General features: G+C 54.6%; 114 protein-coding genes, 2 tRNA genes and 1 pseudogene (2 of these 117 only partly in view). 47 read left to right on the top strand and 70 right to left on the bottom strand.

The genetic code is table 11. The features are described 5' to 3' along the window. From queA to QY332_14770, 12 genes and pseudogenes are all read left to right on the top strand, one after another. Positions 1–530, top strand: the 3' portion of a protein-coding gene (queA, locus tag QY332_14825) for a tRNA preQ1(34) S-adenosylmethionine ribosyltransferase-isomerase QueA (GenBank protein WKZ34889.1). The gene continues 511 nt to the left of window position 1, outside the view; only the last 530 of its 1,041 coding nucleotides appear in the window; the start codon falls outside the window, past its left edge; its stop codon occupies positions 528–530. A 38-nt stretch (positions 531–568) separates the two neighbouring features. Next, positions 569–1,240, top strand: a complete 672-nt coding sequence (locus QY332_14820; GenBank protein WKZ34888.1) for a uracil-DNA glycosylase — start codon at positions 569–571, stop codon at positions 1,238–1,240. Position 1,241: 1 nt separating this feature from the next. Next, complete coding sequence (locus tag QY332_14815) at positions 1,242–1,985, top strand: alpha/beta hydrolase (protein WKZ34887.1); 744 nt, start codon at positions 1,242–1,244, stop codon at positions 1,983–1,985. A 3-nt stretch (positions 1,986–1,988) separates the two neighbouring features. After that, a complete protein-coding gene (locus tag QY332_14810) occupies positions 1,989–2,957 on the top strand; it encodes an alpha/beta hydrolase (GenBank protein WKZ34886.1) in 969 nt (322 codons plus the stop codon). Between the two features lie 20 nt (positions 2,958–2,977). After that, positions 2,978–3,436: pseudogene (locus QY332_14805) on the top strand (peroxiredoxin family protein). Position 3,437: 1 nt separating this feature from the next. Further along, the gene (locus QY332_14800) at positions 3,438–4,469 is read left to right on the top strand and encodes a hypothetical protein (protein WKZ34885.1); all 1,032 of its coding nucleotides are present in this window, start codon (positions 3,438–3,440) and stop codon (positions 4,467–4,469) included. A gap of 89 nt (positions 4,470–4,558) precedes the next feature. Then, a complete protein-coding gene (locus QY332_14795; protein WKZ34884.1) occupies positions 4,559–5,854 on the top strand; it encodes a thymidine phosphorylase in 1,296 nt (431 codons plus the stop codon). A gap of 61 nt (positions 5,855–5,915) precedes the next feature. Beyond that, positions 5,916–9,071 carry a tetratricopeptide repeat protein gene (locus tag QY332_14790; protein ID WKZ34883.1) on the top strand — a complete coding sequence of 1,052 codons (3,156 nt, stop codon included), beginning with the start codon at positions 5,916–5,918 and terminating at the stop codon, positions 9,069–9,071. A gap of 82 nt (positions 9,072–9,153) precedes the next feature. Continuing rightward, complete coding sequence (gene ndk, locus QY332_14785) at positions 9,154–9,606, top strand: nucleoside-diphosphate kinase (protein WKZ34882.1); 453 nt, start codon at positions 9,154–9,156, stop codon at positions 9,604–9,606. Positions 9,607–9,778: 172 nt separating this feature from the next. Then, a protein-coding gene (locus tag QY332_14780; protein ID WKZ34881.1) for an IS5 family transposase occupies positions 9,779–10,596 on the top strand; the annotation gives its coding sequence in 2 pieces (ribosomal slippage) (positions 9,779–10,160 and positions 10,160–10,596; 819 coding nt in all). A 62-nt stretch (positions 10,597–10,658) separates the two neighbouring features. Then, positions 10,659–11,624, top strand: coding sequence for a hypothetical protein (locus tag QY332_14775; protein WKZ34880.1), 966 nt, complete (start codon positions 10,659–10,661; stop codon positions 11,622–11,624). Positions 11,625–11,679: 55 nt separating this feature from the next. Continuing rightward, positions 11,680–12,141: a hypothetical protein gene (locus tag QY332_14770; protein ID WKZ34879.1), complete on the top strand. Its 462-nt coding sequence runs from the start codon at positions 11,680–11,682 to the stop codon at positions 12,139–12,141. A 171-nt stretch (positions 12,142–12,312) separates the two neighbouring features. Here the strand turns inward: QY332_14770 and rsfS are convergent, their stop codons facing one another. The 3 genes from rsfS to QY332_14755 are packed head-to-tail and all read right to left on the bottom strand — an operon-like array spanning position 12,313 to position 13,628. Next, positions 12,313–12,630, bottom strand: a complete 318-nt coding sequence (rsfS, locus tag QY332_14765; GenBank protein WKZ38472.1) for a ribosome silencing factor — start codon at positions 12,628–12,630, stop codon at positions 12,313–12,315. A 36-nt stretch (positions 12,631–12,666) separates the two neighbouring features. Next, positions 12,667–13,248 carry an RNA 2',3'-cyclic phosphodiesterase gene (gene thpR / locus QY332_14760; GenBank protein WKZ34878.1) on the bottom strand — a complete coding sequence of 194 codons (582 nt, stop codon included), beginning with the start codon at positions 13,246–13,248 and terminating at the stop codon, positions 12,667–12,669. Next, a complete protein-coding gene (locus QY332_14755; protein ID WKZ34877.1) occupies positions 13,245–13,628 on the bottom strand; it encodes a response regulator in 384 nt (127 codons plus the stop codon). Before QY332_14755 ends, thpR begins: the two co-directional genes overlap by 4 nt. A 130-nt stretch (positions 13,629–13,758) precedes the next feature. On the opposite strand from QY332_14755, the gene QY332_14750 reads away from it, so the two are divergent. Further along, complete coding sequence (locus QY332_14750; GenBank protein ID WKZ34876.1) at positions 13,759–14,265, top strand: DUF1684 domain-containing protein; 507 nt, start codon at positions 13,759–13,761, stop codon at positions 14,263–14,265. 36 nt (positions 14,266–14,301) lie between these two features. Here the strand turns inward: QY332_14750 and QY332_14745 are convergent, their stop codons facing one another. The 31 genes from QY332_14745 to QY332_14595 all read right to left on the bottom strand — a co-directional run bounded on the left by QY332_14745 (position 14,302) and on the right by QY332_14595 (position 41,369). Continuing rightward, positions 14,302–14,592, bottom strand: coding sequence for a hypothetical protein (locus QY332_14745; GenBank protein ID WKZ34875.1), 291 nt, complete (start codon positions 14,590–14,592; stop codon positions 14,302–14,304). Between the two features lie 34 nt (positions 14,593–14,626). Then, on the bottom strand, positions 14,627–15,265 hold the full coding sequence (locus tag QY332_14740) for an RNA polymerase sigma factor (protein ID WKZ34874.1): 639 nt from the start codon (positions 15,263–15,265) through the stop codon (positions 14,627–14,629). A gap of 90 nt (positions 15,266–15,355) precedes the next feature. Further along, positions 15,356–17,320, bottom strand: a complete 1,965-nt coding sequence (locus QY332_14735) for an APC family permease (protein WKZ34873.1) — start codon at positions 17,318–17,320, stop codon at positions 15,356–15,358. A gap of 33 nt (positions 17,321–17,353) precedes the next feature. After that, positions 17,354–17,992 carry a hypothetical protein gene (locus tag QY332_14730; GenBank protein ID WKZ34872.1) on the bottom strand — a complete coding sequence of 213 codons (639 nt, stop codon included), beginning with the start codon at positions 17,990–17,992 and terminating at the stop codon, positions 17,354–17,356. Positions 17,993–18,114: 122 nt separating this feature from the next. Continuing rightward, a complete protein-coding gene (locus QY332_14725) occupies positions 18,115–18,810 on the bottom strand; it encodes a response regulator (protein ID WKZ34871.1) in 696 nt (231 codons plus the stop codon). Next, the gene (locus QY332_14720) at positions 18,807–20,276 is read right to left on the bottom strand and encodes a DUF4118 domain-containing protein (GenBank protein ID WKZ34870.1); all 1,470 of its coding nucleotides are present in this window, start codon (positions 20,274–20,276) and stop codon (positions 18,807–18,809) included. Before QY332_14720 ends, QY332_14725 begins: the two co-directional genes overlap by 4 nt. 365 nt (positions 20,277–20,641) lie before the next feature. Continuing rightward, positions 20,642–22,195 (bottom strand): recombinase family protein, encoded by a 1,554-nt coding sequence (locus QY332_14715; protein ID WKZ34869.1) that lies wholly within the window; start codon positions 22,193–22,195, stop codon positions 20,642–20,644. After that, positions 22,192–22,383: a hypothetical protein gene (locus tag QY332_14710; GenBank protein ID WKZ34868.1), complete on the bottom strand. Its 192-nt coding sequence runs from the start codon at positions 22,381–22,383 to the stop codon at positions 22,192–22,194. The genes QY332_14715 and QY332_14710 overlap by 4 nt, the downstream gene beginning before the upstream one ends. Before the next feature lie 189 nt (positions 22,384–22,572). Then, positions 22,573–23,370, bottom strand: coding sequence for an AAA family ATPase (locus tag QY332_14705; GenBank protein ID WKZ34867.1), 798 nt, complete (start codon positions 23,368–23,370; stop codon positions 22,573–22,575). Beyond that, positions 23,367–24,254, bottom strand: coding sequence for a hypothetical protein (locus tag QY332_14700; protein ID WKZ34866.1), 888 nt, complete (start codon positions 24,252–24,254; stop codon positions 23,367–23,369). The genes QY332_14705 and QY332_14700 overlap by 4 nt, the downstream gene beginning before the upstream one ends. Positions 24,255–24,368: 114 nt before the next feature. Then, positions 24,369–25,697: a hypothetical protein gene (locus QY332_14695; protein ID WKZ34865.1), complete on the bottom strand. Its 1,329-nt coding sequence runs from the start codon at positions 25,695–25,697 to the stop codon at positions 24,369–24,371. Next, entirely contained in the window at positions 25,694–25,873 is a 180-nt protein-coding gene (locus tag QY332_14690; GenBank protein ID WKZ34864.1) for a hypothetical protein, read from the bottom strand. The genes QY332_14695 and QY332_14690 overlap by 4 nt, the downstream gene beginning before the upstream one ends. Next, a complete protein-coding gene (locus QY332_14685; protein WKZ34863.1) occupies positions 25,873–26,079 on the bottom strand; it encodes a hypothetical protein in 207 nt (68 codons plus the stop codon). The genes QY332_14690 and QY332_14685 overlap by 1 nt, the downstream gene beginning before the upstream one ends. 378 nt (positions 26,080–26,457) lie before the next feature. Further along, positions 26,458–26,628, bottom strand: coding sequence for a hypothetical protein (locus QY332_14680; protein WKZ34862.1), 171 nt, complete (start codon positions 26,626–26,628; stop codon positions 26,458–26,460). Positions 26,629–26,663: 35 nt separating this feature from the next. Then, the gene (locus QY332_14675; protein ID WKZ34861.1) at positions 26,664–27,407 is read right to left on the bottom strand and encodes a hypothetical protein; all 744 of its coding nucleotides are present in this window, start codon (positions 27,405–27,407) and stop codon (positions 26,664–26,666) included. 6 nt (positions 27,408–27,413) lie between these two features. Continuing rightward, the gene (locus tag QY332_14670; GenBank protein ID WKZ34860.1) at positions 27,414–27,749 is read right to left on the bottom strand and encodes an SH3 domain-containing protein; all 336 of its coding nucleotides are present in this window, start codon (positions 27,747–27,749) and stop codon (positions 27,414–27,416) included. Next, entirely contained in the window at positions 27,746–27,937 is a 192-nt protein-coding gene (locus QY332_14665; GenBank protein WKZ34859.1) for a hypothetical protein, read from the bottom strand. The genes QY332_14670 and QY332_14665 overlap by 4 nt, the downstream gene beginning before the upstream one ends. A 5-nt stretch (positions 27,938–27,942) precedes the next feature. Beyond that, positions 27,943–28,164 carry a hypothetical protein gene (locus QY332_14660; GenBank protein ID WKZ34858.1) on the bottom strand — a complete coding sequence of 74 codons (222 nt, stop codon included), beginning with the start codon at positions 28,162–28,164 and terminating at the stop codon, positions 27,943–27,945. Then, positions 28,136–28,492, bottom strand: coding sequence for a hypothetical protein (locus QY332_14655; GenBank protein WKZ34857.1), 357 nt, complete (start codon positions 28,490–28,492; stop codon positions 28,136–28,138). Before QY332_14655 ends, QY332_14660 begins: the two co-directional genes overlap by 29 nt. Further along, positions 28,489–28,638 (bottom strand): hypothetical protein, encoded by a 150-nt coding sequence (locus QY332_14650; protein WKZ34856.1) that lies wholly within the window; start codon positions 28,636–28,638, stop codon positions 28,489–28,491. Before QY332_14650 ends, QY332_14655 begins: the two co-directional genes overlap by 4 nt. Positions 28,639–28,944: 306 nt before the next feature. Continuing rightward, positions 28,945–29,181 (bottom strand): helix-turn-helix domain-containing protein, encoded by a 237-nt coding sequence (locus tag QY332_14645; GenBank protein WKZ34855.1) that lies wholly within the window; start codon positions 29,179–29,181, stop codon positions 28,945–28,947. 58 nt (positions 29,182–29,239) lie between these two features. After that, positions 29,240–29,313, bottom strand: a tRNA-Val gene (locus tag QY332_14640). Positions 29,314–29,359: 46 nt separating this feature from the next. Continuing rightward, positions 29,360–30,574: a peptidoglycan DD-metalloendopeptidase family protein gene (locus tag QY332_14635; GenBank protein ID WKZ34854.1), complete on the bottom strand. Its 1,215-nt coding sequence runs from the start codon at positions 30,572–30,574 to the stop codon at positions 29,360–29,362. Between the two features lie 64 nt (positions 30,575–30,638). Beyond that, complete coding sequence (locus tag QY332_14630; GenBank protein WKZ34853.1) at positions 30,639–31,898, bottom strand: MFS transporter; 1,260 nt, start codon at positions 31,896–31,898, stop codon at positions 30,639–30,641. A gap of 1 nt (position 31,899) precedes the next feature. Beyond that, entirely contained in the window at positions 31,900–32,571 is a 672-nt protein-coding gene (locus tag QY332_14625; GenBank protein WKZ34852.1) for an SOS response-associated peptidase, read from the bottom strand. A 119-nt stretch (positions 32,572–32,690) separates the two neighbouring features. Then, complete coding sequence (locus QY332_14620; GenBank protein ID WKZ34851.1) at positions 32,691–34,649, bottom strand: PAS domain S-box protein; 1,959 nt, start codon at positions 34,647–34,649, stop codon at positions 32,691–32,693. 4 nt (positions 34,650–34,653) lie between these two features. Then, positions 34,654–36,549, bottom strand: a complete 1,896-nt coding sequence (selB, locus tag QY332_14615; GenBank protein WKZ34850.1) for a selenocysteine-specific translation elongation factor — start codon at positions 36,547–36,549, stop codon at positions 34,654–34,656. A gap of 18 nt (positions 36,550–36,567) precedes the next feature. Continuing rightward, positions 36,568–37,755 (bottom strand): hypothetical protein, encoded by a 1,188-nt coding sequence (locus QY332_14610; GenBank protein WKZ34849.1) that lies wholly within the window; start codon positions 37,753–37,755, stop codon positions 36,568–36,570. A gap of 62 nt (positions 37,756–37,817) precedes the next feature. Further along, entirely contained in the window at positions 37,818–39,215 is a 1,398-nt protein-coding gene (locus QY332_14605; protein ID WKZ34848.1) for a proton-conducting transporter membrane subunit, read from the bottom strand. Then, complete coding sequence (locus QY332_14600; protein WKZ34847.1) at positions 39,212–39,817, bottom strand: hypothetical protein; 606 nt, start codon at positions 39,815–39,817, stop codon at positions 39,212–39,214. The genes QY332_14605 and QY332_14600 overlap by 4 nt, the downstream gene beginning before the upstream one ends. A gap of 1 nt (position 39,818) precedes the next feature. Continuing rightward, complete coding sequence (locus QY332_14595; GenBank protein WKZ34846.1) at positions 39,819–41,369, bottom strand: hypothetical protein; 1,551 nt, start codon at positions 41,367–41,369, stop codon at positions 39,819–39,821. Positions 41,370–41,621: 252 nt separating this feature from the next. On the opposite strand from QY332_14595, the gene QY332_14590 reads away from it, so the two are divergent. The 17 genes from QY332_14590 to QY332_14510 all read left to right on the top strand — a co-directional run bounded on the left by QY332_14590 (position 41,622) and on the right by QY332_14510 (position 60,250). Next, positions 41,622–42,752, top strand: a complete 1,131-nt coding sequence (locus QY332_14590) for a DUF3048 domain-containing protein (protein ID WKZ34845.1) — start codon at positions 41,622–41,624, stop codon at positions 42,750–42,752. Positions 42,753–42,804: 52 nt separating this feature from the next. After that, positions 42,805–43,326, top strand: coding sequence for a zinc ribbon domain-containing protein (locus tag QY332_14585; GenBank protein WKZ34844.1), 522 nt, complete (start codon positions 42,805–42,807; stop codon positions 43,324–43,326). A 9-nt stretch (positions 43,327–43,335) separates the two neighbouring features. Beyond that, a complete protein-coding gene (gene menC, locus QY332_14580) occupies positions 43,336–44,442 on the top strand; it encodes an o-succinylbenzoate synthase (protein ID WKZ34843.1) in 1,107 nt (368 codons plus the stop codon). A gap of 145 nt (positions 44,443–44,587) precedes the next feature. Continuing rightward, a complete protein-coding gene (locus QY332_14575; protein ID WKZ34842.1) occupies positions 44,588–46,174 on the top strand; it encodes a CapA family protein in 1,587 nt (528 codons plus the stop codon). After that, positions 46,171–47,853, top strand: coding sequence for a CapA family protein (locus tag QY332_14570; protein ID WKZ34841.1), 1,683 nt, complete (start codon positions 46,171–46,173; stop codon positions 47,851–47,853). The genes QY332_14575 and QY332_14570 overlap by 4 nt, the downstream gene beginning before the upstream one ends. Before the next feature lie 96 nt (positions 47,854–47,949). After that, positions 47,950–48,489 carry a hypothetical protein gene (locus QY332_14565; GenBank protein WKZ34840.1) on the top strand — a complete coding sequence of 180 codons (540 nt, stop codon included), beginning with the start codon at positions 47,950–47,952 and terminating at the stop codon, positions 48,487–48,489. A gap of 123 nt (positions 48,490–48,612) precedes the next feature. Beyond that, the gene (locus QY332_14560) at positions 48,613–48,996 is read left to right on the top strand and encodes a RidA family protein (protein ID WKZ34839.1); all 384 of its coding nucleotides are present in this window, start codon (positions 48,613–48,615) and stop codon (positions 48,994–48,996) included. Beyond that, positions 48,996–49,676: a response regulator transcription factor gene (locus QY332_14555; GenBank protein WKZ34838.1), complete on the top strand. Its 681-nt coding sequence runs from the start codon at positions 48,996–48,998 to the stop codon at positions 49,674–49,676. The genes QY332_14560 and QY332_14555 overlap by 1 nt, the downstream gene beginning before the upstream one ends. Beyond that, positions 49,676–51,223, top strand: a complete 1,548-nt coding sequence (locus QY332_14550; protein ID WKZ34837.1) for a HAMP domain-containing sensor histidine kinase — start codon at positions 49,676–49,678, stop codon at positions 51,221–51,223. The genes QY332_14555 and QY332_14550 overlap by 1 nt, the downstream gene beginning before the upstream one ends. Continuing rightward, entirely contained in the window at positions 51,106–52,116 is a 1,011-nt protein-coding gene (locus QY332_14545) for a glycosyltransferase family 2 protein (GenBank protein WKZ34836.1), read from the top strand. Before QY332_14550 ends, QY332_14545 begins: the two co-directional genes overlap by 118 nt. Beyond that, on the top strand, positions 52,109–53,551 hold the full coding sequence (locus QY332_14540; GenBank protein WKZ34835.1) for a sugar transferase: 1,443 nt from the start codon (positions 52,109–52,111) through the stop codon (positions 53,549–53,551). The genes QY332_14545 and QY332_14540 overlap by 8 nt, the downstream gene beginning before the upstream one ends. 1 nt (position 53,552) lies before the next feature. Further along, positions 53,553–54,476, top strand: a complete 924-nt coding sequence (locus QY332_14535) for an NAD-dependent epimerase/dehydratase family protein (GenBank protein ID WKZ34834.1) — start codon at positions 53,553–53,555, stop codon at positions 54,474–54,476. A gap of 40 nt (positions 54,477–54,516) precedes the next feature. Beyond that, complete coding sequence (locus tag QY332_14530; protein WKZ34833.1) at positions 54,517–56,367, top strand: nucleoside-diphosphate sugar epimerase/dehydratase; 1,851 nt, start codon at positions 54,517–54,519, stop codon at positions 56,365–56,367. Beyond that, complete coding sequence (locus QY332_14525; protein ID WKZ34832.1) at positions 56,364–57,350, top strand: peptidoglycan bridge formation glycyltransferase FemA/FemB family protein; 987 nt, start codon at positions 56,364–56,366, stop codon at positions 57,348–57,350. The genes QY332_14530 and QY332_14525 overlap by 4 nt, the downstream gene beginning before the upstream one ends. Positions 57,351–57,402: 52 nt before the next feature. Continuing rightward, the gene (locus QY332_14520; GenBank protein ID WKZ34831.1) at positions 57,403–58,578 is read left to right on the top strand and encodes a peptidoglycan bridge formation glycyltransferase FemA/FemB family protein; all 1,176 of its coding nucleotides are present in this window, start codon (positions 57,403–57,405) and stop codon (positions 58,576–58,578) included. An 86-nt stretch (positions 58,579–58,664) separates the two neighbouring features. Continuing rightward, entirely contained in the window at positions 58,665–59,255 is a 591-nt protein-coding gene (locus tag QY332_14515; protein WKZ34830.1) for a hypothetical protein, read from the top strand. A gap of 8 nt (positions 59,256–59,263) precedes the next feature. Continuing rightward, a complete protein-coding gene (locus tag QY332_14510; protein WKZ34829.1) occupies positions 59,264–60,250 on the top strand; it encodes a D-cysteine desulfhydrase family protein in 987 nt (328 codons plus the stop codon). 80 nt (positions 60,251–60,330) lie between these two features. Here the strand turns inward: QY332_14510 and QY332_14505 are convergent, their stop codons facing one another. The 6 genes from QY332_14505 to QY332_14480 form a co-directional block, all read right to left on the bottom strand. After that, complete coding sequence (locus QY332_14505) at positions 60,331–60,597, bottom strand: hypothetical protein (protein WKZ34828.1); 267 nt, start codon at positions 60,595–60,597, stop codon at positions 60,331–60,333. Further along, complete coding sequence (locus QY332_14500; GenBank protein WKZ34827.1) at positions 60,597–61,394, bottom strand: MOSC domain-containing protein; 798 nt, start codon at positions 61,392–61,394, stop codon at positions 60,597–60,599. Before QY332_14500 ends, QY332_14505 begins: the two co-directional genes overlap by 1 nt. After that, entirely contained in the window at positions 61,391–62,197 is an 807-nt protein-coding gene (locus QY332_14495) for a serine hydrolase (protein WKZ34826.1), read from the bottom strand. Before QY332_14495 ends, QY332_14500 begins: the two co-directional genes overlap by 4 nt. A 41-nt stretch (positions 62,198–62,238) precedes the next feature. Next, positions 62,239–62,526: a DUF1330 domain-containing protein gene (locus QY332_14490; protein ID WKZ34825.1), complete on the bottom strand. Its 288-nt coding sequence runs from the start codon at positions 62,524–62,526 to the stop codon at positions 62,239–62,241. Between the two features lie 98 nt (positions 62,527–62,624). Beyond that, positions 62,625–62,840, bottom strand: a complete 216-nt coding sequence (locus tag QY332_14485; protein ID WKZ34824.1) for a dodecin family protein — start codon at positions 62,838–62,840, stop codon at positions 62,625–62,627. Between the two features lie 35 nt (positions 62,841–62,875). Next, complete coding sequence (locus QY332_14480) at positions 62,876–64,954, bottom strand: acetate--CoA ligase family protein (GenBank protein WKZ34823.1); 2,079 nt, start codon at positions 64,952–64,954, stop codon at positions 62,876–62,878. 112 nt (positions 64,955–65,066) lie between these two features. On the opposite strand from QY332_14480, the gene QY332_14475 reads away from it, so the two are divergent. The 4 genes from QY332_14475 to QY332_14460 all read left to right on the top strand — a co-directional run bounded on the left by QY332_14475 (position 65,067) and on the right by QY332_14460 (position 71,608). Continuing rightward, the gene (locus QY332_14475; GenBank protein ID WKZ34822.1) at positions 65,067–66,125 is read left to right on the top strand and encodes a hypothetical protein; all 1,059 of its coding nucleotides are present in this window, start codon (positions 65,067–65,069) and stop codon (positions 66,123–66,125) included. Between the two features lie 123 nt (positions 66,126–66,248). Then, positions 66,249–68,018, top strand: a complete 1,770-nt coding sequence (locus QY332_14470) for an SUMF1/EgtB/PvdO family nonheme iron enzyme (GenBank protein ID WKZ34821.1) — start codon at positions 66,249–66,251, stop codon at positions 68,016–68,018. A 152-nt stretch (positions 68,019–68,170) separates the two neighbouring features. Then, positions 68,171–69,751 carry an SUMF1/EgtB/PvdO family nonheme iron enzyme gene (locus QY332_14465; GenBank protein WKZ34820.1) on the top strand — a complete coding sequence of 527 codons (1,581 nt, stop codon included), beginning with the start codon at positions 68,171–68,173 and terminating at the stop codon, positions 69,749–69,751. 249 nt (positions 69,752–70,000) lie between these two features. Then, positions 70,001–71,608, top strand: a complete 1,608-nt coding sequence (locus QY332_14460; protein WKZ34819.1) for an SUMF1/EgtB/PvdO family nonheme iron enzyme — start codon at positions 70,001–70,003, stop codon at positions 71,606–71,608. Positions 71,609–71,656: 48 nt separating this feature from the next. Here QY332_14460 and QY332_14455 read toward each other — a convergent pair whose 3' ends face one another. From QY332_14455 to QY332_14435, 5 genes are all read right to left on the bottom strand, one after another. Continuing rightward, positions 71,657–72,763, bottom strand: a complete 1,107-nt coding sequence (locus tag QY332_14455; GenBank protein ID WKZ34818.1) for an acyltransferase — start codon at positions 72,761–72,763, stop codon at positions 71,657–71,659. Then, complete coding sequence (locus QY332_14450; GenBank protein ID WKZ34817.1) at positions 72,760–74,289, bottom strand: hypothetical protein; 1,530 nt, start codon at positions 74,287–74,289, stop codon at positions 72,760–72,762. The genes QY332_14455 and QY332_14450 overlap by 4 nt, the downstream gene beginning before the upstream one ends. A gap of 4 nt (positions 74,290–74,293) precedes the next feature. Further along, positions 74,294–75,661, bottom strand: coding sequence for an amidase (locus QY332_14445; GenBank protein WKZ34816.1), 1,368 nt, complete (start codon positions 75,659–75,661; stop codon positions 74,294–74,296). Between the two features lie 115 nt (positions 75,662–75,776). After that, complete coding sequence (locus QY332_14440; GenBank protein WKZ34815.1) at positions 75,777–77,822, bottom strand: formate--tetrahydrofolate ligase; 2,046 nt, start codon at positions 77,820–77,822, stop codon at positions 75,777–75,779. Between the two features lie 95 nt (positions 77,823–77,917). Beyond that, on the bottom strand, positions 77,918–78,748 hold the full coding sequence (locus tag QY332_14435) for an isopentenyl phosphate kinase (protein WKZ34814.1): 831 nt from the start codon (positions 78,746–78,748) through the stop codon (positions 77,918–77,920). Positions 78,749–78,883: 135 nt separating this feature from the next. On the opposite strand from QY332_14435, the gene QY332_14430 reads away from it, so the two are divergent. After that, positions 78,884–79,696, top strand: a complete 813-nt coding sequence (locus QY332_14430) for a hypothetical protein (GenBank protein ID WKZ34813.1) — start codon at positions 78,884–78,886, stop codon at positions 79,694–79,696. 63 nt (positions 79,697–79,759) lie between these two features. Further along, complete coding sequence (locus QY332_14425; protein WKZ34812.1) at positions 79,760–80,242, top strand: PaaI family thioesterase; 483 nt, start codon at positions 79,760–79,762, stop codon at positions 80,240–80,242. 22 nt (positions 80,243–80,264) lie between these two features. Here QY332_14425 and QY332_14420 read toward each other — a convergent pair whose 3' ends face one another. Genes QY332_14420 through QY332_14405 form a run of 4 tightly spaced genes read right to left on the bottom strand, consistent with a single transcriptional unit; the run spans position 80,265 to position 84,606 of the window. Next, positions 80,265–80,654 carry an SRPBCC family protein gene (locus QY332_14420; GenBank protein ID WKZ34811.1) on the bottom strand — a complete coding sequence of 130 codons (390 nt, stop codon included), beginning with the start codon at positions 80,652–80,654 and terminating at the stop codon, positions 80,265–80,267. A gap of 21 nt (positions 80,655–80,675) precedes the next feature. After that, positions 80,676–81,602 carry a pseudouridine-5'-phosphate glycosidase gene (locus tag QY332_14415; GenBank protein WKZ34810.1) on the bottom strand — a complete coding sequence of 309 codons (927 nt, stop codon included), beginning with the start codon at positions 81,600–81,602 and terminating at the stop codon, positions 80,676–80,678. 8 nt (positions 81,603–81,610) lie between these two features. Then, complete coding sequence (locus QY332_14410; protein WKZ34809.1) at positions 81,611–83,200, bottom strand: hypothetical protein; 1,590 nt, start codon at positions 83,198–83,200, stop codon at positions 81,611–81,613. Then, a complete protein-coding gene (locus QY332_14405) occupies positions 83,197–84,606 on the bottom strand; it encodes an SPFH domain-containing protein (protein WKZ34808.1) in 1,410 nt (469 codons plus the stop codon). Before QY332_14405 ends, QY332_14410 begins: the two co-directional genes overlap by 4 nt. A gap of 60 nt (positions 84,607–84,666) precedes the next feature. On the opposite strand from QY332_14405, the gene QY332_14400 reads away from it, so the two are divergent. From QY332_14400 to QY332_14390, 3 genes are all read left to right on the top strand, one after another. After that, positions 84,667–85,332, top strand: coding sequence for a PHP domain-containing protein (locus tag QY332_14400; protein WKZ34807.1), 666 nt, complete (start codon positions 84,667–84,669; stop codon positions 85,330–85,332). Between the two features lie 84 nt (positions 85,333–85,416). Next, positions 85,417–85,956 carry a hypothetical protein gene (locus tag QY332_14395; GenBank protein ID WKZ34806.1) on the top strand — a complete coding sequence of 180 codons (540 nt, stop codon included), beginning with the start codon at positions 85,417–85,419 and terminating at the stop codon, positions 85,954–85,956. Positions 85,957–86,053: 97 nt separating this feature from the next. Next, the gene (locus tag QY332_14390; GenBank protein WKZ34805.1) at positions 86,054–86,722 is read left to right on the top strand and encodes a 50S ribosomal protein L25; all 669 of its coding nucleotides are present in this window, start codon (positions 86,054–86,056) and stop codon (positions 86,720–86,722) included. Between the two features lie 51 nt (positions 86,723–86,773). Here the strand turns inward: QY332_14390 and QY332_14385 are convergent, their stop codons facing one another. The 7 genes from QY332_14385 to QY332_14355 form a co-directional block, all read right to left on the bottom strand. Next, the gene (locus tag QY332_14385) at positions 86,774–87,373 is read right to left on the bottom strand and encodes a CoA pyrophosphatase (protein ID WKZ34804.1); all 600 of its coding nucleotides are present in this window, start codon (positions 87,371–87,373) and stop codon (positions 86,774–86,776) included. Positions 87,374–87,382: 9 nt separating this feature from the next. Beyond that, positions 87,383–87,931: a zinc ribbon domain-containing protein gene (locus QY332_14380; GenBank protein WKZ34803.1), complete on the bottom strand. Its 549-nt coding sequence runs from the start codon at positions 87,929–87,931 to the stop codon at positions 87,383–87,385. Positions 87,932–87,943: 12 nt separating this feature from the next. Next, on the bottom strand, positions 87,944–88,777 hold the full coding sequence (locus tag QY332_14375; protein WKZ34802.1) for a tRNA (adenine-N1)-methyltransferase: 834 nt from the start codon (positions 88,775–88,777) through the stop codon (positions 87,944–87,946). A 188-nt stretch (positions 88,778–88,965) separates the two neighbouring features. Beyond that, entirely contained in the window at positions 88,966–90,168 is a 1,203-nt protein-coding gene (locus QY332_14370; protein WKZ34801.1) for a PrsW family glutamic-type intramembrane protease, read from the bottom strand. Beyond that, positions 90,168–91,403, bottom strand: a complete 1,236-nt coding sequence (locus QY332_14365; protein WKZ34800.1) for a peptidylprolyl isomerase — start codon at positions 91,401–91,403, stop codon at positions 90,168–90,170. The genes QY332_14370 and QY332_14365 overlap by 1 nt, the downstream gene beginning before the upstream one ends. Beyond that, positions 91,404–92,702: a hypothetical protein gene (locus QY332_14360; protein WKZ34799.1), complete on the bottom strand. Its 1,299-nt coding sequence runs from the start codon at positions 92,700–92,702 to the stop codon at positions 91,404–91,406. It lies immediately after the preceding gene. A 76-nt stretch (positions 92,703–92,778) separates the two neighbouring features. Then, positions 92,779–94,224, bottom strand: coding sequence for an NAD(P)-dependent oxidoreductase (locus QY332_14355; GenBank protein WKZ34798.1), 1,446 nt, complete (start codon positions 94,222–94,224; stop codon positions 92,779–92,781). A gap of 281 nt (positions 94,225–94,505) precedes the next feature. On the opposite strand from QY332_14355, the gene QY332_14350 reads away from it, so the two are divergent. The 7 genes from QY332_14350 (at position 94,506) to QY332_14320 (ending at position 101,436) form a co-directional block, all read left to right on the top strand. Then, positions 94,506–95,765, top strand: a complete 1,260-nt coding sequence (locus QY332_14350) for an efflux RND transporter periplasmic adaptor subunit (protein ID WKZ34797.1) — start codon at positions 94,506–94,508, stop codon at positions 95,763–95,765. Between the two features lies 1 nt (position 95,766). Then, complete coding sequence (locus QY332_14345; protein WKZ34796.1) at positions 95,767–96,468, top strand: ABC transporter ATP-binding protein; 702 nt, start codon at positions 95,767–95,769, stop codon at positions 96,466–96,468. Then, positions 96,465–97,730 carry an ABC transporter permease gene (locus QY332_14340; protein ID WKZ34795.1) on the top strand — a complete coding sequence of 422 codons (1,266 nt, stop codon included), beginning with the start codon at positions 96,465–96,467 and terminating at the stop codon, positions 97,728–97,730. The genes QY332_14345 and QY332_14340 overlap by 4 nt, the downstream gene beginning before the upstream one ends. Positions 97,731–97,732: 2 nt before the next feature. Continuing rightward, the gene (locus QY332_14335; protein WKZ34794.1) at positions 97,733–98,425 is read left to right on the top strand and encodes an SH3 domain-containing protein; all 693 of its coding nucleotides are present in this window, start codon (positions 97,733–97,735) and stop codon (positions 98,423–98,425) included. Positions 98,426–98,598: 173 nt separating this feature from the next. Continuing rightward, positions 98,599–100,095 carry a carboxypeptidase M32 gene (locus QY332_14330; GenBank protein ID WKZ34793.1) on the top strand — a complete coding sequence of 499 codons (1,497 nt, stop codon included), beginning with the start codon at positions 98,599–98,601 and terminating at the stop codon, positions 100,093–100,095. A gap of 61 nt (positions 100,096–100,156) precedes the next feature. Beyond that, positions 100,157–101,086 carry a hypothetical protein gene (locus QY332_14325; protein ID WKZ34792.1) on the top strand — a complete coding sequence of 310 codons (930 nt, stop codon included), beginning with the start codon at positions 100,157–100,159 and terminating at the stop codon, positions 101,084–101,086. Between the two features lie 276 nt (positions 101,087–101,362). After that, positions 101,363–101,436: transfer RNA gene (locus QY332_14320), tRNA-Pro, on the top strand. Between the two features lie 220 nt (positions 101,437–101,656). Here QY332_14320 and QY332_14315 read toward each other — a convergent pair. From QY332_14315 to QY332_14265, 11 genes are all read right to left on the bottom strand, one after another. Then, complete coding sequence (locus tag QY332_14315; protein ID WKZ34791.1) at positions 101,657–103,816, bottom strand: aldehyde ferredoxin oxidoreductase C-terminal domain-containing protein; 2,160 nt, start codon at positions 103,814–103,816, stop codon at positions 101,657–101,659. A gap of 589 nt (positions 103,817–104,405) precedes the next feature. Beyond that, positions 104,406–106,526 carry a WD40 repeat domain-containing protein gene (locus QY332_14310; GenBank protein ID WKZ34790.1) on the bottom strand — a complete coding sequence of 707 codons (2,121 nt, stop codon included), beginning with the start codon at positions 106,524–106,526 and terminating at the stop codon, positions 104,406–104,408. A 72-nt stretch (positions 106,527–106,598) separates the two neighbouring features. Next, complete coding sequence (locus QY332_14305) at positions 106,599–107,087, bottom strand: transposase (protein WKZ34789.1); 489 nt, start codon at positions 107,085–107,087, stop codon at positions 106,599–106,601. 25 nt (positions 107,088–107,112) lie between these two features. After that, a complete protein-coding gene (locus QY332_14300; GenBank protein ID WKZ34788.1) occupies positions 107,113–107,592 on the bottom strand; it encodes a winged helix-turn-helix domain-containing protein in 480 nt (159 codons plus the stop codon). 179 nt (positions 107,593–107,771) lie between these two features. Then, positions 107,772–108,080 carry a hypothetical protein gene (locus QY332_14295; GenBank protein ID WKZ34787.1) on the bottom strand — a complete coding sequence of 103 codons (309 nt, stop codon included), beginning with the start codon at positions 108,078–108,080 and terminating at the stop codon, positions 107,772–107,774. 96 nt (positions 108,081–108,176) lie between these two features. Beyond that, positions 108,177–108,530, bottom strand: coding sequence for a hypothetical protein (locus QY332_14290; GenBank protein WKZ34786.1), 354 nt, complete (start codon positions 108,528–108,530; stop codon positions 108,177–108,179). After that, a complete protein-coding gene (locus QY332_14285; GenBank protein WKZ34785.1) occupies positions 108,527–108,832 on the bottom strand; it encodes a hypothetical protein in 306 nt (101 codons plus the stop codon). Before QY332_14285 ends, QY332_14290 begins: the two co-directional genes overlap by 4 nt. A gap of 56 nt (positions 108,833–108,888) precedes the next feature. Next, on the bottom strand, positions 108,889–109,737 hold the full coding sequence (locus tag QY332_14280) for a 3-hydroxybutyryl-CoA dehydrogenase (GenBank protein ID WKZ34784.1): 849 nt from the start codon (positions 109,735–109,737) through the stop codon (positions 108,889–108,891). 103 nt (positions 109,738–109,840) lie between these two features. Then, complete coding sequence (locus QY332_14275) at positions 109,841–110,329, bottom strand: DinB family protein (GenBank protein WKZ34783.1); 489 nt, start codon at positions 110,327–110,329, stop codon at positions 109,841–109,843. A gap of 169 nt (positions 110,330–110,498) precedes the next feature. Continuing rightward, complete coding sequence (locus QY332_14270; protein ID WKZ34782.1) at positions 110,499–111,698, bottom strand: acetyl-CoA C-acetyltransferase; 1,200 nt, start codon at positions 111,696–111,698, stop codon at positions 110,499–110,501. A gap of 74 nt (positions 111,699–111,772) precedes the next feature. After that, on the bottom strand, positions 111,773–112,234 hold the full coding sequence (locus QY332_14265) for a hypothetical protein (GenBank protein WKZ34781.1): 462 nt from the start codon (positions 112,232–112,234) through the stop codon (positions 111,773–111,775). 90 nt (positions 112,235–112,324) lie between these two features. Between QY332_14265 and QY332_14260 the strand changes: the two genes are divergently transcribed. Beyond that, positions 112,325–112,717: a group II truncated hemoglobin gene (locus QY332_14260; GenBank protein ID WKZ34780.1), complete on the top strand. Its 393-nt coding sequence runs from the start codon at positions 112,325–112,327 to the stop codon at positions 112,715–112,717. A gap of 3 nt (positions 112,718–112,720) precedes the next feature. On the opposite strand, the gene QY332_14255 is transcribed toward QY332_14260, so the two are convergent. From QY332_14255 to QY332_14245, 3 genes are all read right to left on the bottom strand, one after another. Continuing rightward, positions 112,721–113,386 (bottom strand): DNA alkylation repair protein, encoded by a 666-nt coding sequence (locus QY332_14255; protein ID WKZ34779.1) that lies wholly within the window; start codon positions 113,384–113,386, stop codon positions 112,721–112,723. Between the two features lie 14 nt (positions 113,387–113,400). Beyond that, on the bottom strand, positions 113,401–114,981 hold the full coding sequence (locus QY332_14250; GenBank protein WKZ34778.1) for an SdrD B-like domain-containing protein: 1,581 nt from the start codon (positions 114,979–114,981) through the stop codon (positions 113,401–113,403). Between the two features lie 81 nt (positions 114,982–115,062). Continuing rightward, on the bottom strand, positions 115,063–115,343 hold the end of the coding sequence (locus QY332_14245) for an SdrD B-like domain-containing protein (GenBank protein WKZ34777.1). 1,264 nt of this gene lie beyond the right edge of the window; 281 of the gene's 1,545 nt are visible here — the last part of the coding sequence; its start codon lies beyond the right edge, outside the window; it ends in the stop codon at positions 115,063–115,065.

Raw genomic sequence — 115,343 nt, 5'->3', positions numbered from 1 at the left:
AATCAGGCTCCGCCGCGGCGCCCACGGCGGGACTGCATTTCACGTCTCAATTATTGGATGAGATCCAGACGCTTGGCGTGAAGATCGCCTATGTCACCTTGCATGTTGGCTTGGATACGTTCGCTCCCGTCACCGAGGATAACCCCGCAGAACATAGAATCCACACCGAATGGTGCGAACTTCCGCAGGAAACCGCTGACTTTATTAATCAAACCAGACTATCGGGCGGGCGTGTGATCGCCGTTGGCACGACCTGTGTCCGAACACTTGAATCCGCTGCTCAGGAACCAACAGATAACCGCCAATCGCTAATCGCCGCTTTTTCTGGTCCAACTTCTCTCTTCATTCTGCCCGGCTATCAATTCAAGATCGTGGACGCGATGGTCACGAACTTTCATCTGCCCAAGTCCACGCTGCTGATGCTGGTCAGCGCGTTTGCGGGACGCGAGCGGATTCTGTCCGTGTATGAGAAGGCGATTCACAAAGGCTATCGCTTTTATTCGTTTGGGGATGCGATGTTAATAATTTAATGTCGTTCCCTATTCAGGGACGATGTGCGAGGAACGAAGTGACGAAGCAATCCCAGCTCGAACCATTAAACAGCGAAATCATTCAATGCCGCAAATGTCCGCGCCTTGTTGCGTGGCGTGAGGAAGTGGCGCAGGTGAAGCGCAAGGCGTACAGGGATCACGACTATTGGGGCAAGCCTGTGCCGGGCTTTGGCGATCCGCGGGCGCGCGTACTGGTGGTGGGACTTGCGCCCGGCGCCCACGGCTCGAATAGGACCGGCCGTCAATTCACGGGCGATGCCTCGGGGGATTTTTTATTCCCAGCCTTGTACCGTGCCGGGTTCGCGAACCAATCGTCGGCGGAGTCGCGAAGCGACGGTCTCATCCTGGAAGATATGTACATCACCGCCTCGGGTCGCTGCGCTCCGCCCGATAACAAACCATCCATCGAAGAGTTGAATAATTGCCAGCCGTTTTTGGAGCGCGAGATGCAGCTCATCCAGCCGAAGGTGATCGTGTGTCTGGGTAAGATTGCCTTTGACCGCGTTCTCAAAATAGTTGCGGTGCGCGGTTTGACGTTCTCTCACGGCGCGGCATATCAATTGGAAACGGGTATTTGGCTGCTGTGCTCGTATCATCCAAGCCAGCAGAATACATCCACGAAAAAGTTGACGGTGAACATGTTCGATGCGATCTGGGAAAAGGCAAAAGACCTTGCAGACAGGAAATAACTTGAAAACGATATGGAGATATGCAGCGGCGGCATCCGTGCTTGCCCTGCTCACCCTTGGAACGATATTCGTGTTTTGGGCGTCGGATGCGGCTCCCGCTTCGGAGATTGCCTTGCGAGCGCTGGAGTCTGATTCGCAGGTCTACGTCAGCCCGGAGAACGGTTGGGTGATCTTCTTCCCCGCCGAAAATCCGCGCCCTGAAGCGGGCTTCGTTTTTTATCCCGGCGGGCGCGTGGATTATCGCGCTTATGCGCCTGTGTTGAAATTGATCGCGGGACAGGGATATTTTGTGGCGCTCGTGCCTGCGCCTTTGAATCTGGCCTTCTTTGATATTAATGCACCCGCGCGCGTGCAGGCGGAGTATCCTGAGATCCAAAACTGGTTCGTCGGTGGACATTCGCTCGGCGGCGTGGCGGCTTCGTCGTATGCCGCGACTCATCCAGACATCAATGGGGTTGTCTTTTTTGCCTCGTATCCCGCAGACGATTCCCTGATCGTGATGGGAATGCCTGCCCTCTCGATCTACGGCACGGACGATGGGCTTGCGACTGTGGACAAGGTCGCTGACTCGCGGGCATTGCTTCCAGCGGATGCGCGCTTCGTCGCCATCGAGGGCGGCAATCATTCGCAGTTCGGTTCCTACGGACTTCAAGCGGGTGACAACGAAGCGGCAATTCCTCCCGATGAGCAGTGGACTCGTGCCGCTGCTGCGACAGCTGAATTCTTCATGGAAGTATTGCGTTGACCCATGGAACGTTGGAAAAGATTCGTTTTTGTCTTCCTGATATTTGCCTGCGTGACAATGGTGCTCGGACCGTTTGCGGTTCCCGTCCCGCCATTGGATGATTTGGTTTCCGAGCAAGCTTTCATGGAGGCCGACAGTAAATTTATAGAGATCAACGGCGTGGACATCCACTATAAAGATGCGGGGCGGGGTGAGCGGACGTTCATCCTGTTGCATCCCTTTGGCGGAAGCACGTTCTCGTGGCGCGAGGTGATGGATGATTTTGCGCAAATGGGGCGTGTCATTGCCTATGACCGCCCCGCCTTTGGGCTGACGGAGCGTCCCATGCCTGACGATTGGGGGGAAAATCCCTACGGCATGAAAGCAAACATTGAACTCCTGCGCGGTTTGATGGTCGAGTTCGAGGTGGAAAAAGCGGTTCTGGTCGGCAACTCAGCCGGCGGCGGTCTGGCTGTGGCGTTCGCCTTGGAATATCCAGAGCGGATCGAAGCCCTCCTCCTGGTTGATCCCGGCGTCGGCGGCGGACGCGGCCCGCAATTCCCCGCCTGGGCGTTGCCCGTGATGTGGACTCCGCAAATGCGGCATATCGGCCCGCTGATGATGCGCGATTATCAGGAAAGGCTTCCCCGTACCATCGAGCGTGAGTGGTATGATCAAACCGAATTGACCGATGAGATCCGGCAGGAGTATTTGAAACTTCTCCGAATCCAAAATTGGGACCGCGCCTTGTATGAGTTAACCTTCGCGCCCGCCTATCCCGAACTGCGTCCGTTGCTGCCGAACCTGGCCGTACCGGTCTTCATCATCGCCGGGCGGGAGGACCGGCTGATCCGTTCGTGGTATTTTGAATCCATTGCGGACGAAATCCCCGGCGCGCAGTTGACCTTGATCCCCCACTGCGGGCATGTGCCGCAGGAGGAGTGTCCCGTTGAATTTATGCAGGCGGCAGGTAAATTTTTGGAAAACCGATGAAACCAGATTTGATCACACCCGGCGAACCCGCCCCCGATTTCGAACTTGAGGATATTCGCGGTGACCGTATCCGCCTTTCCAGTTTTCGCGGAAATAAAACGATTGCCCTTGCCTTTTTACGCGGCTTTCGATGACCGCACTGCCGCGCGCAGTTGGCGCGCATGCGCGATGCCTATGTGGAATTCACTTTACGCGGCGCGGAGATCCTCGCGGTGGGTCCCAATGACATGGATTCGTTCAAAAAATATTGGGCGCAGGAAAACATTCCCTACGTCGGCCTGCCTGATCCCGACCATAGCGTTGCAAAACAATATCGCCAGGAAGTCAATATCTTCAAACTTGGCCGCATGCCTCTCAACTGCATCGTCGATACGGGCGGACGCATCCGTTATGTGCATTACGGTGCGTCCATGTCCGACATCCCCGATAACGAAACTTTTCTCAGCGTAATAGACCAACTGAACGCATCATCCAAGTAGCATGACCCTTGGAAAAATCGCCTTTCTCGGCTCCGGAGAGACCTCCCTGGCAGGGGGGCGTATCTTCGAGGCCCTTGCGCGCCTCATTCCCGCCCCGCTGCGGATTGCCATACTGGAAACGCCGGCAGGCTTTGAGTTAAACGCCTCCCTCGTTGCGGGGCGGGTGGGCGAGTTCCTCAAGACCCGACTGCAAAATTACAAGCCAGCCATCGACCTCATTCCGGCCCGCAGACAGGGGACGGAATTCAGCCCCGATGATCCAGAAATCTTAAAACCACTGTTGCAGGCCAACCTGATCTTTATGGGGCCGGGCAGCCCCAGTTATCTGGTTCGCCAACTGCAAGACACGCTCGCTTGGGATATTGTCCGTGCCCGCCACAGGCTTGGTGCAACACTGGTATTCTCCTCTGCTGCAACCATTTCGATTGGAAAATGGATTCTGCCAGTGTATGAAATCTACAAGGTGGGTGAGGATGTCCATGTTAAGAATGGATTGGACCTCTTTTCCGATTTCGGAATGCACCTCTCGTTCATTCCGCACTGGAATAATGCCGAAGGCGGTGTGGATCTGGACACCAGCCGCTGTTTCATGGGCATGGAACGATTTGAGCAGTGGCGCAAGCTCACTCCGCCGGAAAATATCGTCGTAGGGCTGGATGAACACTCCGGCATCATCATGGATTGTGAAAAAGGCGTTTGTGATGTACATGGCGTCAGCTCGGTCTCTGTTTTGAAAAGCGGCTCCTCGGAAATTCATCCCTCTGGTGCAAGTTTTTCATTAAGTGAGCTTGGCACCTGCACCCCGCCCGAGCCGATTGAAAAAGGAATCCGGCCGCACGTGTGGGAAATGGTTCTCGATGCAGGCAGGCCGAATGATGAATTTCCGCCGGATGAGGTCTTGTCCCTGCTCGAGCAGCGCAAACAAGTCCGTGCGGATAGGAATTTTGCCGAATCAGACCGTTTGCGCGATGCGATCTCCGCGCTCGGCTGGCAGGTGAAGGATACAAAAGAAGGGCAGGAGTTGACAAAATAACAGGTCGCGCCAGAGGTGTGACCTGTTATTTTTTGTCTGACAAAATGCGATAAAATATCTGCGCAGGATTTCACAAGGAGCAGACCTATATGCGCGCGGTGGACATCATCATCAAAAAACGCGACAAAGAACAGTTGACAGCCGAGGAAATAGAATTCTTTGTACGCGGTTTTACGAACGGGGATATTCCAGATTACCAGGCCTCCGCGTTTGCGATGGCGGTCATGCTTAACGGCATGACGCCCTTTGAAACAGCCGACCTTACCCTTGCGATGGCCCGCTCCGGGCAGGTGCTGGATCTGTCTGAAGTGGTGGATATTGCCGTGGATAAGCACTCCTCCGGCGGCGTGGGCGACAAGACCAGCGTCTCAGTCATGCCGATGGTGGCGGCCTGCGGTCTGCCTGTTGGCAAAATGTCCGGGCGCGGCCTTGGCTTCAGCGGCGGCACGCTCGATAAATTGGAATCCATCCCCGGCTATCGTGTGGATCTGACCACGGATGAATTTAAAAAACAGTTAAAGGAAAAGGGCATTGTCCTCACGGGTCAATCCCTGGACCTCGCGCCTGCGGACGGAAAAATGTATGCCCTGCGCGATGTCACCGGAACGGTGCCCTCGACCCCATTGATCGCCTCGTCCATCATGTGCAAGAAGATCGCGGCGGGCGCGCAAGCCATTGTCCTGGATGTAAAAACGGGTTTGGGTGCGTTTATGGAGACCCTGAATGAAGCCCGCGAACTTGCCGAATTAATGGTGGATATCGGCCGTTTGGCGGGACGTAAAACCGTTGCGCTGCTCTCTGATATGAACCAGCCGCTTGGCAATGCAGTCGGAAACGCGCTCGAAGTTATCGAAGCCATCGACATGTTGCGCGGAGGCGGCCCCGCCGATTTCCGCGAGCATTGCCTGCATGTGGCCGCACACGTGCTTCTGCTGGGGAAACGTGCGCAGGATTTGGAGGAAGCGCGTGCCCTGGCTGAAAAATCCATTACGGATGGCAGTGCGCTGGAGAAATTCCGTGTGCTGGTGGCGGCGCAGGGCGGCGATGTTTCGTATGTGGATGACCTCTCGAAATTCGAACGTGCAAAATATGTGGAAGTGGTGAATGCCCCTCGCGGCGGATTCATCTCCCAAGTCCATGCGAGAAGCGTGGGCGAAGCCGCGGTCCTGTTGGGGGCCGGCCGGGCAAGAAAAGGCGACTCTGTGGATCATGCCGTCGGGTTCGTCATCCACAAAAAAGTGGGGGACAGGGTTGAGGAAGGCCAGCCGTTGTTTGAGATCCACGCAAATGAGGAGGCAAAACTGGCGGAGGCGCGCCTGGCGGTGCATTCCGCACATCAGTTTAGTAATGAAATTGTGCTGCCATTACCGCTGTTTTACGAGTAAAATAGCGTGTAGTCTTGCGAATTTCTTAAGAATCGGGCATACTTAACACAGGAAAACGGTAATGGCAAAAGTCTCATTGAGAATTTACAACCGCGAAATCGAACGCCTCATCGAACAGGGACATACGGATGAGGCAATTGCCCATTGCTGCCATATCCTGCAAACCTTCCCGAAACATCTTGAAACCTATCGCCTGCTTGGAAAATCGTATCTTGAGTCCAAGCGGTATAACGAAGCAGTGGATATTTTTGGACGTGTGCTTATGGCGGTTCCCAATGATTTTGTGGCGCACGTCGGCTTGAGCATTATCCGCGATGAAGAAAACAAACTGGATGACGCCATCTGGCACATGGAACGCGCATTTGAAGCCCAGCCGTCCAATGCCGCCATTCAAGGCGAACTGCAAAGGTTGTATGGCAGGCGCGACGGGATGGAGCCGCCCAAGATCCGCATGACCCGCGGCGCGCTGGCGCACATGTATGTGCAGGGCGAGTTGTATCCGCAGGCTGTTGCAGAGATCCGCCAGGTCCTTTCCCAGGATCCACAGCGCTCGGACATGCAGGTTTTACTGGCGTATTCCCATTTCAAGAGCGGGCAAAAATCGGATGCCTCTGATATCTGCAATCAATTGCTGGGTCGCTATCCGTACTGCTTCGATGCCAACCGCATCATGGCGGATTTGCTTTCAACCACTTCGGACAAGTCGGAAAGCATGCAGGTCTATCGAATGCGTGTCGGTGAGTTGGATCCGTATGCCAATTTTACAAAAGGCTCGATCTTCCAAATCAATGAAGTCTCCGATGCTTCCATAAATTTGGACAGGCTTGAATATAGCGGCAGTGAAGTGTCGATGGCGCAGGAATGGGGTTCCTCGCTCGGCATTGAACTTGGCGCGTCAGCACCTGCGCTTGGCGCCGCATCCCTGGACGAACAGCCTGACTGGCTCAAGGCCGGCGGTTCCAAGGATGAAACGCCGCAAGCCGCGCCCGAACCCGGTTCCGCATCCGAGGCAGGCGGCGAAATCCCGGATTTTCTCCGCGCCGCAGGCTGGGGCGAATCCAATACCCCTGAACAAGCCACCTCTATTTTTGATGAAGAACCTGCCGGGAAGCTTGTTCCTGCAGACCTGCCAAACTGGCTCAAAGGGCAATCCCCTGTTTCCGCTACTCCTGACCGTCCTGAGGAACCTGCCGTGGACATGCTTCAATCTACTGAAACTCCGGATTGGTTGGAGGGACTCGGCGGTGCTGTATTCTCTGAATCCCCGCCGGAGGAAGGATCAACACCAACAGGTGATGCCCCCGATTGGCTAAGCGGGCTTGGCGGTGCTGTATTCTCTGAATCTCCGCAGGAAGGCTCTGCCCCCGCAAGCGATGCCCCCGATTGGTTAAGCGGGCTTGGCGCTGCTGCGTTCTCTGAAACTCCACAAGAAAGCTCTCCCCCCGCAGGCGATGCTCCTGCGTGGCTACGTGGGCTTGGCGGCTCAAAGTCATCTGATGGACAAGCCCAACCCGCCGAGGTGCCCGATTGGTTAAGCGACGCCGAACCGAAAAGCGAACCTTCTCCAATTGTGGAAAGTTTCGGTGCGCCTGCGCAGGAACAGGAAGATGTAGTGACATGGCTTGAATCCCTTGCTGAAAAGCACGGGGTTGATCCCGAAGAGCTTCTCACTGACCCAACCAACCGCAACGAGAGCGCGCCAGAAGAGCTGGTGCAAACGCAGAATGGTGGTGGACAAGCCCCTGCTCAACCGAATCTTCAGAATCTCGGTTCCTCTGCACAGGAGCAGGATGATGCGGTGGCGTGGCTTGAATCTCTTGCCGCGAAGCACGGAGCCAAGCCCGAAGAACTTGTGACCGATCCGAATAAGCGCAGTGATACGCCGCCGGAATGGGTGCAGCAGGCGCAAGCCATTGGCGAGACCCAGCCTGCCCCTGTGGAAGAATCCGCCAAACCGGATTCGGATTGGGTTGAAAACACTCAAAATATCGGCGAGCAATCCTTTTCCGAATTTGAGACCCCAGCCACTCCGCCAGCTGCATCCGATGATACGGGCATGTGGTTGCGTGATCTTGGTGAAAAGGAACAACAGGAGCAACCTGTGGAGGAGAAATATCCACAGCGCGGTACTGTTCCTGAGTGGTTAAGCGATGCCCAACAACCTGCACCCTCTGCCGGGCAGACGGAAGCTTCCGGGCAGAAACCTGCCGCACGATCTTCAGACCTGCCCAGTTGGCTAAGCGGCATTGAAGGGGAAGCCACACCGCCAGAGGCTTCATTTGAGAGTCAAACTCTGGGCGGCCAGGATCTCTCTGACTGGCTCAGTGGCCTGGATGACGAGCCCGGCCTTGAATTTGATCCTGAAATTATCAGGGCATCCGCCCGGCCGCCTTTTCCCGATTCATCCCATCGTGCTGATGAAAAAACAGTGGAAGACAAACCCGCCCAGTCTGAAATGCCTGATTGGTCCAGCAAGCCGGGTTCCGGAAAACAAGGTGGGCTGGATGAGGAAGCATGGAAAAAATCTAGTGAAGAGAAATTTATTTCTCCCGCCCCCACCCCGACCGAAGAACCTGTATCCCATCCACAAGGGCCCCCTGTTACTCTGGCAGTAGACCTCCCCGATTGGCTGCAGGGAGTGGACGAAGAATCCAGCCAGACATACCAGGCAAAAGACGATGACACACCGCCATGGCTGCACCGTGAACAATGGGAATCGGAAGCGGAGGAGACACCGCAACAGCCCATGCCCACTTCGCCTTCCGATTGGCATCCCCTGGAGGAAAAGCCGGAGCCGGTTCCGCCCGCCTCTGTGGAAAAACCACCGTCCGTTCCTTCGCAAGTGCGTGCCCAGCCAATGATTCAAAATCCCCCACAGCCCAAGCCGGGTGAGTCGCTTGTCGTTCCACCCATCAAGAAAAAGAAACCCGGCATTTCCCGTTCATCTCGGACGGAAGGGCAGGGATATGTCAATGCGCTGAATCAAGCCAAAGGCGAGTTGGATCGAGGCGACATCCCCGCCGCATTGGATCATTATGGAAAGCTCATCAAAAAGGGCAGGCATCTGGAAGAGACCATCAGTGATCTGGCGGAGTCCATTTACCGCTACCCTGTGGAAGTCGGCATCTGGCAGACGCTGGGGGATGCCTATATGCGATCGAATCGTTTGAAGGAAGCGCTTGAGGCATATAACAAAGCGGAAGAATTAATTCGGTAGAAAATCAATCGCCACCGCCGCCGTTTTCGGCGGCGGTGGCGATTGATTGCAGGAACCATACACTTTTTTTTGGAGGAATTCTGTGGAACGAACGCTCGTACTTGTAAAACCCGATGGTGTGCAGCGCGGCTTGATCGGTGAAGTGATTGCGCGCTTCGAACGCCGCGGGCTTCGCCTGGTTGGCGCGAAATTCATTCAAGTCAGCCAGAAACTGGCTGAGACGCACTACGCTGAACACACAGGCAAACCCTTTTATGATGGCTTGATCTCCTACATCACGTCTGCGCCTGTCATGGCGATGGTGTGGGAAGGCCCTGGCGCAGTCGCCGCCATCCGCCAGACCGTCGGCTCGACCAAACCAGTTGAATCCGCGCCCGGCACGATCCGTCATGACTTTGCCCTCGAAGTGGGACGCAACCTCATCCACGCTTCGGACAAGGTCGAAACCGGGGAACGCGAAGTGGCTTTGTGGTTCAAAAAAGAGGAAATGGTGGATTGGTCACGTGCCGTGGATGCGTGGGTGTTCGAGAAGTAGAAATCTCTGTTTTGTATTGCATGCTTGGAAAAAATGGCCGCGGGCGCATGCCTGTGGCTATTTACTTGGGTGGGGAGTTGAAAAGCATGTTGGAATATGCCTTTTGTCAGTAGGGTGGCGGGTCGGAAGGTTATATACTAGACCTCTTGCATAAGTGTGCCATAATAGGCACATGAACTATAAGACAATCGCACATCTCAAAGGTAGTGACTTCAAACGGCTAACTGGCGTCCAGCGCGAAACCTTCGAGCAGATGCTCACAGTCATTGAGAAAGGGCTGCGAGACTTCGGGAGACCGCCAAAACTGAGCCGAGCCGATCAGTTGTTGATGACCTTGATGTACTGGCGAGAATATCGCACAGAATTTCATATTGCGCAATCCTATGGTGTCAGTGAAGCAACCGTTTGCCGCACCATTCGCAAGGTAGAGGAGGCCTTAGTCCGTTCAAAAAAGTTTCGTTTGCCTGGCAAAAAGGCACTCCAAGCCAGTGACACGGTGTTCGAGGTAGTGCTGGTTGATGTCAGCGAACAGCCAGTGGAACGTCCAAAAAAAGCCAAAAACGGCATTACAGTGGCAAAAAGAAGCGTCACACCCAAAAAGCGCAGGTGATGGCTGATCGAAAAAGTACCCAAATCATAACCACCGCCTTTAGTCATGGAAGCAAACACGACTTCCAACTGTTCAAAGACGATGCCTGTGAGTTCTCTGAACATCTGCGTATTCTGGCAGATGCGGGCTATCAAGGATTGATGGAGTTTCATCAGAACAGTCAAACACCCTTCAAGAAATCCAAATACCATGCTCTGACGAAACGAGAGAAACAGAGCAATCGAAGCTTGGCACGGAAACGGATTGTGATTGAGCATATATTCCGTAAGTTGAAAGTGTTTCGCATTTTGAGCGAGAGGTATCGCAATCGTAGAAAGAGATTTGCTTTGCGCTTCAACCTGATTGCTGCTATTTACAACCTTGAACTCAACTCAATTTGACTTTTGCAAGAGGTCTACTGAAATATATGTGGGGGATTTTCCACCAGAGAAAAGGAGAATAAATGAACACATTACGCTGGCTTATGACGCCGTTGGTTTTGGTGTTTGCAGCGCTGGCCTGTTCCATTCCCGTCGTTTCCGGCGAGGACACGGTCTTGCAGGCGACACAGGTTGCGATGGCAGTCCAGCAGACCAGTATGGTGATCCAACAAATGACGCTGACTGCGCCCACCCAGCCGCCGCCCGCTGTGGAAAATACCATACCCGCGCCCGCTCCTACGCTGGAGGCAATGCCTTCCATCCCCGTAGTTGACATGAGCGAGCGCATCCGTTCCTCCAATATACTCATCTATGAGGATATCATGGGTGACCCGGACCTCGTGCCGATCGTCAACAGCACGATCAACATGATGAATTTTTCAGGGGGCAAGGTCGTGAACGTGGGGGACCGTTTGGGTACTTTCAAAGAGCATGCCAATTCCGCCACGCGCTGGGACTTGATCATTGTTGCGGCGGAGACGCGCACTTCGTTCAGCGGCGAGATGTTCGAGGTCATGTACGACCATATCAACAACGGCGGGGCAGTCATCATCGAAGTTTGGTATCTTGACAAGGTTGTAAGAGGCAAGATCGCGCCCATCCTGCACAAGTGCGGTGTTGATTTCTTCCGCGACCTGCCTCGCAATGTTGAATATGATCCCTTCGATTATTCGATTTACTGGCTGGACAAATATCATCCCCTGCTGTCCACGCCGAACACCGCGCAGGCTCCCTCCTATCCGAGTCCGTATTGGTTCCCGGATGCCGGTGATCTGTTGAAATTGGGCACCGGCGGCGATGCCGTGCTGGTCGGAGGATTGTATCCCGACCGCAAATCGGATTATGGCGTGCTGGCGGCTTGCATGGACGGGCGCATGGTCATTCAGACATTCTCATCACACGATTACAAATGGGATACGGTTCAAACCCTTTGGGAGAACTACATCACCTATACATTGACCAACCATTACGAATACATGGATCAATGACCTGAAGTCGTTCGGTTAATTGGCTTGGAGGTTGGAATGTTTATTCGGAGTGGTATTGAAAGCCCGTATGGAATTCCAGAACTATCCATCGGTTGCTGGATGGCTGGTATGCAAGAGGGATATATCCGGGATCGCCAAATATAAACACGGTTCCGTGCAGCCAGCTGAAATGCGGCGCACCGATGAGGGCCCGAACTACTGCGTTGAGGAGGCCGCCCTGCGCCGTGACAAGATACATCCCGATGCCGCACCGCACGATCTTTTCAACCGCCCTGGCTCCCCGGCCATGGATCTCCCAATCGCTTTCGCCGGTGCCGTAAAACGGCTCATATGGCTTTCGAAACCGGGGGTTGGAAAACGTTCATCTGCAAGTTTGTATGGCAAGCCCGCCAGAGGTCCATTGTTGAATTCCATCCAATCGGGGTCGGTTTCCATGGGGATGTCCAGTGCCGCGCCAATGATCCTGGCGGTTTCGTGCGCGCGGACCAGTGTGCTGGCGATGATCACGTGCCACTGAAACCCGCGTGCGAGAAAATCCCACGCGTGTTCTTGCGCCTGGGATCTGCCTGTTTCTGTGAGTGGAGAATCGTGCCGCCCCTGGTGGACTTTTTCGTCGTCTGCGCGGGAGCGCCATGTCGCAGCAGGGTGATCAGAATTTCGTGACCCACAGCAGACCTTTTGTCGCTTTTTACTGCAACCTAAGTAATACCTTTCCATCCTCCCAAAGTTCCTCGAGTTGATAGAAATCACGCTGGTCGGGAGAGAAGAGGTGGACGACCACATCGCCATAATCGATGATCACCCAACCGTCACGGGAGAAACCCTGCTGTTTGCCTTTTTTCTTATGTTTGGCGCGGATGTCTTCAATGGTGGCCTTGGCGAGCGCATCGATCATGCGGTCGCTGGTGCCGTTGCAGATGATGAAATAATCGGTAAATGAGACGATATCTTTCAGGTCCAGCAGGACGATGTCTTCTCCCTTTTTATCCTCGAGAGAGTTTACGATTTCGCGGGCAAGTTCAAGTGCGTTCAGATGTCACCTCTATTGTTTTAATGCTGCGGAAAAAAGTTTTGTGTAAACCGAACCGCTGGAATGCAGCTCGCTTTTATACAAGTGGACGGAGTCTATGCGGGCGGAGCCGATGGCGCTGATTTGGATGCTGTCCAGTGCGGTGCGGACTCTTTGCAAAGCGGCTGGGTCGATGTTCTGGCGGACGCGCCCAAGGGTGAGATGCGGGGAGAAGGGGCGTCCGTCTCTTTCATAGCCTAGGCGGGATGCGCCTGCTTCGATGGCTTTTTGCAGGGAGGCCAGGTCTGCCGGGGCGTGGATGCCTGCCCAGAGAACGCGCGGCAGTTTTGAGTTTGGGTAAGAGCCGAGTCCGCTGATTTGCAGGTCGAACGGCGGGTGTGAATCGGCGGCACGGGTGATCAGCTGTTTAAGGAAATCCACATGCGCGGCGGCTATGTTGCCCATGAATTTTAAGGTCAGATGCATGTTTTGTGCGGGGATCCAGCGGACAAGGTCATCCCCCAGGGTTTCACGCAGGAGAATGGTATTCTTTTCGATTGCGTCTTGAAGTGAGTCAGGCGGGTCAACGGCGATGAAGGCGCGCAAATGATTCATGCGGGAGCTTTAAGTAGTTTTTCCACGGCTTGTTTAAGGTCGAGAAAGCCAACGGGTTTGGTAAGGTAAAGGGATGCACCCGCCTCAAGACCCATTTTGATGTCGCCCGGCATGCTTTTGGCGGAAACTACGATGACGGGAATGACAGCCAGATCCGGTTCACGGCGCATGTAGCGCAGTACTTCGAGACCGGTGATGTCGGGCATCATGATATCAAGGATGATAATGTCCGGTTTTTCCTGCGTGATGATCGGAATGGCCGGGGCGCTGGAAAACATCTTTATGACACGATATCCGTTGACCCGCATCATTTCCGCGAACATTTCGGCGGCATCCGGGTCATCTTCGATGATCATCACTGTCTTCATTGCATCAGTCACGTTGTCTTCCTTGGAGCTAAAAATAGCATAAAGCGGTTGAATTTGCAAGGGGTTGTTCATTTGGCGCCGGTTTCGTAAGAATATATATTGAATGACAGTCTATTGTGCATATCTTATGATTGGAGGATGAATGACGGAGTTGGATGTTTTACGCGCGGAGAAGGATGATTTTTTTGCAAATCATCCGCAAAGCCCGCTCGCCCGTGAACAAAAACAGGGGTTTAAAGGTTTGCAGTATTTCCCTGAAAACGATGCATTGCGGCTTGAAGTGCATGTGGATGAATTTGCGGATAAGGAACGGTTTGACATGCAGACCTCCACCGGCAGTGTGCAGACCTACGAGAAGTTTGGCAGGTTCAAGTTTGTTGTAGATGGGGATGAAGTTGTGTTGACAATTTATCAGAGCCAGCATGGTTTCTTTTTGCCGTTCGTGGATTCCCTGGCCGGCGCGGAGACGTACCCTGCCGGACGGTACCTGGAGCCCGAGCCCCTGCCGGGCGGGCGCTTCCTGGTTGACTTCAACCTGGCCTATAATCCCTATTGTGCCTACAACGAGATGTGGTCCTGCCCGATCACCCCGGCCGAGAATCGCCTACAGGTGGCGATCCACGCCGGGGAGAAGTTATTCCATGCATGATTGATAAAAATAACGGGCTGGCTGCCCGTCATTTTTCTACCCTTCTTTTGTGTTTTCCAAAACGGTGAGAAGCGCTTCGTATTCCTCGCAGCAGTCCGGGCACATGTCCAGGTGTTCGCGAATGAGCGGCGTGATCCTGGCGGCGTCCTTTGTGCGGACTTCCGCCTCGACGAATTCGTCGAGGCGGGCATAGGTCTCGCTGCAGGAAAGATCCTCGGCATGTGCGTTTTCGAGGATTCTCAAGAACTTAAGGACGACTTCGTCGTCCAGGGCTGGCTGGGGATTAAATACGTTTTGGATGCGCTGAAATAAAGTTTTTATGATCATTCTACAATGTGAGACGATTAACGAAACATTAATCTTACTTTTGCTCGAAGGCCGTTAAAAGGTCCTGCGGAGTGAGGTCTTCTAGGGCGAGGCGTCGTTTCAGGCGCAGGCGGGCATCGTGCAGGAGCTTGTAGAGCGCGTTGCGGTTGGTCTTCATCCGTCTGGCGGCTTCCTCCATCGGGACATCCTGCAGGCCGAGCAGGACAAGTGCCTGACGTTGTTTGGGCGTGAGTTCCTCGTCGAGTATGCGACGGACGCGCACAAGCATGTCCGTTCGTTCTGCGGAGGTTTCCGGGGAAGCCTGCGGGTCAGCGAGCAGGCCGGAGGGAGGCGGAGTGTCTTCGTTCTCGGTCAGCTCGTCGAGGGATGCATCCCGCCAGCGTTTGCGGCGCAGCTCGGTCAGCGCGATCCGAATGGCGATCTTGTGCACCCAGGTGGTGAAGAGACTGCGTCCCTCGAAGGTGTCGAGCTGGCCCAGCACGCGCAGAAGGGTTTCCTGTGTCACTTCCTCCACGAGCGGTTGGAAGAGGGGATCATCCGAGGACAGCCAGCGTGAGAGGGCATAGGGCAGGCCTTTTTGGATGATCTCGCGCAGATCGCCCAGTGCTTCGTCGTGGGATGTGCCTGTGCTTTTCAGGTCTGCAAGCCAGGTTTCATTCGTCCGTGTTGTCATATGGGCTGATTATAAGTTAAAACCGCCCGGCCGAGGGTTAATCAGCCAACCTTGATACTTTTTGATAGTTTGTAAAGCACAAACTGTCCCTTATTGTTTTCCATTAACCTCATGTACATGGTATGGAACGTTGATGATCACGATACCATGTTGGCGCTTGAGTTGGCCGCGGAGAATATCTGCGGTGTTCGTGTGCAATGCGGCAGTCATTCGGCTTTCTGAAACGAATTCAGGCACAACGATGGTGATGGTTTCACCCGTCTGACGCTGTCGGGCGATTTCGGCGATATATCCAAGGATCGGTTCAATGAACAGGCGGTAGGGGGAATTCAACATCACCAGGCGCACACCTTCACCCCAGGTTTCCCACTTTTGACGTATTTTTTCAGCATCTTCAGGTTCAATCGTGACGTGCACCGCTGTTATGTCATCCGACAACATGCGCGCATAGCGCAGCGCGGCCAGAGTGCCCTGATGAACGCCGCTGATCGGCATGATGACGCGATGGCGAATGGTATGCGGCGGGACCGTACCAAAGTTATCAAGCGAAAGTTTTTTGGCGAGGTTGTTGTAATGACGATGTATGAGCCAGAACAATGCAACAAGGGCTGGAATGAGGATCAAAACGAGATACGCACCATCCTGAAACTTTGTCACTGCAAAGATCGTCATCACGATCGCCGTACAAACAGCGCCAAACCCATTGACGGACATCTTGACATGCCAGTTCTTCTCATACCGAAGCACGGAACCGCGTTCCCTCCTTTCCTCACCGGGTTTTAGCCGGCCAATTTTTCTCCAGCGCAAAGCCATACCGCCCTGCGACAATGTAAATGAGAGAAATACGCCGATTGCATATAAAGGAATCAATCTTGTAACACTGGCGTTGAACAATATGATCAACCCCGATGATATCAAAGCGAGAGTGATAATACCGCGTGAATACACCAGGCGACTGCCACGATAGGCCAGTTGGCGCGGTATAAAGCCGTCTTTTGCCACCAATGCCCCTAACCGCGGGAAGTCTGCGAAAGCTGTATTTGCCGCCATAATCAAGATGACTGTGGTTGCTGAAATAAGCATGAGATACAAGGTGCCGCGTCCTGCATACACTGTGCGGGCGATTTGTGAGATGACCGTTTCGGTTTCTGATGGGACTGCATGGATATGACGGGCAATAAATGAAATGCCAAGAAAGAACGTGCTTAGAATCACAGCCATCCAGACCAGTGTTATGCCGGCGTTCTTGCTGCGAGGCTCCTTAAATGCAGTAATGCCGTTTGAAATTGCTTCAATTCCTGTCAGCGCTGCTGTGCCGCTTGAGAAGGCGTGGAGCAAAAGAAAGGGCGTAATGATCGTCAATACTCCATGGAACTCCAGCTCCGGCGGGTCAATAACCATCCCCAACGAGCCTGAAAAGAAACGCCAGAGCCCGGTCACAATAGTAATAAGCATGACGACAATAAAGAAGTAGGTTGGGATCGAAAATACCACCCCGGACTCCTTCACCCCCCGCAAATTAATCAGCATGATAAAGAGTATGAATACCACAGCCAGAATAACACGGTATGGATGTAATACGGGAAATGCAGAGACAAGCTGCGCCACACCCGCCGCAATGGAGACAGAAACGGTTAAGATGTAATCTGTCAGGAGAGCCGCCCCGGCAATTAATGCCGGAAATTTGCCGAGATTGTCACGCGAAACGATGTAAGCGCCACCACCATCAGGGTATGCATGAATGGTCTGCTCATACGAGATGGCAACAATTGCCAGCAAAACCACAATGGCGATTGAGATGGGAAAGACATATCCAAAAGCCATTGTCCCAGCTGCCGCGAGTATGACAAGGATTTCCTGTGTGGCATAGGCGGTGGAGGAAAGTGCGTCGGATGCAAATACAGCCAACCCCACCCTTTTCCCAATGGTTTGATGCGGAGCGTCCGCGGTGGATAAGGGGCGGCCTATAAACCAGGAACGCAGGGTCCGTGGCGGCATGTAATCTGTGTCTCGCTCAATAATCGAGGCTTGTGGGTTTTCTTCGAGTTTAATCATAGTTTCCAACTTGAGTGATTATTTTTCAGTACGCTATTCGAACAAGCTGTTCCATGCCCAGATCGACCCGGCTTCGGCAAAGAGAGAGATGTAAAGCAATGCTGTATAAGCCCAATCCCCGGGAAATTGAATGAGCTTTATTTGCAGCCAGGAGAACCCCAGGATGATTCCGATGGAACCCGCCCATGCCATTGCATTAGCCATCCAACTGCGCGGGCGTTCTTTCCGCTGATGGATGCCCGCGAGCACATAGACCGTGGCATTCAAATTCGATTCCAAAATTTGGTTTAACGGCCTGCGCGCAAAACCTGAACGTTGTTCGGTAAAACAGACGATCACATCCCCTTCGCGCCATTCGGACTTGACCACGCTCAACCAGTTGTTTCCAATTTCTGTTTTTGATCCGACGAAAATATTTTTATCCCCCACCATCGCGGATAGGGTCACGAGCTGCCTGCGCAAGCCTGGCTCATGCGCCGCATCTTTGCTTAGACCGAGAAACTGGACGCGGCTTTCGAGTGCATTCGCCAATTCCCAGATCTTTCGTGCCGCGAGGGCAGTATCCACCTCCGAATCTGGCACTAGGATAATTAAACGGCGGGCGGACCCGGGGCGCGGAGAAGAAGCGGAAGATACTGTCAAAGCAGGGGGATTTACATCAAGAATGTTCATATCACCTCATCAATACATAAATCCTATCCACCCCGCATAAAACGGTGACAAAAATTTCGGGCAATTGCATAAAGAAAAAATAAAAACGCCCTTTTGCAAGGGCGTTGTAAGGCGGCGGAAAATCATTCATCCGCGATAAACCGATAGCCAATCCCAGGCTCGGTAAGGATGTATTGCGGGCGTTCCGGGTCGGCTTCCAGTTTCTTGCGGAGCTGGCGCATGTAGACTCGCAGATATTCGATATGGTTGGCATCGGCCGGATCCCAAACATGCGTAAGGATGCTTTGGTGTGTGAGCACGCGCCCATGATTGGCGGCGAGATAGGCAAGTAATTTATATTCGGTGGCGGTCAATTTGACTTCCTCATCACCGCGTTTGACGATATGCCATGCAAGGTCAATGGTGATTGCACCGGCATGGATGACCCTACCCCGCGTCCCATGGCTGTTCATGGAGTGGCGTAACGCCACGCGCACACGCGCCAGCAATTCCTCGATGCCGAACGGCTTGGTCAGGTAATCATCCGCACCTTTATCCAGAGCGGCTACTTTATCGCGTTCGCTGTCGCGCACGGATAAAATGATGATCGGGCATTGCGTCCACTCGCGCAGGCGCGTACAGACTTCCACGCCGTCCATATCGGGCAAACCCAGATCGAGAATCACAATATCAGGCTCATTCGCCGCAGCCAGTGTGAGACCGTCTTCACCGCGGCTGGCTGTAGTGACCTTGAATCCCTTTTCGGTCAGGATGGTGCGAATTGCCCGCTGAATTTGCGGTTCATCATCAATGACAAGAATATGCGGGGCGTTGGTCATTCGTTCTCCGTGTCCATTGGCATTGTTGGGGGCGAAACGCCGTCCAAAATTAATGGGAGTGTGAAATTAAAAGCCAGACCGTCAGGGACATTCTCCGCCCAGAGCCGCCCGCCATGCGCTTCGATAATTCCCTTGCAAATCGAAAGTCCAAGCCCCGTGCCTGTTACTTGAGCCGCGGCAGTAATGCGAAAAAATTTATCGAAGATTCGCTCAAGATGCTCCTGCGGCACTTGCGGTCCCTGATTGCTGACCACCACATGGATCGAGTCGCCCTCCACAAACGCACGTACGCGGATCACAGTTTTCTCTGGCGCATACTTCAGGCCGTTGCTGACCAGATTGGTGAAGACCTGCTCCATCTGTACATAATCCACAGGTACAAGCGGCAGGCTTTCAGGAACATCCACTTCAACGCGATGTTCCTCTGCCAGATGCTTCATGCGCGCCAGGACACTGCCGACGATCTCGGACAAAATATTCCACTCGCGTTTTGGCTTAAGCACGCCTGACTCAATGCGCGACATATCAAGCAGATTGCCAACCAGCATATTCAAATGGTCGGCTTCATCATCGATCGCGGCAATTAATTCAGAGCGTGCGGCGGAGTCCCAACTGACATCATTGCCTCTCAAACTTGAAGCCGCAGCTTTGATGGTGGAAAGCGGTGTCCGTAATTCGTGCGAGACAGACGACAAAATCGCGGACTTCAACCTGTCACTTTCTTCAAGGACTCGGGCACGAGACTCCGCCTGCGCGAGCCGCGCCCGCTCCAATGCCAGCGCTCCCTGACTGGCAAAGGTCTGCAATAAACGTTTCTCGCTGGACGTTAGGACTGGCGAGGCTCTCCAAAGCCGAATCTCTCCGAGAACACCGCGTGCCACTTGAATTGGCAGCACCCATTCAGGCGGATGTGTGGGTGTAAACGATTCAGGCAGTCGAAAGGCAAAGGAATGTGTGCCTGTGATGTTGAGTTCCACTGCTTCCCCTCGCGAGACATCCTGCACCTGTTTTGCAAGGATCTCTGCGATGGCATGGTCATCATGGAATCCTGCCAGCGCCGTGCCGAGCTCGTAGAGTTGTGTAGCTTCTCGTTCGCGCGCCGTCGCCGCGGCAAGACCGGCTTGCATCTGCCCCACCAACTGGTTGATCACAATGGCAACGATCAAGAAAATGACGAGAATGACCACGTCTATGGGGCGATGTACTGTAAAGGTGTAATACGGTTTGATGAACAAGTAATTTAACGTCAGGAATGTGAGTAACGCGCTGATGATGCCGGGCCCAAGCCCCCAATAGGCACTGATCAACCCGATCGGAATGAGATACAAAAGTGCAACCAGGGTTGTATCGAGTGCATCACGCAATACAAAGAAAACCGCTGTGATGAAAATGACAAACCCAACAGCGGAAAGGTATTGCAGAAAGTGGGAGAGAAAAGGTGAATTCCGCATGACCGCGGAGTTCATTATACCTTTTTGGAAAATGAAGGCAAACGGGCTCTTCCAATCAGGTGAATTTTCTCCCATCGAAATAAAAGCATAGGCAATAAATGAACCGCCAAGAGGCAGTTCATTTATTTGACGAGTAGTTGTTCGATTTGCGTTCGATAACCAGTTTGTTGCGTCTATTGCAGGCTTATATAGATTGGGCCGGAAAGGAACATTTCATAGATTTATTATTCTTTACAGGTGTAGCTTGGTCACCCACTTTTCACTCCTCCTGTTGTTGCAGATAGATACACGGAGAATAGAGAGAATTGCCTTGATTATGAAAAAATAAGAAATAATTCCCCACTTGGCACCATTGTTGGCAGGATTGACCCCCTGTTTATTCAAAAGTTGGTTTTGTGGGCGCACAGGGCGGAGTCACTGTTGGCGGGAATGACCAAAGGGTAGGTGTAGTGAATGACAGCCTTATTGTATCCAAGTTCAATGCTTCGCACAAACTGATAAAGCAGTTTTCTTGCGGCGACGATCTCGCCCTGGTCGTTGGCATTTTGGATCTGATCGCGCCAGGTGTCAAAGACCATGGTCAGGGCTTCGGGAGTGATATCCGGTGTCCCTTGTTCTTGCTCCGCTTTCAAAGTGCGGATGCGTGCGCTGTATTCCGCCTGTTGTCGTTTGAGTTCCACCAGGCGGCTTTTGATCTCTTCAATGTCGCCGGTGTCCTCCGCCAGCTTGACCAGGCGCTTGATCGAGCGCTCCGCATCGATGAGGGCGTTATTTGCTTCTCCGATCTCCCGGTCCAATTTGTCCGTGTTCGCCATTTGACGCTTCACATCGTCCAGGACCGCATAAGCAAATTCAGGGGACAGGATGCGATTCAGTACGGTTTCCAAAATCTTCGCCTCGGCTTTGGGTGCATTGACGCGCCGCGAAGTCGGGCAATCTGAAAAACCTTTTTTCCTGTCACGCTTTCCGCAGACATACGACCGGTAGCCTTTGGACGTGTGGACAACCAGCGCCGCGCCGCAGTAAAGACAATGAGCCAGGCCAGCCAGCAGGGACGGGAATTTCATCCGCCGGAAGTGGTGGCGTTTTTTATTTATCGTTTCCACGTCTCTGACTGCCTGCCAAAGTTCCCAGGTGATCAAAGGTTCGTGATGATCAGGGACGCGCAGATCGCCAGCCTTGCCAATGCCAAGATAACTTTCGTTTCGGAAGTGTGTCACCCAGGCATTGATCGAGGTGTAGATTTTTCCATGCGTTGCTTTTGTGATCTCCGTATAGCTTACACCATCGGCGCGAAGTTCCCAGGCGAGGCGTACCAGCGGAGCCAGGACCGGATCCGGTTCCCACTTGATTCCAATGCGCGTGCTGCCATTGCGCCGCGAGCCGTGATAATCCCTCACGATCCGATAGCCCTTTGGAGGCGTGCCGCCGTTGTTGTATCCCGCCTTGACCCGGTCCGCAATGCCGCGCTTGATCTGCTTTCCAAGCTGGATGGAATAATCCGCATTGGTGAAGGCTTTGACAGATAACATGATCTGACCCGCGATCCCATCCGGGATCTGCTCGGTCAGCGAATGGATGATCAATCCACTTTTTATCAAGCCGTACAGGTAGAAATTAAAATCCACGATGTCGCGCGAGAATCGGGAATACGCCCAAAGGATCAGACCGCGCGGTCTGATGTCATCGGGGCAGGTCATCACGGAATTGCACATCTCCAAAAATTGATCGCGGTTCTTTGTTTTCCTTCCGCTTGCAGTTTCGGAGTAGATGCGCACGAGCGCCAGCCCATGCGTGCGGCAATAATCCAGGATGACTCTTTCCTGTTGGCCGATGCTTTCCTGTTGGTTGGGTCCGCCGCTGTCACGAAGATAAGCGATGACCTCGCTGCCAGGTGGAAGGGTTGCGGGTGGCGGATGGATATAGTCACTCATGCACATTTTCCTTTCGGGCGGATTTTATTATCTGCGATCTCAAGCACACCTTGATCGATCATGCGCCTGATCATTTGAGCCAGGTCAACCGCCAACATCGAGCGCGCGGATCGCTGAGCTGCGCCCAGATCCGGGAAGTCTGCGCCGGGAGTTTCCTCGATGGTGATGGGTGGTGATGTCCTTGCCATTGGTCGACCTGCCTTTTGGGTTGCATGTCACGGCTTGTGACACTGTCTCTAAGCGCCATTGGTGGGTTGGTGGCTATGGTTCGGTGTAACAGCTTGTTACAGCCCCAAATTTCGCCGTGTTGCGCCAAGACGGGGTTTGGGTCGTCTTATGCAAAAATCGGGCGAAATTGCCGCTTTTTGCTTTTTGCTCTAATACTTGTATCCATCAGGCATAACATGCCTGCCATCCTTGCCATTCAGAAAAACAACTTTTCCAATTCGTCTATCATGCAATCGGCTTTTCATGTAACCGTCCAAAGCTTCGTCACTCTTGTTGCTAGCAATCACAGTCAAGGCCTCCCCTCGTACCGCCTTTGCGTAACGCTCATCGATCAATTGATGCAATCTCTCTTTCACCCACGAAGTATCATGGCTCTTGTCTATTTCATCGAGAAACAAAACTTCCCGCTCCATCCACCATTTCATGCGGCGTAAAAGTTCGGTTGTTTTGTGTTCCTGTTCGTCATAGGCCAGGCGGATGTCATCCAGTACGGAAGATACATTGGCATATGCAGCTTTCTTGCCATCACGATATGCGGTTGCTATTAGGATTTTCCCGATCAGAGTTTTTGCCTGCCCATAAGCACCCCAAAGGTAAACCAGTCCAAATCCGCGCCCATAGTATGGGCGCACAATATCGACGGCCTTAGTCCCATCCGAAATACCTGGCTTCACATGCGCCCAAGTCAAATCTAACTCGATTGCTTTCAATCCGATGGTGGCAGGGTCAAATCGGTTTCCAATTTCTTGTATTCCTTTTTTCTTATCTTCCACACACGGACACAGAAACCAGTGATTATTGTATTGTTTCGATTGATGCCAGCCATAGCCTTGACACTTCGGGCAATCAGGCTTCGCATCTTCGGGGCGGGATGGTTTTTCAGGGCTGCCAGGTATCCGATTTCGCATTTTTGTAACTATGTCTTTTGATGTGACTATTGTGTTCATTGTTCCTCCATCAAACTAGCGGCGATTTTCAAATCTCGGCTTAGTTCATCTTCCGAACGAAGCTGTTTATTTTTCAAACGTTCAATATCTATATGGGCGGCTTTCAGAATTTCATCGGGGATGATTTGCCAGGTGTCGGATGACAAATATTCCGGTGGGACCTGCTCATTCTCCAGACGGTGTTTCGCTATGACAGGTTTGTTCTTTGCATTTGGGTCGGTATACGCTGAGGCAAGGGCAGCAAGGATTTTTCGCTTTGCATCGGCGGGTTTGAATTTCTCCGCGACCATTTGCAAAACATCGTCTGTTTTCTGCTTCCCTAATCCGGCCGCAGTCCATATTTCACGCAGTTTCAATTTTTCGATCCAATCCTTTGATGACGAGCTGCTGCGACCACCACCCGCCGATTTCTTTTTCCCGGTGGTGGTTTCTTTACCAACCCTTTCTTTAACCCTTTCTTTAATGCGGGGGGGACGTGGGTCAATTATTGATGGTTGGGATGCCCTGTAACCATCAATAATTGATGGTTTGCCCCGTGTGAAAGCATCAATAATTGATGGGTCAATAATTGATGGGTCAATAATTGATGGGTCAATAATTGATGGGTCGTTGATCTTCCACATTGCATTTTTTTGATCTTCTGCATTTAGCCTTGAAATAGCTTTTATGCTTATCAGCGTGGTAGCGCCAGCCTTTACCCCATTCTCGGATAGTCCAGTCAATTTGCTTAGGGTTGCAATCCCTAATTTCACAGTATCCTTTTTCCAGCCATAAGAGAAGCGGAGCATCGTTGCATAAACCCTCCCGGCTGATCCGGGCAAAGATGCAATGATCGCAAGTGAGACATTGGGGGTTTTGGTGTATTCCTTTTCAATGGTTTTCATATTTTCTCCAGTGTGCTATAATGCAAATAAGTGTGCGCAAAGAATTTGGATTGCCGTCCATCCTTTGCCGATATGAGATGCCTCCGTTCCTGTGCGGGGGCTTCTCGCTTTTTATCATCGGATAATCCGGTAGATGCCGATCACTACGAAGAGCGTAGAAAAGGCGAGCCGGATCCCGATTGTGAAACCAACCATCTGCACGGCCGGAATAAAGTTGAAATTCCCATGCAAGAGTACTAGCGCGATTCGAAAGACGATCTTCACGCTGGTCAAAATGGGATTAAGAAGTGTGACCGATGACTCATGCTCAGGCAGGTTGTTCGTGACAAAATAATCAAATATGCCTTTCAGTCCGGCCAAGAGATAATTCCAAAATGACGGACCGCTGCCGCTGCCATATTGCCCAGGCAGTAGATGTGTGCCAATTCCACCCCCATCTGGATCTAGTCCAATGTTTCCATAGTGTTCAAGATACCCATTGACCTTGATCGTTTTGGTTCCACATCTCCAGACCCCGGATGTAAAAAAGGCGCTTTTCGTCATGATGCAGCCCTCGGCATTGAAGTTCTTTGTGCCCAAAAAATTCTCTTCTTCTTTCGATACAAACCCCCAATGCAGATGCCATTTCTCGCCCGATTGGACTGCGTGCCCGCATGTGTTCACGAAACTACCATGCTTCAATGTCCCGATCACTTGTCCTGCCTGGTAAGCCTGCCCCATTTCGAGAGAAGCGTTTGGAAGAAGATGAGCATACAAAAACTCTCCGCCGGGCCCATCTGTGACGATTGCCACTGTGTCACTCTCGCAAATATATGTCACAGTACCAAAAGCACTCGCGTAAACACTGTCATTTGCTGCGCCGCTTCCCATGTCGCTACCGCTGATAAGATCGACCGCGCCCCAGCCAGAATTCCAGCTTAGATCAAATCCTGCAATGTGAAACCCTGACGCGCCATATTTGACCGCTTTAGCGGGTTGAAATGGGAAACGCACATACGCACCGCCTCCAGGAATCGGAACGGGAATTTTAAACGACCTTGCTAATTTATTTATTCTTGACTGCTCTCCAATTCCAGCGCCGAATGGATAAGTGACCGTTCCGTCCTGGGCGACTAATAAAGTGTTCAACCAAACGACCTGCGGATTTCCTTCCTCGTCTCCGATGATGCTCCAATAGTCATCCGGGTTTTCTATGTTCAGCCCGACCATTGAAACGTAGGTGCCGGTTCCTGTGGGTTGGGTGTAGGTCACTGCATGATAGACGGCGCTCGATGGAGGCGAGACCAATAACCATTCATCCAGAGCCTGCCGCAGCTCGCTTGATATAGGAGAATTGATCCAGATGATTTGCGCCTGTGGGTTCTCCTGCGCTTCCGCTCCCTGCACGACAATTGCCAGCAGGAATAAAACCGCAACGATCACAAGAAGAAATTTTTTGTTCATTTTTTCCTACCTTTCATTTCATCGTTGAAAAGACGGAAACCCAGGCCGATATCAAACGGAAAGTTTTTTCTTAGTGAAATGGTCCCGTCTTTACGCCAATAGCGAATCACAAGGATCGTGTCGATGACAATGAATGAAATGACTACGCTGTTGATGATGATCGATAAGATGTTCATTAGCGTATTCCTTGCGTGACTTCATCCGCCTGGGGCGCGGGGTTGGTGACTGTGATCGCGCCCAAGCTTATAAGATGTGCGCGGAGGATTCTCCGTGCATAGGCGGACTTTTGAAGTCCGTCATTTTCAGCAACTGTGAGCAGAGCGCGATTTTCTTCTTTGCTCAGCTTGATACCTAAAAACATGGGGCGGACAGTAGTATCCATATTGTTTATCTCCTTTCGATTTTCAACATTCAATCATCACTTACACAATTAAACAGTGGAGAAAAGAATAAAACAGTGACCAAAATTAAACAGTGACGAAAATTAAACAGTCCACAATATAATTAAACAGATGCGGAAAAACAGTTATGAAAATAATGGCTTGTATTTCTTGTGGCTTGTGGCGTGGCGCGAGAATTTAGGGCAGGAGACCACCCAGTCATGAGCTTTGCGTTTTGTGTTATGTGATGACAATTTGACCCTACTGACACCCTATCAAGGCTTGTGTCTTGTGTCCTATCCTGGGTTTTTGGTGCCTGGGACACCCCATCACCCAAAATTCAGACAGGACCAGGACGCGCCCGGCCCTGCCTGAACGGCTTACACGGTCTCTGTATCGGCTTCGGCGGGTTGGGTTGACGGTATGAGCGTCAATTGGATTTCACGGGTGGATCCATTCGCGGAGCGGTTCGCCTTGCGCTCTTGATAGGCCAGTTCGCGGTGACTGCGCTTGCAGTAGCGTTGACTATATATTTCCGTGTCGAATGGCATTCCGCAAAAGGCACAGGTCCACTGATAGACTCGCCTTACTTGTGTCCGTTCCCGCTGAAGCCCGCTAAAGGGACGGGCTGCATCTCTGCCGCCTCGCTTTCACTGGCAACGACCGCGCGCGTCTCTACTGCGGGTTGGGTTGCCATTGGTCGGGAGGTGACAGGCCGGGCGGAGGCATGAGCCGCCGCGCCCAAGCCCAGGGATTGCATGTCGGCAAAACGCGCCTCGAATTCATCCGCCCACTGCTGCGCTATCTGCGGGGCAAGACGCGCCGCGATCTCCTCCCCTCGCTGCTCGATCTCTTTCAGGGCTTTGGCTTCGAGTTGGTCACGCACAAACGACTCGCGCATCCGCTTGATGTTGTCGGGTTCGAGCAGGTGGAAGATGACAGTCGCCAGGATGTTGACCGCGATCAAGGCGCTGAGCGCCAGCACTACCAGGCGGATTTCATCGGCGGTCAGGTTCTCGATCATGCCAGCCTGCCCGGACTGATAGAGCGTGTCCATCGTGAACAAGCCGAATTCACCAAGCATATCCAGCACGGTCATAATTCCCGCCGTCACCTTTTGACCGATGCCCTCGGCTTTGAACATGAAGAGCATCAGCCAGGCGATCATCCCGCCGCTTGTCGCGGCAAGCCCAAGATATCCGATGACCTGTTGATCGGCGGTGAGCGTGGCAGTGATGAAGTCCAGCGACCGCGCCGCCGCGTAGATCACCAGCGACCCGCTGATCACATAAAACAAGACGGTTGCAATACCTTTCCAAAATAGTTTCATAGTCCTTTACCTTTCACAGTAGTTTGAGTTTATCCATCCGTGCAGCTGCCCGGCGCGGACCGGGATCCAAACGCCCTGGGCGGGTTGGGGGAGGATGGTCAATAGATCGCCATGCTTCAATATGGCGATGACGGCGGATGACGTGCCCGGCGCTTCACGCAGGTTCAAGGCGTTGGACGCGCTCACTGTGCAGGTATCCGCTTCGGCTTCGATGACCTGGGCGGGTCTCACAGGTTTGGACGGTCCGGCGGTCGAGGCGGGGATTTGCGCCGTCACGCCGTTTGTGAGCGTACACGCCAGGGCGGGGAGTACCAACAAAAAAACGAGCATGGTCTTTTTCATGGCTTTACCCGGATGAGTTGGATTCTGCGCTCGATCTCGAAAGCCAGGACGAGCCGGGCCCCGCGGATCACAGAGCGCCAGGGCGCGGGTTCGCGCGTCTGTTTCCAGACGTAGAAAACTGCAACATCCAGCACATCGCGCCGCGCTTCATCGTCCAGTTGATCGACGATGCTTATGAGTTGGTTCATGTCCATCAGCTTGGTTTCCTTCCTGAGAGATAGGCAACGATCACGCCCGTTTCGATTTTCACGACGGCGAAGTCACTGCGCCCGGCCGGTACAAATTTGTAGAGCCTCCAGAACACAGCCGCGCCGCGCCTGCCTATATTTGCGAAGTGCTTGCGGCCATGGCGCGCCAGTGTGACGAGTCCGCCGCGCCTGCATGCCTCACGTTTCTTGTCCTGTGTCGTCTTCATCGTTTTGCGTCCCTTCCTCGGTTGCTGCGGCGGACTCGTCCTCGAATAGCTTTTGGGCAATACTCGCGGCAAGTGCGTCCATATTCATGCGGGCGTGGCTGATCATTTTGTCGGTGGGATTGGTTTCCTTTCGCGCAGTGATTTTTATAGACGGGCTTTGCCGCGCTCGATGCGTTGTCCGTTCGATCTTGATCGGCGTTCTGCCTGTTACCTTTCCGTGTTTGTCAAGTTCGTACAGATAGGCATTGGGATCCATTTGAAAAACGTCATCTGCGAAAAGGTAGTGGACCTGTTCCTTTTGGTCGTCATTGAGTTCTTCGAATTTCATGCGTTCCTCCATTCGAGCCAGAGGATTACACCACCCAGGGCCAGCAGAAAGAAAAGGATCGTCAAAACGATCTGAGCGGTCAGCAGCGCCCAGCCCAGGCCCAGGACCGCGATCAGCGAATGGGCTGCAAATACTTTGTTTGCCATCCAAAACATTTTTTGTACCTCTTTCCTGTGTGATAGAATTTCGGCTGCCGGACCGGTTGTATGACGCAACCGGTCAAGGCGCCTTGCGAAGCCCCTCCCTGAAAAGGGAGGGGGCATTGATTCCGCGCCGGGTTTCGCCATGCTCATCACACGGGTACTCGTGGACGGTTATTGAATTGTCAAGGTTCTGATAATATGACGTTATCAGTAAAATCTAAAAAATTAGCCCGTTGCAGGGCTATACTGATATTACGACAATATCAGTATATAGGTAAAAAAAGCGTCTGTCAAGTAGCAAACGCTTTTTTATTTTATCCTTCGCCTGGGATCGTTTTTGCTCATGCCCCTTGTTTTTTCAAGATATTCTTTTATGGATTTTTTCGGGATAAGCAATGATCGCCCAAATCGTCTACTTTCAATTTTCTTTTTATAGACTAATTGACGGACTGAAGCCACGGTGAATCCCAGGACATTGGCGGCTTGTTCAGTTGAATAGAACTCATTGATATCGGGCATTGGTTTGTTTGATGATAGAAAATTCATGGCGGATTACTCCATTTCGATTTCAATAGAATAATGGTCAATCCGCCGAAAGAAAAGGTGGGCGCACAGGGACTCGAACCCCGGACCTCTACTGTGTGATAGTAGCGCTCTAACCAACTGAGCCATGCGCCCGATACGCGAACGGGATTATAGTATAGCCATCCCGCTTTTGCAAGGATTAAGGCGGCGGTAAATAGTCCCATGGATTCACCTTTGAGCCTGCCATCAACTCAAAATGCAGGTGCGCGCCGGAGGAACGCCCGGTGGAGCCGACCGCGCCAATGACCTCGCCCTGACCGACACTTTGTCCGCACCCGACGTTGAATGCGCTCAGATGGGCATACAAGGATTGGAACCCATTGCCGTGGTCTATCATGATCATGTTGCCGTAGCCGTAATCGTTCCAGCCTGCGTACACGACCACGCCCGCGTCCGCGGCATACACGGCTTCGCCGGTATTGCCGGCCAGGTCAATGCCGAAATGGTTGGCTTTAGGGGAATAATCGAACCCGGAAAGATAATGTTTGTTGGTGGGATACACATAGGCGCCGTATCCAATTGCGCCGCCGCTGACCGGGTCGCACGCACCGGCGCCAAGCACACGCGCAGAAGCGGGATTTTCACGTGTCACACCAAGCGGCGCACTCCAACTGACGAACTCCCTTTTCCCGCCGGGGATGATCAGCCAGGTGCCCGTTTCGATATTTGCGTTGTTGTAGTCACCAACCGTTTCCGCGTCAATATTGTTGCCGGGGAATTCGATAATATCCGCCGCAGTCACACCGTAAAACTCAGCCCAGCTTCCAAAGGTAAGCCCGCCGAGCCATTCCCAATAGACACCATTCACAGGCAGGATGTTCAATTCCTGGCCGGGTTTCAGGGAGTGCGGGTCGTCCAGCAGTATGGAATAGTTTCCCCACAAAATCGTTTGCGGTTCCAGCCCGAATTTATCCGCAATGCCAAAGACAGTATCGCCTTCCTGCACGATATATAAGGTAACCTCCTGGCGTGGACGGGATGGGATATTCGTATGAATTTGCGCCGAGCGCGAAATGCCGTCTGTGATGGGGATATCCATTGCGGGGACGGAGCCGATCTCCACATCTTCGTTCACGGCGGGATCTGAAGCCTGTGCCGTGTTTGTGGACAGCGGACTTTGGGTCTGATCGAAAAACGCCTGTGCAAGCACGATGACCAGCGCGATCGCGATCATGGTGAATACATTCGTCCCGATCTTCAAAAGGGGTTCACCCAGCCCCATGCCCACGAGATTGTTCATCCAGCGTGTTAGAATACCGTGTTCTTTTAACGGCGCGCTGCCGTCTTTTTCCTGCTCCCTTTTCTTGCCATTTCCGGCAGGTTCTGGAGCATCTTCTTTAAAATTGGTTTGCATGCCGGTCATCATAACATGGGCAAAAAATCAGCGTCAAGCAGGGGCAAGAAACACTTATACTGCGTTAAGCCGCAGACTGTCCTGTGCGCAGGAAAAACAGGCGCACAAAGACCACGCCCGCCAGACAGACCGTTCCCCCCGCCAAAATTGCGGTTTGTACGTCCCAGGTCTGGGCGATCCAGCCGACCACAATGCTCCCGAAAGGCGCCACCCCCTGCAAACCCCAGAAATACATGCTAAACACCCGCCCACGCAATTCGTTTGGCACACGCATCTGGATCATGATATTCATACTGATCAATTGTGTTACCGTGCCCCATCCGATGAATGCCAATAATATCAGGGCAATCTGCAGGTTGGCGATCATCCCAAGCGCGATCACCGGGAAAAGAAAGGAGGCCTGTCCCCACAACAGCATTTTGTTTTTATTCGAGGAACTGAGATACGCCATCAGGAGTGCAGCGATCAATGCGCCGACCCCCTGTACGGTATACATGCTGCTGGTGCGCGAAGCGACGATTGCCTCCGTGTCCACTGCGGTTCTCAGGACGTCGCGTGCGATGGCCGGGATTTGTTGAAGCAGCGGGAAACCGAAAAATCCAAGCAATGCAGACATGAGAATTGCGGACAATACAACTGCGTTCCCGCGGATAAAGGTAATCCCTTCCTTGAATTCGATTCGCATGTCCTGCTGTTTATTCGTTTCATTCCCGACCTTGAACCTGGTACGTGCAAAGAGCAGGCCGCCGACGACGAAGATGAAACTGACCCCGTTCGTAAGGAAGACGCTCCCCTCACTTCCCGTGGATGTGATCAGCCACGCGGCTGCCAATGGACCGAGGACTCGTCCCAAATTAAATACAGTCGTTTGCAGGGCAATTGCGCTGGGCAGCGCCTCCCGCCCGGATAACTCGATCAGCATGGCTTGGCGTGCAGTCACCTCCACGGCGACGGCGGACCCATAAAAGAATGCCAGGGTGATGATATGCCAGATTTGAATCTGATCTGTAAACGCCAGATAGGCCAGCCCAAATGCCTGGATCGACATGATGGCCTGGAACAGGATGACGGTCTTTCGTTTGTCCCAACGTTCCACGAGCACGCCGGCCGGCAGTGCAAACAACAGGGTGGGCAGGGTGCTTGAGAAGCCGATGATCCCCAGATCCAGCGGACGCCCTGAAATGCGATATGCCAGGTAGGGCAGGGCCGTGGCTTGCATCCACGTGCCGATGACGGACAGGAATTGTCCGATGAGAAAGATAACATAGTCACGCGATGCGAGCGCGGGAAATCGAATCGTCAGCCAGTTTTTGAGTGATGTCATTTCATCGGGCGGGCAGAATGCATTCCGGGCGGTCGTTGCCGGGTTTGTTGACCAGGGTCGAGACGGGATGGGCGGACATGTGATCAGCCGGGAATGGCTTGATGAGCGGGAGCAGGTTTTCGGGAGTCTGGGGCGCAGGATCCAGCCATTGATCATAATTCTTTTGATCCAGTATGACGGGCATGCGGTTGTGCAGTGCCGTCATTAACTCATTTGGCCCGGTGGTGATGATGGTGCAGGTGCGCAGCATGCCGCCCTCCGGCGAATGCCATTCGTCCCACAAGCCGGCAAACGCAAAGGGATGGCGGTCCTGCATGTGAATGAAATACGGAGTTTTTGTTTTTCCCCCGCGGCCTGTCTTCCATTCATAGAAGCCGTCTGCGGGGATGAGACAGCGTTTGTATTTGAAACTTCCGCGGAAGGATGGTTTCTCCGCAATCGTTTCGCCGCGTGCGTTGATGAGTTTATTGGCAATGGCCGCATCCTTGGACCAGGAGGGGATTAGCCCCCATGCAAAGAAATCGGCGGTGTTCTTCGCATCGTTCGGGATGGCAAGTACGGGCTGGGACGGGGCGATGTTGAAACGCGGCGCGAATGGAGATGGGAATTGAAATGCAGCAAATGTCCCCTGTAACTCGGCAGGATTTACTGTCAGGGTAAAACGTCCGCACATGGGCAACTCCTTTGAATTCGTTCTGCAGGCTGGTTATGAAAATTTGAAATAAAATGTGGCGCCTTTGCCCGGCTGCGACTCCACCCAGATGGTTCCACCATGCACTTCGATGACGCGTTTTACAATGGACAGGCCCACCCCCGAACCCTGTGTGTTTGAATCCAGTTTGTTGAACAAGCCAAATATGCGTTTGTGAAACTGTGGGTCAATGCCGATGCCGTTGTCCTGCACAAAAAAACGGGGACATTCTGTTCATCGCTGACCGTCCCGATGCGGATGTACGGGTGCGGCTGGCCGCCCATGAACTTCACCGCGTTGTCCACCAGGTTTTGTATCACCTCCACCATGCGGATGCGGTCACCGTATATTGTATGACCTTCATTCACGAATTCGATTCTCACACCCCTGGCTTTGACCTGACCCTCCGTCAACGCGAGCGCTTCTTTTACTATGCTGCTGAAACTCGTTTCAAGGGGCTCATTCATCAACCTGCCAATGCGGGATAACTCCAAGAGATCCTTGAGCAGGTTTTGCATTTTCTCCACGGCCTGCTGAATGCGCTCAAGATCAAGCTTGAATTTGTCGAAGTTCCCCGTCCGCGCATCTTTTTCAAGATAACTGAGAAACCCCGTGATGGTCACCAGGGGAGATTTGAGATCATGCGAGACGGTATAGGTAAATCTCTCGAGCTCCGCATTCTTTGTTTCCAGCTCGGTGATTAACCTTTCACGTTCCATCTCGGCCCTTTTTCGTTCGGTGATCTCGCGGGCAAGCCCGGTGGTGCCGATGATTTCCCCCTGCGCATTGCGCATCGGTGTTTTGATGGTTTCCACCCAATACTCCCGACCGGTACTGTCGCGTTGATTCTCTTCAATCCTCCTGCGCCTGCCGCTTTGGATCACCTCGAGATCGTCTCTGCGGTAGTTGTCTGCAAATTCCCTTTCCCAAATATCGTAATCTGTTTTGCCGATAATCTCCTCGGCTTTCAGTCCGCTTGTTATTGCGAACTGCTCGTTGACGGCGATATAGCGGCTGTCCAAATCCTTAAGCCATGCCATGTCCGGGATGTTGTTGAGAATGGCAGTTTGCTGGAGAAGGGTTTCCTTGAGCCGCTCCTCGGCTTCCTTTTGCACGGTCACATCCTGCACAGCACCCACAATACCGATGAGTCGATTTTCCTCCTCGCTCCAAACCGGGTGGGCAAAAATACGCTCCCAACGGATTTCGCCGCTTTTTGTAAAAGTTCGGATCTCCGAGTTGATCACATCCTGGTTGTCCATCAGTTTGCGCATGTCTTCGGCGTCCTTTGCCAGATCATCAGGGTGGACATGCCCAAGCCATCCGCCGGTTGCAATATATTCATCCTGGGTATAGCCGGTCATTTTTTCAAATGCACCCGCCACCCAGACAAGACTTCCATTTCCATGTTCGTCCACCCTGCTTTCAAAGGTGTAATCCGAACTTACCCTGGAGATCAACTTATATCTTCCCTCGCTGAAGTGTGCCCGCCCAAGTGCCCTGCGCACTGTGCGTGAAGACAGGTATTGCAACAGTGCCCCCATTGGAAAAACGACCAGGCTGACAATCCACGTAAAAAACAAGGGACGGTCCAGGTTTGAATTAATGCCCCCGTAATTCTCCGTAAATACCATGACCAACCCGGCCAGAAGCGAAGCAATGGTCACACCCAATGCCATGCGTCCGCCGAGTAAAATCCCGGCAATTACAATCACGAGTGGGTATCCCAGCAGGTACGCTTCGCCCTGTATTCCGGTACCTGTAAAAGCTGAGATTGTGAGGAAAAGCCAGAAGGCACTTATCTGCGCGATGCTGGCAGCGCGCACGTATCCGCGGTGCAGCAAGACCAGCAGGAAGATATTGATGATTTCACTGGTCCCGCCCTGCACCAGGGCCCGCGGTGCGTTCTGCGGCGTAAAGATTATTGCAAAAGATACGTATGGAATGGGCGCAACGATCAATCCCCACAAGATTACATGAAGCAAGTATGCCCGGTACCCGTCCTCCTCTTCCCCGAAGTCTGGCGGGGCAAACAGTTTTTTGATAAGTGCCCTCATCATGCGCTCACTTTCTTAAGGTTCTCGCATCCCCTTCGCGCATGGTCATGCCGATGGCGTCCAAATGCTCCAGCAAAGCCTGGACATACTTCCTCGTTGTACCCAGCATATCGCGCACTTCGGCAAGCGTGATCCGCCCTTTTTGTTGTGTACTCGTTTTAATTTTTTGCACCATCTCGTCATAATCTTTTGTACGGAAGATTACATCCTGCGAGACCGTCACCAGCTCTCCCATGTCTATTAATGCGTTTACGACTTCCTCGCCGGCCTCGGCCTGACATTCCTTGACGCTCGGTGTGGCGTAGGGACTTTTCTCGAATTTTCGCATCAAGTCCCGGACCATGGCCTGCTGCTGTCCATTGAATTTGATCTCGTGCCCGGGCTTTGACACCGCTCCGCGCAGATCGAGAATTGTCTGACGGGCGGCAAGCAGGGAGATGACGGCGTTGAAGATTTTCGCAGTGAGTTTTAATTTACTTTTCAATTCCTCGCGTGGAATTCCCCTGCGCAGGGGGTATTGCGCGTGATTCGCCTCCACGAACTGGAAAATCCTTTCCTGCAATTCATTCAAATGGGGGATGGCAATGGCAAGCGAGTCGCTTTTGGTATTCTGTTCGCCGTTCTCCAAAACGATGAGTTTCCCGCTTTCGAGCAATTCTTTCAAGGCTGTTTCCGCCACTGCTGCGTCTAAACGGGATTTTGAGACGATCTCCTTCAACGGCGCGATATGAAACGACTGTGCGGCCTCAAACAAAACTTCCGCAGGGGAACCTTGCGCAAGCGATGCCAACGACTTTAGGACGGTTACGTCGAAACGTTTGTGCCTGCCCCTGGGTTGATGGTCAATGACCGTGCCTCCGCCAAGTGTTTCACTGGGTGATGGCCGCCGCAGGATGTAATGGTCGCCTCGTACGGCCACAAGCGGATCGCGCAATTCGAGTTGGATCCAGCCCTCTTCGCCCGCATGGAGTTCTTCCGTTCCGAGCAGGCGCAGGGTGGCGATTGTCTCGCTTGCACCGGCAAAGAATTTCACCTCATCGCCGTGATTGATCGATGCGGTTACATCTTTCAGCAGACGAAAGCGGGCGTCCATCCTGCGCGTAGGCTGGTATTGATTCGGGTGCGCCACCACTTCGCCGCGTTGGATCGATTCCGTATCCACGCCTGAAATATTAACCGCCGTGCGCGAACCCGGCACGGCTCGTTCCTCTTTTCTTTTATGGGTTTGAAGCCCGCGGATCCTTCCCTTCAACCCTTGTGGCAGAATCTCCACTTCTTCACCAATGGCGAGGTGCCCGTCGCTGAGTGTGCCTGTCACGACGGTGCCGAAACCGCTCATGCTGAAGACGCGGTCAATCGGCAGGCGTGGTCGGTGGAGATCCTGCCGTGCGGGCTTTTGCTGCAAGACTTTTTCGAGGGAGGAAATTAATTCTTTGAGTCCCGTTTTGTTTTTTGCGGAGACTCTGACGATGGGCACATCATTGAACACAGTCTCGCTGACAGCCGAACGAATGTCCGTTTCCAGCAGATCAAGCCACTCCGGGTCGGAGGCGAGGTCTGTTTTTGTCACGACGATCAACCCGGCGTGAATCTGCAATAAATCCAGGATGGCCAGATGCTCTTTTGTCTGCGGCATGATGCCTTCATCCGCCGCGATGACGAGCAGCGCGGCGTCGATGCTGCCGATGCCGGCGAGCATGTTCTCAATGAAGTCGCGGTGACCGGGCACATCCACAATGCCTACCTCCTCGCCGTTGGGAAGCGTCAGCCAGCCAAAGCCGAGCTCAATGGTCATCTCGCGGGCTTGCTCCTCCTTGAGGCGATCCGGATGTGTGCCGGTGAGCGCCTCTATCAATGTGGACTTGCCGTGGTCCACGTGACCTGCTGTGCCGATGACTCTCATGAATAAAAACTTCTTTTCTTATTTCTTCGCTTTTTTTCCGTGCCCCATAATGCGTTGATAGGATGTCATCCATTCATGCACTACGTTCATCAGTTCCTGCAATTGCTTTTCGGTGGTGTCGGTGGTCTGGTGCAATTGATCCTGCAGTACCTGGGTTGCCTCGTTAAGGGCGGCAGACTGCTCTTCGGTCTTTTGCACACCTTTACGGATATCCCGGAAGGATTCCTCGGAGGACAGGCTGTATCCCGTCCAGCGTTTTTGGTCATCCGCCTTGAACGTGACCCATTCCTGACGCAGGCGGTCTTCGGCGAGTCTTTGCATTTCGGTCACTTCATTGATGCGCCGCTCAAGTTTTGTATTGAGTTCGATATAAGTATCCTGCGCTTTCCGTGCGCCGCGCAGAGCTTCATCAAGTTTTTGGACCTGCAAGTCGAGGCTTTCCGCCTCCCTTAGAAAGACGTCATATTTTTCCCTCCATTCCTTCCATGCATGGTCACGGTCAATTTGTGCGACAGCCTGCTGTTCGAGGAAGGCCGCCTGTGTTTGCTTGCGTTCCATTTCAGACGCGAGCAGTTCGGAGAGACGATTTTCGATATTGCGGATGCCATCGGCGTTGACGGCTGACTTTTCCCGGTTTTCGTCCAGCCGTTTGCGCAGGGAGGTGAGTTCGGCCTGCATATCCGTAACCCGCTTGATATCGTTTTTGCGCGTCTCCTCCGAAAGTTTCAGCGAACGCAGGACATCCTCGTTTGACTGTGTCGTTTCTTCAACGCGCGCCTTGAGTTCGCCCATGTTGGTCAACATGCGCTGCATTTCGTCAGACCGCTCTTTGAGCTGCCTTTTTATTTCCGGCACGTCGGCGGTGGTCTTGAATTGCGTAAAGGATTTGTTGATGTCGTTTATCTCGGTTTGCAATCGTTTGGCAAGGTCACGTTCGCTGCGGGCGTGGGATTTCTCGTTTTCCTCGATAAGCTTGGCGATGTCACTGCGCTGTTTTGTCAGCATGGATTCAAACTGTTCCATGCGTTTGGCGGCAGGCGTAATGTCTGCGACCTGTTTGCTGAGCGATTTCATCTGCGTGGAGACCGCATTGACCGAAGTTTCAAAAGAGGTTAAACGTTCGCTCAAGGAGGCGAGCGTTTCCCTGCTGTCGCGCTGTTGTTTGTCCAGCCATTCGAGCTGCTTGACGATTTGTTCGAATTCCATATTGCTCTCCGAAATGATGTGGGGAATGAATGATTAAATTATAGCACGCCGGCAGGATGTCTTTATTGACCCAGATGCTCGAACAGCGCGGACAGGTTTTGGATGAAAGGTTGCAACGCTTGTGGAAACATTCCCAGGATGAAAAGCCCGATCACGCCCAGCCCGAGCATGGTCATTTGCACCCAAGATTCGTTCCATTCCCATTTTTTATCCTCGTCCACCATGACGAAGACAGCCAGCGTGCGGATCGCAGCCACCAGCAGGCCAAGCATGCCGAGGAACACCCAAAAGGAGGTTATCAAGGATTGTCCCGCAAGTTCCTGCCAGACAGCCAGCCGCGGGGGAAAACCTGCAAGCAGGGGGAAGCCTGTCATCGAAAGGTGTGCAAGAAATAGTGCGCCTACCGCCACGGGATAACTGCGTGCCAGCCCTCGTACATCGCCGAATCGCAGGGAATATGCGCGACGTTTAATGATGGACAATGCCAGCGCCCAGACGGTTAACTCCAAACCGCGCGGGATCAGAGTGATAAAGAGGATGTTGACAATCTCGGATGATCTGATCCCAATGATGAGAATGATCAGACCGATTTCTGTGATGGCGGCATAGCCCAGTATCCGCCCGATGTGCCGCTGTACGGATGCGAATACCCCCCCGCTTATCACCATGAACAGACCTGCAAATTGAATGGCGCTGGAGAGCTGTGAGGAGGTGCGCAGCCAGGCATAACGGTCCAGAAACCCGAGTGCAAAGATGATGGTGAAGGTGGGCAATGCCCATAGCAGGAATCCTGTTGCGTAGGGCGAAGCATCTTCCATCAACATCGGTATCCAGTTATAGAGCGGAAAGATCGCAAGCAGGAACGCAAAACCCAGGCCAAGCATTGTGCCCGCCTGTGTTGTGGTGCCGATATCACCGGGGCTGGCTTCGACGCCCGCAAGCATCCAGCCTGAGAAGAGAATGACAGGCATGGCAATTGTCTGATAGATGAGGAAGCGCACAGCGCCGCGCCCGGGTTTTTGGTGGGGCGAGACTACCAGGGGGATGACCAGCATTGCCGCCATTTCAAGCAGGAGCGCGGCATACAGGAACGGTTCCACCGCAATGGACGCAGTTAACAATGCAACGATCATTAATCCCAATGAGACGAAGCGGTTGGTGGTCCCGGATGCCTCTGCGCCGAAAAACCACAACGCCGCCAGCCCGTAGATGATGGCAAGCAGGGGTCCGTCTGCGGTGTTGAGGGCAAAACTGCGCCCAAAGAATTGTATGGATGGCGAGATTTTTAATGAAAGCGAACCGAGCAGCATTGCGGTGTCAATGGGGATAATCAATGCGATTAATGCAAGGATCGCCGCTGTGCCGCCGCCGATCAGTGCGGGTAAGCGTTCACGCAAAAGGAGCAGGCCCAGTACCCCGACGATGAACGGAGTGGCTATCCATAGGAGGGGGGCGCTCATCCTTCCTCCTCGGTTTCAAACGGGGTTGCCCCGGCGATCAACATGTATGAACCGACCATGCCCAGCCCCAAATTTATGATTGCAAGAAATCCAGTTACCAGGATCGAGGTTTCCACAGCAGCATATAGAATTTCAAATCCCGCCAGCATGGTGACCAGACCGAGCGTGACTCGAAACAAATCCGAGGTTACACCGAGGTGCGCGATGCCCGCGCCAATCAGAAGCAGGCTTCCTGCGATAACGGGCAAGCCCAACCCCGGAATGGACGCTTCGATGCGCAGGGTTGAACCTGCGGTCACGAGCGCAACGATGCACATGAGAATAACCCTAAACCATTTTCCGCGGGGCCAGAAGGTGTCCTCCTCGTCTGATGCAGATAATCCCAGACGGGTCATGCCAAGCGCGGCGACCACCATCCAGCCGGTGATAAGTTTGACGGAACCCATGACAAAGGGCAGGTGGCGTGTCACCAGCCAGAATACGGCAATGTATTGTAGGGCCAGAGCGCCGAGGCTTGCCCGCCAGTCACGGCTGATGAGGATGGTAGTGGACGTTGCCAGTATCAACCCGACGGCGATCCATGATGTGATATCAACAGTCATGCTAGGGAGTCCCCTGTGTGAGGAGTGAAACGAACAGTACGAGGAAGAGTATTGTCCACATGATGCCGCCTTCGCCCTCAAGTGTTACCGTGATGGTCTGGCTGATCCGCCTGAGCAGGCGGTATGCCGACCATAACCCATGATAGACGCTGTTCAAGCGTGATGCTGTGGATGTGACCCAATGGGCGCGGACAGGGTTGAGGATGCGGAAACGCGGTGTCGCCCAAACGATCCCGAAGGTCAGCAGGGAAGCGGCAACGGCCGGCTGCCATGCGCCGATTTGAAAAGCGCCATCCCAGCCAAACAATCCAAGGAATAATTGAAAAAGGATAAGCAGGATAATTCCGGCAGGGTATACAGCGCGCGCCCAGCCCGGTTGCGAGTCGAGTGAATCGCGTCCTGCGGGACGAAGGGAGTGGCGGATGAAACCCGCGATGATCAAGGCTTGTGCGATGACAACAAATGGAAGGAAGAATCCCAAACTGCCGAGCCATGCGCTTGCTGTCAGGGAGAATGGCAGGGAAGAAAGACTCCACGCACCGATGAGCATGACGCGGTTCAACCAAACATGCTGGACGGATACAAGGAAGAGCGCACCGCCCACAAAGATCAACGCGGATCCCCACGCGGCGGCTCCCATGGGATTGCTGCTGAGAGCCGCAATGACCGAAAGGGATGCGATGCTGATGATCCAATAGGGGCGCCCGTTCAATTCGTCCGGCGCGCGCAGCCACATCCATCCGCCGTATATCGCGGCGATGATCGCCAGCGTGAGCAGGACGGGCGTGAAAATGGAGTCCAGGCTGCCGGACGGGATGCGCCCCAACAATATCAAACTTGATGCAGCGGATACCAGGCGAAACGTTGTACCAAAACCGCGCCGCAGGGTGGATTCAGATGAATAAGGCAGGTGCAGGGGAAGCACGCCGAGGCGTAACCCGGCGGCCGCGATGAGGAATAATCCCGAGTTCGCCGCCATGGATTCAAAATCAAACGTATTTCCTTCGGCAATGCTGATGATGCTTGCCCATAACAACAAGCCAAGCCCCAATGCGCGGCTTGAAAAGGAAGTGACAACCTTTTCATTATTTGTGGGCCCGTTGACCGAGCCCAACTGGGTCAATAACTCGGTTAAATCCAACGCCGCCCACACCAGCAGCAATGTCAATGGATTATCCGCCGTAACGGCCAGGATGCCCAGCGCCCCCAACGCAAGAGTTCCAACCCGGGAGAAGGAATTGGTGAAAACTGGACGTGTCACGGAGGTCAATAACATGGACAGGGTCAGTGTGACAATGCCAAGCGCAAAGGGCCAGGAGATGCCGTCCGCACTAAACAGGATCGGTGAAGTGAATAATGTGACCGGCTGCCAGGCGGGCAGTACAAGGTCGAACGGCATGCGCGTCAACCAGATGAAAACGCTGACCAGTGCCAGCATTGCGCCGCCAACAGCAATCAGCCATGTGTACCGTGCGTCTGGTAAAAGCACGCGCAACACGATCAATGTCAGCGCCGTGACAATAAGGAGAAGGCAGGAAATCAGGATTAACATGGGATGCAACAATTGTATCAGTTTTATTGCCAGGGTACTTTGACCTCTGGCATTTGGTACAATCATCGTATGACGTTTCACAGTTGCAAATCCATTGGATTTAAAGTTCCATTTTGGATTTTGACACTTTCCATCCTCGCATCCTGTGCATCACCCGCCCCGCCTACAGAATCGATGCTCCCGCTTCCATCGCCCCCGCAAGAGGTTTCCGTTTCATCAACTATTCTGCCCACGCTGACGCCGTTTCAGCCCATGTCTGACTCATCCCCCGACCCTTATCTGGCACCGGCCACCCCGCAGCCTGTGTTGACATACACCCCATATCCGACAAAATATGTCCCTGCCAGTGATTTGTCCACGCCGGTTGAACGTGCCCCATCCGCAGATTTAAATGGATTGAACATCCACAACCCGTTGACAGGCTTGCCCGTCCGTGATCCATCCCTGCTGGACCGCAGACCGCTCGCCATAAAGATTGCAAACTCGCCGGATTACGTCCGTCCACAATCCGGGCTATCTCTCGCGGATGTGGCCTACGAATATTACATCGAATGGGGCGATACGCGTTTTACCGTGGTCTTTTACAGCAATGACGCGGAGCGGGTGGGCCCGGTGCGTTCCGGGCGTTTTCTGGATGAACATATTGCCCGCATGTATCATTCGTTTCTTTTTTTCAAAGGCGCCGATCCGCGAGAGATGAATCATTTCAGGAGCATTGACATAAGCGATCTTCTGATTGTTGCCGGGATTGGTTCCTGCCCGCCATTTTTTGTCGGCCCATACAGGCGCGATGCCTACAACAATGTGTTTTTCAACACGACAAAATGGTCAGCCTGTGCTGAAAGGAAAAACCTGGATAACTCGCCGCAAACCCTGCGCCACGGTTTTTTTTCTGATGATGCACAGGAAAGCGCATTGGTTGTATCGCGCATTTACTCCTTTTACTCTGTATACAATTACAACTATTGGGAGTATGACCCTGCTGCGCAATATTACGTCCGCTACCAGGAGTCGAACGATAGGGTGGGTGGAAAGCCCGAGGCGTATGCCCTGCTTACCGATGACTTGACAAAGCTTCCGGTGACCGCCGCAAATGTGGTGCTGCTGTTTGTTCCCCATGTTTTTACAAATACGTATAATGCAGAAGATGAAGTCTTCCGCATTGACCTGATCGATTATGGTAATGCGTACGTCTTCCGGGATGGTGTGGCAATCCCCGCTCATTGGAAGCGCACCGATATCGATCAGCCCATTCTGCTTACCACCTTGACCGGGCATCCGATCTACCTGCGCCCGGGACAGACCTTTTATCAAGTGATGGGCACAACCTCGACCTACACCCAGAATGGGGTGGAATGGCGTTTTGTGTTTCAAACCCCTTAAGACATGTGTTAATGGATTAAAATGACTGCATCCCGTTTGACGTGGAGTTCTCATGACCTTTGACCCCGTTTTTCTAGGCAGTTTAACCCTCGTGCTGACCGCATTTGGCGGCGCATTCATTGCCGCGTTGTGGATCAGCCTGGTGGTGTGGACATACCGCGACATCCGCGCGCGTGCCCGTGACCCACTGGTGCAAACACTGGCGGCATTGCTTGTGGCGGTCCTGAATGTACCCGGCGTGCTGGTGTATCTCATTCTGCGCCCGCCACGGACATTGGAGGAGGAGTATCAGCGCACACTGGAGGAGGAGGCCCTGCTCCAGGCGTTGGAAGACCTTCCGCTTTGTCCTGGTTGTGAGCGGCGCGTGAAGGATGACTGGCAGGTCTGCCCGAACTGTCATACCCGGTTGAAAAAGACCTGTCATAATTGCTCGAAGTTCATGGAACTGCCCTGGAATATTTGCCCGTATTGCGGCACGCCTGCGGCGGGCATGAGGCTGGAATCCTCCGGCATCGATGATGCTCTGCGCGGCATGAAACTGAACGAAGAACAGGACGATGTCAAGACGGAATAAACCCATTCCATGAAAATAGAATTCATCACCCTGCATCATATTTCGATGCCGCTGGCTGCGCCGTTCGAAACCTCTTTCGGGCGGGAGACGGATCGTCAATGTGTGATTGTTCAAATCCATTCCGATGGGCTGGTCGGTTATGGTGAATGCGTTGCCACACGCGACCCCGGCTATAACTACGAGACAACCGGCACAGCCCTGCACATCCTCAAGGATTTTATTGCACCGTTGATCCTTGGAAAAGATGTCAAAGATGCGTTGGATTTTCAGGAACGTGTCTCCGCTATCCGTGGACATCACCTTGCCAAGGCGGGAATTGAAATGGCGATCTGGGATTTGCTCGGCAAGCGGGAAGGCAAGTCATTGGCGGAATTGTTGGGCGGCGTTCACGAAAAGGTCGAAGTGGGCGTCTCGATTGGGATTCAGGAATCCGCCCAACATCTGGTGCGAAGCGCGGCGGATTTTGTCAAGCAGGGATATGCGCGGGTAAAGATCAAGATCAAGCCGGGCAGGGATGTCGGAGAGGCGTCCGCCGTTCGCAGGGAATTTCCAGATCTGCGCTTGCAGGTGGATGCGAATTCGGCATACTCGATGGACGATGCGGAATCCCTCAAGCCGCTGGATGCATTGAACTTGCTGCTCATCGAACAGCCGTTGTTTGAAGATGATATTTGGGATCATCATAAATTTCAGGAGCAATTTGAAACGCCGATCTGCCTGGATGAAAGCATCCTTACTCCGCGTCATGCACGTTATGCGATCGAGATGAAGGCGTGTAAAATCATCAACATTAAAGCGGGCAGATTGGGCGGGTTAAGCCAGGGCTTGATGGTACACGACCTGTGCAAAAAGAATGACATGCCCGTGTGGTGCGGCGGCATGCTGGAAACGGGCATCGGGCGTGCCTCCAACCTGGCATTGGCATCCCTGCCAAATTTTGTTTTGCCCGGCGACGTCTCCGCTTCAGAGCGTTACTACACGCGCGACATTACGCATGAGCGTTTTATTTTGAATTCGGATTCGACGATTGATGTTCCAAAAGGCGCGGGCCTGGGCGTGACGATCGATGCCGATGCGTTGAAAACATTTTCATTGGCCGAGGTATCGCTGAATTAACCGCATAAATCATCCGTGAATCATAATGAAGAAAAACAGCATACTTCACCGCCGGTGCTCGATACATTGTTATTTTCTTGCCGGGATTTTATTCCTGTCCGCGTGCCGGCCTTCGTTATGGGGGACCCATCCAACGCCGACATATGTGCTGCCGATCTTGCTGGAAACATCCACGGTCACTGCGGCGGCGCCCGCCATCCCGCCAACCCCCGTCACATCCACACCCCATGCAGATGTTCCATTTGTATGGGCGGGTGAGGCTGTCCCGCCGCTCCTGCGTGAACTAATTTCGCTAAAAGGATTCCAATTCACAACGACAAGGTCCGAATCGATAAATTATTTTATAGACGTACACCCGGGCGATGATGATTTGCCAAATAGCTCCACCTGGACATTTGCCCTGGTTGCGCCCTTTCCAACGGTGATGGATGACATACATGCAAGGGATCTGCTCTCCGCCTGGAACGCCTCATCTTCCGGACCGTTTCACGGCATCCCGTTGCTGATGGATGAATCCACGCGAATGACCTTCTCCGCACTCTGGGGCGAGCCGGCGCAGGGCACGCTGCGCGTTGTTCCTGCGGATCAACTCCTTGACACAGCCTGGAGCGAAATGCCCGCCTGGGCGATCATCCCATTTGAAACGATCGAACCAAAATGGAAGGTGTTGACAATCGACGGGCAATCCCCAATCCAAAAGGGATTTGACCCGTCCACTTATCCGCTGATCGCGCATTATGAGATGACCTGTTCGGATGATTGTCCGCCGTCCCTTGCCTTTCAAAACCGTGACGCGGACAAACTAGCGACTGTCATTTTGACGGGCGTCACCGCACTCGTGCGCGCCACCGCGGCAACCATGGAAAAGCAGGGGATTTTATACCCCGGCGAAATAGTCCGTGACATGCTGCTCGAAGCAGATGTTACCCATGTCAACAATGAGGTCCCTTTTTACCGGTACTGTCCGCCGCCGGACCCGGTCCAGCAGGATTTGAAATTTTGCAGTGCCGCGGGTTATATTGACCTCCTGCTCGATATCGGCGCCGATGTGATCGAGCTCTCAGGCGACCACTTCGCTGATTACGGACCCGATGCAATGTATGAGACCCTTGCCATATACAAGGAAAACGACCTGTCCTATTACGGAGGTGGAATTAATTTGGAGGACGGGCGCAACCCCCTGCTTCTGGAAGTGAATGGAAATCGATTAATGTTCATCGGTTGTAATATAAAAACCGAATATGCCACGGCAACCGATGCCGACCCTGGCGCGGTGCCGTGTGATTTCGATTTTATGACCGGGCAGGTCGCGTATTATCGTTCGCAGGGATATTTGCCGATTTCCACATTTCAGTACCATGAATATGAAAGAGCCAATGCAACTCCCCAGCAAATACTGGATTTTCGCGCCATGGCGGAGGCCGGCGCAGTGGTTGTCAGCGGCAGTCAGGCGCATGTGCCGCAGGTGATGGAGCTTTATGACGATGCCTTTATCCACTACGGCCTGGGGAATCTGTTCTTCGACCAGTTCGAGAAAGAGACCAGCATCAAACAGAGCGGATTTATTGATCGTCATGTGTTTTACGACGGAGGTTACCTCGGTGTGGAGCTGGTGACGACATTCCTGCAGGATTATGCACGTCCGCGATTTATGAATGATGCTGAGAGAAACCAATTCTTAAGGGATTACTTTGCCGAAAGCGGCTGGGATTTTCCACAGGCAGGCCCATGACCACTATGATGAGGAAAACTTTCATTGCGCTAATTTTTGTTTCCGTTCTTGCGGCTTGCCTCCCGGAGCTGGATGTGACGGTTGAGCCGGCAGCTTCGCCGTCGCCGCGTCCAGTGCCCACGCAAACACCTGCTCCCGATGCATTGTGGATCAGTCCTGCCGTGCCCGATGACCTGCGTGCCGTTGCACAGACCTGGGATATTCCGCTTGCAGATGAGGTGGAATCGGCAACACAGATATTGGATGTGGCTCAGTCTGCTCCGGGTTCCATGTGGATCTATGCCCTTGTTGCGCCATTTCCCACCATTACAGATGACGTGTCATTCGAGGATTTAATCTCTGTCTGGAGGGGCGCTTCAAATGGACCTCTGTCCGGGCGTAAGTTGCTCGTGGCTACATCCACACTGGAAGCGCTCACAGCCCTTTGGGGCGAACCCGCTCCGGGCGCGCTGAGAAGCGTCCCGTCTGACAAGCTGTTGGAAATCGCATGGAGCGATATGTCAAACTGGGCGATCATCCCGTTCGAGGAGATCCAGCCGAAGTGGAAGGTCTTGAGCGTGGATGGGCAGTCGCCCGTTCGGAAGGATTTCATTGCGGAAGCCTATCCACTGAAAGTGGTATTTGGTTTAACGGGTGTGTCGTTTGATCTGCCTGCTTCGAACCGTGATGAATCCAAACTGGCTACGGTCGTATTGACCGGCGTAACGGCATTGGTGCGCGCCACGGCGTTTACGATGGAAAACAAGGGCGTGACCCGCCCCGGCGAGTTGATCTACGACTGGCTGGTGAATGCGGATGTGACGCACATCAGCAACGAAGTGCCGTTCGACCCGACCTGCCCGTTCCCGGAAGCGGGGCATAAGAATTTCATCCTGTGCAGCGACCCGAAATATATCGAGTTGCTGACCTTCGTCGGCACGGACGTCATGGAACTGTCAGGTGACCACTTTGCTGACCGCGGCACGCAAGCCATGCTCGATACGCTGGAAATGTACCGGCAGAACGACATCCTGTACTATGGCGGCGGTGCAAATAGGGAAGAGGCGCGCAAACCTGTGTTGCTGGAAGTGAATGGAAATAAAATTGCCTTTATGGGATGCAACGGGAAGCGCTCGTATGATTTTGTAAAGGCAACGGATATCAAACCCGGTGCGGCGGATTGCGAGTTCGATTTTTTTACGAAGCAGATTCAGGATATCACGGCACAAGGATATTTGGTGCTTTTCACCTTCCAGCATGAGGAGTGCTATCACTCGGGCCCATGTTATGCCCATGAGCGCGATTTTCGCAGGGTGGCGGATGCCGGCGCGGTGGTGGTGAGCGGCAGTCAGGCGCACTTCCCACACCTGATGGAATTTTTTGGGGATTCCTTCATCCATTACGGCTTGGGGAACCTGTTCTTCGACCAGATGACCTATGAGTTGCAAGATGGAAAAGTGACCGATGGAACCCGCCGCGAGTTCATAGACCGCCACGTTTTCTATGATGGGCGCTACCTCGGTGTGGAGTTGTTGACAGCCATGCTGGAGGATTACTCGCGTCCGCGCCCGATGAATGAGCGCGAGCGGACCGCCTTCCTCGCGGAATATTTCTTCCACAGCGGCTGGGTTCCTCTCCCGCTGGCACCAATTCCCATGCCGACGGTGACGCTGACACCGATCGTTCTGCCCAGCCCGTGATACTCTCTCAGGGAATTTACAATTTTTTTACATCCCCGGCGCACTTTCGTAATGCCGTCAATTTACAATCTCGTCGTAACCTGAAGGAGGTTCACGATGAAAAATACACTCTCAAAAATTTTGATGGCTGTCCTTGTGGTCGCGATGGTCGTGGCGGCTGTGCCTGTCACCAGCGCGTATGCGGCGGATGAGCCGCCGCCCGTCCGTGGCGAGGTGACGGATGAAAAACTCGAACAGGCATGGGAGCTTCAATTGAACGCCTATGAACGCATGGGGAAGGCGTTTGACGGGATCGAGGAGCGCATTGCCAAATTACAGGAAAGGATCGACAAGGCTGCCGAGAACGGCAGGGATGTTGCCGCCCTGCAAGCTGCGCTCGACGCCTATGAGGAAGCCATGCTTGCCGCCCGTCCCGCCTATGAAGATGTTGGCGAGATTGTCGATGCCCATCCCGGATTTGATGACGATGGGAGTGTGACCGATTTCGATGCCGCGAAATCCACGGTGACCGAGATGCGCGATCAGATGAAGGATGTCCGCTCGCAGATGGGCGGAACGTTTATGGCGTTGCGGGAGGCGTTTCGAGCCTTCCGTGAGGAAAATCGGCCTGAGCGTGCACCAAGGCAGGATGGATAGAACCTGCCCGATACGAGAATGAAGCGCGCGGATGCAGGAGACCTGCATCCGCGCGTCGCCTTGCAGGGGCGGAGGGAGGTAAAATAATGGGGTTGATCCCACTCCAAAATGAAACGAGGAAACATGAACAAGATCATTGTCCAAACTGATAAGGCTCCCAGGGCGATAGGTCCCTACTCGCAAGCCATTCGCATTGATTCGCTGGTGTACACAGCCGGGCAGATCGGTCTCGATCCTGCGACCATGGAGTTGGTGTCCGGCGGGGTGCAGGAACAGACCCGTCAGGTGCTTGCCAACCTTTCCCAGGTACTTGCCGCGGCGGGCTCCAGCCTGGGTAACGTCGTAAAAACCACTGTTTTTCTCAAGAACATGAACGATTTCGCCAGCATGAATGCGGTCTATGCGGAATATTTTGGCGACACCCCGCCTGCCCGCAGCACGGTCGCTGTGACAGGATTGCCCAAGAATGCGCTGGTTGAGATCGAAGTTGTAGCCCTGCTTTCGTAATGTCCTCCGAATTGATCCTGCTTGTGGATGACGAGCCGTCCATTCGACAGCTTTCGCGCATGTACTTGGAGCGCGAAAGTTTCCGCGTGCTGGAGGTCGCCGACGGCGAATCCGCGCTCAATGCTTGCGCGAGGCAAAAACCTGCGCTGATTGTGCTGGATGTCATGCTTCCAAAGTTGGATGGTTTTGAAGTCTGCCGCAAGTTGCGGACGGGCGGCGATGCTGTTCCAATCATCATGTTGACGGCGCGCGATGATGACATCGACAAAATTGTGGGTCTTGAGCTCGGCGCCGATGATTATCTGACCAAGCCGTTCAATCCGCGCGAGTTGGTGGCGCGGGTCAAAGCCATTTTGCGACGAAGCGAATCGAAAAAAGATTCGGATGGCAAGCCCATCCATCGCGGTGATTTGACCATCGATCCCGCCTCGCGGGAGGTCCGCCTCGCTTCTCGGACCTTGAACCTGCGCGCCCAGGAATTCGACCTTTTGCTTACCATGGCAACGCAGCCTGGACGCGTCTTCACCCGCGAGCAATTGCTCCAACAAGCCTGGGGTTTCGATTACCATGGTCAAACCCGCACTGTGGATGTACATATTGCCCACCTGCGCAGGAAACTGGAAGGCGGCAGTGTGCGGATCGAAACAGTGACGGGTGTGGGTTACAAACTGGTGTTGTGATGTTTTCCTCCCTGCGCGCCCGCCTTTGGCTGAGTTATGCCCTGATCATCGTCACTGCCCTTGGGGTAGTGGCGATGATATTGTTTGTTTCCCTGCTGCGTAATCCCATTTCATACCGCCAGACGCTCGAGCGGTTGAAGGCTGTACAGGTCATGGTGGTCGAGCGCGAAAACGCACCGCAATCCCAATCCATTTCCGCCTCTGTGGAGCGGGCTTCGCGAACTTTCAACGTGCGAATTCTATTGTTTTCACAGGAACAACAACTTATTCTGGACACCTTCGCGGATCGTGAGGTTGCCCTCCTTTTTCCTGAGCGAAAAATATTCAATCGTACAACACCTCTCGTGCGCGATAAAAATGGCACAGCTTGGCTGTATTCGCTTGAGAATCTCCCGGACGGAACCTTCTTGATGGTGGCGTTGCCGCGTCCGCGTTTTTCGATCTTGAATGTATTTAATGATGAATTCCTGCCGCTTATTTTGCAGGGTGGAATGATCTCGCTTCTCGTATCACTTTTCGTCGCGTTCTTTGTTGCGCGGTGGATCGCAGACCCATTACAGAGGGTGATGGCCGCGGTTCGCTCTCTTCCGTCAGCGGAGATCAGGCCTGTGGAAACCCGCGGCCCGCATGAGGTCCAGGAGTTGACGCACGCATTCAATAGCATGATTGTGCGTATGCAGGCGAGTCGGAAATCACAGCGCGAGTTCGTGGCGAATGTCTCGCATGAATTGAAAACGCCCCTGACTTCCATCCAGGGATTCGCGCAGGCGATCCTGGATGGCACCGCGGATACAACTGAGTTGCGTCAGCAGGCCGCGCAGGTGATTTATACAGAGTCAGGGCGGATGCATCGCATGGTGCTGGATCTGCTGGACCTTGCGCGGCTGGACGCAGGCACGGCGGATATTACGATGGGTCCCGTACACATGCCGGCTTTGTTGAATGCGGTTGCGGAAAAATTCTCGCCCCAATTACAAAGGGCGGGAGTGAACATGGAAGTATACGCTCCACAGAATGTACCGCCGCTCATTGCGGATGGCGACCGCATGGCGCAAGTTTTCACCAATCTGGTGGATAATGCGCTCCAGTTCACTCCGCGCGGCGGGTTGATCTCGCTAAGAGCCGCAGTTACAGGGGCTGACATGCTCGTCTCGGTAACGGACACTGGCGGGGGAATTCCAGAGGAGGCGCAGGCGCATATTTTTGGGCGGTTTTATCAGGCAGACTCTGCCCGGCGGGGCGGCAAGAAGCATGGGGCCGGGCTCGGACTGGCGATTGCGGCCGAAATTGTTAAAGCGCATGGTGGTAAAATTACTGTCCGCAGCCGCTTGGGGGATGGAACGACCTTTGAGGTGGTATTGCCTCTTGTTCCCCAGGCTGCGAAGACAAACCGCCGTTTGGGCGGCGAAACCTTGCCTAAAGTACAAGCATGCCCAAAACACCTTTCGTTTCCATCATCGTCCCTTGTTATAACGAGGAAGCCACCATCCATGATTTGCTGGATTCCATCCTGGCGCAGACGTATCCGCGCGGACAGATGGAGGTGATCATTTCGGACGGCATGTCCACGGATCGCACGCGGGATGTGATCGCCAACTTTCAACGGGAGCATCCAGATCTGTCCGTACGTGTGGTGGAGAATTCACTGCGAACGATTCCATCGGGACTGAATCAGGCCATTCGGGAGTCCAGCGGCGAGATCATTGTCCGTTTGGACGCGCATTCCATTCCCATCCCCGAATATGTGGAGCGTTGCGTCTCGGCGCACCAGATGGGCAAGGGAGATAACGTGGGCGGTGTGTGGGAAATCCGCCCGCACACGGCGACGTGGATCGCGGAGTCCATTTCGTTTGCGGCGGCACATCCGTTGGGGGTGGGGGATGCGTTGTACCGGCTCAATGCAAAGGAAGGGGCGGTGGATACTGTGCCTTTCGGATCGTTCCGTCGCACATTGATTGAAAAGATCGGAGCCTTTGACGAAACCCTGCTTGCGAATGAAGACTATGAGTTCAATACGCGTGTCCGCGAATCGGGCGGTACGGTCTGGCTGGATCCATCCATCCGCTGCATTTATTTTTCGAGGGAAACACTGGGGAAGCTTGCGTTTCAATACTGGCGTTACGGTTTTTGGAAAATTCAAATGCTCAAGCGGTATCCTCATACAGTACGCTGGCGGCAGGCTTTGCCGCCCGTGTTTGTGTTAAGCCTGATTGTTCTGAGTGTGTTATCCTTATGGATTGTATTCGCGCGGTACTTTCTTGCGGCGCAATTACTCGTTTATTTTATTACGCTGGGGCTGGCTGGTTTCGAGCTGGCGATTAAGAAGCGGAAAGGTTTTCTTGTTTTTGGGATGCCGCCCGCGATCTCAACCATGCATGTTTCATGGGGCGCGGGGTTTTTGTGGGGCGGCTTGTCCGGTATGTTCAAGAAATATGACTGAAATTTACAGACCTTCGTTACGATTGAGACCAAGCGAGCAGCGCGCTGTTTTGATGGCGGGGGATTTGATCGCATCTGTCACGGCAATGGGCGCCGCGATCTATTTTTGGTATCAATATTCGCTGTACTTGCAAGTTGAAAGCGGGATACCCCTGGCCCGCGCACAACGGCTGGTCACCATCGACGTCCCCTTTTGGTTTTATCTTCTGCCTCTTGTCTGGCTTCTGTTGATGGTGGAATCGTACGACCCACATTCCGCTGCGAGCTGGCGCAAGACGCTGCGCGGGATCGCCGTCGCTCCCGTTGTAGGCTTGCTGGCGTATTCGCTGCTCTTCACCATCAATCTCGAACCGACATCTCTTCCACGCATTGCAGTTGGCGCCTTTCTTGTCATCGCCTCCCTCCTGACCCTGGGCTGGCGCGCCATCTATATTCGAATTTACACGTCCTCCGGGTTAATGCGCCGTGTGCTGATCGTGGGTGCGGGCAAGGCCGGGCATTCCCTGGCGGATATTTATCGCAGGCTCAATCCCCCCCCCTTCATCCTGCTTGGTTTTATAGACGATGACCTGCGAAAAAGGGGAAAATCGTATTATGGTTTTGCCGTGCTGGGGACCAGCGAGCATCTTTTGGGCATTGTGGAGGATTACCGGGTTTCGGACCTTGTGGTTGCCATTAATGGCGAGATCAAAGGCGAGGCATTCCAGACCATTCTGGATGCACAAGAATCCGGCGTGGAAGTGACGCGGATGCCGATCTTGTATGAAGAGATGACCCAGCGCGTTCCCATTGATCACCTCGAATCGGATTGGGTGATCCGCTCCTTTGTGGACCAGGTCCGTGTAAGCGGCATGTATGAATTGTTCAAGCGCCTGATGGATATCGCTGGCGCCATGGTGGGGTTGATCATCCTTTTCATTGTTTTCCCGTTTGTTTCGCTGGCCATTATGCTCGAGAGCGGTTTTCCCATTTTTTATTCACAAAGGAGGCTTGGCAGGGGAGGGCGTTTGTTCCGCATCTATAAATTTCGCTCCATGCGACAGGATGCCGAAGCCGATGGGGAAGCCAGGTTTGCGGAGCAAAACGATCCGCGGGTGACCCGCGTGGGAAACTTTTTACGGCGCACCCGTCTTGATGAAATGCCGCAATTTATCAGTGTGTTGACCGGGGAAATGAGCCTTGTCGGGCCGCGTGCCGAACGTCCCTCGCTCGTGGCGGAATTCCAAAAACAGATTCCATTTTATCGGGCGCGCCTGCTGGTGAAGCCCGGCTTGACCGGCTGGGCGCAGATCAATTATGGATATGTCGCAAATGTGAAGGAAACATCCGTAAAACTCGAATACGATCTGTATTACATCAAACACCGCACGTTAACGATGGATTTCAATATCATTTTGCGCACCATTGGCACGGTATTAAGAAGGACGGGGAGATAATTTGAACTATTTGGTTACCGGCGGAGCCGGGTTCATCGGCTCACATATCACACGTGCCCTTGCGGCGCATGGGCATAAGGTCCGCGTTTTCGATAATTTCTCTTCGGGCAAACGTGAAAATCTGCAAGGCATGGATGTGGAGATCGTCGAAGGCGACTTGCGCGACGCGGGCGCAGTTGCCAAAGCCGTCAAAGGCATGGATATCATCTTCCATGAAGCAGCGTTCGTCTCGGTTCCCGAGTCCATGGAAAAGCCGCAGGAATGTCTCGATGTCAACGTGACGGGAACCTCCCTGCTGTTCGAGTCCGCTCGCAGGGCGGGCGTGAAGCGTGTGGTGATCGCCTCGAGCGCCGCCGTCTATGGTGATTCGGAAGAGTATCCGCTTTCGGAAGGTACACCGCTTCGACAGTTGTCGCCTTATGCCGTCTCCAAGCGCGTGGACGAACTCTACGCGGAATTGTTCACAGGTCAGTTCGGCTTGGAAGTCGCCGCCTTGCGTTACTTCAACGTCTACGGTCCGCGTCAGCGACCCGACTCAATGTACGCCGCCGCCGTGCCGATCTTCATCCGCCGCATGTTGGAGAACCAACCCATCAACATCTTTGGCGATGGCGGTCAGAGCCGTGACCTGGTCAACGTGCGCGATGTGGTTCAAGCGAATTTGCTCGCCTCCGAGCATCCCGCTGCGCCCGGCCAGATCTTCAATGTCTGCACAGGCGTTGAAACCCGCCTTCTGGATTTGATTGACATCCTTTATGAACTTTTCCCGAACGCTCCCAAACATATCCATGCCGAGCCGCGTGCGGGCGATATTTACCGCTCGATTGGCACACCGAAAAAGATCATGGATATGCTTGGCTTCAAACCACAAGTCTCTTTGGCGGATGGTCTCTATGAAGCCGTGGAGTCAATGCGGAATGCGTAAAAAGTAACTACCGCATTTACACAAAACGTATTACATTCTTATGTCCTCCCGTCCCCACGTCCGCAACCGCTTCGTCTTAATCGGCGACCTTGCCCTCATCATCGTTTCGGTGCTGGGCAGTTTTGCGTTGCGGCTGGACGTGAACGAACTGCCGTATTACTTCCCCGCCGCCCTCGTCATGTGCGCGGTGGCATTGACGGTAAAAATCCCCGTCTATTATTTCTTCGGACTGTACCGCCGTTTGTGGATCTATGCCAGCACGAACGAACTGCGCCTCATCATCGTGGCAGTGACCACCGCCTCGGTGCTGACGGGCGGCGTGATGCTCGTGCTTATCAGCCTCGGTTGGATCCAGCCCGGCATGCCGCGCTCCGCCCTCGGCATTGACTGGCTTATCTCGCTCATCCTCATCGGCGGCTCGCGCTTTGTCTTACGGATTCTTGCGGAGCAATCGTCCGCGCAGGTCACCGACAAGACCCGCCGCGCGCTCATCATTGGCGCAGGGGACGCGGGCGCACTCGTCGTCCGCGAATTACAGAAATCATCTTCGCTCAACCTCCTCCCGGTCGGCTTTTTGGATGACGACCCCGCCAAGCAGGATCACAACATTTATGGTGTGACGGTCATTGGCAGGATCGACCAGCTTGAAATGGCCCTCGATACTAGACAAGTGGACGAAGTCATCATCGCCATCCCTGCCGCGCCGGGGCGCATCATCCGCCTTGTTAATGATGTTTGTCGGCGCAAAGGCATCACCTCGCGCATCATCCCCGGCATTTATGAATTGATCGGCGGAAAGGTCAGCGTCAACCGCCTGCGCGAAGTGGACATTACCGATCTCCTGCGGCGCGAGCCTGTCAGGATTGATGACCGTTTGATTGGCGCAACGCTGGGCGGTAAACGTATTCTCATTACGGGCGCGGGCGGCTCGATTGGCAGTGAACTTTGCCGCCAGGTCGCGCGCTGGAATCCAAGTGAATTGATCCTGCTTGGCCACGGCGAGAACAGCATCTTCGATATCCTGCTTGAACTGAACGGGGATTTCCCCGCGCTTTCGATCCAGCCCGTCATTGCGGATGTGCGCCACAAAAACCGCATCGAAGAAGTTTTCAAACAACACCAGCCGCAGGTGGTCTTCCATGCGGCGGCGCACAAACACGTCCCCTTGATGGAAGTCAATGTTGAAGAGGCATTCACGAACAATGCCCTCGGCACGAAGATCATTGTCGAGGCGGCTGGCAGGCACGGGGTCGAACGACTCGTGCTCATCTCCACCGATAAAGCTGTCCGCCCGGTCAGCGTCATGGGCGCGACCAAACGTCTCGCCGAGCTGGTCGTCCTCGATGCTGCACAGCAGCATGACCTCCCATATTCTGTTGTGCGCTTTGGCAACGTGCTTGGCAGCCGCGGCAGTGTCGTTCCCATTTTCAAGAGCCAGATCGCGCGCGGCGGACCCGTGATGGTCACGCATCCCGACATGCATCGTTATTTCATGACCATCCCCGAAGCCGTGCATCTTGTGTTGCAAGCCGCTTCGATGGGCGCGGGCGGCGAGGTGTTCATGCTCAACATGGGCGGGCAGGTTCGCATCCTCGACCTTGCCGAAGACCTCATCCGACTTTCGGGTCTCGAACCGCATCGTGACATCGAGATTCAATTTTCGGGCATACGCCCCGGCGAGAAGCTGCGCGAAGACCTGTTCGAAGACGGCGTGAATTTCGAACCGACCAAACATTCCGAGATCTATCGCATGTCTGAAGAGGAGCAGGTGGACGGCGACGCGCTGGTGCATGTGCTCGCCCAGCTGACCGACCTCGCGCGTCATTCCCGGCCCGACGACCTGATACAAGCCATCAATCATTTTCTCCCTTCGGGCTCGGTGCGGCAATGACGGAAGTCACTCTGACTGAGTGGAATCAATTCCTGACGAAATATCCTACTGCGCATCTCCTGCAGACGGGCGAGTGGGGCGAATTAAAAAATGGTTTCGGATGGACACCCGTCCGCGTTATTTCAGGTGATATGGGGGTTCAGGTTTTATTTCGCAAATTGCCGCCGGGTTTTACGATAGGTTATATTCCAAAAGTAAGCAGTGACCAGTTATCAGGGATCAGTGAACAGTTCTGGCAGAAAGTTGATTCGATCTGTAAAAAGAACCGTGCTGTCTTTCTCAAAGTCGAACCTGATCTCTGGGAAGGCCAATCACCTGACACCTGGCACATGACACTCCGCACCTCCCCCCATAATATCCAACCTCCCCGCACTATAATCGTTTCTATTAAGGAAGATGAAGAACAAATTCTTGCGCATATGAAACCCAAGTGCCGTTACAACATCCGCCTGGCCGAGAAAAAAGGTGTGACCGTCCGCGTATGGGACGACATCACCGCCTTCCACGACATGATGACCGTCACAGGCGGACGGGATGGATTCGGCGTGCATTCCAAAGAGTATTACCAGCGCGCGTATGAATTGTTCCATCCAAAAGGGACATGCGAACTTCTCCTCGCGGAATACGAAGGCAAACCGCTTGCGTCCCTGATGGTCTTTGCGAACGGCAAACGTGCCTGGTACGTCTATGGCGCGTCGAATAATGAAGAGCGCAACCGCATGCCGACCTATCTCATCCAATGGGAAGCCATTCGCTGGGCAAAGGCGCGCGGATGTGAAGAATACGATCTGTGGGGCGTCCCCGACCAGAACGAAGAGACCCTCGAAGCCCAATTCGAGTCACGGAACGACGGTTTATGGGGCGTCTATCGTTTCAAACGCGGATTCGGCGGCGAAGTGAAACGCGCCGTGCAGGCATTGGATAGAGTTTATAATCCATTGTTGTATTGGGTTTATACAAAATACGTGATGCGCAATTCGTAATGTGTAATTTGATCTTTGCGTATTATGTGTCACGCATTGCGAACTCTCTTTTATGACATCATCTTCCCAACCGCCCCGTCTCTGGAATCAAATCATTAGCCAACTCCCCAGCCCGCACTTCCTGCAAACCTACGAATGGGGACAGGTGAAGGCCAAGTATGGGTGGATTCCCTATTACGCTGTCTGGACGAAAGATGGAAAATTCACCGTCTCTCAAACCAATGAAAACTGGTCACTGGAAACTGGTCACTATCTCGCCGCCGCGCTCATCCTCAAACGCCAAGTCATCTCGCGCGGATTCGCCGCCCGCCTGTCCATTCTCTACGCTCCCAAAGGTCCGCTCATGGATTGGGAGGATGAGTCCCTTCGCAGGCGTGTATTGGATGATTTGCAGTCCTTTGCGAAGAAACAGGGTTCGATCTTCCTGAAAATTGATCCCGATGTGGTGCTGGGGCGCGGAGTCCCTCAAAGCGAGGATGAGATCCTGGAAAACGGCGGACAGGCTGTAATGTCCGGTTTGAGGCGCAGGGGCTGGGTGGAGTCGTCCGACCAGATCCAGTTCCGCAACACGGTCATCGTGGGTTTATCCGCCAGCGAAGAAGAAATCCTGATGCGCATGAAACAGAAGACGCGCTACAACGTCCGCCTGGCGGAGAAGAAGGGCGTGTCGGTGCGCATAGGCAAACTGGAGGATTGGGGGATGCTGTACAAGATGTATGCGGAGACATCTGTGCGCGATGGATTTGTGATCCGCGATGAAGAATATTACATGACAGTCTGGAAAACTTTTATGGCGAACACCGTCCACCGTCAACCGTCCACCGTCCCCTTGATTGCCGAAGTGGATGGGGAGCCTGTCGCCGCAATCTTCCTCTTCATGTTCGCAGGGCGTGCGTATTATGTGTATGGCATGTCGCGGGGTGTCCACCGCGAGAAGATGCCGACCTATCTCTTGCAATGGGAAGCGATGAAACTTGCCAAGGCGCGCGGCTGTTTGACCTACGACCTGTGGGGCGCGCCGGATGTTTTCGATGATAGCGACTCAATGTGGGGCGTATACCGCTTCAAGGAGGGTTTGGGCGGTGACGTAGTGCGCACGCTCGGCGCGTATGACTTTGCGCCCAGCAAGTTCTGGTATTCGATGTACTCAGATGTGATGCCGCGGGTGTTGAATTTTATGAGGTCAAGAGGAAAAGAGAATACACGCCGGCAGATTAGTGCGGAATAGAGTAGGTTCGAGCGAGTTCATGTCGACTGGGCTTCATGGTGTTACAATCCGACTTTATCTCATTCTTTGATATTGGAGGTGTACCCATGGAAAGTTCTGCTCCCGTCCCTTCTTCGTCTTCGCAGGAGAAACCTGAGAAAAAATTCCTACCTTTTGGAATTGGGATAGGGATTGGCTACGGTTTGTTGACATTGATTGTTGTTTTTCCTGTAACTTTTATTGTTTCCTTCTTCTTACTTAACGTTGTAGATTCTTATATTTACTCTACCGCAAGTTACTCTTTCGAAGCGATTATGCTCATTTTAGGCATATTGTCGCTTTTAATTTCTTTATTATTCGGCGGTGTTGCAGGGTTCTTTAGCGGACGGTCGGCATATCGAAGTGCGAATGAAAGCGGTGCTGTTCGCAATGCGGGGTTTGGGGTGTTATCTTGCAGTGTGGTGGGTTTGATCGGTTTTCTGGTGTTTCCTTTGTTGTGCGTTGCTGTCAGTGTTTTATTTCTTCTCCCGCTATTGTCTGTCGCGGGTGAGTCTGGTGGGACAATCATATTAATCTTTGTTGTCCCCATCATTGGAGTTTTTATTGCATATGTGGCGGCTGTGATTTCCGGGGCAGTGACGCATCGTATCCTTGCGCGGCGTTCTGCTGTATCAAAAAACGACAGCAAGAGCGAATAGAGCGTTTTATGAATATTCCGCGCTTAAGATTTGCCCATCTTCCCACATCAATTGAAGAACTGCCTAATTTGTCCAAAGCCTTAAATGGACCGCGCATTCTCGTCAAACGCGATGACCAGACCGGGCTGGCGTTCGGCGGGAACAAAACCCGCAAATTGGAATTCATCATTGCTGAAGCCCGCGAGCAGGGTGCGGATTTGCTCATTTCGGGCGGGGCGATGCAGTCCAATCACTGCCGTCAGACCGCGGCGGCGGCGGCGCGATACGGCTTCGAGTGCAAACTGGTGCTGACGGGCGAGAAGCCAAAACAGTCATCCGCCAATCTCCTGCTGGATGGACTCTTCGGCGCGGAGATCATCACCGTCGAAGACCGCGCCTTCCGCGACCAGACCTTGCAAAAGACCTTCGATGATGCCGTTGCAGCAGGGAAGAAACCCTATCTCGTCCCGTATGGCGGCTCCAGCCCGACAGGCGCGTTGGGTTATGCCTTTGCGGTGGAAGAATTCATGGGGCAAAACGTCCACGCGGATTGGATCGTCTTCGGCACATCCTCAGGCGGGACACACGCAGGACTGGTGTTGGGTCGGCGCTTGTTTGGGTTCAAGGGCAAAATACTGGGAATCAGCATTGACGAAACAGAGGACGATTTGAAAGATCATGTCTCTAAATTGGCATCGCAAGCCGGCGAGAAACTTGGTGGGCGTATCAACTTCACCCGTGATGATGTTCTCGCCAATGACAAGTATTGCCAGGCGGGCTATGGTGTGTTTGGGGAAGGGGAGCGCGAAGCCATCAACCTGTTCGCGCGTCACGAAGGCTTGCTGCTGGATCCCGTTTATACAGGGCGCGCCGCGGCGGGGATGATCGACCTCGTCCGCAATGGATTTTTCAAAAAGGACGAGACGGTTTTGTTCTGGCACACGGGCGGTCAACCCGCGTTGTTTGCGGATGGATATTCGGAGTCGCTTTTGAGTCCACGGCAAAAAAACAATTAAACACGAAGGTTACACCCCCTCCATGCTGGGGACGTAGGGACACAAAAACCTTTCATTATAAGCCCTCGTGTCCTTTGTGTTTAAGGCCTTTTGGCAATAGAGTTACTTTGTAAAACTTTTCTACCCAGCGTCACCACCGCGATCCCCACCCAGGCGACGTTCAGCCCCACGGACGGATACGCTTGCAAATACAGCGTGTTGATGATGAGCATCGTCCCTGCGGCGAAGTTCATTCCCTGATACGCCCACGAGTCCGCTTCCACTTTTTTGGCAGAGACCAATCCATACGCAATGAGATACAGGACCGTGCCGGTCCAGCCGATGATGTCAATGAGGATGCGTTCCATTATTCCAAAATCTCCACTTCCATGCCGATTTCGAGGTTACCTTCGCTCAACGGAATGACATTCACCCCGAACATTGCGCCGCCATCCCGTTTGCGGTAATCCCCCAATGTTTTGAGCGGCTCCTTATTACGCTCGAGCGACTCCTTATCAATTGTTGTCACCACACAACGCGCGCACGGCTTGACCAGTGCCATCTCGATTCCGTTGATTTTGATTCGTTTCCATAAATCCTCTGCAAACGGTTCGCAGCCCTTGACCACCAGGTTCGGGCGGAAGCGATTCATCGGGACGTGCAAATCAAGCCGCGAGTTTAAATCCTGAAGCGATTCTTCCGAAATGATCAAAATGGGGTAGCCGTCTGCAAATCCAGTGTGGTCATCATAGTTGATGGCATAGTCTGGATTGAGCCTGCGTTTGAAGCCATCCGCAAAATGGACAAGCCGAACGGAGATGCCAAGCCAATCCGAAAACCATGCAGCGGATTGGTCACCCTGATCGATGGCATGCACGTCCTTGCTCGCCCAAATATCAACCAGCGTGGGCGTGCCGGACTTTCGAATCCCGATTTGCAGCGAATCGAAATTTGGCGCGGAAAGCGTCAGTGAATCGTTTCGCAGTGTCGGCGTGACCAACGCCAAACGCGGATGTTCGCGCTGGGTGAGGAACCCGCCATCGGGCGTGACGACCATCATGCGGCGGTCGTGTTCTAGTCCCATGCGCTCGACGTTGGATGCCCGCACATTGAATCCGCGGCAGGCTTTGATGGGGTAATGGGTGAGATCGGAAACGGTGATCATACAATCCCTTCATAAATGATCTTTGAGATTTGTGCCATGCAGTGATGCGCGTCTTTATCTTCAGAAAAGCCACGCGTGAAAAGCGAGATGATATACGGCCTGCGGGCGGAAGGAAAGACGATGCCGACGTCATGGAAGAAATCATCCGACCAGCCGGTTTTGTGCGCCACTTTCACATCGGCAGGCAGCAGCGCGGGGATGCTTTCATTGAATGCCTGCCCGGACATCACTTCGATCATTTCGTCACAGGCTTCTCTCGAAATGAGCCTGCCTTCCGCGATCAGCCGCAGCAAGTGCGTGGAACTGTGCGCGCTGGCGGAATTATTGATATTCAGGCGCTGGGCTTTTTTATCCTCCAGCCCGCGGATGACGGCCATGTCCGCGATGCCGAGTTCCTTGATGAATGCATCCACGCGTGAGGTTCCAACGCGCTCCATTAAAAGATTTGCGGCAAGGTTCGACGAACGCACGATCATCAGGCGGTTCAACTCGCGGATGGTTTCGGTTTCACCAATGCGTTTATATAGAGTGGGTTCAGAATCATCCGCTTCTTCGAGCGTATACCCGCTGCCATCCGCGATGCTTTTGAAGGAGTTGAGGATCGTCAGTCGTTCGTCCGCCGAAAGCAAACCGGCCCCCGCCTGGCGAAACACTTCCATCATCACCGTCACTTTCATCGTGCTGGCGGGGTGCATCATTTCATCGGCGTTGATCAAAATATCCGTTTCTGTTTCCAGATCATGCACGGCAATCGAGATGGTCTGCCCTTTGAATTGGGAAAGGAACGTTTCGAGTTGATTCATGTGCAGGATCATATCCACAGGATCATATCCACGGGGTTCCATCAAACCCCTTCGACCACAACCATATTCGATGTTGCGTATGTGTGGCGCAGTTCTCTTGCCCCGCTGTATTCGGACGAATTGAGCCACTTTTTTGCCTGCTGGATGCTCTCGAATTGTAAAATGACCAGTCGTTTTGGCGACCATTCGCCTTCGAGGGTTTCCGTCTGCCCTCCGCGCGCGATGTAGCTGCCTCCGTACAACTCAACCGCAGGCGGGGCGAGTCTTTTGTATTCCTCATACCCTTTGGGATCCGTCACGTCGATATCTACAACAACGTAGGCTGTCATGCTGTCTCCTTCTATAAAATGGCAAACAAATACAACCTCCTTTGGGGAGGTCCTGCACTGGAATATTGAAATGAAAAGTCCCCTTTTCTCAGAAAGTGCTAGCCGCCGCTTTCGTACTTGAAAGACACCTTCACTTTGGCGCGGTAGGTTGCAACCTTGCCGTCTTCAATGACCATGTCCAGTTCGACGATTTCCGCAACGCGCAGTTCGCGCAGGGATTGCGCAGCGCGTTCCACCGCCGCGGCGGCGGCTTTCTCCCACGATTCCGTGCTGGTGCCGACCAGTTCGATCACTTTGTAAACGCTCTCTGCCATGGCTCACTCCTTTCAGGAACACTATACGATAATTTCTATGGCAATGCAACATGCTTGACCCGAATGTCCACCGCCAGCGCGCCCTTCGCCAGCACGCGCAGCGGGTTGATCTCGATCTCTTCGATTTCATCATGCTCATGTGCGAGACGGGATAGCTTGATCAAGACGTCCCTGACCGCCTCCTGATCCACAGGCGGGATGTTACGGAAGCCTTTGAGTTTTCTCCCCGCCCACGTTCTGCGCATCATGGACTCCGCCTCAACCTGATTCAACGGACCCAGGCAGAAAGCCACATCCTTGAGCCCCTCCACCTCCACGCCGCCCGAGCCGAACATCATCAATGGACCGAACTGTTTATCGCGCACCATCCCGACGATGACTTCCTGTCCCTCCACGATCTGGCGTTGGATATGCACACCTTCGATGCCTGGCGGGGGAATCAGTTTTTCGATCCTCTTCATCATTTGCGCGTAGCCGGATTGAAGAACGGAGGCATCTTTGATATTCAATAACACTCCGCCCACATCGGATTTATGCAAAATATCAGGCGATGCGATCTTCATCACCACAGGGTAGCCAAGTTCGTTCGCGATGCCGATGGCTTCGGCTTCGTTTCGCGCCAGTTTAATGGGTTCCGTTGGAATGCCGTAGACATTCATCAGTTCTTCAGTGTCGAAAACATGGTTAATGGTTAATGGGTATTTCCTTTGAACTGCGAAGCCCCCGGAATGGGGGTCATGCCATTTGTGTTTAATAAATTCTGCCCGCCTTGCCAGCGCCCCCAGCGCGGAGGCCGCCTGCTCAGGGAACGGATACGTCATAACCTTTGAACTTGCGAACGTTGCAGCAGCTTTTTCGACCAACCTCGAACCCAGCAAAGCGATGACGACTGGTTTCCCAAATTTACCGATCACTTCATTCAACGCCTTTGCCACTTCCTCCGCTTTGAACATCGGCGGGGGAGGCAGGACGACCATGACCGCATCCACATCTTCGTCTTTCAAAAGGATGTTCAAGCACTCCGCATAATGCCCGGGCGAGGCGGAGGCGAGCATATCCACCGGGTTGTGGATATTGGCGGCGGGTGGCAGAAGGGCTGATAACGCCTCCAGCGTGGAGTCGTTCAAATGGGCAAGAACCAGCCCCTCCCGTTCGAGTGCGTCGGCGGCAATGACGCCGGGTCCGCCTGCGTTGGTCAAAATCCCGATGCGGTTCCCCCTCGGCAGCGGACAATTCTCCAGTGCCCGCGCCCAATCGAACATCTGCCCGGCGGTTTCAGCACGCAGCACGCCCGCTTTTTCGAAGGCGGCATCGAAGGCGGTGTCAGATGCCGCCAGCGCGCCCGTGTGGGATGCAGCGGCTTTTTGTCCCGCTTCGAAACGCCCGACCTTCAGCGCAATGACGGGCTTTTGCTTTGCAACGTCGCTGGCAGTTTTCACAAAACGCCTGCCGTCCGGGATGCTTTCCATGTACATCACGATGACGTTGGTGTGCGGGTCGTCCGCGAGCATGGGCAGCATGTCGGTCTCGTTGACATCCGCCTGATTGCCGAGGCTGACGATGCGCGAGAAGCCGAAGTCCTGCCCGCGCGCCCAGTCCACGATGGCGGCGGCGAATGCTCCCGAATGAGAGAGGAAGCCGATGCCGCCTTTTTCCGGCATGGGCGGCTGCAGGAAGGTGGTATCGAGCGGGAGATGGGTATCGATGGTGCCGATGCAGTTGGGACCCAGCAGCCGCATGCCATGTGCGCGGGCGATGTCCATGCATTGTTGTTCGAGTTTCGCACCTTCCGCGCCGACTTCGCGAAAGCCGGCCGAGACGATGATGGCTGCCTTGATCCCGCGTTCCGCGCAATCCTGGATGGCACGCGGCGTCGCGGACGTTGGGACGAGCAGGATGGCAAGGTCAAGCGGGTCGGGGATGTCCTGCAGGCTGGTGTGGATTGTTTTCTCGAAGACTTCACCGCTCTTTTGCGCAACCAGATGGATCGCACCGTTGTATGCGCTTTGGATGAGATTGCGCGCCACGCCGTAGCCGAGCTTTTCAGGGGAGGTGGATGCGCCAAGGATGACGATGCCCTTTGGATCAAAGAAGGGGAGCAGGGAGGTGTCCATGCGGGGATTATAACCACGATGCCCTTTGGATACTATGGGAACGGAAACAGACGCTGTCCGTTTGGCACATGCTGCACGGGAGTATAATAACCCGCGAGGAAAGAGGTGTAAGATGAAGAAAAGCTTTGGTAATTTTGCGTTCCTGACCTGCATGCTTTTTCTGGTCACGCTTGCATGTGTTACAGGGGCGGACCCAGGGGGGACGCAAACCGATCAGGCAGCCAGCGGGACTGAGCCGACTGATTCCCCGGTCCCAACCACCCCTATACCGACAGCTGTTCAACATGAAATGATGCCTTCTGAACTGCCGGCCGTGCGAAGCGGGCTGGCGGGCGACCAGGATTCGTCCATTACTGCAGACCAGAAGCGCGCCCCGAGCGGCGACCGTTTCACGTTTGGGAGCTTTGAACGTCCGTTCAACAGCGGGACGATGGAAACCTATTACCCGCATATCGATATCCTCATGACGGAGTTCTACCAGGATGATGCCTGGATCTATGGGGTCATCACTGTAAAGGGCGGTGAGTCCAGCCGCGGCCTGGACGGAAAATATGCCTTCGAGATCGACCTGGATGTGGACGGCAGGGGCGACTGGCTGATCCTTGCCAGCCAGCCCTCCTCCACGGAATGGACCACGGAAGGGGTGGAGGTGTGGACCGACTCGAACAAGGATGTGGGCGGAGCCGTGCCGGTCAATGCGGACACGCCGCCGCCCGGCGGGGACGGTTTTGAAACGCTGGTCTTCGGCAGGGGCGTGGGGGATGACCCGGACCTGGCGTGGTCGCGTATTTCGCCAACAGATCCGAACTCGGTGCAGATCGCGGCGAAAGCCTCCCTCCTTGGCGGTGACAAGGCCTTCATGGTCGGGATGTGGGCCGGCGGCGAGGACCTCGACCCGGCCCTGTTCGACATCAACGATCATTTCACGCACGACCAGGCCGGTTCGCCGCTGAAGGAATTCGAGTTCTATTATCCGATCAAGGAGATCTCGGAACTGGATAATGCCTGCCGCATGGCGATCGGGTTTCAGCCGCGCGGAGGCGAGCCGGGGTTGTGCCCGCTGCCTCCCGCTGCGGAACGTGAACCGGATCAGCCGGTGAGCTGCCCGGAACAATATGTCGTCTGTTTTGTATTTGGGAACCAGACTGTCTGTTATTGCAATCAGCCGTAGCCCGATTTTGTTTTGAGAATCAGGCTTGCTGAAATTAAGGCTGGCATAAGAGCGCCAGCCTTGTTTTTTTCTCTGCATTATAATAACGTCCGTCTCGCGCAACTCGCGGGAGAAGGAGATTGAATGAAAAACGCGCGTTATATGTTGTTTGCATATACCCTGATGTTCATCCTGATTTTATCGGCCTGCGCTGCGCCGCCCACCGCGGAGACGGTGATCGTGGTGGTGACAGCCACGGATGCACCGCCCACCGAGATGCCGACGGCGGAACCCACTCCCGCATTGGCGCCGGTTGCGCTGGCTGGCCCGAAAAGCGGCGATAAAATGAAATGGGTGGATGGAAGTGTTTTGGTGTACGTGCCCGCCGGGGATTTCATGATGGGCGATGGCGTTTATGCGCTTGCCCACAATGTTTCCCTGGACGGGTATTGGATCCAGCAGACCAAGGTGACCAACCGCATGTACGAACAATGTGTGAAGGTTGGTTCATGTACTGCGCCGAAACAGGAGTTGGGCGGAGCGGTGTTCGGCAACCCGCAGTTTGTTAACCATCCCGTCGTCGGTGTCAACTGGGATCAGGCGCAGGCGTATTGTGCCTGGGCGCAGGGGAGCCTGCCCAGCGAGGCGCAGTGGGAAAAAGCCGCGCGCGGCACGAATGGCAACACCTACCCCTGGGGAACCACCCCTCCGTCCTGCAGCCTGTTGAACTTCCGTAATTGCGTGGGACGCACCACGGAGGTGGATGCCTTTCCCGCCGGAGCCAGCCCGTACGGATTATTGGACATGGCCGGCAATGTCTTCGAATGGATCGGCGACTGGTACAGCGAAGGGTATTACAGCCTGTCGCCTGCCAGCAACCCAACTGGGCCGGAGAGCGGCGAGTACCGCGTCATCCGCGGCAGTTCCTTCGAAACTGTCTCCGCCGAGCAGGTTGCCCTGACGATTCGCCGCTCTGGAACGACACAGACTGACAGCCGGCGCGATACCGGCTTCCGCTGTGTCGTTCCAGAGCCTCAACCGCTTGCGCCCTATTGCCAGTTGACCGCTTTCGTGCCGACCGGCGCCATCGTGTCAGACGGGTGCCAGCTGCCCGAAGGATTCCAGGTCAACCAGTATTGCTCGGCGGGCGACGGCTACGGCACGGTTCAAATTTCCTTCAATTCAATTTGGGAGGTGCGCGGGACCCGCATGCAGTGCCGGGAGGTGATCGAAGGCGGGATCCGGCAGTTGGTCTGCCGCGGACCGCGAGGCATCGAATCCACGAATGAGGTGCTGGTCTGCAATTCATCCTGCACGGGCAGCCCGGATGTGACCGGGGTCAGCCCGGTCTGTGATTCCGGCTATACCCTCGACCCGTCCACGGGTGCCTGTAATTACACACCCGTCCTGCGGCAGGCGGGTGTGGGGGGCTGTCCGCTGGGATATGCGCTGCTGGACCGCGGCGGACAGCAGACCTGCGCGGCCGCGCCGGATGCCAATGGCTTGTGCCCGGCCGGGACGTATTTCGATGGGCTGGCCGGCGTGTGCGCGCCCCCGAACGGGAATGTGGATGTACCCTATGGTATCGACAATACCTCGCTTGCGGCGCAGACCTATGCGGGCTGCGCGCAGGGATATACCTACAGTGAGAATTTCCAATGCTGTCAGGCGGTCACCGGCGGGACCTATCCCGGCTGTGCGCCCGGCTACACCTTCAGCGCGGACGTCGGCGCCTGCACCCCGGCCGAGGTCAACCTCGGCGGGGAGGGCTGTGTGGTGGTGCGCGTCAATACGTTGAAGTGCAGCACGCCTGTGAATGTATGCGCGGGATACCTGTATGAAACGCCCTGTGCGTTTGCGCCCGAATGTCGATGGAATGAGCAAGATAACGTATGTGAGCAGAAACAACCGTAACCGCATCGATCTCCAATTCTCCCGCCGGGCCGTTCATGGTCCGGCGGGATTTTTTTATGACCTACGGGGGATGTTGAAAATTGTGTACACCACGGGAGATATATGTATAATATTTTTTAGACCGTGTCCTGATTACTTTAGAGGAGAGAGACATGAAAAAACTTTTTAACGGTATTTCGTTCATGATCGGCCTGTCGCTGATTCTGGCGGCCTGCAGCCTGCCTGGCCCGGGCGATGTGAGCAGCGAAGATGCGGCCGCCACTGCCGAGGCGGGTTCACTCGTGACTGTGGACCTCGCGGGTCCGTCGATGGCGGTCGGTTCCAAATATCCCTATGTGGACGGCACCATCCTGGTGGCGGTACCCGGCGGGTCCTTCCTGATGGGCCACGATCAGAAGGATAACCCCATCCATGAAGTGACCCTGAGCGACTTTTGGATCTACAGCACCAAGGTGACCAACACGCAGTACGCGGCTTGTGTGCAGGCGGGCATTTGCACGCCGCCGGACCTGGAAAACAACCCCACCTTTGGCAGTTACCGCCACATCAACTTCCCGGTGACGGGCGTGAACCACACGCAGGCGGGCGCATACTGCGCCTTCGTGAAGGGACGCCTGCCCAGCGAGGCCGAATGGGAGAAGACCGCGCGCGGTCCCGAGGGCAATATCTTCCCCTGGGGTGATGAAGCGCCCGTCTGTGACCTGTTGAACTTCGACTTTTGTAAAAGCGAAACGTCCGCGGTCAACGACTATGACAAGGGTGTCAGCTATTACAGCGCCTTCGACATGGCCGGCAATGCGCGCGAATGGGTGGCGGACTGGTACAGCCTGACCTATTACAGCGAGTCGCCGGCGGAGGATCCGTTGGGACCGGAATTCGGGGAGAAACGCTCCGTGCGCGGAAGCAGTTATCAGGACGGGCAGGATGCGGTCATGCCGTCCAACCGCTTCGCGCTGGACCCTGAGGAGAACCTGTCCGATCTGGGCTTCCGCTGTGTGATCGAAGACCCCATGCATTTCGCGCCGATGTGCGAGGTGCTGGGTTATGTCGGGACCGGACCGAACGGCGAGGAGGCGGACTGCACGCCCACGGTGATGTGCAACGATGTCAGCATCAGCCAGAACCCGTTGTGCACGCGCAATTACTTCCCCTATACCATTGTGACCGTCAACCTTGGGGATACGCCGCCGGACGGCTGGACCTATGACGTGCCGGGCTGTTCTGCGGTGCCCGGCGAGCAGACCGCCACCAAGGATAAATTCTCGTGCCTGCCCGGTGCCGTGGGACCTGCGACAGCGCAGGGCTCGTGCGTCGAGTTGGAATCCTGTGTTTCGACCTGCCCGATGTATTACACCAAGGTCGGGGATGCCTGCGTATGGGACGGCGGCGGCACCAGCGGCACGGCCTGCCTGCCGGGCCATACCTACGACCCGCTGACGCAGTGCTGTTCGGCGGTACCCGGCGCGGGGGTGGACTTCGGCTTGTGCCCGGTCGGGACCTATCCCTTCAACGGCGCCTGCATCGCCAACCCCAATGCCGTGGTGGACAGCGCGGTGCAGGACATCGAGTTCCTGGGCTGCACGCCGCCCCCGGACGGCGGCGGCGATGATGACGGTGACGATGATACACCGGGCTGCCAGCCGCCGGCCAACGGCTGTCCCATGAGCGGGGAGCAATGGAATCCGGCCACTTGCAGCTGTTATTGTCCGGCTGGTCCTACAGCTTGTGGATAAAAAATATGGAACACAACGTGTAGTTGAAACGAAACTCATCCCCTCCCAATGGGAGGGGATGAGTGCCATGTTTCGCCACAGCAAGACAAGGCCGCGAAATAGTATTATTGGATGGACAAGGTCGCGCACCTTATCCATCCAGCCTTTTATGACCTTTGGGTGATGCTCGAATTAATGTCGAAGAGGAGCTGCAGGGGTATAATTTTTGTGTACTTGCAGCATGTTCATTAATATTATGAGGAGAGAGAAATGAAACGATTCATAAACCTTGCATCGTTGACGGCGGTCTTTGCGTTGATCCTGCTGGCCTGCGGCGCGCCCGCCCAGCCGGGTGCGTCAGGCCAGCCCGAGGGTGATCAAGTGCCTGTTACCGGGGATGCCACCCCCACCGCGGAGGCCGGCCCGCTCCAGACCGTGGACCTTGCCGGTCCGCCGATGGAATTGGGCTCCAAATATGTCTATGTGGACGGCACCGTGCTGATCGCCGTGCCGGGCGGACCCTTCATCATGGGGCAGAATTTCCCGGATAACCCGCAGCGCGAGATCGTGGTCAGTGACTTCTGGATCTACAGCACCGAGGTCACCAACCAGCAGTACGCCTTGTGCGTGCAGACGGGGGAATGTTCCCCGCCCGATCCGAAGAACAGCCCGACGTATGGCGATTACCACTTTATCAACTTCCCGGTGACTGGGGTGACCCATACCCAGGCGGTCGAATACTGCACCTTCGTGAAGGGACGCCTGCCCAGCGAAGCCGAATGGGAGAAGACCGCGCGCGGTCCCGAGGGGAATATCTTCCCGTGGGGCGATAACTCGCCCGCCTGCGTGTTGTTGAATTCCGTCGCCTGCCGCAACCGCACCTCTTTTATCAACCAGTATCAGGATGGCCAGAGCTATTACGAAGCCTGGGACATGGCCGGCAACGTGCGCGAATGGGTGGCGGACTGGTACAGCCCGCTCTATAACGTGGAGAACCCTGTGGCCGACCCGCTCGGACCGGAACTCGGCGAGAAACGCTCGGTGCGCGGCAGCAGTTACAAGGATAAGACCGCCAACCAGTCCATTCTGGCGCAGCGCCTCTCGCTCGACCCCGAAGCGAACCAGGAGGACCTCGGCTTCCGCTGTATCGTCGAGGACCCGACCCAATTTGCCCCGTGGTGCGAGACCCTGGCATATGCCGGCACGGGACCCTATGGCGCGGAGGCGAACTGCACGCCCGAAGTGAAGTGCAATTCCGTTTCCATTACACAAAGCCCGCTGTGCAACCGGCAGACCTACACCCCCTACACCATCGTATCCGTCAACCTTGGGGATACCCCGCCGGATGCCTGGACGTATGACGTGCCGGGTTGTTCGGCCATTCCGGGCGAACAGACCGCCGTCAAAGACAAATTCACCTGCCTGCCCGGTGACGTCGGTCCCGCCTCCGCGCAGGGCTCCTGCGTGGATACGGTTTCCTGTGCTTCAGCCTGCCCGCCGCACTACAATAAAGTCGGCGATTCCTGCATATGGGACGGCAGCGGCACCAGCGGCACGGAATGCCTGCCCGGCGCCACCTACGACCCGCTCACCCAGTGCTGTTCCGCCTCGCCCGGCAGCGGCGTGAATTTCGGCTTGTGCCCGGCCGGAACTTTCCCCCTGGACGGCGCCTGCGTGCCGAACCCCAATGCAATTGTGGACAGCGTGGTTCAGGCTGTGAACTTCATTGGCTGCTCGCCGCCGGAAATCCCCGGTGACGATCCCGGCGATGATGATACACCGAATAGTTGTCCCGTTCCAGTGGACCCGGGGTGTAGTTACCCATTTGGATGGGACGGCCAGTGTGGGTGTGTTTGCATAAAGCCCGGTTTCTGTTAACCACAAAATTTCTTTAAAGCCCCTGCCATAAAGGCAGGGGCTTTAAATTTATGCGGTGGTAGACAATGTATTTGTAAAATATTTTTTTAATTTCAAGAATGGTGCTTCAATAAATCGGTAGGATATAAGTGAAAACGTCAAGGTTAAACTTAATCCAAGCGCAAACGTCAATATAGAATATTTATTGAATTGCTGAGATGTAAACCCAAAGAAATTCTTGCAGATAAAATCTGCAAGAATTAGGCCGATAATATGGAAGATATATAGACCATAAGAAATTTTTCCGAGATGGGTAATAACACTGTTGGAAAGAATGTTTTTGAGTAACGAATTATTACTAATTGCTGCTGTTATTATTAACGACATTCCAACTGCTGATAATGGATAGGTTAGCATCAACGCGTTGCTAACTATATAATTGGATGGAAGTAACATTGCCAATCCAATGCATGATATTCCTGTAATAAATAATATCCAGGTTTGCGCCTTTGCCAGCAATTTGTCTAATAAACCAAGCCCTAATGCTGTGCCGAAAAGTAAAGACTCAAAATGAGTTATGGGAAGTATGTAGATTGCGGGGTGATCGACTTGAAGATATATGAATATAAAACGTAAAATACTGCCAAGGATAAATAACAGGGTTAATACCCTGATTTTGGCGTTTTCAGTTTTGCGAGTTAAATACCTAAGCAGCCATGGGATGAAACCGTAAAATTGTTCTTCGTAAGAGATTGACCATAAATGCACAAACGCAAATACCCGGCCTGTTGTGATAAATAGAAAAATGACATTGAAAGAAAATGTTGATAATCCGAGCAATTGCAAGAATAGAGCAGGTTCCCAATTCTGGAAGAATCCGACTGTGAACACGTAGAAAAAATATAATGGCCAAATTCGTAGTATCCGCCTTGTATAGAAACTTTTGATATTAATGCTTTCTGCACGTTGATGTTCAAGAACTAGTAACTTGGTGATCAAAAAAGCTGACAGGCAAAAAAATAGATCAACCCCGATCCATCCATATTCATGAAGAGCTTTCCAGATCAGGTTGGATTCTACATAAGGCGCGTTATGAATAAAAACCAATAAAAAAGCAAAAAAACGCAGCCCATCCAGCTCTGGGATGTAAAACCGACGGGCCTCCTCATTCTTCATGGCGCATACTCCACGCGGAACAGTGCGCGCACGGTGGAGACATACGCCGCCCCGCGTTCCTCATCCAGCGCGATGGTGCGGATCCAGGGCCCGAGGTAAAAGCTGGCGACCGTTTCGTAGGTGGACATGTCGATCACCGTCAGGCGGTTGTTGATGAAATTGCCGACCAGCAGCAGGTCCCTTTTGGAGTCGATGGTCAGCGTGCGGTCGCCGAGGCTGGTCCGAATCCTGCCCTTATACGCGAGCGTCTCCGCATCGTAACGCAGGATGGCGCCCTCCAGCGGCGAAGCCACCAGCACCTCGTTCGAATTCGGCGCGTAGATCAGGCGGTCCGTCCGCGGGCTGGTCTGCGTGCGGACGGTCACTTCGTGGCTGTCCATGTCCCATGCGACCAGGTAGGTATCCCGAAAGGAGTTGAAATACAGGCGCGGCACGCCCGTGTGCAGGGCGAGGTTGGTGGGGATCAGCGGCAGGGGCAGGGAGGCGCTCACCTCGCCGCTCGCGCGCTCGATCATCACGAAGGGCGTGCCGGTCTCCACATCCGCCTCGGAGGCGATGGAGATGCTGTCGTTCAACGGGTTCCATTTCACCCATATGTCCCCCGGTGACAGGTCCGCCACAGGCACCGCGCGGAATGTCTCGAGCGTCAGCGCGTCGAGATACAGCAGTTCCTGTGTATCGGCTTTGTAGGCGTAAATTTCCTGCCGCTGCGGGTTGAAGGCAAAACTTTGGATCTTACCGATATTGGTCGTGGACCTGCGCGCCGGCAGGGCCGCGCGTTCCGTCTCGAAGGCCAGCAGGAAATTCGTCCCGCGCCCCACGGCATACAGCAGGTCGTGTTCGGTGTTGAACTCGATCCAGTTGTATTCCCCCTGCGCGAACTTCCGCACCGCCGCGTCCGCGTGCAGTTTTTCGCCCAGCGTCAGGATGCGCTGGTTGTCGAAGGGCGTCAGCAGAAAGACCCAGAACAGCGGCGCGATCAGGACGCCGCCCAGCCATGACCATTTGCGGACGGACTCGCGCGCCCCGGCCTTGTCCATCAGCCAGGCGGCATAGCCCTGCGGGAAAAACGCCTCCATCCACCCGACCCCTGCGAGGCAGACGAGATTCATCAATCCTCCCGTGGGGATGCGCCCCGCCAGCCAGCCGTGCGGCAGGGTGTTGAGCGCCAGAAGCGCGGCCAGCGGCAATGTCCTCCAAAGGGCATCTGGAATTAATAGTAGATACGAGAGGGAAATATAAATTGCGGCCGACGCCCCCGCCACGAACAGCAAATACGCGCCGCTTCCCGTGCCCAGCCATTTGTTGAGCAGGCCGAACAGGCAGGTCAACCCGAGGACGCAAACGAAGTACAGGAGCAGGCGCGTGGCGAACGTGCTGGCAGTGTACACCGCAAAGATCGTGGCGTTGCCCAGCCCGAATTGATCTTCTATCCATGCGGCGACCTGAAAGCGGAACAGATACAGCCCGCCTGCCAGCAGCGGCAGGCGCAGCACGGCCCATGCGATCACACCCGTCCTTTTCATAATTTCAGGACAGGGCCATCTCGGGTTTCATGGTGTGCCACTCGGTGGCCTGCTGGTAGCTGTACCCGGCCCTCAACACCCCCGATTCATTCCACGCGCGCGAGACGATCTGCAGGCCGATGGGCAGTCCCTCGCGGGTGAAGCCGCACGGCACGGAGAGCGCGGGCAGGCCCGTCAGGTTAAAGGGTGCGGTGAAGCGCGTCAACATGCGCGCGCGTTCGATGGCATCCTCTCCCTCCAGAACCGGCGCGGCGATGGGCGTGGTGGGCAGCAGCAGCGCGTCATACTGTTCGAAGAGCAGTTCACTGCGCCGCTTGATCTCGCTCTGCGTGCGCCTTGCCAGCGCATACTCGCTGGAGGTAAAGGCCGCCCCGGCCTCCAGCCGCTGGCGCACATCCGCGCCGAACCAGTCCGGGTGTTCCTTCAGTCGTTCACGGTGGAATGCCGCGCCGTCCGCCTGTGTCATCAATCCGTTCGCCAGCGCGGCTTCGCGCAGAAAGTCCACATTCACTTCGCTGAGGGTCACGCCCTGCGCCTCCAGCACCAGCGCCGCAGCGCGGACGGCCTGCAGGATCTGCGGGTCCGTCACTTCCTCGATGAACCCCCCGACAGCCAGCGCGATCTTGCGGTCCTTCATGGGGTCCTGCAAATGGCTGGAGTAATCGCCGGGCAGGGTCTTTATGGAAACGGGGTCCAGCTCGTCATATCCGCCCATCACCTGCAGCATCACGGCCGCGTCCTCCACCTTGCGCGTGATCGGTCCCGCATGGTCGAGGTTCCAGGAGAGCGGCAGGATCCCGCGCAGGCTGACCCTTCCGTAGGTGGGCTTGAGTCCCACCACGCCGCATAATGCAGCCGGGATGCGGATCGAGCCGCCGGTGTCGGTGCCCAGCGCGGCCAGCGACATGCCCGTGGCGACCGCCGCCGCACTCCCGCCGGAGGAACCGCCGGGCGTGCGGGTAACATCCCAGGGATTTTTGCACGCGCCATAATGCGGGTTGTTGGTGGTCACGCCGAGGGCGATCTCGTGCGTATTGGTCTTGCCCATGATCACTGCGCCCGCCTTCTTGATCTTTTCCACCACAAAGGCATCCTGCGCGGGGACATTATCCGCGAAGAATTTTGAACCGCTCGTGGTACGGATGCCTTTTGTATCGAACAGGTCCTTGACCGCGATCGGGATGCCGTACAGCGGCGCACTGCCTTGCGGCGGCGCAGGATCCTTTTGCGGGGGCAATACCGTAATGAAGGCGTTGATCAGCGGGTTGAGTCTGTCGATCTGCCGCCGGCAGGTTTCCGCCAGGTCTGAGGCGTTTTTTTCCCTGCTCTTCACCAGGTCGCGCTGGATGATCATGGAGAGGTCCGGTTGCATCTTCATCCGCTTAATTATATGGATTTCAATGGATCAGCCCATAGGCAAAAAGTACTGAAAAGCAGGTCACGCGGAGAGCGTGACCTGCACAGAATTGTCAGGCGGGGTCCGTTCCCTAGAACAGGCCGAGTACCTTGCCGGTTTTCAGGTCGAGGTCCACATCGTAGAAGACGGGGCGGGTGGGCAGGCCGGGCATGGTCCTCATTTCGCCGAGGATCGGGTAGAGGAAGCCGGCCCCGGCCGAGGCGCGGATCTCGCGCACGCGCACGCGGAAGCCGGTCGGCGCGCCCTTGGCGGCGGCATTGTCGGTGAAGGACAGGTGGGTTTTTGCCATACACATCGGCAGGTTGTCGAAACCGAGGCGGGTGTAACGTTCGATCTGTGCCTCGGCTTCGGGGGTGTAGTCCACACCGTCGGCGCGGTAGATCTCGCGCGCGATGGTCGCGATCTTATCCTTGATGGAAGTGCTTTCCAGGTCATACAGGAACTTGAAATTGCTGGGCTGGTCTGCGGCTTTGACGACCGCCTCCGCCAGCGCCTTCGCGCCCTTGCCGCCGTCCGACCAGTGCGTGGAGACGACCGCATCCATGGCGCCCATTTTCAGCGCGGCATCGCGGACGAGTTCCACTTCGGCGGGGCTGTCGGTGGCAAAGGAGTTGACCGCCACGACCACATTCACGCCGAATTTCAAGGCATTCTGGACATGGCGTTCGAGGTTTGAGAGGCCGGCGCGCAGCAGGTCCAGGTTCTCTTCGATATATTCATGAGCCAGCGGTTTGCCGGCCACCACCTTCGGTCCGCCGCCGTGCATCTTGAGCGCGCGGATCGTGGCAACCAGCACCACCACCTGCGGGATCAGCCCGGAGTAGCGGCATTTGATGTTGAAGAATTTCTCCATGCCGATGTCCGCGCCGAAGCCGGATTCGGTGATGACGAAGCCGTCCTTGCCGACCAGTTTGAGCGCGATCTTGTCCGCAATGATCGACGACTGTCCGTGCGCGATGTTGGCGAACGGACCGGCGTGGACGGTGGCGGGCGTGCCTTCCAGGGTCTGCATCAGGTTGGGCTTGATGGCGTCCTTCATCAGCACGGTCACTGCGCCGGCCACGCCGAGGTCTTCGGCGGTGACGGCTTCGCCGCGTTTGTTCGTGGCGACGACCATGCGTCCGAATCGTTCGCGCATGTCTTCGAGGGAGCTGGTCAATGCCAGCACGGCCATGATCTCGGATGCGACGGTGATGTCGTAGCCGGAACGGTGGTTGTGCCCGGCCTCATCCTTGCCCAAACCGACTTCGATCTCGCGCAGGAAGCGGTCGTTGACGTCGATCACGCGCCGCCAGGTGATGGTGGCTTCGTCGATGTCGAGGCGCGCAAAGCGGCTGCGTTCTTCGGGGGTCAGGTCGTTGGGATTCGTCTTGTTGATGCCGAGTTTCTTCAAGCGCCTCAGCATGGTGGGGGAGAATTTGCGGCCGCCCTTTTTGTCCAGCGGGCAGAGCGCGTTGAACAGCTTTTCGTCGTCCTGGCTCTTCTCATGCATCACGCGCACATCCAGCGCGGCGGAGACCAGGTTGTGCGCCGCGGTGATGGCGTGGATGTCGCCGGTCAGGTGCAGGTTGAAATCCTCCATCGGGATGATCTGCGAATAGCCGCCGCCGGCGGCGCCGCCCTTGATGCCGAAGGTCGGTCCCTGCGAAGGCTGGCGGATGGCGGCGATGACCTTTTTGTTCAAATGCGCGCCCATCGCCTGCGCAAGACCGACCGTGGTGGTGGTCTTCCCTTCGCCGAGCGGCGTGGGGGTGATAGCGGTCACGTCGATGTATTTGCCGTTCGGGCGGTTCTTCAGGCGCTCCAAAATCTCAAGTTTGATCTTGGCTTTGTAGGGTCCGTACGACTCAAGCTCGTTCTCACGGATGCCGAGTTCCGCGGCGATCTGCAGGATCGGTTTGAGTTTTGCGGCCTGCGCGATGTCGATATCGGAGGGTACGGGGCGCAGCAGTTTGAGTTTGGTCGGCTGGAAGGCTGACTTGGCGGGAACGCCTTTTGCCACAGCCTTGATGACCGCCCGTCTCTTTGCGATCACCTTTTTTGCCGACTGCTTCCTGGCCTTTACTTTTGCTTTTGTTCTGGTGATTTTCTTTGCGGATTTTGCCTTGGTTGCCATAGAGTCTCTCCTTGAAATTATATATAATCTAGACCATCCTATTATCTTAACAAATGATGAAAAAAGCAAGAGTGTTTCGTCATATCTTTGGCGTGTCAGGTGTTTAAAAGCGTGCCGACGTTCTCGCCGCGCAGTGCGCGCGCCAAATTCCCGCCCTGCTCCGCTGAGAAGATTTGTACAGTCAGCCCCTGCGTACCCTGGATCAATGCCAGCATTCCCTCCACTTTGGCTTTCATGCCGCCGGTCACGTCCGTACTGGCCGAGCCGCCGATCCCCGCGCGCATCCTTTCATAATCCGACAATTGGATCTGCTTCACCAGCCTGGTCCTGGCTGGGAAATCCTCCCAGACCCCGCCTTCGATGCCGGCCAGCAGGATGCGTGAGGGGGCGAATTGCCCGACCAGAAAGGTAAAGACATCCTCGGTGGAAAGGATCGTGCCGCCCAGCGTTTCGTCGAAGGCCACATCGCCGTAGACAACAGGCAGGAGGTCTGCCTCCAATGCCTTGCGTATAGCCATTATATTGTGATGGATGACTTTGCGGTTATCCGAGACCATGGAGGAGGAGGGCGGGAAGGAAACAGCGGGCACGCCGTTGTTGATGAGCGTCTCCATCACATGGCGGTTCAACTCCGCCGCCTGAAAGCGGACTTCAGCGAAGCCCTTCCAGTACTTCTCCTCTCCCCCTGGAAGAGGGGCTGGGGGGGAGGGCTTGATGCCGTCCCGCGTGCCGTGCTCCTTCGCGGCAACGTGTCCGAACGAGCCGGAACCGTGCCCCAGGATCAGTTGCAGGTTTGCGTCGGAGTCCAGAACCGTTTTGATCTCCAGGGCAAGTTCTTTTAATTTGCCCGGTCTTGGGGTGTAGGGGATGTCCTTATCGGTGATAAGCGACCCGCCCAGTTTTAGCAGCACGATTTCCTTGGCCATACCTGCAGTTTTAACACAAAATCTCCAAAAAGGAACTGCCGGTTTGCGCATGCTATATAATGCCCACGGTCATACATTGCGGTTTCCCGGCTTTGAAAAACCGCAATTTATGACCGTGCTGGGTATAATCACGTCATGGATATTCGCGCAGGTGTGATCGCCCTTGCCCTTCTGGCCCTTGTCGCCGCGTATTTTTCCGTGCGGGCGGCGGTCCGCACCATGCAGACCGCGCGCAAGTTATCCTTTTATAGCTTGCGCAGGCGGCATAACATGACTGCCTGGAGGCTGTTTTTCCTTGCATTGTTTCTGGCCGGGTTCGCCTACTGGCTTCCGTTTTATGGCGAGCCGATGATCTATGTCTATTTTCCGCCTTCCCCCACGCCGTCCCTCACGCCCACCATTACCCTGACCCCCACCATAACGTTAACGCCGACGATCACCGTCCCGCCAACCATTACGTTTACACCCTCGATCTCGGATACGCCGACCCTGACCCTGACGCCCTTTTTGCCGATTGCCATCGAAGCCCTGTTCGCCGGACCCGTCACGCCGAACCCGGATGCGGTCTTCACCGCCATTCAGTTCTCAACCGAGTTCGACGGGGTCAATCCGGTCAATCCCCGCACCGTGTTCGAACTGCCCATCGACACGATGTACGGCGGGTTCGATTACAACAACACCCTGCCCGGCGTGCAATGGTCGGCGCTCTGGTACCGTAACAGGCAGTTGATCTGTTATGAGACCGAACCCTGGAAGCCCGAGTGGGGCACCGGCGGCATCGGCGGGTATACCGAATGCACCGATCCCATCGGCGGCTGGCTGGCGGGTGAATACGAAGTGGTCATCTTTATGGGCTATGATTGGAAGGTGGTCGGGCGCTTCGTGGTGCTCGGCGAACTTGTGACTCCCACCCCAACGAGCACGCCAACAATCACTTCAACCCCCTAACCTTCAAAGCGGGCCTCATCATGGGCCGCCTGCCGTTATTTCAACTCAAAGGTGTGAATGATCATGACCAAGAAGGCATTCCAGGATTTCTATCCCGAATACTTTGCGCATTGTTACGGCTGCGGCAGTAGGAACGAGCTGGGCCATCAGATCAAAAGTTACTGGGACGGCGATGAATCCGTCTGTCACTTCCAGCCAAAGCCGTATCACACGGCCATTCCCGGTTACGTCTACGGCGGTTTGCTGGCTTCATTGATCGATTGTCACGGCACGGGTACGGCCGCGGCGGCGGGATACCGCGCCGAAAACCGCGCCATGGACAGCGCGCCGCCCCTGCGCTATCTGACCGCCTCCCTGCATGTGGATTATCTCAAGCCCACGCCCTTGGGTCCCACGCTCGAGATCCGTGCCCGGGTGAAGGAGGTGAAGGGGCGCAAGGTTGTGATCGAAGAATGGATTATGGTACACGGGGAAATTACGGTGAAAGGCGAGGTGGTGGCAGTGCAGGTGCCGGAGGAGATGGTCACTGAATTGCTAAAGAAATGATCCGCCGTGCCATCCAAACGCGTTATCCAAAATACTCCTTCATCGGTTTGAAGTAGAAATCCTCCCAGCCCTGCCTGTAATTCTCCATCTGGCCCTCGGGGATGTTCGAGTGGCTGATCGTGATCTTCGTTGTGCCATTCGCCTCCTCGAATAAAACTTCCACATGCGAGTCTTCGGCGTTTTCGGGGAATTCCCCCGTGCGCCAGGCTTGCACGATCTTCCTATTCTCCTGCAATTCCAGGATCATTCCCCAGATGTAGCCATCCCAGGCGGTGAAATCGCCGTTCAACGTGCCGTTCATTTTGGCGGGACTGCCCGTCATGGACGTATGTCCCTCGGTGGATAGCCAGGCCCTGTATATTGTTTCGGCGCTGGCGTTGAACGTTTCGGAAATTTTAAATTCGTTTTTCATGATTCATCCATTTGGGCATTGCTACATTGCCCATTCCTGTTTTTTGACGGACACTTCCCCGGCAATTTCAGCAGCGAGACGCGCATTGTTCAACAACAGGGCCAGGTTGGCTTTCAGGGATTTCCCCCCGGTCAATTCATTGATGAGCGAGAGCAGGAAGGGGGTCAGCTTCTGCCCGTGAACCCCCTGCTTGACGGCTTCCGCGGACGCCCTGGCGATGATCGGTTCCATCACGGACCTGGGAATTGCATCTGTTTCCGGAATTGGATTCGCCACGAGGATCCCGCTCCTCATGCCCAGGTTCCAGTGCGCCTTGGCAAACTCGGCAATTTCCCTGGCGGAGTCCAGGCGGGTACTTACGCCCAGTCCGCTCTCACGGGAGTAGAACGCAGGGAATTCATTGGTTCGATAGCCGATGACCGGCACGCCCATGGTTTCAAGATATTCCAGCGTGGCAGGCAGGTCCAGAATGGCTTTTGCGCCGGCGCAGACAACGATGGTGGGCACCTCTGCCAGTGAATGCAGGTCGGTGGAAATGTCAAACGGCGATTCCTTGTGCACGCCCCCGATCCCGCCGGTGGCAAAGACCTTGATGCCGGCCATGTTCGCGGCGAACATCGTCCCCGCCACGGTGGTTCCGCCGTCCGCCTTGTTGAGGATGGCGGCGGCGAAGTCGCGGTGGCTGACTTTCAGCGGGGACTCTGAATCAGAAAGCCGCACCAGTTCGTCATTCGAGAGCCCGATGCGGATTTTTCCATCCAGCAATGCGATCGTGGCGGGAGTCGCGCCGTTGTCGCGCACCTGTTTTTCCATGTCCCGTGCAAGTTCATAGTTTTGCGGGCGGGGCAGCCCGTGCGTGATGACGGTGGATTCGAGTGCGACGACCGGCGCGCCCATGCCGAGCGCGCGCGTGATTTCAAGGGAGAGTTGAACGTTGGGATGTTTCAATGGGTTTCCTATAGGTAGTGGGCGGTGTGCCGCGAAATGTCGCTCAGCGCCTTGTTGATCTTTGCGAGTTCGACCTGCTTTTCAATGGGGGAACGGGTTTCCTTTTCGATGAGCACTTTTGCGGCCAGCAGTTCCTTGCGGATGGCCTTCAGGATCTCCAGCGCAATGGCGCGCGGGTCCCTTTTGCCGGAGGATGGTTGGGTGAACTGGCGTAAAAATTGCTGCGGATTGGCGACAACATTCGGATTGGCGGCAATGAGACCTTCCAGTTCCTGCATTTCCTTTTCCGAGATCTTGCGTGATTCGGCGGTCTTTTCGTAATTTGCGATGACAACGTTTTTCACCAGCTGCATGAATTCCTTTGTCTCATGTTTTTTCCCCGAGTGTTCCACGCTTTCACGCCGCTTTGCATTCTCGCGCATAAGGTTCCAGGCTTGTTTGTATTTCTCCATGATGACGCCGGAAGTCGGCTGCCAGGTGCCGACGTCGATCCATTCAATGGATACGCCCAGTCGGGCCGCTTTTTGCCTGAAGCCCGGCAGGAAGAATTGCGAGGTGATCTTGGAGCGCGTTTCAAAATTGGGTGCGTGGGATTCCTTCGGCGCGTTTGGCAGGGCATGCTGTCCCGTCAGTTCCACCCGCATTTGGGCAATGGTATTTTCATTGCTGGCAACCTGGTCCATTTCCTTTTGGCTGATACTGGCGAGGATTTCGCTGAGGGTGTGCGAGGTGATCAATTTTTCCAGTTCAGATTTGACGAGCGGCACGACGGTCGTGTCCCACGGGAAATTAGCCCCCGACGGAGTGGACGGTTGCGGGGAGATGGTGGTCTGGTTATAGACCAGTGCCTGCACGGCGCGCTCGTCGAACAGGAAGGCATCGCTTTCTTCATCGTCCGCATTGTTCCTGCGCAGGATGCTGAAGATGACTTTGATATCCTGTGCCTCGATCGGGATGCCGTCCTTGGTGCGGGCCTTTACGGTCAGTCCGCTGATGAACTGGTCGCGCAGGTTGATGATGGCATACTCGCGTTTCCCGACTTCATCATGCCTGCCGATCTCGCGGATGCGCTCGAACCTGCCGAGCTTCCACGGCATGCCGCGCGGGTAAATGACCTCCGGCTCGCCGTCCAGTTTTTCGAGCAATGCCACGCTGTCAAGGTTGACCTGGATCTGCCCCGGTCCGCCGATCAGGATCAGGGGCGATCTTTCGTCGCTTTCTGGAATGCGGCCTTCCTTGATGGTGATGAATTCATGGCCTTCCCCGAAGGCAACCTCCTCGAGGAAGTCAGTGGCGAGGGATTCGTCCTGCAGCTCAAAAATATCGTCGAGGTAATGCGCGGCCATGTGGCGGGCAAGCGTGTAGGCCACAAAGAGCAGGGGGATGTATTTGAGAAAGCTCATGACGACGATGACGACGCGCTGCCTGGGTTCCTGCACGTCAAAAAAGGTCAGCGTCATGGTGACGCCGCTCAGGATGAACCAGGCGGCTGCGCCTGCGAGCATGCGCCAGCGCTTCCGGAAGGCAACACTCTTATCGGTCAAACCGAAGAGCAGGGAGGCGATATCGTCGCGTTGCCGGCGGGGTCTTCTCATCATCCGCTCCCGCCCTGCCCGTTGGATGCGTCCAGGCTGTTGTCCAGCACCCATCTCCAGATCTCGTCGAGTTTCCTGATCTCCATTTCGCGTTCGTCGTTTGCAGCGCTTTCGGCAAGGATGGATTCCTTGAGCGGCTCGACCAAATCCCTGAGGGTCGTGAACGTATCCTGCATCGGCGCAAGGGGGTTGTCGAATTTCTGTGAAACGATCCTCGCAAAGTTCCTGCATGATTCGTCGCGGGCGGCGGTTTCGATCAGGGCTTCCTTTTCATTCAGGAATTTTTCCTCCTGCACGGCGAGTTTCATCCATTCCGCGTTCCATTGCTGGATCTGCTGTTCCTCGATGGACGGGTCGAAGAGCACATTATGGATGCGCACCTCCAGGATCTCGAGACCCCGCGCCTGCAGTTGTTTGTACTCCAGGCTTTCGACCCATTCCCCGCTGGGCAGTCCCGTATCATCCAGCGCCATTGCATTGCTTTGCCGTACGCGCTTGTTGATCATATCCTCGATGGTTTGTAACTTGCTGATCTCATTTTCCTGCGCAGTGAAAAGCTCGTCCATTTTGAATTTACGGATGTACTCGCGCCAGATGTTTACCACCAGGTGCGCAGGCAGGTTGTTCCAATCCATGCGCGACTTGCTGTTGTCCGCCGCGCCGTGCCGGATCACTTCGCGCGTGACGGCATTGCGGACGGCGGCCGGGTCGTACCCATACTGGGAGGTCACGCCGCTTTCGCTCGGCCTGTTGTCAATCGGGCGTTTGATGCTGAACTTGATGCTGATCGTCGGAGAGACTTCAAACCCGTCGCGCGTCAACCCGCTGGTGTCGCTGGTGTCGTGGCTGCGTTTTTCCTGAGCGGGCCTGGAATTTCTGCGGTTGACGGACGCCTGTTCGTTCGCCAGCGGACCGATGAACTGCCACTGTGCGCGCAGGTCAACACTGCCCGCCACATATTCATCCCCTTCGGTAAATTTTATTCCGGGACCCACCGTGCTTTTGATCTCAACATCCGTCCGCAGAACGACCGCACTGGCGGTATCCAGGACGATCACACCGGGGCCGCGTTTGTCCGCCTCGCCCTCATGCTTGATCACGTTTCCGTTCTTTACAAACAGCGTGGGTCCGCGCCTGCCCGTCTCGAATATCTTTACCCGCGAATAGATTTCCTGCCTGTCCCTTGGTTTTTGGATCGGGAGCACGAATTGCGAAAAGAAATAAATTAATCGGTCCAGCAGAAAAAGGGCAATTGCAATGTCCACCATGAAAATCAAGACGCTTGTAAACGGATTAAATGGGATTTCCATTCCCCATAAGACGCCATGCCAGACGGCTGTCGTAAGCAGGATGATGCCGACGGGGGTTCGCAGAACGGAGCCGATTCCATTGAAGGCTATTCGCATCATATGGCTTTGATTCTAAAGCAAAAAGGGTTAATTCGGCAAACGAGTTGGTAGAATTAACCCATGCCGATTTCCCTCGAATTTCACTGTCATACGAACGCCTCGCAGGATTCCCTCACGCGCCCGCAGGATTTGATTCGGGCGGCGCGCCGCAGGGGGATTGACCGCCTCGTTATCACCGACCATAACTCCATTGCGGGCGCACGCGCGGCTCAGCTCCTGGACCCGCAGCTGGTCATTGTTGGCGAGGAGATCATGACCACGCGGGGGGAGATCCTGGCGGCCTTTGTACAGGAGCGCATCCCTGCGCATCTCACCCCCGCGGAAACCATCCAACGCCTGAAGGAGCAGGGTGCGTTCATCAGTGTCTCGCATCCGTTTGATGAATTAAGAAAGGGCGGCTGGCGGGAAAAGGACCTGCTCGAGATCCTGCCGCATGTGGATGCCATCGAAATCTACAACTCGCGTTGCATCCTGCCGCATTTCAACCGCCGCGCGCGCGAGTTTGCGATCAGACACGGCCTGGCCGGTACTGTCGGCTCGGATGCGCATGCCGCATTTGAGGTGGGGAGGTCGCTTATGTTGCTGGACCAGTTTGAAGGTCCGCAGGGGCTGCGCATGGCGATTCGCGAGGCAAGGTACAAGGTCAGATGGTCGCCGCCGTGGTTTCACCTCGCATCACGATATGCGTCCATCCGAAGGAAGTTCCAGCCCCCCGGCCCGCCTTGACGAAACCTGCTCAAACGAATAGAATCCAAACCGTCCCCATTGTTGCGCCTCCGTGAGGAGGCGCGTTTTCTGCGGAGGTGAGAAATGACCCCAAGAAAAGCAGTCAAAGCACCCAAGGAACCCAAGGCGCCCGAACAGCCGCAGGTGGCCAATCTTTCGCAGGTGGACGTGGACAAGGTTGAGGCTGAACTGGTTCGCATGCACCAGAGTTCAGCCGGCACGGTCACCTCGGAGGATGTGGAGATGAACCTGAGCGCAGCCGGTGCGGTCACTGCAAAACAAATGACGGCGCGTCAATCCATGCTGGGGACTGTGGAGGCAGGGACTGCCACGCTCCACAGCGGGATGGTGGGAGCGGTTCAGGCGGAGGCCATGTCGATCCATGGGCTGGCAGGCGCAGTCGTGGCGGGACGCGTGGAATTCGGCAAGGCGTATGCAGGTCTCGTGGTGGGACGTGAGGTCCGCGGCGAACGGATCGGGTCCATTATCCTTTTATCGCGCAGAGTGGAAGGGGATGTGTCCACCGTGATTGATACGCGCGGCGCGTTGATCACCGGCATGGTTGGCGGTTTGTTTGCGGGAATCATGCTTCTGTTGGGCCGCATGTTGTTCGGAAAAAAATAAAGAGAATGTTCAGCGGAGTGGTTCCGCTTGCAGAAAATCATTTCACAGGGTGAAGGTAACCGTGAACCGCACGGTGAGAGGCGCCCGAGGAGTAAAGATGGATAAAGTTGTATTGAAGGCTGTAAGACGTGACGTTGTCGGCAAGCAGGTCAAAGCCCTGCGGCGCGCAGGGCAGCTGCCCGCGGTGATCTATGGGCGTCATTTGGAGCCGATCTCGATCTCGCTGGAGGCGCACAGCACCGGCTTGATCATGAACAAGTTGACCTCGTCCACTCTGGTGACGATTGAACTGGACGGCAAGGAATACCCCACACTTGTGCGCGAACGGCAGCGCAATTACATCAAGGGCAATCTTACCCATGTGGATTTCCTGGCTGTCGATCTCAAAGAGAATATCCGCGCCACTGTGAGTGTTCATTTTGTGGGTATTTCCCCCGCCGTGAAGGATTACAACGGCGTGCTGGTGAAAAACCTTGAAAAACTTGAAGTGGAATGTCTGCCCACCGACCTGCCCGAGCGCATCACCGTGGATATTTCCATCCTCAAGCAGATCGGCGACGGAATCCGCGTGCGCGATGTCGACGTCGCCCTTTCGGATAAGATTGTCGTTTTGAATGACCAGGACGAAATGGTCGCCGTGGTCACTGCCGAGAAGGTGGAAGAAGCCGTTGTAACACCCGCTGTTGAAGTTGTTGCCGCGGAAGGCGCAGCCCCCGAGCTCAGTGTGGAACGTGGTAAGAAGGATGAAGAAAGCGAAGAGAAGTAAGCCGCTTTTTTGTGCATATGAAAAATCCGCCATCGAAAGATGGCGGATTTTTCATATGAGATCGAGCGTTTTCAGAAAATTCACGGTCATTCTCGCGGTTGCGCCCCAGAGCAATTCCCCGTCGTAGGGATGGTAGGCGATCAGGGAGCGGTCTGATTCGCGCAGGGAAAACTCCCAGTAATTGTTACGATTGGCGAGCCACAACAAGGGAATGGTGAAGACGCGCGCCACTTCAACCCCCGCCACTCGAAAGGCATACGGCCAGGGGATGACGCCCACGATCGGGCTCACCCGAAAACTGCTGACAGTTACCATTCGGCTGAGCCTCCCGATGACCTGTACATCGGCGGGGTGCATGCCGATTTCCTCCTCGGCTTCACGCAAGGCGGTTTGTTCGGGCGTGGTCTCGTCAGCCTCACATGCGCCGCCGGGGAAGGAGACCTGTCCCTTGTGTGATTCGACGCGGTCCGTGCGGCGCGTGAAGAGCATGTGCCACTCGTCTTTGTAGTGTGTCAACGGTACGAGCACCGCGGCGCATTTCAGGCGGGTCTCCGGCTTCACCGCCATTTCAGCGTACTCCTGTGAGATGATTGAATCCACCTGTGCTTCGCGCAATTTTTGGGAAATGTATTCAGCGGTCAGTGGGAGCATGTTCGAGGGTCAGGATGCTGCGCGCAGGGGGCTGCCGCAATAGGCGCATTCCGCAGTATGTTCATCCAGCCATTCCATTTCGCGCGGCTTGGCGACCGCGCCGCAGGACGGGCAATGGGTGGGCAGGAACGGGACATTTCTTTTTGGGGCGGGGGGTTCGGGTGAGCCGGCGCCTGGAAGGTTGCCTTGCAACAGGCCTTCGATCTCCTGCGCTTCCGCATGCAAGCCGCGCCCCTGCAGTTCTTCGAGGATGTGCGCACCGAGGATCTGCATGCGTGAAAAACGATGCTGGTCTGCAAGTATGACCAGCCCACGGCGGATGTGGGCGATCCCTGTTTGGACCTGACCGCCAAGGATGGCGGCACGCCCGGCCTGCATGTACAAGAAGGGGGCACGCTGCGGAAAATGTTCCTGCGCTTCCTGGGCAAGTTCGATGAAAATGAGAGCGGCTTGTGCATGGTCACCCACCGCCAGCATGCGGTTTGCCTGCTGAACCATGCGCGGGGCACGCGGTCCGGCGATCCTGCGAAGGAGTCTCTGAGCGCGACGGCGAAACATGCATGCCTCCTGTTAGTCCGCATCCAGGCCGGCTTCGTTCGCCAGTTCCACAGCCCGCGGGTCAAGACTGGGCTCTATCTTTCTGGCAAATATCAGGAAGCCGGTATGGGCCACCATGCGGTCCGCTGGGCGCAGGCGGGTGGGGTTGGGTTTGTAATATCGGAGCAGCAGTTCGCAGACCTCGACAAACGCAAATTTTTGCTTGCGCAGGGCGTTGAGGGTCTTTTCCACCTGGTTGAAGGTGGGGATCAGGGTTGAGAAAAATCCGCCGGGCTTAAGCGCATTGCGCACCTGTGGCATGTAGTCGTACGGATTCTGTACATCGAGGAAGAAGGCATCTGCGTCGGTTTCGTCGAATCCCTCCTGGATGTCGCGCAATTTGAAGGTCACACGCGAAGCGAGCCCCACGCGTTCGAGATTCTTGCGGGCCAGATTCTGCACATCCGTCTTTTGTTCGTACGAGATAACCTTTCCCTCCGCGCCGACAGCGGTTGCGAGCGCCACGGTCATTCCGCCGGAACCTGTGCCGGCCTCCATCACGGTTTGGCCGGGCGCGATACCCATCTGGATCAGGATGTAGCCTATATCTTTCGGGTACAGGATTTGCGTGGTGCGCGGCAGTTCGTTGATCAGGTCCGCCATGGAAGGCTGCAATAAAAAGAAGGGCGCTCCCGTGTGGCTGAAGACCTGCGATCCCCAGGGCTTGCCGATCAGGTCGTCATGCTTGAGCACGCCGCGATGACTTTGAAAATCGCCGCCTGTCTTGAGGATAAAGATAAAATGTTTGTGCGTAAGCCCGACCAGTTGGGCGAGGTCGCCTTCCCGCGCTGTGGATGAATAGTTCATGCCGGATATTGTACCTGTTCCTGCCTTGCGTGCGTTTGTTCAGGAGTCTGGAGAGTGACGAAAAGGATGGGCTTTCTTCATAGACCGCGAAGCCACGAAGGCTCGAAGACTCAAAGGTTTCTTGGTGGTTTTGTGTTTTAGTGCCTTTGTGGTGAGCCCACGAAAGTAGCCACTCCCGGAATCTGAGTCTATGGGGCGGGCGTATTTCTGAGTTTGCGGTTGGATGCAAGTAGAACGGCGAACATTCCAATTCCAAGCACAAACAGTCCGCATAGCAGGGCCGGGAGAAAATTGAACAGCCATTCCGGCCTGCCAACCGATTCGCCGAGGACGGAGAGACCCATCCCTGCGGCGCATGCATTCCAAATGCCGTGGACCAAGGTGGCGGCAAGGTATGCGCCGACCAACAGTTTGATATGCTTCTCCTTAACCGCTGAAACGATCCCCCAGCCGACCAGGCCCGATGTTGCCATGTGCAGGAGGCTGGTGCCTGCACGTATGCTGACGATGACCGCCCAGCTGACCGAGCCGTCCGCGCTTGCGTTCAGGCTTTCGAATAATGCGAATGCCGCACCGCTGATCAAGCCCATCACAAAACCCTGAGCGGGCGACTCGATCTGTCTTGCAAAAAGCCAGACTGCCAGCGGTTTGAACAATTCCTCCACCAGCGGGACAAGCACTGCAATGTACCCGATGCCTGTTGCAATGGCGACGGGGTTTGTGATGAACGGTGAAAGTAAATTCAGGATTACGGTCTCGTTTGTTTCAAGTTCAAGGATGCGAACGAGACTCAATATCTCCTCAAAGAGCGACGGGTTGAATATGGCGACCAGCACAGAGCCGCCTATGCCGATTCCCAAAAGCGCAGCGATTTCAATCGTGAGCATGATCAAAGGAGCAAGGGTCATGCTCAGGCCGAGTACGGCAAAAACGCGCCAGCGCGGACCGATCTCCAGTCCGTTTGCCCCAATGCCGAACAACAGCCAGATGGGCGGGGCGATCACGAGCACGGTCAAGACAGGCAGGGTCATCCAGCCCAGCCACGCGATCCCTGTGAAGGAAACCATTCCGCCGATGATCACGGAGAAAGACACAACCCCAATGATTGCGAAAACCTGCCAGCCTGCAAAGGGAAATTCGAACGGCAGATTGGCTTGTTCATATCCCCTTGCTTTTTGCAGGACAAACCATGAGCACACGATTAAAACAAACAGTTCAAACCCAAAGGCAAAGGCACTGATCATTTCGGCCGCCGGGTTGCCTCTGTTTGTAAGCAGCCTGACCAGCGAGGAAATACCCAGCCCGGATGAAATTAAAAGGAATGCCACCGCACTGATTCCAAAAACGATCAGTGTCAGAACGGATGCCCAATGGGTTTTGTTTGCCTGCATTATTTCTCTTCTATCGTCACGCTGATGATCTTATCACCCGGCGGCAGGAGTGCTCCCTGTTCGGTGTCACGCGGTGTTAATTGCTCTGCCACATCCAGGCCGCTGAGCACGCGTCCGAAGATCGTGTATGCGCCGTCCAGGTGCGGCGCGGGGGCGAATGTAATGAAGAACTGGCTGCCATTTGTATCGGGTCCGGAGTTTGCCATGCCAAGCAAACCGGGCCTGTCGAATTTCAGGGTATTGATCTCATTATTGAAAAAATAGCCGGGGTTGCCCCTGCCTGTGCCGCTGGGGTCGCCCGCCTGCGCTGCAAAGCCTGGGATCACACGGTGAAAGGTCACGCCGTCAAACCAGCCTGCGCGTGCCAGGAACACAAATGAATTCACCGCCAGCGGCGCCTTGTCGGGATACAACTCGATCAGGATGTCGCCTTTTTCTGTTTCGAGCACGGCAATGTACTGTTTCGAAGGGTCGATATTGAACGGCGGGCATTCCGTGAACTGTTTTTTTCCAAGGGCGATCAAACCGATGGTATCACTTATGTTTTTGTAATCGAGAAGAAAGAATTGGCCGCCGTTCAAGAGGATCAGCGGAACGGCGGGAATCTTCAACTGCCTTGCCGCCTCATACATCGACATCAGCCTGGTGTTTGTTTCATCGGCATGGATTGTCGCCCGCAGCCGGTCGCCGTCCAGGCCGATCTTTGCGGCCTCCCTTATCACCCAGGCATCGAACTCGCCCGTCCGTAAATGGATCCACTCATCGTACCTTACGAACAGCAGGTCATACATGGCCCAGAACCGGCCCTGCTCATCCGCGGCCAGCGCAGCGAGCATGGCCCGCTCCGATTTATCCAAAACGCCGATCAATGGCAGGGGGCGGAAAACGAAACGCACATCATCGTGATTCCGCATCAACTCCGCAATGACAGTTGCCATGCTCCTGCATCCCTGCGACTGGAAATCGCAGTATTCAATAAGGGTCACGGGGGCATCCACGGGACCAATGGAAAAATCCCCCGCGCTGACGGGCGGGAAATCAGATGCGGAGTTCGGAACGGGAGTGGGTTCGACGAGAACAACGGAACAACCAACCGCGGGTGTGGGTGTATCCAGGATGATCGGGTCTTCAACGATCAGCACAGGCGTGGATGGGATTTCTGTTTCATGGGCGCACGCGCCAAGCATGAAGATGCTCGCACCGCACAGCAGCAATGTCAACAGGGTATGTTTCATTTATTGGTTAACTGCCTTCTGTAATTGTTCGAAACTCCACATCCACGACATGGTATTTACGAAATCTGCCAGCGATTCGCTTTGGGCGCGCAAGGCGCGCACGGCGGGACCGACGGGGTCTTCTCCCGCCGCGCCGCCGGGCGTATCCGCATATGCACCGTAAAACGCAAAATATGCCTGGTTGATCTTGCGAAGCAAGTAGCCGTTCTCCAGGAATATCAGGCGGCGTTCCTCCATGTAGGCCTCCGCCTCCTCGATCCTGCCCTCCGCAAGCAGGGTGTCGGTTGTGATGCGGGTTGCATGCATTTCTGCGCGGAAGTCAAATTGGGCGCGCGGAATAGCTGCGGGGTGGGGATGCTTAAACGGAGCAGAGATCAGGCTTGGGCCTGTCCTGAATGTGATCGGCGGGTTTGAGGGGGAAGCGGTTTGGAGTTCGGGATAAAAGCGTTCGATGACCAGTGCGCCGATCTCATCCCCTGCAATGGATGCGGTGGTCTCGTTCATGGTGCGGAGTTCAGGTGTATTGTCATATAAGAATCCAAGCGGGCGGAGTGTGAGGTAGTTATGGATCCATTCATGCGCGATAGTGTTGAGCATCCAGTTAAAATTCGTGGTGCGCATGACCATCGTCGGATACACGCCTACGCCACCGATGTTCACCACGAGCGAGGCTGTGTTAAGTCCGCCGTCCACGCGACCTTCGAGCGCGGCTTGTTCAGCGACTGTCAAATTTGTGTCCACGGAGATGTTGGCGATCTGCTGAATGCGGTCGCGCGGGGAAACGATGAGTGCCATGGGAAGGGGGGTGGAGTGATACCACACGTTCGGTACGGGCTGACCGACAGTGGTCAGCCCGATCTCCGCCAGGATCTGACTGACCTGTTCCTGCAGGATTGCCTCTGCGAGCGGGGCAAGTTCGCTTTGTCTTGCATGTAGTTTGGCAAGTTCGCTGCGCAACGACCCGGAGGCGAGTTCCTTTTCGGTGATTGCGGCGTCTGCATAGATCTGTGCAAGCACATGTTCCTTTTCAAGGATAAGCTGTGTGGCTCGCAGGTATTCGTTGACGATCTGCTTTTGCGTGCCGCGCTCGAGGGTGTGGGGCAGCCCGACGGATGCGGCGCGCATCTTGACCACTGCGGCATTCGACATCCAGGTGATGTAATTGAATTCGATGCGGCGCGTATAGGCGCGCACCTTTTCGATGGGATTGGTGATGGAAGGGTTGCCATAGCCTGTCAGTGCGGCGAGAAGTACGAGCGCTGTGATTATTTCGAGCCCGCGTAGAATGCGTTGAAACATGGGCTGGATTATAACAAAATCGCAGGGCGGGGCTGAACAGCCCCGCCCTGCTTGTGCACCCTGCCCTCACAACAGGTTATTTCTTGTTTTTCAAATAATCGTCGATGGCAAGCGCCGCTCTTCTTCCGCCGACCATGGCTGTGACAACGAGGTCTGGTCCGGTGACACAGTCGCCTGCGGAGAATACGCCTTCGCGCGTGGTTTCGCCGCTGGCTTTGTTCTTGACGCTGATCAAGCCCCAGCTATGGGTTTCAAGATCCGGCGTGGTTTTACCGATGATCGGATCGGGCCAGTAACCGAGCGCCAGGATGGCTGTATCCGCAGCGACGCTGAAATTCGAGCCTTCCACCGGAACGGGCTTGCGGCGTCCCTTTGCGTCCGGTTCGCCCAGTTTCATTTCAATACACTCAACAGCCGCGAGTTTTCCATCCGCACCGGCGATGAATTTAACGGGCTGGGTGAGGAAGCGGTATTTAGCACCCTCCTCCCGCGCCATTTGCCGGTCTTTCTTTCCGCCGGGCATTTCCTTTTCCGTGCGGCGGTACAGGCAGGTGACATCCTCCGCGCCGAGGCGGAGTGCGGTTCGCAGACAATCGGAGGCTGTGTCGCCGCCGCCGATGACCACGACGCGCCTGCCGATTTCAAGCGGCCGGCGCATGTCTTCGGGGAGCAGTTCAGGTTCCACATTCCCACGGATGAGGAAGTCTGTGGCTTCATACACGCCCGGCAAATCTGTGCCGGGCGTATCCTCCATTTTTGCATCGATCTCGGAACCAACGCCGATGAATACAGCTTCAAAGCCTTCTTTAAACAGGCCATCGATGGTTTTGTCTTTTCCAATGTAGGTGTTTGGCACAAATTTCACACCGGCACGTTCAAACTCCTCCCATTTTTCCTGCCAGACATCCTTGGGCAGTTTGAAATTTGGAATGCCGTACACAAGCAGTCCGCCGGGCGCAGGTTTGGATTCGAATATGGTTACGCCATACCCTTTTTGTACAAGGATGTCCGCGCAGCCCAGCCCGGCGGGACCTGCGCCGATGATGGCAACTTTCATTCCATTCGGTGAGCCGACGGGGATCGCATATCCCTGCGTACGGCGTTCATAATCCACTGTGAAGGCTTCCAATTCGCCGCAAAGCACGGGCTGGTGATGTTTGTTCAAAACACATGAACCCTGGCATAGCGCTTCATGTGGACAGACCCGTCCGCACACTTCGGGGAGCGTGCTGGTTTTGTGATAGATACCAGCCGCTTCCACAAAACGACCCTGCTCGATCAGCCACATGGCGGAGGGGATGTCATTGGCGGTTGGGCAGGCAACCATGCAGGGGGCGGGGTCGGGACAATGAATACAACGCGCCGCTTCCAGCATGGCGCGTTCAGGGTCAAATTCGATGACCACATCGTCGAAGTCGCAGGTACGGACTTCGGGCGGGCGCAGGTCGAGGTCGAAAAATGGACGGTTTGCGCGTTCCTTGCGGTCAATTGCCAAAAATTCACTGGGGACAGCCTGCATCATGCCTCCGAATCAATATGAAAACGTACATATAAAGTCGCTGCTGTGATGATACCCAATCTATTCGGACAGACATAGGCGTAAATGTCACCAAACCAAAAGACAATCGTCACAAATTACTTGTTAGACAATTATTAATGTCGGGCATTAAAAGGGTTCAATTTCACGCACCTGAATTAGAATCGCCCTACACATTTTTTACTCAATCGTTTGGTACACTCCATTGCGCAGTCTCGTAAGATTACCCATGGATTGGCTGACTGTATTTACGGAGGATTGCATTAATGAAACAATTTTTCACAAGATTTTCCCGCCGCACCTGGATCATTATGGGTGTGGTTGTCATCGTTTTGCTGATTGTCGTCTTTGCGACTTCAGGCGGGGAACCGGCTGCGCTTTTTGAAACGACGGCTGTTGAACGCGGGAATTTGGTTGCCTCCGTCGGCGCTACGGGGAGTGTCCGCGCGAGGCAAAGCGCCACGCTCATCTGGCAGACGAACGGGATCGTGGAGACTGTCAATGTGCAGGTGGGAAGCCGCGTCTCTCGTGACGATGTGCTGGCGCGCCTTGATAAGACAACGCTCAGCCAGAACATTATCCTCGCAGAGGCAGATTTGGTGGGCGCGCAAAAGTCCCTGGACGATTTGCTCATCTCCAACACCGCCCTGCTCGAAGCGCAACAGGCTGTGGACAAAGCGGAAAAGGCATATGACAAGGCGTATAACTGGCGCATAAAATTGAACGGAAAGATTGACATCAAGGACTATGTCTACGACCAGTTCGGCAACCTTAAAGTAAGGGAATACAGGGGGTACGCCAGCCAGGCGACCATTGACCAGGCGGATAAAGACCTTGCACTGGCGGAATCCCGGCTCAACGATGCCCGCCGTGCCTATGAGCGCCTCCTAAGGGGCCCGGACTCTGATGAGGTTGCCGCCGCACAAGCGCGGGTTGCCGCCGCACAAGCCACACTGAATCAAGCTCGGTTGACCGCGCCTTTTGATGGGACGATCACTCAATTGAATCCCGCCGTTGGAGACCAGGTCTCTGCCGGGACAGTTGGATTCCGCATTGATGATCTTTCGCATTTGCTGGTGGATGTACAGGTTTCCGAAGTGGATATAAACAGCATCGCTGTCGGTCAACCTGCGGCGTTGACATTTGATGCGATCCTCGGCAGGGAATATCATGGCAAGGTTGTGCAGGTGGGGCAGGCTGGCGACACGCTGCAAGGCGTGGTCAGCTTTACCGTGACCATGGAACTGACCGATGCTGACGAACTGGTAAAACCCGGAATGACTGCGGCTGTCAGCATTGTGGTGGAGGAGGTGAAGGACATACTCCTGATACCCAACCGCTCCGTCCGCCTGGTGGATGGGAGTCGAGTGGTGTACCTGCTTGAAAATGGCATGCCGGTTCAGGTCAAAATAAGACTCGGTGCGTCATCCGATACGATGAGCGTCCTTGTGGGAGGTGATATCAACGAGGGTGACCTGATCATCCTTAATCCGCCGTCGCTTAATGGGGGCATGTTTGGAGGCTGAAATGGATTGGGTGATCGAAGCGCGCAACCTGACAAAAACCTATATGATGGGCGAGTTCGAAGTGCGGGCTTTGCACGATGTTTCCTTTAATATCGAGCGCGGTGAAATGATTTCCATTATGGGGCCTTCGGGCTCGGGCAAATCCACCATGATGAATACGCTGGGCTGTCTGGACAGGCCGACCTCCGGCGAATATATTCTGGATGGGGAGTCGGTCGCTGATATGGACGATGACCAGCTCGCCAGTGTCCGCAACCGCAAGGTGGGCTTTGTCTTTCAAAGTTTTAATTTACTTTCGCGTTTGACCGCACTTGGGAATGTGGAACTGCCTTTGCGCTACGCAGGATTAACAGAAGGACGCCGTGAACGCGCGCAGGCTGCATTGGAGGCGGTGGGCTTGAGCGACCGTATGACACACCGCCCGTATGAACTTTCCGGCGGGCAGCAGCAGCGCGTTGCGGTCGCCCGCGCCCTGGTCAACAATCCCGCCATTATCATGGCGGATGAACCGACTGGAAATTTGGATTCCAAGGTCGGAAAAGAGATCATGAACCTTTTGCTCAGCCTGAACAAGGACCTCGGCACCACATTGATCATCGTCACGCATGATGCCGCTGTTGCCGAACAAACCCAGCGAGTCATCCGCCTGCGCGACGGTGAGCTCGACCTCTCTGTTGAAGAAAAGAAGGGGAGGATGCAATGACCTTTTGGCAGGCTGTCATCGAGGCGCTTGAAAGTTTGAACGGGAATAAGATGCGTTCCGGGCTGACGGTGCTGGGTATTGTCATCGGTGTGGCGGCGGTGATCGCCATGCTTGCGGTTGGCAATGGCGCGCAGGCATCCATTACGGGTTCGATATCCGATATTGGCACCAACCTGTTGTTCGTCTTCAGCGGCGGGATGCAGCAGGGCGGCGGACCTGGCGGACCGCGAGGCGGGAGTGGAAGCGGAAACAATATCCGCCCGCTCACGCTTGGGGATGCCGAGGCGATCTCCGATCCCTTTGCCGCGCCTTCGGTGGATTCGGTTGCGCCTGTGATACAGGGCAACGGGAGCCTGGCTTTCTCCGGCGAGAACACCACCACAACCATCAGCGGCATCACGCCTGCGTATGCGCCTGTCCGCAACATGCAGGTGGCGGAGGGTGAATTCATAAATGAAGAACACCTGCTCGGCAGAATGTCCGTTGTCGTGTTGGGACCCGAAACCGCCATTGCGCTGTTCGGTCATGCCGACGGCCTGATCGGGGAGACGATCCGCATCGAAGGACAGCCCTTCCGCGTGATCGGCGTTTTGGTGGAAAAGGGTGGCGGCGCGTTCGGGAGTGAGGACAATGCCGCATACATCCCGTTCACCACGGCCCAGGCGCGTCTGATCAAACGCAGTGCGCGAGATGAAGTGGATGTCATCTTTGTGCAGGCGACCACCGCGGAAGCGGTCCCGCAAGCGGTGGAGGAGATTTCCAATATTATCCGCCAGCGTCATCGCACGCCCATCGGCGCGGATGATTTCAGCGTCTTCACCCAGCAGGATTTTTTGCAAACCTTCGAAACCATCACCGGTGTTCTGACCATTTTTCTTGGCGGCATTGCAGGCATCTCCCTGCTCGTGGGCGGCATTGGCATCATGAATATCATGCTGGTCTCTGTCACTGAACGTACCAGGGAGATCGGCCTCCGCAAGGCATTGGGCGCGCGCAAACGGGATATCCTGCTTCAGTTCCTGACCGAGTCTTCCCTGCTCAGTTTGATCGGCGGCATCATCGGCATCATGTTCGGCTGGCTGATCGCTTATATCGTCGGTCAGGTTGCCGTCGCCACCGGGAATAATTTTGTCCCCATCGTCGGCACGGATGCGATCATCCTTTCGACGAGTTTCTCGGCCGTCATCGGCCTGTTCTTCGGCATCTATCCCGCCAGCCGCGCCGCGAATCTTGAGCCCGTGGAAGCCCTGCGCTACGAGTAGTCATGTCAAAATCCCGGAAGGTTTTATACACCCTGAGCCTTTTTCTTTTTCTTCAGGGATGTTTTCCACAGCAGGCGCTGGACAATGGATCGCAAACTCTGGAGGTGAAGATTACGCCCCCCCCGACCGTCACAACAGCGCCTCCGGCCATGCCGACAGCTGTTCCAACAACCTCCGTGGAGCCTCCTTCCACGGTTGAACCGCAGGTGACCATCACCGCGGTCAAGGGCAATCTCTACATACGTCGCGGGCCGGGTCTGCCCTATAACCAGATCGGTGTTCTCTATACAGGGACCAGCGCCCGCATCATCGGGCAGGATGTGCTCGCACGCTGGGTGCAGATCCGAATCCCAAATTCGGAACATACGGGCTGGGTATCCGTCATGACGGATGTCACCCGCGTCGACGGTGATCTGGATGGCGTCCCGAACTTTACCTTCACCGAATGGCCCCTGCCGGCCTATGTCAAAAACTGTACCGAACATGACCTTGTCCTTGAGCCGGGCGATATTTACCTGTTTTCCCTGTGGACCAATGCTCGATATCTGAATGAAGTGCAGGTGGATCCGGGCGTGTACACCGCCTATGATCTTTTTGTGCCCGGTGCGCCCGAAGTGCAAAAAGTGGATATTAAAGAAGGGATGACCGTCTATCTCACGGTGAACGGGCTGGGTGTCCGTCATAAATGCCCGTGAGGACGCAGTTGCTGTAGCGCCCAACCATTCGGGAGCAGGGTGTCATTTAAGTCTTCTTGCGATACAATCAAGTTATGACGGCGAGTCAAATTTCAAACGGAGGCGATCTCCGGGGGCAGAATCAGACATCCGTTGGGTTTGAGCCGTTTCTTCATGTCACATAGGAGAATATCATGTCTGAAAAACTCAATCAACTCAAGGCGATTCTTGGCGAAGTGTCCGACTTGCATCACGCCTCCAGCGTGCTGAGCTGGGATGAATCCGTGAACCTGCCGGCGGGGGGCAGCGAGGCGCGCGGACAACAGCTCGCCACGCTCGGGAAGATCGCGCAGGAAAAATTTACGTCCGATGAAGTCGGTACATTGCTGGACGCCTTGAAGGGCGAATACGGCGATGTAGAAACCGACGACGGCGCGATGCTCCGCGTGGCTGCGCGCAATTACGAAAAAGCCAAAAAAGTGCCGCCGTCGTTCGTGGCCGAACAGGCGGTGGTCGCCTCGAAGGCCTTCGAAGCGTGGGTGGAGGCGAAAGGCAAAGCGGACTTTTCCATCTTCCAGCCGCACCTCGAGAAAGTTGTGGAATTGGTGAAGCGCTATATTTCGTTCTTCCCGCCCGCCGATCACCCCTATGATGTCTTGCTCGATGATTTCGAGCCAGGCATGAAGACCTCGGAAGTGAAAGAGATCTTCGGCAGCCTGCGCCCGAAACAGGTGGAATTGATCAAAGCCATTGCGGGCTCGAAACAGGTGAAGGATGATTTCCTGCATAAAAAATACCCCGAGAAGAAAGTGTGGGATTTCAGCGAGAAGATCATCTCGAAGTTCGGGTATGATTTTTCGCGCGGCCGACAGGACAAAGCCCCGCATCCGTTCGAGACCACTTTCAGCGTGAACGATGTGCGCATCACCAACCGCTTCGAAGCGGACAGCCCCCTCTCCACCCTGTTCAGCGCCATGCACGAATCGGGGCACGCCATGTATGAGCAGGGCGTCAACCCGGCCTACGAGCGCACCCCGCTCGAAAGCGGCACCTCGCTTGCCGTGCATGAGTCCCAATCGCGCATGTGGGAAAACATCGTCGGGCGTTCCCTTCCATTCTGGGAGCATTTCTACCCCGGATTGAAAAAGACCTTCCCGACCCAGCTGGACGGTGTGGGCGTGAAAGCCTTTTACAAAGCCGTCAACAAGGTCGAGCCTTCGCTCATCCGCGTCAACGCAGACGAAGCCACCTACAACCTGCACATCATGCTGCGCCTCGAGATCGAGATCGGCATGGTGGACGGCAGCATCAAGGTCAAAGATCTGCCCGGAATTTGGAACGCGAAAATGCAGGACTATCTTGGCGTCACTCCGCCCAATGACGCGAAGGGCGTCTTGCAGGACATCCACTGGTCGGGCGGCATGCTCGGGTATTTCTCCACCTATGCGCTCGGTAACATCATCTCCGCGCAGATCTGGGAGACGGTCACCAAGGATATCCGCGATCTTGAAGACCAGTTCCGCAAAGGCAAATTTGATGAATTGCGCAGCTGGCTGACCGAAAGAATCTATGTGTACGGCACAAAATATGACCCGCAGGACCTTGTTCAAAAGGTTACCGGCTCGCGAATCGACTCTGCCGCCTATGTGCGCTATTTGACGAAGAAATATAGCGAGATCTATGGGCTGTAATTTTGGACCTGCGTCGCTGACCAAACGAGACGCCCTTTCCGTTGCGGCGCCTCTCCAATAGATGAAGCGAAACCTGTTCCTTCTCGCCTCCCTGCTTGGACTTTTGGCCGGGTGCTCACAGTCAACCACCTCCGCCCCGACGCCTCAACCGCCGGATTATCTCCCGACGATGGTTGCGTTGACCGGACAAGCCGCCTTTGCCACTGCCGATGCGCAGGTGCCAACCATCCCGCCGACGGAGACGCTGCTCCCAACCTCCACGTTGGAAGTGAAATTTGATGTTCCCAGCCCCACACCAACCTTTGTGCCTGGCTTCACCGAGTTCGCCCAGATCCGCTTTATTTCGCCTGGACCCCTGTCCAGCCTGACGTCTCCGTTCGTTTTACAGACCATCCTGGCTGCTGGTGAAAGCGACCGCATCCAGGTGGACCTGCTCGGCGAGGACGGGCGCGTCCTCCAGCGCATCCTAAAAAAATTGGACCGCAATCCAAAAGGCACCTTCCAGCGTTTCGAGCTTTCCTTTGAGATCCGTGCAGTCACCGAAGCGGGCTACATCCGTATCAGTACAAAGGATGAATTTGGACGCATCCATGCTCTGAACACCCTGCCTGTGCTGTTGTATTCCATTGGGAGCGCGCAGGTCAACCCGCCGGGCAATGTGATTTACGAACGGGTGATGGTGGAGGGACTGAAGGAGAATGCCAATTATTATGCGGGGGAGGTCGGCCTTAAAGGCCGCATCTGGACCTTCAACGAACAACCTGTTTTTGTCGAACTGATTGCGCAGGATGGCAGACCGCTGATCTCGCGCGTGCTTGCTTTGAATGGCACCGACACCCAACCCTTTGAAACCACCCTGCCCTATAAAGTGAGCGAACCGACCCCCGCGCGCCTGACCTTCCGGCAGGACAACCCGCTGTTGAGCGTCTCCGACCCTGCATTGGGGCGGCTGATCTACCTGTACAGCGTGGATGTGATCTTGAATCCGTAACCCGCCTTTCCCAAAACGAACCACGCTGTTTCTTGTGCCATTATGCCCAGAATGGGGCGAGTGGCTACTTTCGTGAGCTAACCACAAAGGCACTAAAACACAAAGGCACTAAAACACAAAGCCACCAAGAAACCTTTGAGTCTTCTAGCCTTTGTGGCTTCATGGTCTATGCAGAAAGCCCATCCTTTTAGTCACTCCCCAGAATGGGTACAAAGTGGTACTCGTGCCACAAAGTGGTATAATTCGCACGCTTTACGCTCCCCTGCGGGAGGATTTCGGGGTGTGGCTCAGACCGGTAGAGCGCACGGTTCGGGTCCGTGAGGTCGAGAGTTCAAATCTCTCCACCCCGACTGCAGTAAAGGCACGCAAGACTCCCAACCCGAGGGAGTCTTTTTTATTCAAGGTCGTTAGTTTCTCTGGACAGAGATGATACAAATGGAGGAGGAGAAATTGTCCGCGCTGCCAAAGAAGGGTGGACGGGCTGCGCTAGAGGATGTGGTGCATTGGGATAGGTGGTAAAAGAATCAAAACAGGCAGGTTCATCACCTGCCTGTTTTGATTCTTCTCTATCTACTTCTTCCTCGCCTCTTCCACCGCTGCCAGCACCTCGGGCAAATCCATGCCCAATGCGCGGAGTTTCTCAGGCGTGGGGATGCTATTTGCATCCCAGCCGCGCCGTTCGTAGACCGCGTCCATCAATTGCTCGTACTGCGCTTCGCGGTACTTGCGCAGGTGCGCTATCTTCTCTTCCGTAGACATGCCTTCGGGTTCAATTTCCACCAGCCGCTTCAACTGCTCGTCGTAGCGTTCCTGACGCGACTCGTATTCGAGTTTGGTCACGGGTCCCATCGCGCGGTAAGGCGGATAATCGTGCTTGCGCCCGACCCGTCCCATGCGGATGGCGAACACCTTCTGGAAGTTGTACACCCGTTCCGATTGCGCCAGCAGATCTTCGACCTTCGTCGGCACCCCCGTCACGCCCTGATGGATCCACGTGTAGTTTTCGACGTGCTCCTCCACCTTGGCGGGTTCTTTCGTCTCTTTATTGTTCGCGGGGGAAATGTCGTTCCACGGCAGTTTGCACAGTCCATGCAAGCTGAACCACGTCCGCCACATGGGGAAGTAATGCAGCGCCTCCGCCTTGTCTTTGAACGTCGGAAGTAAATTCTGCACCTGATCCATAAAGATCAACCACGCTTCATCATGCTGCGGACCCTTGGTCGCCATGCCATAGCCGCCCTGCTGGGCAAGCGACTCTTTGGTCAGGTATTCGGAAATTTCCATGCCTTTCATTTCCATGCCGATGTCGTGGATGAATTTCGGGTCGGCGCCGTATTCGCGCACGAAAAGCTCCTTCATGTAGCGCACGCCCTGTCCGACAATCACGCCGAAACCTTCGCCGCGCGCCATCTGGTGGATCAATTCCAACGCCGCCGCGCCGTTGCCGAAGTTCAGTTCAAGCCCGCCCGTGTGTTCTTTGGTGATGAATCCTTCTTCGTAACACTCCATCGCAAACGCAACACAGTTCGCAAATGAAATGCTGTCCACGCCGTAGGTGTCGCAATAGAAGTTGAGCTCCAACACTTTCTGCGGGTCGAAGTTGCCGATGTTCGAGCCAAGTCCAGCGGCGTTCTCGTATTCGGGTCCATCCACCAACACGCATTGACCGGCATACGGTCCAGTTTGAAGCGGGAAGTGGTCCACGCCGTGCGAGCAGCTCATCGTGCATCCCAGCCAGCATCCGTCGGGCAAACCCTGGGTGAAGGCTTCCTTCCACACTTTGGAATCAATTTTATGGGTGTCGGGATGCGAACCGTAGCGGTAGTTGTGCGTCGGCAGCAGGTCGAAATGATCCATAACTTCCACGATGTTCGCCGTGCCGACCTTGCGCATCTGGTTCTGCTTGTCGTCCAGTTCCGTGATCTCCTTGTTGATGCGCGTCCCCGCCTTGCGGATAAGCGCCATATCCGCCACGCCGTTCTTGTCGCCGCCCATGTCGGTGTAACGCACCACAATGGCTTTGATTCTTTTATCGCGGAAAACGCGCCCCGGTCCGCCGCGCCCCGCCTGCTTGAAACGCGCCTCCTTGCGCCGCACGTCATACCAGGTGGAATTGATCAACGCGATGCGCGTATGCTCCGCTGCCTGACCCGCCGACAAGACCGAGATGCCGCGCCTGCCTTTTTCATCGCCTCCATACTTGACTGTGAGTTGGTTCGCCACTTCATGCGAATCCAACGCTGTGAGCGGGTCTGACTCAATCGTCACCCTGCCCGTGTCTCCGTCAATGAAGATGACCACATCATCCGCCGCCTTGCCTTGAATTTCGATTGCATCGAAACCCGAGAATTTCAGGAAGGGCGCAAAGTACCCGCCGACATTGCTGTCGATCACATTCTCTGTCAGCGGACTGAGCGTCACCACCGTGGATTTTCCGCTGCCCGGGTACGCCGTGATGCCGCAGATCGGACCATTGGCGATGACCAGTTCATTCTGCGGGTCGTTCCATTTCGTTTGCGGCGTGACCGCATCCCAGAGCAGTTTGAGCGCAAATCCGCGCCCGCCTGTGAACAGGTCTTTCATCTGCTGCGTGACGGGCTTTTCATAAATGGAGTTGTCATCCAAATGGATGTACAACGTCCGCCCCGCATACCCGCGTTCGACGGGGCGCAGTTCGTAGGTGAATTCCTTCAAAAGGGTGGTTTCTGCAAGATCGGCAGGCATGGTCATGGGTCTGTCTCCTGTGATTTTTTATCGAAAAACTCTGGTTTCATTATCACGGAAATCCCCCCGAATGCCTACTGATGAACTTCCCCTTCCGGTAGTGTCAACAGGCAGGCTGTATTACAGCAGACTAGTTGGACAAAGGTTGGCAAGTAAGAGGTTTTGGTTGTGAGTCTTCGGAAAGCAAGTTCCACACTTACGGTGGAATGCCTCGTCGCAAAGAGCAAGTGCAACCTTCGCATTGGCTTGATCGTTCAATACTCTCCCGCAGCGCTCATGCATCCACATGAATTCCTGGCATTTGTTGATCACGCAGACAAGTTCGCCAAAGCCAGGTCTTTTCCTTTTATTAATTCATTTCTGCCCAATGTAGATTGTTCAACACGGATTTCAACTCCATGCTCAAGACATATTGAGCATGGAGTTTCATAATTTCTTTAAGTCCAGTTCCCGTGCTGAACTCGCAGACTAAATTTGACGAGATGACTTACCATATCTGTCAGCGCGAGCTCATCTCATATTCTCCATTCGGTATAATGCAGTTACACGAACATTGTCCAAGTGTGAGATCAATCTTAATAAATCAACAATATTGTCATGGGTAAATTCCCCAAAACTGAATTGCGCCAGCAGTCAAAAGCAATACTACTTTGCTTCCGTCGGGCGAGAAGACCACACGGTAAGGAACGCCAGCGATATCATTTATTTCGAATAATTTTTTGCCGCTCCCAACATCCCATAATATCATCGATTTGTCTCTAGACACTGACGCAAGGATATTGCCATCTGGTGAGAAAGCCACATCAAAAACCCTCTCAGTGTGTCCTATTAATGTAATTATCTCTTCGCCGCTTATGGCATCCCATAATTTTACCGTCGCATCGTTGGAAGCAGATGCGATGATTTTGCCGTCTGGCGAGAATTTTGTAATATGAACGTAATCCTTATGTCCATTTAATTTTTGGATTTGTTGTCCCGTACTTGCATCCCAAAGTATGATAGAGCTTGGAAGGGATACCTCTTGAAAAGATAGATTATAAGTTGTTCCGTCTGGGAACGTTGAAATTTCCGCACCTCCTGCAAAAACCTTGCCATCTGGCGATAAGGAGATTGGCGCCCCCACGCTTGTTTTGTAAACTTCACTGCCATCGGCCAAGTCCCACATGACAACCACCCCATACCTATCCTGTGACACTAGAAAATTACCGTCTTGTAAGAAGAAAATCTGAACAATGGGACGGTTATGTATTTTCGGCAAAATAAGCATTTCTTCGCCGCTAACTACTTCCCACAATCTTACAGTACCATCGTATTCTCCAGTAGCCACGATAGTACCATCCGGTGAAAAAACCAATTGTTCTGTCCGAGCGTCAGGTGCGCTGAGAGATATATTTTCATCGCTTATTGTTGTATCAAGAATCTCGATATTCTCATCGCAAGACACAGTGCCAAGTAGCTTTCCGTCCATTGAAAAGTCAATATCGTTGTGAAAGCATGAATTAATTGTATAGAGTTCTTCGCCACTAGCCGCATTCCAGATTTTCAAACCGTCGCTAAGAGCACCGAGTCCGCTAGTAGAAATGAGCGTCTGTCCATCGGGCGAGAAGGTTATTTGTTCTATTCCCCATGAACTCCCAACCCATGATTGGATTTTATCTCCGCTTGCTATATCCCAAAGAATTATAGTGTCATCTAGCGAGGTCGATGCTAATGTTTTCCCATCGGGCGAGATAGCAAACCAATTGACTTGATTTGTATGCCCTCTTAGGGTTTTTAATAAATTTCCATTATTCACGTCCCATATTTTAATGGTTGTATCTCCGGCTGCGGATAAAAATGTTTTCCCATCGGGAGCAAATGCAATGCGGGTTATCGTTGAGTTTGTGTGTCCTATGAATTTATATAACTGCTTTCCGCTAGCTATATCTAATACCTGGATCTCGCCATTGCCGTTATTTGTTTCAAAGGCGATAGTCACGCCGTCTGGCGAGAGACCAAAGACGGGAACAGTAGAATTTGCTTGAGTTGTTATAACGCTTAATTCAGTTCCAGATGCTATATCCCATATTTTGATGTTCTTGTCGTCGGCGCTTGACACAAGAGTTTTTCCGTCTGGCGCGAATGATAATTGTGACACCCTGTTGGTGTGGCCGATTAATACTTTCAATTCCTCTCCACTGACTGCATCCCAAAGAGTGATTTGATTGTCGTTTGATACTCCCGCAATAATTATGTTGTCCGGCGATATTGCGACAACTGGTAAAGAGAAAAAGCGATCACGGTCAACCCAATTATGAGTATTGATGTACTTTACTAATTGAAAACTTTGAGAATCGTATAAGTAAATCCCCGTTGATGTCCCAACTACTATTTGTTGTCCATCGGGTGAATGCACAACGCTATGTGGCGCTCCCTGCCCCCAGAGTGAAATTTCCACGAGTCTGTTAACGTTTTGTGGGGATATAACTTCGGTGTGACTAGGCACGGGTGTATTGAGCAGGGTGGGTAGCTTGGGTGTTGGAGTGACCGTGGGGGCGGGGCTGCTTGTTGGTGGTATGGTGCTTGTCGGATTTTGTGTAGAAGTATCTGCATCTGATTGCACTGAGGCAACATTCGGTGCTGATACCGAATCATCGGTTTGGACTGTCCCACAAGCAGAGAGCATGGTTGTTGTGATTAGGATTAGAGCACCAAGGCTTCGGGTTTTTGCATTCATCGCTCCTCCGTTTTTCCAGTTACGAATGCTATTTATTGTATTGTTGAAATACGATAAATTTGGTGTAATTATTCAGGTTAACTGAAGTTGCCTAACAGAAAGACCGGCGGCATGAAAGAAGCCAAGAAGTAAGTCTGGTCGACGACGCAAGCGAGCAAAACCACGATCAAGCATTGAGCGAATCTCCTCTTTAGAAGTTGGACGAGCATTTCTGAGATGTTGTTTAACATTTCCGTGACAATACTCTTCCGGATTGAGCTGTGGAGCGTAAGCAGGTAACTCTTCAATCATGATCTCAGGATGCTGGCAGAGATAAGCTTTGGTGAGCTTGCTAAGATGAATACGGGCTCGATCCCAGATCAAGATGATTTTTCCAGGTACCTGCCTACGGAGGTGTTCAAGTGCCTCAATCAAGTTATCGCTTTTTATCGAACCTTCAAAACATTTCTTGTAGATCTTGCCTGTAAGTGTCAGCGCTACGGCTGTCGATAGCGCTCGACGATCTTTGGTTACCCGTCGAAAAACGGGTCTCTTGCCAGTCCGAGCCCACGTCGTAGCCAATATTTCTTGAAAGGAGAACCCAAATTCATCCCAAAATACGATTTTTGCTTTGAGACGATGTGACTTTTTTTATCCTTGGCCAATCTCCTAGCAACCAAGCTTCCACTAACTCTTTTTCCTGTTCAATAGCCTGTGGCATTGGCTTTTGTGGACTGAAACCTAGTTTGCGCAACAATCGATTGAGGTAATTCGGATGATAAGTGACATCAAATTCTCTTTTGATCAATTTTTGGACACGGTCCAATGTCCAGCGATCAGTTGGATATCCATTCGCCAAAGCCCCTCGTTCCAGCTTCCTCTTTAAGCTTTGCTTTTGTGGATTACTCAACTTCGGCTCGCTACCAGCCGCTTTTCTTTTTTGGAGTCCGCGCATACCTTTTGTTTCTATGATTCTGGCCCATTGGCCGACCGTGGCCCGGCTTACTCCGAGGTGTCTTGAGATTTCGGCTTTTGACATTTTTCCAGCTTTCAACAGCCGTCCACCTTCAAGCCGTCTTTCTTCCATTTGTTCTCGGGTTAGGTATGATGGTTTCCATGTCATACCGACTATTGTAAATCAATCTAAGTAAACCTGAATAGTTTACTATATTTTTTTTCAATGTCAATAATCAAAATTACCTTACTTGTGTGTGGTGGAGTAATAGATCCTTTGCCCCCCTGGTTGCGCCCTAGATTTTTTGATGTTTACTGCGCAGTTCCCTGTTTTATCATGCAAATTCCTACTTCCTGAACACATTCCCCACAGCCGTGACCGTTTTCAACACCTGCGTGAGTTGTCCAAGTGAGTCTGGTAGGGTGGTCAGGCGATTTTTTATTTTCATCCTTTTTATTCCATTCACGCCCAAGGCCAAGTTTACGCAATTGCTCTAGTTGACCGATTGATTCTGGCAATTCGGTTAACTTCATGCTGCGGAGGTCAAGTTCCGTTGCGGTCGATTTCAGGGCTTGTTGGATTTGCTTTTCTGCTTCGAGGTCGGGTTGGTCATGGGGCATGGTTAGGCCCCCCCCCTTCCAACTTTCCCCACGGGGAGAAGGGCTGATACCTCGCCAAGGCGGGTTGATTTGCTGGGCGATGGATATCGTGGTTAATCATGGCAAATCAAGGGCGGCCAAAACATTTTCCACTTCGTCCAAAAACTCACTGACTTCGACAGGTCTTTGTCCCTCTTTGCCTGTATCATGTTCTTCCGGCGCGAGGTGGGTATGTCTGTGCCAGCCACCGTCCAATTCATCGCGCCCGTAAAGCCGTTGATTATTGTGGATCAAAACCAGATTGGTGGTCTGATAGCGGTCATTGTGGTAAATTTGGACAAACAGGTCGGGGGTGATGTAGAGGCGGATTTTTACGAGACTCGCGGTCTGGTCGAGTATCTCCATGCGGACGAAGTACTTGCGCCGCTCGAGTTCCTTTCCTGCGATGGCGGGCAAATGTTCCGCGTTCATGGATTTTTCTGTAATGCTTTGAGCCGTTTGATCTCATCTTGCATGTCGGCGATGCCTGTGACAGCGAGTTCCCAGTCAAAGTAGTCCTGCTCGGTCACCGAATCGGGTTTGGATGCAAGGATCGTTTTGCGGAAGGTCTCGAAATCCCGGCTGTACTTCGACTCGAATTCACGCGCCATGGATTGATATTTGATGAGGTTCTTTTGGGCGCGCTCGAGCAACAATTCTACAATTGCCTGTTCAGGTTGCAGGTTTGGGAACAATCGTTTTGCGCTGGATTCGATTGCAACAGGTAATGCCATGTCAATCTCCTTGCCGACCGATAAAAGTATAGCACAACTTAATAACTGCCCCCTGATCACTCGTACTTGTAAAACCCGCTTCCGGTCTTGCGTCCCAGATAGCCCGCATCCACCATCTTGCGCAGAAGATACGCAGGGCGATATTTATCTTCGCCCAGATCGCGCTGCAGCACCTCCATCACGAACAGCACCACATCCAGGCCGATCAAATCCGCGAGCGTGAGCGGACCCATGGGATGATTCATGCCGAGTTTCATCACCTGGTCGATCGCTTCGGGCGTGCCGACGCCCTCCTGCAAGGCGAACACCGCTTCGTTGATCATCGGGCACAAAATGCGGTTTGAGATAAAGCCGGGCGAGTCATTGGCTTCGACGGGTTCCTTGCCCATGGCCCTGCACAACTCCACGATGGTTTTTGTGGTTTCATCGGATGTGCCCAGTCCGCGGATGACTTCGACCAGTTTCATCAACGGCACGGGATTCATGAAGTGCATTCCGATGACCTTATCTGGGCGTGTAGTCACGGCGGCGATCTTTGTAATTGAAATGGACGAGGTATTGCTTGCCAATATCACACCTTCGCGCGCGTTGGCGTCCATATCTTTGAATATCTTGAATTTCAGGTCAGGGTTTTCCGTCGCGGCTTCGATGACCAGATCTGCATCCTTCATCGCCTCCATCGTGGACGTGAAGTTGATCCCGTCTGCAGCGGCTTTTTGCTCGGCTGTGAGCGTTCCCTTCTCGACCAGTTTCGCTGTGGACCTGGCAATCATCGCCTTGGCTTTCTCCAGCGCGGCAGGCGCCACGTCCATGCAGGTGACCTGGTAGCCCGAGGTCGCCGCCACCTGCGCGATGCCGTTGCCCATGGTCCCTGCACCGATGACGAAGATGTGTTTGATGGTCATTTCTTCTCCTTATTCTATGTCATTGCGAGGAGCCCGTAGGGCGATGAAGCAATCCTCAAGTTGCAGGGAGATTGCTTCGGGCTGGCGCCCTCGCAACGACATATCAGTTTTGTTTTTCTCTCCAAATTTTGACATTATTTTGAATCTGTTCGATATGCCCCGGAATATGCGCCGAGTAAATATTGATCCACTTCTCGAAAGTGTACGGCTCATCATATTCTGGATGCTTCACCGAATGAGAAAACACTTCGTCAGGCTGGCGCTTGAGTAGTTCATACGTCGTCTTGCGGACCAGTCTCGTTGTTTCCAGCGCATCCTCGATGCTGTGCTCGTGATATTTCAATGAAATCGCCCATTCATCCTGATCATATCCCATCAGCAAACCGCCGGGTTCGACGACCAGCTTCCGCGCGCGCAAGGCCGCATTGGATTCACTGTCCGCAATGTGGATGATGATCTCATGCACGCTCCATTCCTTCGGCTCGGGCTTGAACTTCATCGCCTCGGCGGGGACCTCCTCCAAGGCGGCTTTCAACAACTCATATCCGCGTCCGTATAATTCGATCTTTTCGTTAAGTTCCTTTGCATCCATTTCGTTTATTCCTATCCCGGTGGTCGAGTGCGCCGTAGGCGCGTATCGAGACCACCTGTTAACGATGAGTTTTTCATTTATTGGTGGTTTCGACTGCTTGCGCTCAACCACCGGGCATATCTAAAACTAAACGGAGATGAACCTCTCAGTCCATCTCCGTTCATCAAGGTTATTCCAATTCCACCGCCATCGCCACCGCTTCGCCGCCGCCGAGACACAACGACGCAATGCCCCGCTTCATTCCGCGGTCTTTCAGTGCGTAGAGCAGCGTCGTCAGCACGCGCGCGCCGCTCGCTCCCAGTGGGTGACCGAGCGCGATTGCCCCGCCATTTACGTTGACCTTGCTCCAATCCCAACCGTCATCTGCGAGTGCGTAGCCGTCCGCAAGGACTTGTGCAGCGAAGGCTTCGTTCAATTCGATCAAGTCAACATCCTGCATCGTCCAGCCGATCTTCTTCAACAACTTTGGCATGGCATGCGCGGGTGCGGCAAACAGGTATTTCGGCTCGACCGCCGCCTGCGCGTAGCCAACTATCCTGGCAAGAGGTTTCAACTTTTTCTTTTCGGCATACGCGCGCGAAGCCACAACCACCGCCGCCGCACCGTCACTCATTTGAGACGAATTTCCCGCCGTCACCCTGCCATCGGATTTGAAGACTGGCTTCAATTTGGACAACGCTTCCAGCGTCGTCTCTTTTCTTGGACCTTCATCCTGCTCCACGACCGTGACCTGTCCCTTCCGCCCGGGCACTTCCACGGGCACGATCTCATCCTTGAGTTTCCCAGCCTCCTGCGCGGCAACCGCTTTTTGGTGACTCTCGAACGAGAACTTGTCCATCGCCTCGCGGGTGACCTCGTACTCTTCCGCGATGAACTCGGCGGAGTTGCCCATGCCACAATTCTCGAACGGATCCCACAAACCGTCGTTGAGCAGGGCGTCGGTCATTTGTGAGTTGCCGAATTTCAACTCCCCCATGCGCCCGCTGACCAGATATGGCGCGCGGCTCATTGACTCGAATCCGCCTGCAATGAACAGGTCCCCATCCCCGGCGTGGATGGCTTGCGCCGACATCATCGCCGCCTTCAAGCCTGACCCGCAGACCTTATTCAGCGTGGTGGCGCTCACCGTAGCCGGCACCCCGCCAAAAATCCCGGCTTGACGCGCCGGGGCTTGTCCCAATCCCGCCGCCACGACGTTTCCCATCAACACTTCCTCCACCTCGGCTGGGTCAATGCCCGCGCGTTCCACTGCGGCTTTGACTGCAATGGCGCCCAGATTGGTGGCGTTCATGCCGCTCAACGCGCCTTGGAATTTTCCAATGGGAGTTCGCGCGGCGCTGAGAATCACAGCTTCTTTTTCTTTGCTCATGAGCTTCTCCTGTGGGTATGCCGGATATTATAAAGCCAATGGTATTGACCATTGGCTTTTATTGAATCCAGATGTTACGCAGCGGGTTCGGCCGGTGACTGGTCGGATGTGGCCATATACCCCGCCCCCGCCCCTACACCGGCTGCCAATAAAGCTCCGACAATTCCAAAGCATAAGCCGGTGCCGAGGCCTCCGAAGTAATATCCAATGAGAATGGAGGGGCTGCTGTCCATGGATGGGATTTCTCCAAATATGGGTTGGGTGCCCGATGCCTGCATATAGACGAGCGCTCCGATTGCGCCGATTACCTGCCCGACGATGATCAAGACGCCGGCTATGCCGCCGGCTGTTGCGCCGGTTTTTGCCCCCTCATTCCTGGTTGGAGGATTTTCCTGCCGGGCAGCAAAGAAACCGGCCAATCCGCCGGCAACCAGGGCAACGACCGGTCCACAGAAACCGATTAAGCCGGCCACACATGCATTCAGCACCAATCCAATTGCGCCTGCAATCAACCCGATTTTAATCCTTGGTCTCATGGCTGTCTCCTGTTGTCGGGATGATGATATTTTCCCACAAAAAAGCATGGTTGGCAGGATCGATTTTTCATCCTGTATTACAATCCCCGCATGGCTGATCTCGGTTCATCGCTCTATGATTTAATGGGTGGCGCGACGGGTCTCCGCCCGCTGGTTGACCGTTTTTACGACCTTATGGATTCGTCGCCGCAAGCGAAGGATATTCGCGCGCTTCACGCCCCCAGTTTGAAGGGATCGCGCGAAAAGTTGTTCATGTTCCTCTGCGGCTGGTCGGGCGGACCGCCGCTTTACATGCAAACGTTTGGCCATCCGAAATTACGGATGCGCCACCTGCCGTTTCCCATCGGTGTGCGCGAACGCGACCAGTGGCTGTGGTGCATGAACCAGGCCATCGACGAAAGCGATTTCATCCCTGCGGTGAAGGAACATCTCAAATCGCGGTTTGCTGAAATCGCCGATTTCATGCGGAATCAGGAAGGGTGATTTTCAATTTCCAATATTCTTCAACGCCTCGCGGCGGCTCAGCGGATGCAATTCCTTCGTCGCCTTCACGAACTTCTTCACCGCTGCGGGATCCGTCCATGCGTACTGGCGCAGCGACCAGCCGATGGCTTTGTTGATGAAGAACTCGTCCGAGCCGAGATTTTCCCTTATCAGTTCACAAAGCAGACCAAAGTCCGTTCCTTCCTTGTACCCGAGTTGGAACAGCAAAGTTGTCCGCCTCAGCCAGAAGTTATCGGACGTGCGCCATTTCTTGAGATATTTCTCCCGCACTTCGGGAAAGCGCTGGAAATGCACGCCGACGGTGTCCCCTGCGAGCGTGTCCACGGTGTCCCACCACGATTTAATGACGATGAGGTATTCGAGCGTGGAGATAAAGTCAGGGTCGAGTTTCCTTTGTAACCTGCCGATCAGTCCATTTGCGGTGTACTGAAATTCGCGCTGGGGCAGTGACCACAACTCCCGCGCGATGACATCCAACCCGTCCGGCGGCGGGAGCCCATGCCCTTTGATAAACTCCTTCATCAGCGCGGCCCGCGCAGGTGTTTTGATTCCCAGAAACTCGAACTGATCGCGCATATACTTCTTCATCGGCGCGGCATTGGCGTTCTGTTCAAGGAGTGATTGCAGTGAGCGAACATAGGAATGCATATGATCTCCATGTACTACGGCACGGGCGTATCGGGCGGGTCAACTGGCTGGACAAAGCGTATCAACCAATTCCCATTCCCCTTGTCTTCCACATAGGAGAACGGCGTGACAAGATGGATCCACGTTCGGCCGGGGTGCAGGGGGATGGGATTATTCTGCGAATCCAAAAAGTAGACCGGGCGCGGCAGTCCCGTCTGCTGTTCCCATTCACGGTTGCGCGTCGTCCAGCGGATGGGGAAGACCTGTCCATCACGGAAGAGATATGCATGGCCGCCCTCGCCGCTCCCCAGTTCGATCTCGAATTGATTGTGGCGGTAGCGTTGATGATCTGCAAACAGGACAATGATATTTTCAAAGGCAAGTTGTCTGCCTGTTAACCTGTCTGTTGCGGGGACGAATGTACCCGTGCCGTCTGCCAGATCTGTCCAGTGCAGATAGCTGCCGGAAACGGAGGCATACTTCCATGCGGATTGCGTGTAGGCATGATAGAAAACATTTAATTCAACGGCAGGTTTTCCATTCGCAGGAACTTCCTCCGAAAACAAATTTCCAGAATAATTAACGGGTTGGTTTGCCGCGCGGCTTTGCTCCGCCAGTTCACGCAGACGAGTTGCCGTCAATAGCGCGCTGTTGGGTGTGGACGTATCCACACCATAGACGATCTCACACCCATCGAGCATTGCGCCGATGTCCCATGCCGCACTGGCGTACACAAGGCAGCTGTTCCAGAACATCGCCCCGATCTTGTTGTACGTCAACCGCCCCGAGCGGATCGGTCCGATATACGGCTCGTGTGGAATGTACCAATTTTGCGGGGTGCCCGTCACAGAAATCGTCGGAGTGGGGGAAGGCTTTTCGGAGAGGATCAAGCCTGCATCCCAGAATGAAGCAGTTTCATCAGCCGTGAAAGAAATCGTTTCACCTGTCGCAGGGTTCGCATCGCTGTCGTGGTCTTCGTCGCCGATGTTCACTTGTGTGAAGGTGTAGGAATCAGGTTTGATGAATTGGATGATGACTTCACCGCCCGGCCGCTCGAACCAAAAATACCCATTCGAATCGGTGACCGCCTCCCCCACAACCTGACGGCTGCTCCCGTCCAGCAGGCGGACGCAAACGCCCGAAACGCCGACCTCCCAATCGTCCTGCAGGCCGTTCGTATTTTCATCGAGCCAGACGCGGTTGCCGATCCAATTTGACCTTGGCTGGGCGAACTCGCCTGCGCACCCGCCGCCGACGTTGGGGATCTCACGCGGTGCCTCGCCATAAAAAACGGACATGAAACGCGTGGCGCCTTCGCCGATGTAGAATTCGAATATCCATGCAGCGAAACTGATCCCTGCCTGCGGGCGCGCGCTGACGGGCATGTTGCTGACCGAGACCAAGACAGCGGGAAGCTCCAACCAGGCTGGGTCCCCGACTTTTAATCCCGTGAGCGGATTGACCCCCGCAGGAAAATCTTCAAGGTTGGGCCCGAACGCGATCGGCATACTGTGCGATTGCGGTGTGGCTGTCGGCAACGGCGTTTGTGTCATCGTGGGTGTTGTGGAAATGTCCGGCCGGAGGGCATCGGTTGGGGCTGATTCAATCTCCTGCATATTCCCGCATGATGCCAGGATGAGCGCAAAAAGAAAGAAGGATATAATCCCGCGGAACAAGGCTCTACCCTCCGGTCTCATTCATTTTGCACCAGACGGCTGATGGAATTGGAGCAGCCACTCGCCCGGCCTTCTTTCAGTGACCGCTGTTTCGGGAGTGACGACCAAAATCCACGTGCGGCCGGGTTTGAGCGGCATGAGCGTGTTGTCGTCCGCGTTGACGAACTTGACCGGCCTGTGCCGTCCCGTTCGTTTTTCATCGTCGTTGAGCTGTGTGCTCCAATACATATCATACATCTGACCGTCGCGGAATAAAAGCGCATACCCCGTAGTATTCTCTTCGAGGTGGATATCCAGGTTCG

The sequence above is a fragment of the Anaerolineales bacterium genome, assembly GCA_030583885.1.
Taxonomy (GTDB): Bacteria; Chloroflexota; Anaerolineae; order Anaerolineales; family Villigracilaceae; genus Villigracilis.
Note: the sequence above shows the minus strand (reverse complement) of the source record. Positions and strands in the feature narration are given on the sequence as shown.

What these genes read in the sequence shown, in the direction of transcription:
- QY332_14810 (WKZ34886.1), top strand. Translation starts at nt 1,989, where the DNA reads ATGGAACGTTGGAAAAGATTCGTTTTTGTCTTCCTGATATTTGCCTGC.
- QY332_14800 (WKZ34885.1), top strand. Translation starts at nt 3,438, where the DNA reads ATGACCCTTGGAAAAATCGCCTTTCTCGGCTCCGGAGAGACCTCCCTG.
- QY332_14795 (WKZ34884.1), top strand. Translation starts at nt 4,559, where the DNA reads ATGCGCGCGGTGGACATCATCATCAAAAAACGCGACAAAGAACAGTTG.
- QY332_14790 (WKZ34883.1), top strand. Translation starts at nt 5,916, where the DNA reads ATGGCAAAAGTCTCATTGAGAATTTACAACCGCGAAATCGAACGCCTC.
- QY332_14775 (WKZ34880.1), top strand. Translation starts at nt 10,659, where the DNA reads ATGAACACATTACGCTGGCTTATGACGCCGTTGGTTTTGGTGTTTGCA.
- thpR (WKZ34878.1), bottom strand. Translation starts at nt 13,248, where the DNA reads ATGAATCATTTGCGCGCCTTCATCGCCGTTGACCCGCCTGACTCACTT.
- QY332_14750 (WKZ34876.1), top strand. Translation starts at nt 13,759, where the DNA reads ATGACGGAGTTGGATGTTTTACGCGCGGAGAAGGATGATTTTTTTGCA.
- QY332_14745 (WKZ34875.1), bottom strand. Translation starts at nt 14,592, where the DNA reads ATGATCATAAAAACTTTATTTCAGCGCATCCAAAACGTATTTAATCCC.
- QY332_14740 (WKZ34874.1), bottom strand. Translation starts at nt 15,265, where the DNA reads ATGACAACACGGACGAATGAAACCTGGCTTGCAGACCTGAAAAGCACA.
- QY332_14735 (WKZ34873.1), bottom strand. Translation starts at nt 17,320, where the DNA reads ATGATTAAACTCGAAGAAAACCCACAAGCCTCGATTATTGAGCGAGAC.
- QY332_14730 (WKZ34872.1), bottom strand. Translation starts at nt 17,992, where the DNA reads ATGAACATTCTTGATGTAAATCCCCCTGCTTTGACAGTATCTTCCGCT.
- QY332_14725 (WKZ34871.1), bottom strand. Translation starts at nt 18,810, where the DNA reads ATGACCAACGCCCCGCATATTCTTGTCATTGATGATGAACCGCAAATT.
- QY332_14720 (WKZ34870.1), bottom strand. Translation starts at nt 20,276, where the DNA reads ATGAACTCCGCGGTCATGCGGAATTCACCTTTTCTCTCCCACTTTCTG.
- QY332_14715 (WKZ34869.1), bottom strand. Translation starts at nt 22,195, where the DNA reads ATGAGTGACTATATCCATCCGCCACCCGCAACCCTTCCACCTGGCAGC.
- QY332_14710 (WKZ34868.1), bottom strand. Translation starts at nt 22,383, where the DNA reads ATGGCAAGGACATCACCACCCATCACCATCGAGGAAACTCCCGGCGCA.
- QY332_14705 (WKZ34867.1), bottom strand. Translation starts at nt 23,370, where the DNA reads ATGAACACAATAGTCACATCAAAAGACATAGTTACAAAAATGCGAAAT.
- QY332_14700 (WKZ34866.1), bottom strand. Translation starts at nt 24,254, where the DNA reads ATGAAAACCATTGAAAAGGAATACACCAAAACCCCCAATGTCTCACTT.
- QY332_14695 (WKZ34865.1), bottom strand. Translation starts at nt 25,697, where the DNA reads ATGAACAAAAAATTTCTTCTTGTGATCGTTGCGGTTTTATTCCTGCTG.
- QY332_14690 (WKZ34864.1), bottom strand. Translation starts at nt 25,873, where the DNA reads ATGAACATCTTATCGATCATCATCAACAGCGTAGTCATTTCATTCATT.
- QY332_14685 (WKZ34863.1), bottom strand. Translation starts at nt 26,079, where the DNA reads ATGGATACTACTGTCCGCCCCATGTTTTTAGGTATCAAGCTGAGCAAA.
- QY332_14680 (WKZ34862.1), bottom strand. Translation starts at nt 26,628, where the DNA reads ATGCCATTCGACACGGAAATATATAGTCAACGCTACTGCAAGCGCAGT.
- QY332_14675 (WKZ34861.1), bottom strand. Translation starts at nt 27,407, where the DNA reads ATGAAACTATTTTGGAAAGGTATTGCAACCGTCTTGTTTTATGTGATC.
- QY332_14670 (WKZ34860.1), bottom strand. Translation starts at nt 27,749, where the DNA reads ATGAAAAAGACCATGCTCGTTTTTTTGTTGGTACTCCCCGCCCTGGCG.
- QY332_14665 (WKZ34859.1), bottom strand. Translation starts at nt 27,937, where the DNA reads ATGAACCAACTCATAAGCATCGTCGATCAACTGGACGATGAAGCGCGG.
- QY332_14660 (WKZ34858.1), bottom strand. Translation starts at nt 28,164, where the DNA reads ATGAAGACGACACAGGACAAGAAACGTGAGGCATGCAGGCGCGGCGGA.
- QY332_14655 (WKZ34857.1), bottom strand. Translation starts at nt 28,492, where the DNA reads ATGAAATTCGAAGAACTCAATGACGACCAAAAGGAACAGGTCCACTAC.
- QY332_14650 (WKZ34856.1), bottom strand. Translation starts at nt 28,638, where the DNA reads ATGGCAAACAAAGTATTTGCAGCCCATTCGCTGATCGCGGTCCTGGGC.
- QY332_14645 (WKZ34855.1), bottom strand. Translation starts at nt 29,181, where the DNA reads ATGAATTTTCTATCATCAAACAAACCAATGCCCGATATCAATGAGTTC.
- QY332_14635 (WKZ34854.1), bottom strand. Translation starts at nt 30,574, where the DNA reads ATGCAAACCAATTTTAAAGAAGATGCTCCAGAACCTGCCGGAAATGGC.
- QY332_14630 (WKZ34853.1), bottom strand. Translation starts at nt 31,898, where the DNA reads ATGACATCACTCAAAAACTGGCTGACGATTCGATTTCCCGCGCTCGCA.
- QY332_14625 (WKZ34852.1), bottom strand. Translation starts at nt 32,571, where the DNA reads ATGTGCGGACGTTTTACCCTGACAGTAAATCCTGCCGAGTTACAGGGG.
- QY332_14620 (WKZ34851.1), bottom strand. Translation starts at nt 34,649, where the DNA reads ATGATGAGGGCACTTATCAAAAAACTGTTTGCCCCGCCAGACTTCGGG.
- selB (WKZ34850.1), bottom strand. Translation starts at nt 36,549, where the DNA reads ATGAGAGTCATCGGCACAGCAGGTCACGTGGACCACGGCAAGTCCACA.
- QY332_14610 (WKZ34849.1), bottom strand. Translation starts at nt 37,755, where the DNA reads ATGGAATTCGAACAAATCGTCAAGCAGCTCGAATGGCTGGACAAACAA.
- QY332_14605 (WKZ34848.1), bottom strand. Translation starts at nt 39,215, where the DNA reads ATGAGCGCCCCCCTCCTATGGATAGCCACTCCGTTCATCGTCGGGGTA.
- QY332_14600 (WKZ34847.1), bottom strand. Translation starts at nt 39,817, where the DNA reads ATGACTGTTGATATCACATCATGGATCGCCGTCGGGTTGATACTGGCA.
- QY332_14595 (WKZ34846.1), bottom strand. Translation starts at nt 41,369, where the DNA reads ATGTTAATCCTGATTTCCTGCCTTCTCCTTATTGTCACGGCGCTGACA.
- QY332_14590 (WKZ34845.1), top strand. Translation starts at nt 41,622, where the DNA reads ATGTCTGACTCATCCCCCGACCCTTATCTGGCACCGGCCACCCCGCAG.
- QY332_14585 (WKZ34844.1), top strand. Translation starts at nt 42,805, where the DNA reads ATGACCTTTGACCCCGTTTTTCTAGGCAGTTTAACCCTCGTGCTGACC.
- menC (WKZ34843.1), top strand. Translation starts at nt 43,336, where the DNA reads ATGAAAATAGAATTCATCACCCTGCATCATATTTCGATGCCGCTGGCT.
- QY332_14570 (WKZ34841.1), top strand. Translation starts at nt 46,171, where the DNA reads ATGACCACTATGATGAGGAAAACTTTCATTGCGCTAATTTTTGTTTCC.
- QY332_14565 (WKZ34840.1), top strand. Translation starts at nt 47,950, where the DNA reads ATGAAAAATACACTCTCAAAAATTTTGATGGCTGTCCTTGTGGTCGCG.
- QY332_14560 (WKZ34839.1), top strand. Translation starts at nt 48,613, where the DNA reads ATGAACAAGATCATTGTCCAAACTGATAAGGCTCCCAGGGCGATAGGT.
- QY332_14555 (WKZ34838.1), top strand. Translation starts at nt 48,996, where the DNA reads ATGTCCTCCGAATTGATCCTGCTTGTGGATGACGAGCCGTCCATTCGA.
- QY332_14550 (WKZ34837.1), top strand. Translation starts at nt 49,676, where the DNA reads ATGTTTTCCTCCCTGCGCGCCCGCCTTTGGCTGAGTTATGCCCTGATC.
- QY332_14545 (WKZ34836.1), top strand. Translation starts at nt 51,106, where the DNA reads ATGCCCAAAACACCTTTCGTTTCCATCATCGTCCCTTGTTATAACGAG.
- QY332_14540 (WKZ34835.1), top strand. Translation starts at nt 52,109, where the DNA reads ATGACTGAAATTTACAGACCTTCGTTACGATTGAGACCAAGCGAGCAG.
- QY332_14530 (WKZ34833.1), top strand. Translation starts at nt 54,517, where the DNA reads ATGTCCTCCCGTCCCCACGTCCGCAACCGCTTCGTCTTAATCGGCGAC.
- QY332_14525 (WKZ34832.1), top strand. Translation starts at nt 56,364, where the DNA reads ATGACGGAAGTCACTCTGACTGAGTGGAATCAATTCCTGACGAAATAT.
- QY332_14520 (WKZ34831.1), top strand. Translation starts at nt 57,403, where the DNA reads ATGACATCATCTTCCCAACCGCCCCGTCTCTGGAATCAAATCATTAGC.
- QY332_14515 (WKZ34830.1), top strand. Translation starts at nt 58,665, where the DNA reads ATGGAAAGTTCTGCTCCCGTCCCTTCTTCGTCTTCGCAGGAGAAACCT.
- QY332_14510 (WKZ34829.1), top strand. Translation starts at nt 59,264, where the DNA reads ATGAATATTCCGCGCTTAAGATTTGCCCATCTTCCCACATCAATTGAA.
- QY332_14505 (WKZ34828.1), bottom strand. Translation starts at nt 60,597, where the DNA reads ATGGAACGCATCCTCATTGACATCATCGGCTGGACCGGCACGGTCCTG.
- QY332_14500 (WKZ34827.1), bottom strand. Translation starts at nt 61,394, where the DNA reads ATGATCACCGTTTCCGATCTCACCCATTACCCCATCAAAGCCTGCCGC.
- QY332_14495 (WKZ34826.1), bottom strand. Translation starts at nt 62,197, where the DNA reads ATGAATCAACTCGAAACGTTCCTTTCCCAATTCAAAGGGCAGACCATC.
- QY332_14490 (WKZ34825.1), bottom strand. Translation starts at nt 62,526, where the DNA reads ATGACAGCCTACGTTGTTGTAGATATCGACGTGACGGATCCCAAAGGG.
- QY332_14485 (WKZ34824.1), bottom strand. Translation starts at nt 62,840, where the DNA reads ATGGCAGAGAGCGTTTACAAAGTGATCGAACTGGTCGGCACCAGCACG.
- QY332_14480 (WKZ34823.1), bottom strand. Translation starts at nt 64,954, where the DNA reads ATGGACACCTCCCTGCTCCCCTTCTTTGATCCAAAGGGCATCGTCATC.
- QY332_14475 (WKZ34822.1), top strand. Translation starts at nt 65,067, where the DNA reads ATGAAGAAAAGCTTTGGTAATTTTGCGTTCCTGACCTGCATGCTTTTT.
- QY332_14470 (WKZ34821.1), top strand. Translation starts at nt 66,249, where the DNA reads ATGAAAAACGCGCGTTATATGTTGTTTGCATATACCCTGATGTTCATC.
- QY332_14465 (WKZ34820.1), top strand. Translation starts at nt 68,171, where the DNA reads ATGAAAAAACTTTTTAACGGTATTTCGTTCATGATCGGCCTGTCGCTG.
- QY332_14460 (WKZ34819.1), top strand. Translation starts at nt 70,001, where the DNA reads ATGAAACGATTCATAAACCTTGCATCGTTGACGGCGGTCTTTGCGTTG.
- QY332_14455 (WKZ34818.1), bottom strand. Translation starts at nt 72,763, where the DNA reads ATGAAGAATGAGGAGGCCCGTCGGTTTTACATCCCAGAGCTGGATGGG.
- QY332_14450 (WKZ34817.1), bottom strand. Translation starts at nt 74,289, where the DNA reads ATGAAAAGGACGGGTGTGATCGCATGGGCCGTGCTGCGCCTGCCGCTG.
- QY332_14445 (WKZ34816.1), bottom strand. Translation starts at nt 75,661, where the DNA reads ATGCAACCGGACCTCTCCATGATCATCCAGCGCGACCTGGTGAAGAGC.
- QY332_14440 (WKZ34815.1), bottom strand. Translation starts at nt 77,822, where the DNA reads ATGGCAACCAAGGCAAAATCCGCAAAGAAAATCACCAGAACAAAAGCA.
- QY332_14435 (WKZ34814.1), bottom strand. Translation starts at nt 78,748, where the DNA reads ATGGCCAAGGAAATCGTGCTGCTAAAACTGGGCGGGTCGCTTATCACC.
- QY332_14430 (WKZ34813.1), top strand. Translation starts at nt 78,884, where the DNA reads ATGGATATTCGCGCAGGTGTGATCGCCCTTGCCCTTCTGGCCCTTGTC.
- QY332_14425 (WKZ34812.1), top strand. Translation starts at nt 79,760, where the DNA reads ATGACCAAGAAGGCATTCCAGGATTTCTATCCCGAATACTTTGCGCAT.
- QY332_14420 (WKZ34811.1), bottom strand. Translation starts at nt 80,654, where the DNA reads ATGAAAAACGAATTTAAAATTTCCGAAACGTTCAACGCCAGCGCCGAA.
- QY332_14410 (WKZ34809.1), bottom strand. Translation starts at nt 83,200, where the DNA reads ATGATGAGAAGACCCCGCCGGCAACGCGACGATATCGCCTCCCTGCTC.
- QY332_14405 (WKZ34808.1), bottom strand. Translation starts at nt 84,606, where the DNA reads ATGATGCGAATAGCCTTCAATGGAATCGGCTCCGTTCTGCGAACCCCC.
- QY332_14400 (WKZ34807.1), top strand. Translation starts at nt 84,667, where the DNA reads ATGCCGATTTCCCTCGAATTTCACTGTCATACGAACGCCTCGCAGGAT.
- QY332_14395 (WKZ34806.1), top strand. Translation starts at nt 85,417, where the DNA reads ATGACCCCAAGAAAAGCAGTCAAAGCACCCAAGGAACCCAAGGCGCCC.
- QY332_14390 (WKZ34805.1), top strand. Translation starts at nt 86,054, where the DNA reads ATGGATAAAGTTGTATTGAAGGCTGTAAGACGTGACGTTGTCGGCAAG.
- QY332_14385 (WKZ34804.1), bottom strand. Translation starts at nt 87,373, where the DNA reads ATGCTCCCACTGACCGCTGAATACATTTCCCAAAAATTGCGCGAAGCA.
- QY332_14380 (WKZ34803.1), bottom strand. Translation starts at nt 87,931, where the DNA reads ATGTTTCGCCGTCGCGCTCAGAGACTCCTTCGCAGGATCGCCGGACCG.
- QY332_14375 (WKZ34802.1), bottom strand. Translation starts at nt 88,777, where the DNA reads ATGAACTATTCATCCACAGCGCGGGAAGGCGACCTCGCCCAACTGGTC.
- QY332_14370 (WKZ34801.1), bottom strand. Translation starts at nt 90,168, where the DNA reads ATGCAGGCAAACAAAACCCATTGGGCATCCGTTCTGACACTGATCGTT.
- QY332_14365 (WKZ34800.1), bottom strand. Translation starts at nt 91,403, where the DNA reads ATGAAACATACCCTGTTGACATTGCTGCTGTGCGGTGCGAGCATCTTC.
- QY332_14360 (WKZ34799.1), bottom strand. Translation starts at nt 92,702, where the DNA reads ATGTTTCAACGCATTCTACGCGGGCTCGAAATAATCACAGCGCTCGTA.
- QY332_14355 (WKZ34798.1), bottom strand. Translation starts at nt 94,224, where the DNA reads ATGATGCAGGCTGTCCCCAGTGAATTTTTGGCAATTGACCGCAAGGAA.
- QY332_14350 (WKZ34797.1), top strand. Translation starts at nt 94,506, where the DNA reads ATGAAACAATTTTTCACAAGATTTTCCCGCCGCACCTGGATCATTATG.
- QY332_14345 (WKZ34796.1), top strand. Translation starts at nt 95,767, where the DNA reads ATGGATTGGGTGATCGAAGCGCGCAACCTGACAAAAACCTATATGATG.
- QY332_14340 (WKZ34795.1), top strand. Translation starts at nt 96,465, where the DNA reads ATGACCTTTTGGCAGGCTGTCATCGAGGCGCTTGAAAGTTTGAACGGG.
- QY332_14335 (WKZ34794.1), top strand. Translation starts at nt 97,733, where the DNA reads ATGTCAAAATCCCGGAAGGTTTTATACACCCTGAGCCTTTTTCTTTTT.
- QY332_14330 (WKZ34793.1), top strand. Translation starts at nt 98,599, where the DNA reads ATGTCTGAAAAACTCAATCAACTCAAGGCGATTCTTGGCGAAGTGTCC.
- QY332_14325 (WKZ34792.1), top strand. Translation starts at nt 100,157, where the DNA reads ATGAAGCGAAACCTGTTCCTTCTCGCCTCCCTGCTTGGACTTTTGGCC.
- QY332_14315 (WKZ34791.1), bottom strand. Translation starts at nt 103,816, where the DNA reads ATGACCATGCCTGCCGATCTTGCAGAAACCACCCTTTTGAAGGAATTC.
- QY332_14310 (WKZ34790.1), bottom strand. Translation starts at nt 106,526, where the DNA reads ATGAATGCAAAAACCCGAAGCCTTGGTGCTCTAATCCTAATCACAACA.
- QY332_14300 (WKZ34788.1), bottom strand. Translation starts at nt 107,592, where the DNA reads ATGGAAGAAAGACGGCTTGAAGGTGGACGGCTGTTGAAAGCTGGAAAA.
- QY332_14295 (WKZ34787.1), bottom strand. Translation starts at nt 108,080, where the DNA reads ATGCCCCATGACCAACCCGACCTCGAAGCAGAAAAGCAAATCCAACAA.
- QY332_14290 (WKZ34786.1), bottom strand. Translation starts at nt 108,530, where the DNA reads ATGAACGCGGAACATTTGCCCGCCATCGCAGGAAAGGAACTCGAGCGG.
- QY332_14285 (WKZ34785.1), bottom strand. Translation starts at nt 108,832, where the DNA reads ATGGCATTACCTGTTGCAATCGAATCCAGCGCAAAACGATTGTTCCCA.
- QY332_14280 (WKZ34784.1), bottom strand. Translation starts at nt 109,737, where the DNA reads ATGACCATCAAACACATCTTCGTCATCGGTGCAGGGACCATGGGCAAC.
- QY332_14275 (WKZ34783.1), bottom strand. Translation starts at nt 110,329, where the DNA reads ATGGATGCAAAGGAACTTAACGAAAAGATCGAATTATACGGACGCGGA.
- QY332_14270 (WKZ34782.1), bottom strand. Translation starts at nt 111,698, where the DNA reads ATGAGCAAAGAAAAAGAAGCTGTGATTCTCAGCGCCGCGCGAACTCCC.
- QY332_14265 (WKZ34781.1), bottom strand. Translation starts at nt 112,234, where the DNA reads ATGAGACCAAGGATTAAAATCGGGTTGATTGCAGGCGCAATTGGATTG.
- QY332_14260 (WKZ34780.1), top strand. Translation starts at nt 112,325, where the DNA reads ATGGCTGATCTCGGTTCATCGCTCTATGATTTAATGGGTGGCGCGACG.
- QY332_14255 (WKZ34779.1), bottom strand. Translation starts at nt 113,386, where the DNA reads ATGCATTCCTATGTTCGCTCACTGCAATCACTCCTTGAACAGAACGCC.
- QY332_14250 (WKZ34778.1), bottom strand. Translation starts at nt 114,981, where the DNA reads ATGCAGGAGATTGAATCAGCCCCAACCGATGCCCTCCGGCCGGACATT.